We start from the raw sequence: 115343 nt of genomic DNA on the forward strand, positions 1-115343 counted from the left end.
AGATTTGTATAAGAGACGGGGGGGGAGGGTGGGGAGGGGACTTTGCGGCTCACTCCGCCGCCGGCCGGAACTGTGCATGCTCGGTGGACTCTCCCATCGCGGTCGTCGACGACAGCCCGCCGGTGATCGCCATCGACACGGCATCGAAATAACCGGTGCCGACTTCGCGCTGGTGTTTGGTCGCCGTATATCCGTTGATCTCGGAAGCGAATTCCGCCTCCTGCAGCTCTGAATAGGCGGCCATCTGCCGGTCCTTGTAACCGCGAGAAAGTTCGAACATGCCGAAATTCAGCTGGTGGAACCCGGCGAGCGTGATGAACTGGAACTTATAGCCCATCGCCCCCAGTTCCCGCTGGAATTTCGCGATCGTCGCGTCGTCGAGGTTCTTTTTCCAGTTGAACGACGGTGAGCAATTGTAAGCCAGCATCTTGCCCGGATGTTCCCGGTGCACGCCCTCGGCAAACTTGCGCGCCTGCTCCAGATCCGGTTTCGACGTCTCGCACCAGATCAGGTCGCAATGCGGAGCGTAAGCGACGGCACGGGCAATGCAGGGCTCAAGCCCGTTCTTCACTCGATAGAACCCTTCCGCCGTCCTCCCGGCATCGTAATCGACAAAGGGCCGGTCGCGCTCGTCGATATCCGAGGTCAGAAGCTTTGCAGCTTCCGCATCCGTGCGGGCAATCACCAGCGTCGGTACGCCCATGACGTCGGCGGCAAGCCGCGCCGCAGTCAGGTTGCGGATGTGCGCCGCAGTCGGGATCAGCACCTTGCCGCCCAGATGGCCGCATTTCTTTTCGGACGCCAGCTGGTCCTCGAAATGAACGCCCGCGGCGCCAGCCTCGATAAACGCCTTCATGATCTCGAAAGCGTTGAGCGGTCCGCCGAACCCGGCTTCTGCATCGGCAACGATCGGCGCAAACCACGTCTCGACCGAAAGCCCCTTGCCCTCGGACGTCTCGATCTGGTCGGCGCGTTGCAGGGTGCGGTTGATCCGCCGCGCCAGTTCCGGTGCCGCATTGGCCGGATAAAGCGACTGGTCCGGATACATCGAGGATGCGGTATTGCTGTCCGCCGCCACCTGCCAGCCGGAGAGATAGATGGCCTTTAAGCCCGCGCGCACCTGCTGCATCGCCTGATTGCCAGTCATGGCGCCGAGCGCATTGACGAAATCCTCAGCTTTCAAAAGCTCCCACAGCCGGTTCGCACCTTTTTCCGCCAGCGAATAACGGATCTCGATCGAGCCGCGCAGCCGCTGCACGTCCTCAGCCGAATAGGGGCGGGTGATCCCGTCGAACCGGCCGTCAGGCGCATTGGCAACGAGCTTGTAAAAATCTGTCATCTGTCTCTCTCCCACTGGTTTTGAACTTTGGATCAGGCCCGAAAGCTCATGTGAAATATTTACAGAATGACGAATGTTAATTCTATAAGTGCATGATATAAAAGAAGTTACGATGTCACGACTTACACAGAAGCGAGTTGAGTTTTGTAAATATTGTAAAATCGAAGCCGCGTAAAACTTTGACAGGAGGAGGTCTATAGTGGAGCGGAAGGTATTTGCGGGAGGCCGCGTCAGGCGGGTCCGGCTCGGGCTTGGTTTGACCCAGACCGCCATGGCAGGCGCGCTGGAAATCTCTCCCTCCTATCTCAACCTGATCGAGCGCAACCAGCGGCCGCTGACGGTGCAGCTTCTGTTGAAGCTCGCCTCCACCTACAAGGTGGATCTCGATGCGCTCCAGGGGGAGGGCGGCGGGCTTGCCCCCCAGCTGCGCGAAGTTTTTGCAGATCCGCTCCTGGCCGGTGAAATCCCCGGCGATCAGGAAATTGTCGAAGTCGCGGAAGCGGCGCCCAATGCGGCACTCGCCACGGTAAAACTCTATCGCGCCTATCGCGAACAGGCGGGCCGGCTTTCCGATCTCGCGGTCCTGCTGGCAAGCGAAGGCCGCGAGATGGCAACCAGCAGCAGCCGAATGCCGATGGATGAGGTGCGCCAGTCGCTGGAACGTCGCCCGAACTTTTTTCCCCGCCTGGAGGATGCGGCAGAGGCTCTGGCAAAGACCTTCTCCGCCGGAGACGACCTACCCTCCGCCCTACGCACATGGCTGAAGAACGAGCGTGGCATAACCGTCCGCACGCTTCCCTCTCACGTTATGCCGAGCTTGCGTCGCCGTTACGATCGCCACAGCATGCGGCTCTTCCTCTCGGAGCGCCTCTCGCCCTTCGATCGCAACCGGGAACTGGCGACTGAAGTCGCACTGCTGGCAATGGCGACGGAAATCGATGCGGAGCTGGACGGCCTGTCCCTGCAGACGGCAGAAGCCCGGCGTATCGCCCGCTTCGAGCTTGCCCGTTATGCGGCCCATGCGCTGCTCATGCCCTACGCGGCGTTTCTGGCGGCCGCACAGCGCGCCCGTTACGATATCGATATCCTGCGCGCCCGCTTCGATGTCTCCTTCGAACAGGCTGCAAACCGCCTGACCTCCCTCTGTCGGCCGGACGCTGCCGGTATTCCTTTCTTCCTCATGGAGATGGATCACGCTGGCAATGTCGTGCGTCGCGCGGGCGCCCAAGGCTTTCCGCAATCCCGCTTCGGTGGCCGTTGTCCCAAGCTCGGCATCCATTCCGCCTTTGCCGAGCCCGGCCGCATCCTCGTCGATCGCGTGGAGATGCCGGAAGAGGACGCCTTTCTCACCGTGTCGAGAACGCTGGAAGGTCCGCAGGCGGATTTCGGCGAGCGGATCCGACGTACGGCGATCCTCATCGGTTGCGATATCGGCTTTGCAGCCGATGTGGCCTATGCCGCGGCGCTGCCGGCCACCGGCTTTGCCGTCGAATCCGGCCCCGCCTGCCGCATCTGCGAGCGCAAGGCCTGTCTGTCGCGTGCCGAGCCGCCGATCACACGCCCGCTCGGGCTTGACGAAATGGTGACCGGCCTCAGCGCCTTCGACTTTCAGTAGCCCCTTGGGTAATTTGCACGACAAGCCTTGGGGGCAAGTCATTCCGCAGTGCACATTCCCACTTGTAGGTCGTAAAAATCCTTTCTACTCTCACGTTCAAATACAGAGGGAATTCCTGCGTGGGGGCACCCGCGGAGAAAAAAGAAACAGGAGAAATCATGAGAACCCACCTGCTTGGAATGGCGGCAGCACTTGCTGTTACCGCCCTTGGCTCCTCCGCTTTTGCGCAGGAAAAGGTCGTCCACGTCTATAACTGGTCGGACTATATCGATGAGTCCATTCTCGAGGATTTCACCAAGGAAACCGGCATCAAGGTCGTTTACGACGTTTTTGACAGCAATGATCTCGTGGAAACCAAGCTGCTTGCCGGCGGCTCGGGTTATGACGTCGTTGTCCCGACCGGTCCGTTCCTTGCCCGCCAGATCACGGCCGGAGTGTTCCAGAAGCTCGACAAGTCGAAGCTGCCGAACCTCACCAACATGTGGCCGCTCGTGTCCGAGCGTCTGGCAAAATATGATCCTGGCAACGAATATGCCGTCAACTACATGTGGGGCACCACCGGCATCGGCTATAATGTCGACAAGGTGAAGGCAGCGCTCGGCGATGTGCCGATCGACAGCTGGGACGTCCTGTTCAAGCCGGAAAACGCAGAAAAGCTGAAGTCCTGCGGCATCAACATTCTCGATGCCTCCGACGAAACGTTCGCCATCGCCATGAACTATGTCGGCAAGAACCCGGACAGCAAGGAAACTGCCGATCTGGAAGCCGGCGGCGAGGTCTTCAAGAAGATCCGTCCTTTCGTGAAGACGTTCAACGCCTCGGCCTATATAGATGAGCTCGCTAACGGCGACAGCTGCATCACCATCGGTTGGTCGGGCGACGTGCTGCAGGCGAAGTCGCGCGCCGAAGAAGCTGGCAACGGCGTCAAGGTCGAGTTCGTCATCCCCAAGGAAGGCACCTATATGTGGTTCGACAACCTCGCGATCCCGGCGGATGCGAAGAATGTCGAAGAGGCGCACGCCTTCATCAACTACCTGATGAAGCCGGAAGTCATCGCCAAGGCCTCCAACTATGTCCAGTATGCCAACGGCAACCTTGCCTCGCAGAAGTTCGTCGATAAGGAAGTGCTGGAAAATCCGTCGGTCTATCCGCCGGAAGATGTGGTGGCAAAGCTCTTCACCATCTCGCCTTACGGACCCAAGGAACAGCGCGTGCTGAATCGGGTCTGGACGCAGATCAAGACCGGCAGCTGATAGCTGACAATCCAAGGGCGGGCTTTTACCCGCCCTTTCAGTTTCCAAGGATCGCAAGCGGGGCAAGGCATGGCGAAAACTCTCGGACCGGTAAAACGCAAATTCTCTCCCTGGACCGATCCGAATGCGGTCCCCTTCATCCGCTTCGAGAATATCACCAAACGCTTCGGCGATTTTGTTGCCGTCGACAACCTCACGCTTGATATCTACGAGAAGGAATTCTTCTCGCTGCTTGGCCCTTCCGGCTGCGGAAAGACGACGCTGATGCGCATGCTCGCCGGCTTCGAGGAGCCGACGGAAGGCCGCATTCTTCTGCAGGGGCAGGACATTCGTGGCGTCCCGCCCTATCGCCGCCCGACGAATATGATGTTCCAGTCCTATGCGCTTTTTCCGCATATGACGGTGGAGAAGAACATCGCCTTCGGTCTCGAACAGGACAATATGCCGAAGGGCGAGATTACCGCCCGCGTTCAGGAAATGCTCAAGCTCGTCAAGCTCGAACAGTTCGCCAAACGCAAGCCGAACCAGCTTTCCGGCGGTCAGCGCCAGCGCGTTGCTCTCGCCCGTTCGCTCGCCAAGCGTCCCAAGGTGCTGCTGCTCGACGAGCCGCTCGGCGCGCTCGACAAGAAGCTGCGCGAGGAAACCCAGTTCGAGCTGATGGACCTGCAGCACACGCTCGGCATGACCTTCCTTATCGTCACCCACGACCAGGAAGAAGCGATGACCGTGTCCGACCGGATCGCAGTCATGGACAAGGGCATCATCATGCAGGTGGCGACCCCGGCTGAAATCTACGAGGCGCCGAACAGCCGCTACGTCGCGGATTTCATCGGCGACATCAACATCATCGAAGGCAAGATTGCCGACACCGCAAGCGCGCTCGGCGCACCGGGCACGGTAAGGATCGAAAGCGAAGGCCTGTCGATCGCCGTCGATCAGGAATGCCAGGCTGTTAAAGGCGATCATGTCGCCTTCGCTGTTCGTCCGGAAAAGGTGCGAATCTCGCTGGATGCTCCGGCCGATAGTTCCACCAATGCGTTTTATGGCGAGGTCTGGGATATCGGCTATCTCGGCGATTTCTCGCTCTTCATCGTCCGCTCCGAGGATGGCCGTTTCCTGCGTGCGGCCCAGGCCAATGTTTCGCGTCTCGTCGATCGGCCGATCACCTTTGGCGATATGGTCTGGCTCACCTGGTCGCGCGATGCCGGCCTCGTCCTGACGCGATAGGGAAGGGGAGCGAACATGGCCAATGTCGCGGAAACCAATCCTGTCAGCAATGCCGCGACCAGTACCGGAGGTCCGTCCTGGACGCGCTGGCTGGTCGTCGTCGTGCCCTATATCTGGCTCATCCTGTTCTTCGTCGCGCCGTTCCTTATCATCTTCAAGATCTCGCTGTCGGATACGGCCATCGCCATGCCGCCCTATCTGCCGACCTTCGATGGTTTCGGCAATCTTGGCGAATTCTTTTCCGAGCTGGATTTCGAGAACTATATCTTCCTGACCGAAGACCCGCTCTACATCTGGTCCTATCTGTCGTCGCTCAGGATCGCGGCGATCTCGACGCTGCTGCTGTTGCTGATCGGCTATCCGATGGCGCTCGCCATGGCCCGCGCCCCGACCTCGATCCGCCCGACGCTGGTCATGCTGGTGATCCTGCCCTTCTGGACCTCGTTTCTCATCCGCGTCTACGCTTGGATCGGCATCCTCAAGCCGGATGGCCTGCTGACGCTTCTCCTCCAGACGATCGGACTGATGGGACCGGACCAGCAGGTGCAGATCTTCCGCACCGATTATGCCGTCTTCATCGGCATCGTCTATTCCTATCTGCCCTTCATGGTCCTGCCGCTCTATTCGGCGTTGGAAAAGATGGATCATTCGTTGCTGGAAGCCGCAAGCGATCTCGGCTGCCCGCCCTGGAAAGCTTTCTGGAAGATCACTTTCCCGCTCTCCATACCGGGCGTCATTGCCGGCGCGATGATCTGCTTCATCCCGATCACCGGCGAATTCGTCATCCCGGATCTTTTGGGCGGTGCCGATACGCTGATGATCGGCAAGACGCTCTGGACCGAATTCTTTGGCAATCGTGACTGGCCGCTCGCCTCTGCCGTCGCCGTCGTCCTGCTGATCATGCTGGTCGTGCCGATCATGATCTTCCAGAACCAGCAGAAGAAGGTGGTGTGATGAGATCTCCCCGTTTCGACGCCACCGTTCTCACCCTCGGTTTCGCCTTTCTCTACATCCCGATCATCATCCTGATCGTCTACTCGTTCAACGCTTCAAGGCTGGTCACGGTCTGGGGTGGCTTCTCGCTGAACTGGTACTCCGCGATGTGGTCGAACCAGGGCTTGATGGATGCAGCCTGGGTCACGGCTCGCGTCGGCGTCCTGAGTGCCACGCTCGGCACAATCCTTGGCACTCTGGCGGCATTGGCGCTCACCCGCTTTGCCCGCTTCCCCGGCCGCATGGCCTTTTCCGGCATGATCTACGCCCCGCTGGTCATGCCCGAAGTCATCACTGGCCTGTCGCTGCTCCTGCTCTTCGTCGCAATGGGTGTCGATCGCGGCTTCTGGACGGTCACGATCGCGCATACGACCTTCACCATGTGTTATGTGGCGATCGTCGTGCAGTCGAGGCTCCTGACCTTCGACCGCAGTCTGGAGGAGGCAGCGCTCGATCTCGGCTGCCCGCCGGTCAAAACCTTCTTCAGGATCACCCTGCCGCTGATCCTGCCCGCAGTCATCGCTGGCTGGATGCTCGCCTTCACCTTGTCGCTCGATGACCTCGTCATCGCGAGCTTCAACACTGGTCCGGGCGCAACAACACTGCCGATCAAGATCTATTCGCAGGTCCGCCTCGGTGTGACGCCGGAAATCAACGCCATCTGCACCATCCTCATTGGTCTTGTAACGATCGGCGTCATCGCCGCATCCCTCACCACCAAGCGCGCCGAGTTGAGGCGCGTCCGCGACGAGCATCTGGCGATCCGCGGCGCGGAAAGCTGATAGGCGGAACCGGGTTTTATTCGCCGGGCTTGGCGGCCGGCACGTTCATCGGCCAGAGGATCGGCGTCGGCCACGCTCCGCCGATGAAGAAGTTTAGCGGCGGGTTTGCATCCTTCGGTGTGATCGTGGCCGAGAGCGCGAGGCTGCTGTTTGCAAGCGGCACGGCCCCGGTCAGCGCAATCGTTTCGTTGCGCCCGGCAATCTCGGTGTCCTGAAGGTCGGCAATTCCGTTGCGGATAGTGGCCGTCGCCTTCATGCTGTCGAATTCGATGGAGCCCGTTGCAGCGTCGCTAAGCGAGAAATAGGGTTTTCGGATTGCTAGCTGGCGAATAGCCGACAGGTCCATGCCGGTCAGATTGCCGGAGCCTGTCTGGAAGCTGACCGTCCCGGTCGCTGCGTTCCAGGCGTCGCGCGTGATCGGGCGTGGCACATCCAGCGAAATGTCGAGCGATCCCTGTGCTGCAGGCAGCGGGCCTTTGAGCTGCAGCTGTTGTGCGATCGTCGCGAAATCGACGCCCCGGACGGCCGCGCGGAAGGCGACGCTTTGTTCCTCGCCCCGGGCGCTGGAATTCGCATTAAGGGTGGTGATCCGCCCCGTCATGCGACCCGGTTTTAGATCGCTATCGAGAATATCGAGGCGGAACTGCTGAGTCACATTCATCAGCCCAAGCGCAACATCATAAAGCTGGAGACCGCCCAGCGAGGCGATTTGTGAAGAAAGCCTCATATCGAGGTCCATATTCGTCACAAGCGACGGCAGCGCTTGCACATCCTTGCTGATCGTCGGCTCCAGAGCGATAAGCAGGCGACGCAGGTCCATATGATCGAAGGCAAGCGTGCCCGAAAGCTTCGGCGGCGAGGAGGCGGGGATGTCGAGCTCCAACAAACCGGTCGCATTCTCCTCGTTCAGCCCGAGCGAAAGCTCCTCGAACCTCATTTCCTGGCGGTCTGCAATCAACCGGGCCGAAACCGATGCCGATTGCAGTCCATCCACCAGGCGTGGATCGATCTCGAACCAGCGTAGCGCAGCAGGCATGTCCGATGCCCGAAGCTCGGCATTGCCGGAGAAATAACCTCGCGGCGTCAGGCTTGCGACGCCGTCGAACTTTGCAAACCCGATGTCGGCACTGGCCGTTCCCTCGAAATCTCCGCTTCTACCATCGAGAAGCAGCAGCGGCTGTGTGCTGCGAATATCGAGGCCGATCCTTTTGCCGCGGACAACGGCATCCCCGCGGATGATGGCGGTATCGGAAAGACGAGGCCAATCCATCATGCCGTTGATGGCATCGAAGCGGACGACACTTCCATCTGTTTCGCGGATGATATCGAGAATGCCGTTGCGAAACTGTACCTCGCCAATCGGTGCATCCAGCGCCTGATCGAGCCTCTGCCGGTCGCCATTGGCCGAAACTTTCGCCATGGCATCGACCAGCTGTCCGCCATTGGCCCAATGAAGCCGCTCGTCCTTGTCGCGGCTCATGAAAAGGTGTGGTTCGTTAAGGCGGAAATCCTCAAAGACCGGCTGGCCAAGCAAGGCTTCCATCAAGTCGAACGAGGCGGACAGTTCCTTGATCGTTGCCAGTATCTGCCGTCCGCCATGTTCATCGTTATGAATGGTGATGTCGGTAAGCGTGACTTCCGGATGCGGCCAGAACCGAATTGTGGAGATGCCGCCGATTGTGGCGTTATTCCCGGTCCACCGTTCTACCGACTGTTCGATGCTTTCCCGCACCAGACTGGTGGAAATCAGGAAAGGCGTGACGATCCTGAAAATCGCGCCCACCGCAAGGATCATCGCAAGCGCAATCAGCACCGTTCGACCAACTGGCCGGCGTGCATGCCTGCGGAATGTCTGGGCGGCTTTCGTGAACATGCAAGGCGCATATAGGAAATGGCTGCAGGGCGCAATTCGGGCATCGAAACGACAACGTCATGTACTTCATTGTCGCATGCGACATGTTATACATTTCCTGTCGCCCCGGCATGGAGGTGCCCGCGGCAAGAGGAGGCCGGCAGATGCCGGAAAGGGAGGACTATGCTCGAACAGGAAAAGCCGCTCTGGATCATGCCCGAAGAGAAGCGGCATGAAACACCCCTTTATCGGTTCATCCGCTGGTGCGAGGCGCGCCATGCCACCAAATTTGCCGATTATGACGCCTTTCATTCATGGTCGATCGATGAAAGCGAACATTTCTGGTCGGCGATCTGGGATTTCTGCGGCGTCAGGGGAGAGCGTGGCGAAATCGTGCTGGCAAACGGGGAAGATATGCTGGCCGCACGTTTTTTTCCCGAAGCTTCGCTCAACTTTGCGGAAAACCTGCTTGCCCATGCCGGTGAGGGATCCGAGGAAGCACTGATTTTTCGCGGAGAAGACAAGGCCCGTTACAGCTGGTCGTGGGACAGGCTGCGCTCGGAAGTCTCGAAGCTCCAGCAGACCTTTCGCGCCATGGGTATCGGCAAAGGGGATCGCGTTGCGGCAATGATGCCGAACATGCCCGAAACCATCGCCTGCATGTTGGCCACTGCCTCGCTTGGCGCCATCTGGTCGTCCTGTTCCCCCGATTTCGGTGAGCAGGGCGTGCTCGACCGCTTCGGCCAGATCGAGCCCAGGCTTTTCATCACCTGTGACGGTTACTGGTATAACGGCAAACAGCAGGATGTTTCCGCCAAGCTGAAGGTGGTGACCGCCCGCCTTGGCGTGCCGGTCATCGTCGTGCCCTATCTTGGCAAGGCGGCAACGCTGGCCGCCGACTTGACGGACTCACGCACTTACCCCGATGTAATCGCCGCCTATCAGGAAAAGCCGCTCGAATTTGTCCAGCTGCCGTTTTCCCATCCGCTCTACATCCTGTTTTCCTCTGGCACGACCGGCATCCCGAAATGTATCGTCCATTCTGCCGGCGGCACCTTGCTGCAGCATCTGAAGGAGCATCGGCTCCACTGCGGCATAGAGCCGGGAGAAAGGCTCTTCTATTTCACCACCTGCGGCTGGATGATGTGGAACTGGCTGGCTTCGGGCCTCGCGGTTGGCGCGACGCTGTGCCTCTATGACGGCTCGCCCTTTGCTCCCGATGGCAACGTGCTCTTCGATTTTGCTCAGGATGAAAAGTTTGCCGTCTTCGGCACGGCGGCAAAATATATCGATTCATTGCGCAAGTCCGGCATCGTGCCGAAGGAAAGTCATGATCTGTCATCGCTGCGCCTGATGACCTCAACCGGTTCGCCGCTGTCTCCTGAAGGATTTTCCTTTGTTTATGAAGGCATCAAGCAGGATATGCATCTTGCATCGATCTCCGGCGGCACCGACATCGTCTCGTGTTTCGTGCTGGGCAATCCGTTAAAACCCGTCTGGAAGGGCGAGATTCAGGGGCCGGGACTGGGGCTTGCCGTCGATATATGGAACGACGACGGCGAGCCGGTACGCGGCGAGAAGGGCGAACTGGTTTGCACCAAAGCCTTCCCCTCAATGCCGGTCGGGTTCTGGAACGACCCGGACAAGTCGAGATACAGGGCCGCTTATTTCGAGCGTTTCGACAATGTCTGGTGCCACGGCGATTTCGCCGAATGGACAGCGCATGGCGGGCTGATCATTCATGGTCGCTCGGATGCGACGCTCAATCCTGGCGGCGTGCGCATCGGCACGGCCGAAATCTACAATCAGGTCGAGCAGATGGAGGAAGTGTCAGAAGCCATCTGTATCGGCCAGGATTGGCACAATGATGTGCGCGTCGTGTTGTTCGTCCGGCTCGCCAATGGGTTGTCGCTCGATGAGGATCTTGCCAAGGCAATACGTACCCGTATCCGCAATGGCACGACGCCCCGCCATGTCCCCGCCAAGGTCATACAGGTATCGGATATTCCGCGAACCAAATCCGGCAAGATCGTCGAACTTGCAGTGCGCGATGTCGTTCACGGCAGGCCCGTCAAAAACAAGGAAGCACTCGCCAATCCCGACGCGTTGAAACAGTATGAAAACCTTGCAGAACTTGGCACGTGATCTTGCTGCAATGCAGCAATACATCGCGATGATCCGGATCGGGACAGGTTTAAGCTCTTGTTGAGTGACGTTCCTCAATTCTGGGGCAAAATGTCCGGTTAAGGGCTATAAAGCTGACACACGATGAGATTTTGAGGCGGGACGTCTTTTACTTCTATCGTTGTTCAACAGCACAATGACTTGAGGGCAGCCGAGGCTGCCCCTTTTTTATAGCGGTATACACGCATTGCGTGAATAGGTGATTCTGTATCGCGTTTTTGGCGTGTCGTTAGCTCGCCAGAACCCGCTGCGACGGGAAGGTGATCTCCACCAGCGTTCCCTCGTTCGGCACCGAGGTAATGGCGAAATTCGCCCGGTTCGCATCCACCATCGCTTTTGTCAGTGGCAGCCCAAGGCCCGTGCCGTCACCCCGTTTGCGGGATGCTCCCGCCACCTGCCGGAATGGCTTCATCGCCAATTCCAGCTCGGCGCGGTTCATGCCGATACCGGTATCGCGAATTCTCAGCACGACGCTGCCATTCGTCTCATAGGCGGTGGAGACGACGATCTGACCGCCCGATGGCGTAAACCGGATGGCGTTGGACAGGATGTTGAGCACGATCTGCTTGATCGAGCGCAGATCGGCCACCACCTGCGGCACGGCTTGCGACAGTGCCGTGCGTATGATCACCCGCTGGCCGTTTGCCTGCGGCTGCACAAGCGAGACCGCTTCCGACACCGTTTCGTCCAGGCCGACAGCGACGAAATCGAGATCAAGCTCTCCCGCCTCGATCTTGGAAATATCGAGCAGGTCGTTGACGATATCGAGCACATGCCGGCCCGAGCGGCCGATATCGTTCGAATATTCGATATAGCGGGGGTGGCCGACAGGCCCGAGCCGTTCCGATGCCATCATGTCGGCAAAGCCGATAATGGCATTCAGTGGCGTGCGAATCTCGTGGCTCACATGTGCAAGGAACTCGCTCTTGTGCGCATTGGCCGTTTCCGCGGCGCGTTTTGCGGTGCGCAGCTCGTCTTCGGTCCGTTTCCACTGGGTGATGTCGCGGATGACGGCGCAATAGCCGTTGGATGACGTCAATCGGCCGATCGTCATGAAAAGGGGAAGGAACCCGCCGGATGCCTCGCGGCCGATCACTTCACGACCGTCGTTCAGCACGCTCGCCACGCCATGGCCGGAAATCCCGGAGAGATAGTCGAGGATTGCCCGCTGGCTTTCATGCGCAAAAAGCGTGACGAACGGCTTGCCGTTGATCTCTTCGCCATCGAAGTTGAACAGCGCGCTTGCCGCTCGGTTCATCGATCGGACTTCCCTGTCGGATCCGATGATGACGACGCCGTCGGTGGCGGTCTCCAGAATGGCCCGCAGCTCCTCCACCTCGACCTGCAGTTTCGCCAATTGGTCGGCGGTGCGGATCGGGCGCAGCGGCAACACTTCCGCCGTGGTGTTTTCTGGCGGCTCCGCTTCGGCGGCAACCGGCATCAGCGCCAGCATCAATGCCGATGTCTCATTGAAGCGGATCGACTGAAGCCTTGCCGTCACGGGAACGATCACGTCGTCGGCGCGCACCACCACCATGCCGCCGGCATGCGTGGTCTTGTCTTCCAGTTCCTGCCGCTGCAACAACGCATCAAGTCCGCCGACATCACCAAGCGCCTCTAGTGAAGGATAGCCGGTCAGTTTCAGGAATTCGCCGTTGGCGTGGATCAGTCGATCACCGGCATGCACTAGAAGTGCTACCGGCATCTGGTCGATGATATCCTCCGAAAGGCCGGTGCGATCGCGGCCGGGCAGCATGGCGGCGAGAGCTGCGGCATCCACCGCTTCCTCGTGCTCGATCTCATTCTCGGGGCGGTCCTCGGTTGCTTCCGTCGGCTCGTTGTCGAACAACGTGACGACGATGTTATCGGAAGTCTCCGACCCGTCGGTCACCTCAAGCGTCTCATCCTCGTGAAATGCCTGGGCATCTTCCGGCAGTTCTTCGTCAACCTGTTGCGTTTCGTCGTCGTCGGTCGGCAGGGACTGCTCAACCTCGCCATTCGCCTCGGAAACGAGGTCTTCGTTCGTGCTGGTGACGTCCTTGCTGAAAGCCGCAACATCCTCCGGCAGATCGGATGCGGTGGTGTCTGCAGTAATAACCTTATCACCGAGGGCTTCGTCGCTTTCGGTCTCCAGATCCTCGGCTGGTTTCACGAAATCATCCAGACGTCGGGCAATTTCCTGAAAGTTTGCCTGCTCGCCGGGACTCAGCCGTGAGCGTCGCTCCTCAAGCTGGATCACCTTGTCCCATTGCCGTCTGCCCGGCGTTTCGGTCAGCGTCAGGGCTGGGGGCTCGCCTTCCGGCCAGTCAACGGTCTTGGCCGGGTCTTCAGCTGTGTCCGCATCAACGGTATCCACATCCGGTTCGTTGTCCGTTTCACCCGGCATCGGCATGTCGTCATCGGCGAAAGAGCTCGCTTCGACATCTGCCTCTTCATTCGATGTGTCGCCAATCTCATCGAACGCTGCCGTTTCCGCGTTCTCGTCGCTTGCCGCAGGGACAGTATCGGCATTCTGGTTTTCGGCCGGTTGCTCGAGAACCTCTTCCAATTGCTCGGAAGCTTGCAATTCATTCTGTTCTGCTTCGAGCGGCTTGGTTGCTAGGTCTGCCTCTGCTCCCCCCAATGAAAGGCCAGCGGCGTGCGGGTCTTCGGCTGCGTCGCCCATCCGAACGATGCCGAAGCCGCGGAACCCGTCAAATTCGCGTGCTCTCGTGTAAGTCGGGAGCGCTGCCAGATCGACCGGCACCACGAGCGAGGTTCCCTCTACCGGCCACCAGATCGTCTTGCCTGACCATGTGTCCCGACGGCCAAGCAATTCGCCGATCTTGCCGTCCGGATCGAGATTGAAGAGTGCGGCGAGATCGGAAAATGCCATGCCCGAAATATCGGCTGCATGCGGCCCGACAGCCTGGGCGAATTCCTTCGACACTTCGCTGAACCGGCCGGCGGCATCGATTTTCCAGACGAAGCGCACCGTTCCGAGCGGACGTGATGCCGGCTCTGCCTGTTGCATATGCGGCAACGGTTCGACGTGGTCTTCGGCGATGTTTATGCCTTCATCCCCCGGCGCCTCTGCCTCAGACGTGGTGGCTGGCACGGTTTCGTCATCATGCTCTTCGTGCGATCCGAACGTCGCGACCTCGTCGTCATCGGTTTCAATGTCGACAGCCACGTCCGCGTCGCCCGACAGGTCTGCCGGAATGCGATTTTCTCCGCTCACGATCTCTTCGGCAGAAATGTCCTGCGCAACGGTTTCGGCATCCCGCTCAGCAGCTGTGGTGCCGTCGAACGTCTTCGCATCCGGTTCGCCGCTCTCGGTGAAAACCTCGTTTGCTTCATCAGCAGGGGCCAGATCTTCAGTCTTCACATCCCCGCTCTCGATGTCTTCAATGCGGGAAACCGGCGAAGGCGTGTCCGAAGCCTCTTCCACCGTGACCTTTTCTGCAGCGGTCTCGGCGAAGGCATCAGCTTCGGTTTCTGTCTCGTGTCCACCCGTCTCCACGTAGGCCGCATCGCTCTCATCGGCCGCGCCCGTCGTATCGTCGAGTGAGATTTCTTCCTCCGTTTCGGGATTGTCCTCGATCGCGGCGACGGCGCTCAGCGCATCTTCGTAGTCAGGCAAGGCGACGCTATCAGCGGCGATTTCTTCCGCGGCATGCGTGGCATTCACCGCCGCAGCCTGCATTTTTGCGGCTCCCACGACGAACAGAAGATTAAGTGCAGGCTCTTCCGACACCTGGCCGATCGCAGCAGGCAGATATCCGCTGGCGGTCGCGATCGGGCGCTTGATCAGTCGGTGACGGTCATTGCCGACCATCGAGACAAGCATGCGCGTCGTCTGGATGGAAAGGGTGAGCGCTGCAAACTGGCCGGATGCAGCCAGAATGTTACCATCGCCATCGAGCACGGCCATATGCGTGTCGGGATCGTCAAAGCCTTCGATCAGGCGGGCAGCACATTCCTTGAGCGGCAGGTTTTGGCTGTCCACCGGCACGGAAAGAAGGATGCACGGCTTGTCCTGAACCCGGATCATTTCGCAGCGCGCCTGCACAGCCACGCGCAGAAACCCGGAAGCGATGCGAACGGTAAACGTGCGCCTGTCGCCCACCGACTGCAGCGAGCGTGCGACAGGCTCCACCTGGCGAAACATCAGTTCGCCGCGGTCGAGCCCCTGGTCGAGAAAATCATAGATTGAGCCGAAGCCAAAAAGTGCGGCACCCCGGCCATTTGCCCATGAGACCGATCTGAGATCCGCCGAGAACAGAACGACGGCCATACCCGCGGCAAATGCCTCTCGCACACGCTCGTGTACGGCGACATCGATGAATGGGTATTGCACGTCCGACATGGGCAAGCCTGTGAAATTACGTGTCGGCCTATAAGGCCATGGAATTAACCTCTTGTTAATATCCCTCCCCTTCGACAGGGTCCACATGGGAGAACAGGAACGCGTAAACAGGGTTAACGTCGGTCGGTTGTGCTGCACTGCAAATATTGCAATGCACAATAGCATCGGCTATATTTACGGCAGAACAGGTTCGGCGATGCCTGTTTTTTCGCCGGACCGGATCTTTTTGGAGGAAAAGATTGTGGCTTATTCTGACGATATCTTCTCGTTCTCTGCATTCGATCCGGCAAAGCTGACGCAAAGCTGGCACGAGTTTGCAGAGCAAAGCACGACCCATTCCCATGACGCCTACGGTAAGATGAAAACGGCGGCGGCGGAAGCCTCCCGCACGGTTGAATCCACAATCCATTCTGCCCAGGCCGGCTCTATGGAATTCGGCTTGAAGGCAATCGACGCACTTCGCACCAATACCGAAATGTCGCTCTCCCATATGGAGCAGTTGATCGGGGCCAAGTCCTTTTCCGAAATGATGGAATTGCAGACTGCTTTCGTCCGCAAGCAGGCGGAGTTTACCGTCGAGCAGGTGAAGGTGATGCAGGACGCCGCGCAAAAGGTTGCAGGCGAAGTCTCAAGGCCCGGCCGGCAAGCCGCCGAAAAAGCCATGGACGCCTTCAAGCCGTCCTGATCGCCAGGTTCTTCGGCAACCTTGTCCACATCCTCGCGGCGGACTTGATCACAAGGATCGAATTTGTCAGATTGAAAGGACTTGCAATCTTCATTCGATGGCCGTATGTGACCGGTCAACATCGCTTCGGCGGTTTATGCGGTTGTAGCTCAGTTGGTTAGAGCGCAGGTTTGTGGCACCTGAGGTCGGTGGTTCGACCCCACTCAACCGTACCATTCCCCTCTCTCAGTAAGTCTATAAGTCACTAGGACTTACGGGGAGAGGGGAATTATCCTTCCCCGATATCCCGGTCCATTTGTGCACGCGCGTAATGCGTTGGCGGCATGCCGACAAATCGGGTGAACGCGATGCTGAAGGCGCTGGCGGAGCCGTAGCCGACACGATCGGCGATCTCCTTGATGCCTTCATCGCCACGTCTGAGCAGTTTTTTCGCGATCGCCATCCTCCAGGAGAGCAGGTATTCGATCGGCGCGACGCCCATCGCCTTGCGAAAGCGTTCGAAAAAGACCGATCGGGATAGAGCCGCTTCGCCGGCCAGTTTCTCAACCGTCCAGTCATGCTTCGGGTCTGCATGTATCTTGCGAAGCGCCGCCGCCAGCCGCTCGTCGGAAAGCCCGCGAAGCAGGCCGGGAGAGGCGCTGCCGCCGGACGCCGACCGAAGCGCCTCGATCAGCAGCACTTCGAGAAGCCGCGTCAGCACCATGTCGCGCGCCGGCTTTTCTTCCTTCGCTTCGTTCCGGATCAGTTGAACGATGGTGGCGAACTGCCTTTCCCCGCGCACATGCACCAGTCGCGGCAGCAGCGATACAAGAAGGCTGGCATCCGGGGATCCGAACGCAAGTCCGCCGACAAGCATGCGCATATTGGCCGGTCCGTCCGGATCGCCGTGCCGGGTCTCCTCATCGCGCCTGGTAACGGCGAAATGCGCGGCATTTTCCGGATCGACCGGCTCGATACTCGACATGGTAAAGTCGCAGGCGGCGGGGATCAGAATGAAGTCGCCGGCCCGCAGTTCTATCGGTTCCTCTCCGGGAGCCGACAGCCGTGCTGCACCTTCGAGAAGGACGCAGAAAAGCGGCCGGGCCGTCGCCGGAGCATCGACGCGCCATGGGCCGGAGCCGCTCGCCATCTTCGAAAACGGCAGGCTTGGCTGAAGCAGGGCCACCACATCTGCGAACGGATCGGTCAATTCAGGACTTTCAAAAATGAATTGAGGACGATCGATTGTAGTACGTCCTGGCTTCAATATCTACTTTCATGACCAGACAACATGAAAGGAACAACCATGAAGACTGTTCTCATCACCGGCTGCTCGTCTGGTTTCGGCCTCGATATCGCAAAACTGTTTCTCGATCGCGACTGGAAGGTGATCGCGACTATGCGCACGCCGCGTGAGGACCTGCTGCCGATATCCGAAAACCTGCGCATACTCCCCCTCGAAGTCAGAAGCGATGAAAGCGTCGCAAGGGCTATCGAAGCGGCCGGCCCGATCGACGTCCTTGTCAACAATGCCGGCATCGGCTGGCTGAACGCGCTCGAAGGCACGCCGGTCGATGTCATCCGCGATATCTTCGAGACCAACACGATCGGCACGATGCGCATGGCGCAGGCCGTGCTTCCGCAGTTCCGCGAAAGGAGGGCGGGGCTGATCGTCAATGTCACGTCGGCGGTCACCATGAAGCCGCTGCCGCTTCTGTCGGTCTATACGGCGAGCAAGGCCGCGGTGAATGCGTTTACGGAATCGCTTGCACTCGAACTCGAACCATTCGGCATTGATGTGAAGATCGTGCTTCCGGGCGCGGCACCAGCCACCAGTTTCGGCAAGACCGCGATCTCCCGTATGGAAGGGCATGGTGGTTTCCCCGAAGCCTATGCGGGATATGCAAATGAGGTGTTTGGCGAGATGAGGCAGAGAACCGAGGTCACGCTGCCGATGGATGTCGCACAAGCCGTCTGGCGTGCAGTGACCGATCCGTCATCCCCGAAGCGGCTGCCGGCTGGCACCGATGCGGTGGCGCTCGCCAATTCGCAGGCCTGACGCAACAAAAATCCGCCGGGTCGCTTTCGATCCGGCGGATATGTTCGAAGACGACGGTCACTCTTAGCCGAAGGCCGATGCCAGCCGCTGGCCCAGCGCACGTGCCGGCGATGGCTCCCTCCTGTCCCGCAGGTCAGCATTGTTGATGGCCCGAACTGATGCTTCCGCATCAAGCTTGAACTGGGCAAGCAGGGCGGTCAGCTCGGCAGCCTGCGAAGCAAGGCTGTAGGTCGCGGCGGTTGTCTCTTCCACCATCGATGCATTTTTCTGCGTACCCTGGTCCATCTGGTTGACCGCGGAGTTGATCTCCGAAAGCCCGGTAGACTGCTCGCGTGTGGACGATACGATGGCCGAGACGCTCCGGTTGATTTCCTGCACTTCCGATACGATCGTGTGCAGCGCCGTGCCGGTTTCTCCGACCAGCGCCACCCCGTCGCGCACCTGCGCGCTCGACTTGGTGATCAGGTTCTTGATCTCCTTGGCGGCATTCGCCGAACGTTGAGCCAGTTCGCGCACCTCCTGTGCGACGACGGCAAACCCCTTGCCTGCGTCGCCCGCCCGCGCGGCCTCTACGCCGGCGTTCAGCGCCAGCAGGTTGGTCTGGAAGGCGATATCGTCGATCACGCCGATAATGTTGCCGATTTCGGATGACGATTTCTCGATCTCCTGCATCGCCAAAACGGCCTTGCGAACGATCTCTCCGGAGCGTTCGGCACCATCATGGGCCTTTTTCACCAGTTCGCCGGCCGTGCTTGCCTGCGCGGCGGAATCCTTGACGGCGGTAGTCACCTGTTCCAGTGCTGCGGCGGTCTCTTCCACTGATGCAGCCTGCTGTTCCGTGCGCTTTGACAGGTCTTCCGTTGCCGCACGAATTTCGCTCGCGCCGGCATCGATCATCTTGGCGTTGTCGCCAACCGACCGCAGTGCTGCCTGAAGTCTGGTGATGGACTCGTTGAAGTTCAGCCGAACCTTGTCCAGTTCACCGGCAAACGGGGTAGCCAGACGGTAGGTCACATCGCCTTCGGCAAGATGGTTCAGGCCGCGGGCGATATCATCCACCGCGAACTTCACCTCCGCTGCTTGCCTTGCACTTTGCTCCTCGCGCGCCTGTCGTTCCTGTTCTGTAAGCCGGCCATTGGCTTCCGCTTCGCGTTCCAGCCGCTCGCGCTCGATGGCGTTGTCGCGGAATACCGAAACAGCGGCTGCCATGTCGCCGATCTCGTCCTTGCGATCCCGATGCGGGATCTGATGCTCTGTATTGCCGGCCGCGAGTGCGTTCATCGACAGGGTGATGCTGGCGATCGGCCGCGCGATCCAGCGGAAGCCGAGCAGGGCGGCAATCCCGCCGACCACGCCGACGATGACCACCAGGATAACCGTTGTCACCAGCGACGAACTCGCTGTTGCCTTTGCCTCACTGACTGCCGCTTCTCCGGTTGCCTTGTTCAGGCTGACCATTTCGGCAAATAGCTTGACGGCTTCTCCACCCATGACCGTCATCTGTTGCACATGTTTCTTGGCCGCAGCCATGTCGCCTTCACCCAGCAGGGTAACAAGACGCCCGCCTGCCGCTTCATAGGTGTCGATTGCGGCTTCCGTGGCCTGATATTTGGCACGCATAGTGTCTGTCGTCAGACTGGCGCCATAGGCTTCGAATGCTTTGTTGCGTGCGGCATATGCCGCCTTCAGCACGGCAAGCGCGCTGGCGCGTTCCTCCTGCGTCGAAGTGCTGAGCAGCAGTGCGACGTTGCGGCGGACATCGCCGAAAAGACGTTCCATTTCGCCCATCTGGGTTGCCCGCGAAACCCGTTCGCCGACGGTGTCGACCTGGGCCTGGAGAGAATTGACCGCGAGAATGGAAAAGGCGCCCTGGACAATTCCGAGCGTGACGACGAGGCCGAATAACAATGGTAAAAGTGTTTTAATCTGAATTTTTGCAAACATAACCGGGTCCTTGGATGTGCCGTGCATTCTTGTGTTGTGCGCGTGCCCGTTGAGATTTGTGACAGTTTTGCTAACAAAGGGCTTACAGCGGGCTGTGCACCGCTGCGGCTTGTTGCCTCAAATCTGACAAAGTATCATAAAAATTGATTTAACATTTTCTTGTCCATTCCTGCCGTCGATTGGCATGCGGCAGGCACAAAAAATGGGCCGCTTAGTCGGCGGCCCAGTCTGGTATTGCCATATCGGTGGGATATCATCCCACCGGTTCGCCTATGATCAGGCGGTAAGACCCGTCCATTTCCAGTCGCGGATTTCCGGCATGTCTTCACCGTATTCCTGCACATGGGCCGTATGCAGTGCGAGCTTGCCCTTGAGCATTTCGATCACATGCGGAACCTTTTCCTTCAGCTCCGGCACCCGTTCGATGGCTTCGAGCGCCAGGTGATAGCGGTCGAGCTGGTTCAGCACCGTCATGTCGAAAGGCGTCGTGGTCGTGCCTTCCTCGACAAAGCCGCGAACGTGCATGTTGCGGTGGTTGTTGCGCTTATAGGTCAGCCGGTGGATGAGATACGGGTAACCGTGATAGGCGAAGATGACAGGCCGTTCGGTGGTGAACAGCTTGTCGAACTCCTCGTCCGTCAGGCCATGCGAATGCTCTTCCTTCGCCTGCAGCGTCATCAGGTCGACGACGTTGACGACGCGGATCTTCAGTTCGGGGATCGCCTCGCGCAGGATCATCACGGCGGCGAGAGTTTCCATTGTCGGCACGTCGCCGGCGCAGGCCATCACCACATCCGGCGCAATCGCATCATCCTCGTTGCTGGCCCAATCCCAGACCCCGATGCCTGCCTCGCAATGCCTTGTCGCATCCTCGATCGAAAGCCATTGCGGCTCCGGCTGCTTGCCGGCCACAATGACGTTGATGCGGTCCCAGGTATTCAGGCAATGGTCAGCCACCCACAGAAGCGTATTGGCATCCGGCGGCAGGTAGATGCGCACCACGTCCGCCTTCTTGTTGGCAACGTGATCGAGGAAGCCCGGATCCTGATGCGAAAAGCCGTTATGGTCCTGCCGCCACACATGCGAGGTGAGCAGGTAGTTGAGCGAGCTGATCGGCTTTCTCCACTCGAGATGACGCGTCACCTTCAGCCACTTGGCATGCTGATTGAACATCGAGTCAATGATGTGGATGAAGGCTTCGTAGCAGGAGAAGAAGCCGTGACGGCCGGTGAGCAGATAACCTTCCAGCCAGCCCTGGCACAGGTGCTCGGAAAGCACTTCCATCACCCGTCCGTCTGGCGCGAGATGCACGTCATAGGGCTCGATCTTTTCCATCCACACCCGGTCGGTTGCTTCGAAGACCGGGCCAAGCCGATTGGAATCCGTCTCATCCGGCCCGAAGACCCGGAAATTCTTCTCCGTGTCGTTAAGCTTCATCACGTCGCGCAGATATTTGCCCAGCACTTCCGTCGTCTGGACGATCTTTTCGCCCGGTACCGTCACATCAACAGCGTAGTCGGAAATCGGCGGGCATTTCAGCTCCTTGCGCAGGATGCCGCCATTGGTATGCGGGTTTGCCCCCATACGGCGGTTGCCGGTTGGCGCAAGGGCTTTCAGTTCCGCTTTCAGGCTTCCGTCCGCATTGAACAGGTCTTCCGGATTGTAGCTCCGCATCCAGTCTTCCAGAACCTTGCGGTGGCTGTCGTTTTCGCGGCATGTGGCAACCGGAACCTGGTGCGCGCGCCAGAAATCCTCGACCTTCTTGCCGTCGACTTCCTTCGGTCCCGTCCATCCCTTGGGGCTGCGCAGGATGATCATCGGCCAACGCGGTGCCTGGGTGGAGAGTGTGCCCGAGCGCGCCTCTTCCTGGATCGCGCGGATCATGTCGGTCGCCAGATCCATCGCATCCGCCATCAGCCGGTGCATCGCCTCCGGCTCGTTACCTTCGACGAAGATCGGCGCATAGCCATGGCCTTCGAACAGCTTTCTCAGGTCGTCATGCGGAATGCGCGAAAGCACGGTCGGGTTGGCGATCTTGTAGCCGTTGAGATGCAGGATCGGCAGAACCGCGCCGTCGCGGGCTGGGTTGAGGAATTTGTTGGACTGCCAGCTTGCCGCCAGCGGCCCGGTTTCGGCCTCGCCGTCACCCACCACGCAGGCGACGATCAGGTCCGGGTTGTCGAAGGCTGCACCATAGGCATGCACCAGCGCATAACCCAGTTCGCCGCCTTCATGAATGGAGCCGGGCGTTTCAGGTGCGACATGGCTCGGCACGCCACCGGGGAAGGAGAACTGCCGGAACAGCTTGCGCATGCCTTCTTCGTTTTCAGCAATCTCCGGATAGACTTCGCTGTAGATGCCTTCCATCCAGGTATTGGCGACCATGCCCGGCCCGCCATGTCCCGGTCCGCATATATAGATGACGTCGAGATCGCGGCTTTTGATCACCCGGTTGAGATGCGTGTAGATGAAGTTGAGGCCGGGGGTCGTGCCCCAGTGGCCGAGGAGTCGCGGTTTGATATGCAGCGGCTGAAGCGGCTCACGCAGGAGCGGGTTTTCCAGAAGATAGATTTGACCGACCGAAAGATAATTGGCCGCTCGCCAGTACCGGTCCATCAATTCCACTTCCGCCTGCGACAGTTGCGTGCGCGGACGGGTGGGGTCGAAATATTCGGCCTGCGAAAATGCGGCGTCCTTTTGGACCAAATGTTGCTGCATTGAAAACTCCTCTCTTTTTCCTCACCTCTGATGCTAATCGATTTAGATGATCTGTTTCATGACATGGATCATGGACTGGCGGATTGTCCGCCTCTCAAGAGGCATCGCGCTTCCAGCAATGTGGATGCTTTTTGTGACAATCAATCAACTCTTGCGCGATGGACGTCAGGATAGGGCAGGGGCTGACGATTGCCAGCTTTCAGCGCGACATTTCTGGCTTCGGTCTCCCGTTGCCGCCAGTCGGGCCTGACCATTCGCCGCGCACAAACTCCGTGCGTTATGCCGTCGCAGGTTTTGATGCGACTCAACGCGCGCCTGTCATGTCCGGGTGATGTTGAAAGGCCAGACTTGTTTCCTGGCCGGATTGTCGTCATCGGAGGAGACGAAACATGCATGACACGAATAGCATCGCCGCCATCGATGCGGATGAACGCACGATCGAGCTTGGTGCGCTTTTCTCCGAGGTTCGGGCATTGCGTGACCGGGTCGCTGACGAAGGGCGATCATTGTTGGAAAGCCTTATCACCGGGGGTGTCGAAGCGGATCGCCTTGAAAACCTTTGCCATTATCTCTGCCTGCGCAGGCACGACATTCGGCCGCTGCAGCGCAGGCTGATGTGTTACGGCCTCTCCTCACTCGGCCGGCTGGAAAGCCGGGTTCTGCCGACGCTGGATGCCGTGCTCTCAGCCCTGTCTGCCATGCAGGGAATGACCTCTCCCTATGTCCTGCCGTCAGAAGCGCAGTTTTTTGCCGGCGAGGCGGAGCTCAGCGCGATGACGCAGTGGTTGCTGGGCAGCGGACGCCCGCATCGCCGCGGCCGCATCATGGTCACGCTGTCGGGAGAGGCGGCGACCGATCCCGACTTCATCCTCGATCTCGCCCGGCGCGGCATGGATGTCGCTCGCATCAACTGCGCTCATGATGGTCCCGACAGATGGGAGGCAATGGCGCGGCATGTGCGTGCCGCCGGCGAAAAGATCGAACGCCGGATCACCGTGCTGATGGATATCGCCGGGCCCAAGATCAGGACGGAAGCCGTTGTGGCCGACAAGGGCGCCAAACTCACGACAGGCGATCTTTTCCGCCTTGTCGCTTCACGCGAACCTTATCAGACGGAAGACGTGCGTTTCTGCTCGGCGGTTTCACTGCCGGAGATCGTCGAACGGGTCGAGCCGGGGCATAAGCTACGTTATAATGACGGCAAGCTGGAAGCCGTCGTCGAAAGCGTCTCCGAAGGCGAAACGCTTCTGAGGGTGACCCACGTGAAGGCCGGTGGCGTCAAGCTGAAACCGGAAAAAGGATTGAACCTGCCGGATACGGCACTCGGCCTGTCGCCCCTGACCGCCAAGGATGAAGGTGATCTTGCTGCCGTCATCGGCAATGCCGACATGCTCGGTTATTCCTTCGTCAGCCGGCCGGAGGATCTGGATCTGTTGGAGAAGGCGCTCGGCGCCCATCCGCCGCGTGTCGAAAAGCTTGGCCTCGTTGCCAAGATCGAGCAGCCGGAAGCGGTCCGCAACCTGCCGGCCTTGATTGCCCGTGCCCACACACTCGGTCGCCCCTTCGGCGTCATGATCGCCCGCGGCGATCTTGCAGCCGAGATCGGTTTCGAGCGGGTTGCCGAAATGCAGGAAGAAATCCTCTGGCTCTGCGAAGCGGCATCCGTACCCACCGTCTGGGCGACACAGGTTCTGGAGGATTTGGTCAAGGACGGCTTGCCATCGCGTGGAGAGATGACCGATGCCGCCATGGCTGCCCGTGCCGAATGCGTCATGCTGAACAAGGGACCGGCGGTTGCCGAAGCCGTCACGCTGCTTGACACGCTTCTTGCCCGCATGGACGAGCATATTTTCAAGAAGACGCCTACGCTTCGTGCACTGAAATCCTGGTAGCTCAAATAGGAAGACCCGGCCCATGAATGTTGGGCCGGGTCCTTCGTGGGACGACGCGGCCTCCGTCGCGTCGTCCCAGCCCACCGTTCAGGCGGAGATGGCGAATCCGGCACCGTCCGGCTCTTGATCGAACCGTCCTTTGGCTGCGCCCGGATATCGTTGATATCGTCGCGCAGGGTTCACGGATTTCAGACTTCACCTCAACCCTCGGCGGCAAACTGGATATATGCTTTCCGGGAGACCAAATTCCGGGAGTGGAAATCCTTGCAGTCCGAGTTGGCTTTGAGCCTATACAGGCTGCGGTTGATTTCATTGACCCAACGCAATGCCCCTGAAAATGCCCCGGAAATGCCTTCGAATGGATATCCGATTCAGGCGTCGTGGATGGGCTTGTGCTCGGCGATGTCGGCGGCGTGGCGGAACATGCGCACCAGCCTTGTCCGCTCTTCCCCATGCCGCATCAGTGCGTGGTCGAAGCGCCGGATCTGGCCCGGATTCGGCCGCCAGCGCCCGTCGCGGGCCTTGTCGTTGCTGCTTGCAGGCTTGAACGACATGCGCGGGCCGATATTCTCCTGAAACTGCGCCAGCGTCATGCCGGCCTTCACCAGTAGAGCCCGCACACCAGAGCGGCTTTCTGTGGCGATCACCACACGGAAGGCGTTGATGAGGCTGCCCTTGGATACCGGCAGCTCGCGTGTGTCGAACAGATCGCTGCCGGTTTCATGCTCCCGCAGATAAACCAGATAGATGTCGACCAGCCGGTGCGCCGTCTGCAGCAATTGCGCGTCGGTTCCACCATCGATCCCATAGACGTGATCGTCGCCATGCGCCGGTTTTGTGAAAGCTGAATAAGGCATGATCCTGTCCTCGTTTGCCTTATAAACGCGCAGGGCTTGCTTTGGTTCTGCCGGAATTTTGACCACCTAAGATACGGAGGCGCCACCGTTTTTTCACATTCGATGTTGTGCAGCGCACAATTGCCTATTGCACAAAGCGGATTATGGCCTATGTTTGTCCTGCGGCCGCGTGTCGCACCATGGGTCATTTGACCCCCTTCACCCGTCGCAAACGCCGGGTTTTTTCAAGAAGGATGAAACCATGACAGTCTCAATTAGCAACATCAAGGCATCTCAGAGCGGCGCTGTTCTTTCGGGTCAAGTGGCAAGAGCCGTTGCCGAAGCGCGTATTGCCGCCGGCTACAGTATTGATGACCTTTCTTTGACCACCGGCCTCGTGCACGAGGAAATTCTTGGCGTCGAGGAAGGCCTGAATGCCGATCCGGCCAAGCTGAAACGTATTGCCGTTGCGCTGAAATTACCCCCGTCAGCGCTTCTCGTCGCCTGATTTTAAGGTGTACCAAAAGCCCGGCTCCAGCCGGGCTTTTTCGTCTTTGCCGTCAACCGGCGACGAAGATATGGCTTTCCGCCGCCACCAGTTCGCGGATGTATTCGACAACGATCCGAAGCCGCGCAAGGTCGCGGGATGTTTCGTGATAGGTCGTCCAGTAGGATCGCTTGAGCGAGACTTGCGGCAAGAGCCTGATGAGCTCGGGATGTTGCCGCGCCACATAATCATGCAGGATGCCGATGCCGGCACCCGCTTTGACCGCCTCGGTCTGGCCCATCGCGCTCGAGATCTCGAAACCCGCATCCCAGTCGCGCATGATCTCGCCGGTGAAATTCAGCGAGGGTGAGAAGATCAGGTCTTCCACATAGCCCACCCGCGCATGCCGTCTCAGCTCTTCGGCGGTTTTTGGTTCTCCGGCGGTATCGAGATAGGCCCGTGATGCATAAAGCCCGAGCGTGTAATCGGTGAGTCTGGAGGAAACGAGCCGGCCCTGTTCCGGCTGCTCGATGGTGATCGCAATATCCGCCTCGCGTTGCGACAGCGAAAAATGCCGCGGCACCGGCACCAGCTGGATCTTCAGTTCCGGATGCCGGCGGGTAAGACGGCTCATCCGCGATGCGAGAAAGGAGACGCCGAAACCGTCCGGCGCGCCGATCCGCACCGTTCCGGCAATCACCGTGTCGGTGCTGGCCGTTCTTGCCTGCGCCGAAAGCATTTCGGTTTCCATCTTTTCGGCCGCAGCCAGCAGCACTTCGCCTTCCGCCGTCAGCGTGCAACCGTTGGTTCTCCGCACCAGAAGCCGCGTCTGCAGCGCATCCTCCAGCGCCGTCATCCGCCGCCCGAGCGTAGCATGGTTGATACCGAGCCGCCGTGAGGCGGAGAGCAACTGGCCGGTGCGAGCCACCGCCAGAAACATCCTGACATCATCCCAGTCCACGGGCGCTACCCTCTAATGTCGAAATTTGCACAACAGTTGCGTAAACTATCGCGTTGAATTGCGCAAATTCGAGTGACATTCTGGCTGTCACAGAAACCAGGAGGAAACCATGCAGGAAATCGGTCATTTCATCGGCGGCAAGCATGTCGCCGGAACCAGCGGTCGCACCGCCGACGTCTTTAATCCGGCAACCGGCGAAGTACAGGCCAAGGTCGCGCTCGCAAGCGTTTCCGAAATTCGCGCGGCAGTCGAAAACGCCAAGGCCGCTCAGCCGGCATGGGCTGCCACCAATCCCCAGCGCCGCGCCCGCGTCTTCATGAAGTTTGTCGATCTGCTCAACCAGAACATGGATGAGCTTGCCGTCATGCTGTCGAAGGAGCATGGCAAGACGGTCGAGGATTCGAAGGGCGATATCGTCCGCGGCCTGGAAGTCTGCGAATTCGTTATCGGCATTCCGCATCTTTCCAAGGGCGAGTTCACCGAGGGTGCAGGCCCGCAGATCGACATGTATTCGATCCGCCAGCCGGTCGGCATCGGTGCTGGCATTACCCCGTTCAATTTCCCCGGCATGATCCCCATGTGGATGTTCGCCCCGGCGATTGCCTGCGGCAACGCTTTTATCCTGAAGCCTTCCGAGCGTGATCCGTCCCTGCCGATCCGGCTTGCCGAACTGATGATCGAGGCAGGTCTCCCGGCTGGCATCCTCAACGTCATCAACGGCGACAAGGCCGCCGTTGATGCGATCCTGACGGATCCGGATATAGGCGCCGTCTCGTTTGTCGGCTCCACCCCGATCGCCCGTTATGTCTACGGAACGGCAGCTCAGAACGGCAAGCGCGCCCAGTGCTTCGGCGGCGCCAAGAACCACATGATCATCATGCCGGATGCCGATCTCGATCAGGCCGTGAACGCGCTTATGGGCGCGGGCTACGGTTCCGCTGGCGAGCGCTGTATGGCCGTCTCGGTCGCCGTGCCGGTCGGCGAGGAAACCGCCAACCGACTGGTCGATAAGTTGATCCCCAAGATCGAGAGCCTGCGCATCGGCCCCTATACCGATGACAAGGCCGACATGGGCCCGGTGGTCACCAAGGCGGCGCAGGAGCGCATCAACGGCCTGATCGACAAGGGTGTCGAAGAGGGTGCCAAGCTTCTCGTCGATGGCCGCGGCTTCAAGCTGCAGGGATATGAAGACGGTTATTTCGTCGGCGGTTCGCTGTTCGACAACGTCACGCCGGACATGGAAATCTATAAGCAGGAAATCTTCGGCCCGGTCCTCTCCGTCGTTCGCGCGACGAATTACGAAGACGCCCTGTCGCTGCCGATGAAACATGAATACGGCAACGGTGTAGCGATCTACACCCGTGACGGCGATGCCGCCCGCGATTTCGCATCCCGCATCAACATCGGAATGATCGGCATCAACGTGCCGATCCCGGTTCCGCTCGCATACCATTCCTTCGGCGGCTGGAAGGCGTCGTCCTTCGGCGACCTCAACCAGCATGGCACGGATTCGATCAAGTTCTGGACCAAGACCAAGACGATCACCGCCCGTTGGCCCTCCGGTATCAAGGACGGCGCGGAATTCGTCATGCCGGTCATGAAATAATCTGGACACTATCGATGGCGGGTATGATCGTATCCGCCATCCAGCTTTCGCTTAATCAACTATCCCTCACGAAAGGTTGACGTGGTCGCCAGTTGCCCTAATTTGACGCGGGTAGGAGTGGGAGTTGTATCATGGTCTACGAATGGGACGAAAAGCGTGCCCGTCGCGCGTATTTGGCGCGTGTTGGCCTGAGCATCCTGGCAATCACGATAACTCTGGGCGTTTCCGCAGCGATTGCTATCGCGATGTCTATCGGTTGAGCCATCTTCGCGGCATATTTCAATCATGTCAGACAAGGCCTGCTAATGACTTGGCGCTAAAGGCATGCGGTGAAACAGGCGCGCGAAGCGTGCGAGTGGTTCGCTGGCGCAGCGCGTTTTTCCTGGTAGATGGTCTCAGCAGGCCTGCAGTTTTCTCGCGAGAAACTTCCGGCGGTCGATCACGGCTGGTGCTGAACCTATTTGTCACAGCCTTGGTATGAATGTCATTTATCAAGGATCGTCCACTGGCGCGGGTGTAAGCAGATGGTAATCACCACCAGGAAAACCGCACCTAGTGGCTGCTTTATGTTGATTGTTTAATTCAGGATTTGCTTTTTTGTGTGTTCGGTGAATTAGTGCACTTGAAAACATGATCCCGATTTTCCTATTTTGGAATTGTTCAAAACTAGGGAAGCGTCTATATAGAGTTCTCTCGAGTCTTCGGAGACCATCATGCGCCTGACCAAACAGACCAATTATGCCGTAAGAATGCTGATGTATTGTGCAGCCAATCACGGCCATCTCAGCCGCATTCCGGAAATTGCCAGGGCATATGGCGTATCCGAACTGTTTCTGTTCAAGATCCTTCAGCCGCTCAACAAGGCTGGTCTGGTGGAGACCGTGCGTGGCCGCAACGGTGGTGTGAAGCTCGGCCGTGCTGCCGATAAGATCACCCTTTTTGATGTCGTGCGCGTCACGGAAGATAGTTTCGCAATGGCGGAATGTTTCGAGGACGATGGTGCGATCGAATGTCCTCTGGTCGATAGCTGCGGTCTCAACTCCGCGCTTCGCAAGGCGCTCAACGCCTTCTTCGACGTTCTGGCCGAATACACGATCGACGATCTGGTCAAGGCGCGTCCGCAGATCAACTTCCTCCTCGGCCTCGATGCGGTCGATATGAAGAAGGTTGTCGCTCCGGCGGCCTGATCTCACCAAAGCTTTTTCGACGAAAAACGCCGGTCGCTCCGGCGTTTTTTGTTTCTGCTGACCGCACTTGGTTGACCTTCCTGCCGCAGTGGCTAGAACGAATTATGTCTTGCCATGCCGGCAGCCTGCCGTGTCGGTAGCCTGTTGCGCCGACAGGTATCAGGTCCGGTCTGCATGAATTTTCCTGAACTGCGCCAATTTTTTGTAACGTTGCTGATCGGAACTGCCGGCGCACTTATAGCCATGGCCATAGGCTTTCCGGCGCCCTATCTCATCGGACCGGCGCTTGCAGTCACCTTTGCTGGTCTAGCCGGACTTCGTCTGGGTGTCCCGCTTCTCGTCCGCAACGCCTGCTTCGTCATCATCGGCATATCGATGGGCTCGACAGTTACGCCGGAGATTTTTGTTGCGGCACGTACCTGGCCGCTCAGCTTCGTCATGGTCTTCGTGGCGATTGTCATCCTGCTTTTTTCCGCAGCCTGGGTGCTTCAGCGGCTGTTTCGTTACGATCGCACGACAGCGCTTCTTGCCGCATCGCCCGGCCATCTGGGTTATGTTCTGAGCCTCGCTGCAGAAATGCGCTGTGATCTTCGCGCTGTCAGCATTTCCCAGAGCGTGCGCGTGCTTGCGCTGACGATCAGTGTCCCGCTGATCGTTGAATTCTTTGATTTGGCCGACACCGACGTGATCGTTCTGCCCGACGCGATGAGCATGCCGATCCTCGTTGTGATGCTGATCGTTTCAGCCGGTTTCGGCCTGCTTTTCCAGCGTTGGAAGTTTCCCGCGGCCCTTTTGCTTGGCGGCGTTTTTGTCTCCATCTCCACCCATATCACCGGTTCCGTCTCCGGCACCGTCCCCAACTGGCTGCTGATCCCGATCTATGTTCTGCTCGGCTCGCTGATCGGTTCGCGCTTTTCCGGCCTGTCCTTCGCCGATCTGCGCCTCGCCATCGTTTCGGGTTTGGTCGTCACGGTCGTCGTCATGGCGCTTGCGGGGGGCATTGCCGTTATCGTCTCCTATTTCGCCAATGTGCCGCTGGATGCGGCGCTGATCGCGTTTTCTCCCGGTGGACTGGAAACCATGGCCGCCATGGCCGTCATGCTTCATGCCGACCCCACCTATGTCGGCGCTCATCATGTGCTAAGGCTGATGTTCCTGTCCGTGCTGATGCCGCTCGTCATCGGCAGGGATGCAAGATTGAAATAGAATTCGTCGCGTCAGATGCGCAAACACAAGCAGTGAGGAGAAGGAATGTCGAAGGCGATCATCGTCATGGGGGTTAGCGGCGCCGGTAAGACGTCGATTGCCGATCTTCTGGCAAGCCGTCTCGGCTGCAAGTTCGTCGAAGGAGATCGGCTGCATCCGGAGGCGAACGTCAAGAAGATGGCGGAAGGGACGCCGTTGACGGACGAAGATCGCTGGCCGTGGCTGGATATCATCGGCAACGAACTGAAGGTGGCCCGCTCTGCGGGCGAAGATATTGTCGTGACATGCTCGTCTTTGAAGAAGATCTATCGCGAAAGACTTCGATCCGCTGGCGGTGATCCGCTCTACTTCGTGTTCCTCAAGGGCTCGCCCGAGCTTTTGGCCTCCCGCATGGGCGCTCGCAAGGGTCACTTCATGCCGACCTCCTTGCTGCAGAGTCAGCTTGCAACGCTTGAAAGCCCGGAAGGTGAGCTTAATGTGGTGACCGTCGATATCGACGCTTCGGTTCCGCAAATCGTAGAGGATGCAATCGGCAGGCTGGAAAAACTCTGGCGGGAAAATAGTTGAACGATATCTCGCCCGGATCGACAATTCTTAGTGAATTAAACTTTTATTTACATTTTTTGTCCGGCTTGGTGATCTGAAACTGGTCTTTCTACGTATAACACTCAATTAGCGTTATCGGTTTCGCCGGTAGCGTTCGGTCAATGAGTGTTGGGTGGAAAAGGGATCGCATGCAGGAGTCGAGCCATGGCGCGGGACGTGCCGCGCTTCGCCGGGTGCCGAAACAGGAAAGAAGTCGTGAACGTATCGGCGAGATCCTGAAAGTCGCGAAGGAACTGATCGGTCAGAAGGGTATTGATGCCGTCACCATGAAGGAGATCGCAGCGCTTTCCGGCGGTCCCATCGCTTCGGTCTACCAATATTTTCCTAACAAGTCGGCCATCATCGCCATGCTCTATGAGCTCTACGTCGAAGAGGTTCGCGAGCTGATTGCTGGCCACGTCTCCCACATCGAAACTGCGGATGACGCCCTGAAGGCAACCGACGATCTGTTCGACATGTATTACGAGCGCATGCGCCAGGAACCGTCTACTCAGGACCTTCTGAACGCGATCCAGGCAGACAAGACACTGGCCGATCTCGATATCGCCGAGACGCGGGCTCAGGCAGAGGGTTTCTATCAGCTCACCCGGCATTTCGTTGCCGAACCGCTGCGTGAAAGCTATGCGCAGACCCTGTTCGTCATGTTCCACATGGCCGGCGCCACCTTGCGCCTCGCACTGATGGTTCCGGCGGAAGCGGCGCAGATTTCGGCACAGTTCAAGTCGATCGTGCGAACCCACGCGACCTACTTCCTCAAGGGACATTTCCCGCAAGCAGCTGTGTGATGACTGGGCGTTCTCAGACGCCCAGTTTATCCCTTATCCCGTAATACCATGCACCGAGTGCCGTCAGCGGCACGCGGAACATCCGTCCGCCGGGGAAGGGCAGGTTGGGCAGCGATGCCCAGACATCGAAACGCTCCGCATGGCCGGCAGCGGCCTCACCGAGTATCTTTCCTAGAAGATGCGTCGTCGTTACCCCATGGCCGCTGTCGCCATGGGAGAAATAGACCTTGTCCGACAGTTTCCCCATATGCGGAATACGCGTCAGCGTCAGCGCGAAATTGCCGCTCCAGGCATAATCGATCTTCGTGTCCTTCAACTGCGGAAACGTCTTGAGCATATTCGGACGGATCACGCCGGTCAGGTTTTTCGGATCGTTTCCGCCGTAACCGATGCCGCCGCCATAAAGCAGCCTGTTGTCTGCGGTGCGGCGATAATAGTCGAGAATATAATTGGCATCCTCGACGCAGTAATTGGCCGGCAGCAGATCCTCGATCAGTGAGGACTCGAGCGGTTCCGTCACCATCACCTGGCTCGATACCGGCATCATCCGTCCATGCACCTGCGGAAACAGCGGTGCCAGATAGGCATTGCCGCAGATCAGCACATAAGATGCCGTCACCGAGCCGCCGCCCGTGCTGACGACCGGACGCTTCCTGTCAGTATCGACCGCGATCACCCGCGAGCCTTCAAAAATCTTCGCACCCAGATTTTCCGCCGCGCGCGCCTCGCCAAGCACGAGGTTGAGCGGATGGATATGCCCGCCGAGCTTGTCGATCATCCCGCCCGCATAGCGGTCGGTCCTTACATATTTGGCCACGTCGGCCTTGGACACCATTTCCAGCCCTGTATGGCCGTAACGTTCCCAGTCGGTCTTGTGATGCTCCATCTCGCGGATCTGCTTGTCGGTGAAGGCCGCAAAGAAACCGCCATGCTCAAGCTCGCAATCGATCGCATATTTGACCACCCGCTCGCGGATGATATTGCCGCCTTCGAGCGACATCTTGCCAAGCTCGATCGCCTTGTCTTTCCCATAGCGTCCGGCGATCGTCTCGAGATCGCGGCTGTAACCGTTGACGATCTGCCCGCCATTGCGCCCGGATGCGCCGAAACCGATACGCTCCGCTTCCAGCACCACGACCGAAAAGCCGCGCTCCGAAAGCTCCAGCGCCGCCGATATGCCGGTGAACCCGGCACCGATGATGCACACGTCAGTCTCGATATCGCCGGCAAGGGCAGGGTGCACGCGCTTGTCATTGGCGCTTGCCGCATACCACGAGCCGGTATGGCCGGGATTGGTGGCGCTGTCTCGAAACGTCATCTCATACCGTCCTTATATAGGCGTCATATTCCACGTCGGTGACGCGCAGCGAAAACTCGGCCAGTTCCTGCGCCTTGCAGGCACTATAGAGCGACCGGTATTTCGGGCCGAGTGTGGCATAGGCGAAAGTGGATCGGGCAAACTGCCGCAGCGCATAGTCCCAGTTGGTCGGCAGCGGATCATGGTTGATCGCGTGCTCGTCGCCGGTAATCGCCCCGCCCGGATTACGCTTCTCCTTGATGCCGGAAAGTGCGGCATTGAGGATCATCGCCAGCGCCAGATAGGGGTTCACATCTGCACCCGCCACCCGATGCTCGATCCGCGTCGCAGGCTTCGATGCGGTGATCACCCGCACCGCCGCCGACCGGTTGTCGAACCCCCAGGATGCATAGGTCGGCGCATGTTCCGATGGCCTCAAGCGCCGGTAGGAATTGGCATGTGGCGCAAACACCGCCATGCTCTCCCCCATATTCTCCAGCAACCCGCCGACCGAATGAAACAGCATTTCCGAAGGCCCGTCCTCGCCGGCATAGACATTGCGCCCGCTCTCGTCGATCAGCGAGAAATGCACATGCATGCCGCTGCCTGCCTGCATGCCATAGGGTTTCGCCATGAAGGTCGCATCGAGATCATTCGCCCGTGCCACGCCCTTGACGATCCGCTTCAGAAGCACCGCATAATCTGCGGCTCTCAGCGCATCCGGCACATGGTTGAGATTGATCTCGTACTGGCCCGGTCCGTTTTCACGCACCACCATGTCGGCCGGTATGCCTTGCGCCCTTGCGGCACTGGCAATGCCATGGAACACATCCTCGAAATCCTGCAGTTCGGAGATCGAAAGCACCTGCGTCTGGCCCGTATGCCAGCGCCCCTCGCGCGAGTTCGGCGGTCGCACAGGATCGAGCGCCGAACGCAGCGGGTCGATCAGGTAGAACTCGAGCTCCGTCGCCACTACCGGCGTCAGCCCGATCTTCGCAAACCCTTTGAGCACATTGGCCAGCACCTGCCGCGGATCGCCGTAGAAACCGGAACCGTCCGGATCGCGCATGCCGAGCAGCACCTGTGCCGTCGGCCGGTTCAGCCAGTTGATCCGCGACAGCGTACCGGGAATGGGAAAACATAACCCGTCCGGATCGCCGGTTCCCTGCGCTAGTCCGGCGGCATTCACGTCGCGGCCCCAGACATCCAGTGCATAGACCGAGCGCGGCATCGCCATGCCTTTGTCCAGCACGTCCAGCGCCCGTTCGCGCGGTATCCACTTTCCGCGCGGAACACCATTCGCATCGATCACGAAGGCCTCTAGAACCTCGATATCGGGATTGGCATCGAAAAAGCTTTTGGCATTGGCAACATCATTCATGAAACACCAGAAAATCCAATCGAACCCGAGGCGAAAAACGCCCGTTCACGCCGCTAATGAGGCGCGCTAACGGTCGAGAAATCTGGCGTCGTAGATGAGATAACGTGCCATTGTCATGTCGGCCCGGCGGATCAGGGGCGATCATCCGGGCATCGTTCCCTTTGATTGTTCCTTAAAGCCTAACCCGCCTTTTTGCCAAAAGCCAGCCCGGCCGCTGTGATCGCTATTGAGGCCCGCAACCATCAGGCCCGCAACCATCAGGTCCGGAGGCATCAGGCCCGGAGGCATCAAGCATTGAACCGCTCTGGCCGATAGGCCGAAATATCGATCAGCGTCTTTTCGCCCAAAATTGCCTCGGCAATCACCTGACCCGTCACCGGTCCGAGCGTCAGCCCGTGATGTGCATGGCCGAAAGCGAACCACAGGCCCTCATGCCGGGGCGCTCTTCCGATCACCGGCATCATGTCCGGTGTGCAGGGGCGGGCACCCATCCACGGCTCCTTGTCCAGCCTCTCGCCGAGCGGCAAGATGCTGCGCGCCACCGCTTCCGCGCGGGCCAACTGCACCGGCGTTTTCGGGGCATCCCGGCGAGCGAATTCCGCCCCGGTCGTCAGCCGTATCCCCTGGTTCATCGGCGCCAGAAGATAACCGCGCTCCGCATCCAGCAGCCAGCCGTTGAGCACCGCATTGCCCTTGGGCGCATAATGCATGTGATAGCCGCGCTTCACCCCGACGAGGAAATTGTAGCCGAGCGGCTTCGTCACCACGTCAGACCACGGCCCGAGCGCCACGACCACGTCCTTGGCTTCCACCGTGCCTTCCCCCGCCACGATCCGCCATCCGCTCGTGGTTTTCGAAAGGCTGCGTGCATCGCCCTTCAGCACCTTGCCGCCAAGCTTTTCGAATAGCCGCACATAGGCCTGGCTCAGCGCCAGAGGGTCCTTCACCGACCACGGATCTTCCCAGCGCAATGCACCGGCGAAATCCCGGGAGAGATGTGGCTCTTTCGCCGCCAGATCGTTGGGCGAAAGCGCCTCGAACGCCACGCCGTATTCCTGTGCCAGCCTTTCGGCCTCGCGAAGCTCGCCATCCCGTTTGGCAGGCGTGCGAAAAAGCTCCGTCCAGCCATCCTTGGCGATCAGCGCCTGCGCCCCCGCTTCCTCGATCAGCTCGTTATGGGTGGAGATCGAATGCTCGATCAACGGCGCATAGGCGCGTGCGATCAGCTGGTGACGGGAAAGGTTCGAGTGCCACCAGTATTTCGCCAGGAAGGACGAGACGGAAGGGAGCGCCCGCCAGTGAAAATGCGAGTCGATCCGGTTGTTCATGGCATTGCGCAATATCTGGCCGAACTGCTGCGGAAAGCCGTAAGGGACGACGCCTTCGCGCTGGATCAGCCCGGCATTGCCATAGGACGTCTCGCGCCCCGGCTCGCCGCGGTCGACAAGAACCACAGCCTTGCCGCGACGGGCAAGCTGCAAGGCCGTCGAAATGCCGACGATGCCGCCTCCAAGTACGATGACATCTGCAGCCGCCATGATCTTTCGTCTCCACACTCAACCATCACCGGAACATGCCGCCCCGGTGATCGCCGCGCAAACGAAAAATGTCGAAATGGCGGTGGTTTAACCCTTCAGCGCTTCGGCGGAAATCCAGAAGACGGCATCCTGAGATTCAGCCGTTTCCAGCCAGAGGAATTCCAGATGCGGATATTCCTCCTCGAGAATTTCCCGGCCCGAGCCGATCTCGCAGATCATCCCGCCTTCCGGGTTGAGATAGTCGCCGGCCTGCTCAAGTATCTGGCGCACCAGATCGAGCCCGTCCTCGCCGCCGTCATGCGCCATCGCCGGCTCCGCCTGATGTTCGGCCGGAAAGCCGGCCATCGAGGCATGGTCCACATAGGGCGGGTTGGTGATGATCAGGTCATAGGTCTTGCCCTTGAGCGGCGCAAACAGATCGCCCTGATGGAGCGACACCTGTTCACCGACTTCATGCTCGGCGACATTGATCTTCGCCACTTCCAGCGCATCGGCCGAAAGATCGACCGCATCGATCGCCGCATTGGGGAAGAATTTTGCCGCCAGCACCGCAAGGCAGCCCGAACCGGTGCAGATATCGACGGCAGTTTCCACGGCAAAGGGATCAGGCAGATAGGTCGAACCCTGTTCGCCCAGATATTCGGAAAACAGGATCTCGCCGATATGCGAACGCGGCACGATCACCCGCTCGTCGACATGGAAGCGCACGCCCTGGATATAGGAATGGCCGGTAATATAGGACGAAGGCTTGCGCGTCGTCACACGCGTCTCGATCCGCTCGGAAAGCAGCTTGCGTTCGGATGGGAGAAGCCGCGCATCGAGAAACGGATCGAGCGCATCGATCGGCAGGTTGAGTGAATCGAGCAGCAGAAACGCCGCATCGTCCCCGGCCGTCGTCGTGCCGTGGCCGTAACCCAGCTCGGCCGCATTGAAACGGGAAATCGCATAACGCCAGTAATCGCGCAGCGTCACGAGGTCTGTCGTAATGTTATCCTGGCTCACCGGCGTCTCTCTTCGTCACAACTGGGTTTTGGCAATTGGGTTTTGATCACATCCGGACCATATAGGACTGGACGAAGCCGGGCATAGAATGGCAAGGGCGGATGGGTCAACAGGGAAGGCTGGACAAGACCCGTCCTGACCGTCCCGCAAGGCAAATGGTTCAAGCTGGCCGCTCAACCGAGGCCAAAAGTAAGGCAGGCGGGTACCACTCGTAATCTCCCCACTTGTGGCGGGCTCGAAGAGCGGGCAGAGACAGGTGGCTCTGCCCCGGCAGCCGACAGGCCAGAGGGGGCGGAAACTCAGAGTCGAGCGAAGACGTGATCGCCTGCGCAGGAAACCGCATGAAATGAACGAAAAGCCCCGACGCTCCAAACCAACACAGAACCGCCGGCCGCCGGCGGCCCCCGTCCGCAAACCCGCCGCGCCATCCTCCGGCAAACGCGTCACGCTCCCGCGTGCCTTGTCGAAACTCGGCTTCTGCTCACGCACGCAAGCCGAGGATCTCATCCGCGCCGGCCAGGTCAGCGTCAACGGCCGCACCGTCACCGATACCGAAGCCTGGATCGACCTCGACACCGCAAAGCTCGCCGTCGATGGAAGAGAGGTCGCGGCCGAAGCCCCGGTCTATCTGATGCTCAACAAACCCCGCGGCCTAGTCACCACCCGCCATGACCCCGAAGGCCGCCCGACCGTCTTCGATTGCCTGAAAGGCCACGACCACACGCATCTCTCCCCTGTCGGTCGGCTCGACAAGGCGAGCGAGGGCCTTCTCCTCTTCACCAATGACACGCAATTCGCCAATGCGTTGCTCGATCCCGAAACCCATGTGCCGAAAACCTATCACGTCCAGATCGACACGCTCGTCGACGACGAGATGCTCAAGGTGATGACGAAAGGCATTGAAAAGGACGGCGAAACCTTAAAAGCCCGCCGCGCGATAAAACTACGCGAAGGCGAAAAGAATTCCTGGCTGGAGATCGAACTGGACGAAGGCAAGAACCGCCACATCCGCCGCATGCTCGAAGTGCTAGACATTGGCACGCTGCGCCTCATCCGAGTGGCGATCGGTGATCTTGTACTGGGCGATCTGGATAAGGGGGCAGTGCGTGCGCTGAGCGAGGCGGAGCTTGATGGGCTGAGGGTCCAGTCCGCCGCTGCGCCGAAGCGTTAAGCCAGCTTCTGTGCAGCGATTCGACATAGGCTATCAAGTCTGCGGATATGATTAGCAATCATGACACCCAATCAAAACGCCAACAAAAACATAATCTTCTAGAGAAAATTGGCTGGGGAACCTGGATTCGAACCAAGATTAACGGAGTCAGAGTCCGTCGTTCTACCGTTGAACTATTCCCCAGCAGGAAGCGGCGCTTGGCCGGTTCGTCGGTGTGCGGCGCTTATAGCCAAACCTTCGCGACTTGCAAATAGTTTTTTCCGAAAAATTTGCAGCATCTTGCATCAGCCACTTTTGGTCGCCGTTCGGAAAAAGACATTGGCGAATTGCGCTTGCGCTGTTATCCTTGCCGCAACGAAGCAATCAGACGCAGCAGCACGCCTTTTGGAGGCGGTGCGCCGCGAAATGGATAGAACGACCAATGGACCCCGATAGCGGCCGTATGCCGCCAGATGGCGGGGCGTCGGCCGGAGAGCGTGGGGCGCAAAAGCGGCCCCGTCGCAGGAAAGGGAAGCGCGGCGGCAAAAACCGCAATGCGAACACTTCCCAACACGCGTCATCGGCCGTTCAGGCTGACCCGGCCGCGCGCCCAGAAAAAAAGCAGGACTCGTCAAGACAGGACGTGGCTAAACGCGATGCCGGGAAATCGGATGTCGCGAAGCAGGATCAGCCTGCGCGCAAACGCAAGCGCAGGCGCTCCAGATCTCATTCCGGTGCATCGTCCGATCACATTCCACAGGCTGCAGCCGGTGCTTCAGGGCATTCCGGTGGCAAGCCGCATGTCGATGCCCGAGGCGGATCATCCCATTCGGCAGGCGCATCGAATGCCGGCGCAAGCGCGCAGCAGCCTCATCATGCGGGTGGCGAAGGCGCATCGCGGAATGAAGGCAAAAATCACGGCGGCCAGTCTCATGGTGGCCAGTCTCACAGCGGTCAGTCTCATGGCGGCAGAGGGCGGGACCGGCGCAAGAAGAACCGGGCCGGTCGCGGCCTTCAGGGGCGCCCCCTCACACAGGCAAAAGGCGCTCTGAACGGTGTTTCGCAGCCTGCGTTGACACGGGCGATGTCTTCTTCCGAGCAGGGCAGCAGCATCACCCCGGCCCTGCAGTCGGTCGACGCGCCGCTTCCCTTCCACGACGATCTTTATGCCGCGCTCGATCTCGGCACCAACAATTGCCGCCTGCTGATCGCCCAGCCGACGCGTCCGGGCCATTTTCGCGTCGTCGATGCGTTCTCGCGCATCGTGCGTCTGGGGGAGGGGCTTGCAGCCACCGGCCGGCTGTCGAACGACGCGATGGACCGTGCCGTCGAGGCTTTGCGCATCTGTGCCTTGAAGCTCGCCGCCAAGCCGATCCGCAAGATGCGGTTGATCGCAACCGAAGCCTGCCGCGCCGCCGCAAACGGCGAGGAATTTCTGGCGCGGGTGACTGCCGAAACCGGTCTTGAGCTGGAAATCATCGATCGCGAGACAGAGGCGCGTCTTGCCGTTTCCGGCTGCTCCTCGCTTGTGGGGCGTGAGGCGCGTTCTATCGTGCTGTTCGATATCGGCGGTGGCTCGTCGGAAATTGCCGTCATCCGCATCGCCGACAATCGCTCATCGCGGCTTGCCAACCATATCACGCACTGGACGTCGCTGCCCGTCGGCGTCGTCACTCTGTCGGAGCGTTATGGTGGTCGCGATGTGACGCCGGATGTCTTCGAGGCGATGATCTGTGAGGTTCAGGGCATGCTGGCAAAATTCGATTGCCCGCCGCCTGAAGCCGGTGGCAACGGCAGCGACTACGATTTCCATCTGATCGGCACATCGGGCACGGTCACGACGCTTGCCGGCGTCCATCTCGATTTGCCGCGTTATGACCGTCGCAGGGTCGATGGCCTGTGGCTGTCGGATGCGGAAGTTTCCGCCATGCAGGCAAAGCTGCTTTCCTGGGATTTCGCCGGGCGTGCCGCCAATCCGTGCATTGGCCCTGATCGTGCTGATCTGGTGCTTGCTGGCTGCGCCATTCTGGAGGCGATCCGCCGCCGTTGGCCAAGTCCCAGAATGCGGGTTGCCGATCGCGGGCTGCGCGAAGGGCTTTTGACCGATATGATGGCCGATGATGGCGTCTGGCGGCGCATTCGCTCGAGAAGATCGGGCTCGACAGGTTCCGGAGAGGTTTTGAGACGGCGATGACGAAGACACCGGTCGGAATAAACAGAACAGGGCGAAAGCTCGGCCAGAAGGTCAAGAAGGGCAAGCTGAAGGCGTCTTCGCGCCGCTGGCTGGAGCGCCATATCAACGATCCTTACGTGCAGCGGGCAAAGCTCGAGGGTTATCGCGCCCGCGCCGCCTTCAAGCTGCTTGAGATCGATGAAAAACACCAGATCTTGAAGGGCGCCCGCCGCATCATCGATTTGGGCGCAGCACCTGGCAGCTGGTCGCAGATCGCCGCCAAGGTGACGAACTCGACGGACGAGGATCCGCGCGTGGCCGCCATCGACTTTCTGGAGGTCGATCCCTTGCCGGGCGTAAAAATCCTGCAGCTCGATTTTCTCGATGACAGCGCGCCTGCACTTTTGAAGGAAGCGATCGGCGGCGTGCCGAACCTCGTGCTTTCCGATATGGCGGCGCCGACGACCGGCCATCACCGGACAGACCATCTGCGCACCATGCATTTGTGCGAGGTCGCGGCGCATTTCGCCATCGAGGTTCTGGCCGAAGGCGGTCACTTCCTGGCAAAGACCTTCCAGGGCGGCACGGAAAAGGATCTGCTTGATCTCCTAAAGAAGAACTTCAAGCAGGTCATCCATGTGAAGCCCGCGTCGTCGCGTCAGGAATCGGTCGAGATGTTCCTGCTCGCCAAGCACTTCAAGGGTCGCAGGGCAGAGGATGCTGACGCCGAAGTCGTTTCCGAGACGTCTGACGACTGATCCTTATTCTCCCGCTTCCGGCTGCACGTCAGCCGGTCGCCGGCCCCGGTGGCCGGAAACATCGGCCCCTGTCAGCGGATCGAGCTTGATGAGCGGAATGATCGAAAACAGCGAGACGGCGGCCACGATGAAGAAGGCAAGGTGAAAATCTGAAAGCTGCAGATGGCTGCCTGAAAACATCGACGACATTTCCAGGATGAAGGCGGCAAAGGCGACGCCAAGCGCAAGGCTGACCTGCTGCAGCGCGGATGCCATGGAGGTCGCCTGGCTCGCCAGTTCGTCGGAAATCTCCGAATAACCGAGTGCGTTGACGCCGGTAAAGAACAGCGAGCGGAACAGGCCTGCCGCCAGAAGCGCACCGATGATCCAGATATGCGGCGTCTCGGGCGTGAAGAACCCGTTCACCGCCGTCATGGCTGCGCCGAGAACGCCGGCGACCATAAGCGCCGTGCGGAAGCCGGTGACGGCAAATACCCGCCGCGCCATGAACTTCACGGTCAGCGCACCGATCGCACCTGAAAAAGTGATAAGACCGGATTGGAACGGATTGAGCCCGAAACCGAGCTGCAACATCAGCGGCATCAGAAAGGGGATGGCACCGGTGGCAATCCGAAACAGCGTGCCACCCGTTGTCGATGCCCTGAATGCCCGGTCGTTGAAGATCTGCAGGTTCAGGATCGGGTGAGGGTGCAGCCTTGCGTGACGCACATAAAGAAAGCACGCGGCAAAGCCTGCAAGCGTTGCGCTGATTCCGACTGCGGGCGGCAGGGCCGGCAGGCCGATTACCGAAAGCCCGAAGACGACGCCGGAGGCCGCGACGGATGTCAGCAGGAAGCCAGTCCAGTCCATCCTGGCAGTTCCCATCGGCGGCACTTCGGGCAGGTATCTGCCGGTGAGGTAAAGGCCGATCACCCCGATCGGCACATTGATGATGAAGATCCAGTGCCAGGAAAAATAGGTCGTAATGAAGCCACCGATCGGCGGCCCCGTCAGCGGTCCGACAAGCGCCGGTATGGTCAAAAGCGCCATGGCGGAAACGAGATCGCTGCGCTTGGTGGTGCGCAGCAGAACCAGGCGCCCGACCGGCGTCATCATTGCCCCGCCCATGCCCTGCAGAAAACGTGACATGACGAACTGGACGACAGAATCGGAGATCGCGCAGAGGATCGATCCGATGATGAAAACGCAGATCGCCAGCCGGAACACCTTCTTCGCGCCGAACCGGTCCGACATCCATCCGCTGATCGGGATGAACATCGCAAGCGCCACCATATAAGAGGTTAGCGCCAGCTTGAGTGTGATCGGGCTGACGCCGAGATCATTGGCGATTGTCGGAAGCGCGGTGGCGATCACAGTCGAATCCATGTTCTCCATGAACAGGGCGACAGCGAGGATGAGTGGAATGATACGATTCATGGAGACGGATGCCGTTATCTGACAGGCCCGAGGGACAAGAGGCCTGTAAACCTCCAAAGCCGTTCTGCCAATGGACGTTCCGCGCCTTTTGTTCATCTCATTGGTCGGGCGAGGTGTCACGTCTGCGTGAAAACGCGATTTTGACCCCTGATCATCGTCAACTTTTCGCTCGGGCGCGCTAACTTCGCGTCGACATCATTCGTCATGAGGGAACGGGATATGGCTGGAAACGGTATCGGAAGAAGAACTTTGCTGGGCACTGCGGGCTTCACGGTCCTCGCTGCACCGGCAATCATCGGCAACCGGGCGGCCTTCGCCCAGGACAGCAGCAAAGCGAGCAGCAATTTGGCAATCGATCGTGTTACCCCGCCCGATCTTCATAAGTTCAAGGTAGGCAGTTTCGAGGTTCTCGTCGTCAAGGATGGCGCTCGTCCGTCTGGCGTGCCGAACGAAACCTTCGGCACCAACCAGTCCGCTGAAACCGTCGGCGCGCTTCTGTCTGACAATTTTTTGCCGACAGACCAGTTCGTCAACGGCTTCTCGCCGACCCTGATCGACACCGGTTCTGACGTTATCCTGTTCGATACCGGTTTCGGCCAGTCCGGTCATGCACAGGGCGCAGGCCGCCTGATAGAAGGTATGGCCGCTGCCGGTTACATGCCGGCCGACGTCACCATCGTCGTCCTGACCCATCTACACGGCGACCATATCGGCGGCCTGATGGAAAATGGAAAACCTGCCTTCGAGAATGCCCGTTATGTCGTCGGCCAGAAGGAATACGATTTCTGGAGCGATACTGCGCGTGTCGGCACACCTGCCGAAGGTGGCCACAAGGGCGTGCTTGCCAACGTCAAGCCGCTTGCCGAAAAGATCACCTTCATCGGTGATGGCGCCGATGTCGTCTCCGGCATCACCAGCATGGCAGCTTTCGGCCACTCGCCGGGCCACATGATCTTCAACGTCGAATCCGCCGGCAAGCGCCTGATCCTGACGGCCGACACGGCAAACCACTTCGTGCTGTCGCTGCAGCGCCCGGATTGGGAAGTGAAGTTCGACATGGACAAGGCCGCCGCCGCCGCAACCCGGAAGAAGGTGTTCGACATGGTCGCCACCGACAAGGTCGCCTTCCTCGGCTATCACATGCCGTTCCCGGCGGTCGGTTATGCCGAAAAGCAGGAGACGGGTTACCGCTTCGTGCCGAAGAGCTATCAGTTCGATATCTGATCGTTTTCTGCGTACAGCATATGAGCTATGCAAACCCGGGTGGGCTGCCTCCCGGGTTTTTTCTATTCCCTTGTTGTCATGAACGTGTTACCAGCCCTCGCCAACTTCCATGTATTTCATGCAGAAGCAACCGGATGAAGGATTTCCTTTTCCCGGAGGATTCTGCCTATCCAACTGAAGGAACTGGCAATGGCACGCATCGTAATCTCGGCAACCGGCGCGGAAGCGCTAACATTCGACGACGTGCTTCTCCAGCCGGGGCACTCGGAAATCATGCCGGGTCAGACCAATATTTCCACCCGCATCGCCAAGGATATCGACCTTTCGTTGCCGATCCTGTCCTCGGCCATGGACACGGTCACCGAAAGCCGTCTGGCGATCGCCATGGCGCAGTCGGGCGGCATGGGCGTCATCCACCGCAACCTGACCCCGATCGAACAAGCTGAAGAAGTCCGCCAGGTCAAGAAGTTCGAAAGCGGCATGGTCGTCAACCCGGTCACGATCGGCCCGGATGCAACGCTGGCCGAAGCCCTGTCGTTGATGAAGGCTCACGGCATTTCCGGCATTCCGGTCGTCGAAAACGGCGGTCGCCCGGGCCGTCTGGTCGGTATCCTCACCAACCGCGACGTCCGTTTCGCTTCTGATCCGAACCAGAAGATCTTCGAACTGATGACCCGCGACAACCTGATCACGGTCAAGGACGGTGTCGAGCAGGCCGAGGCCAAGCGCCTTCTCCATTCCCACCGCATCGAAAAGCTGCTGGTCGTCGACAATGAAGGCCGCTGCATCGGTCTCATCACCGTCAAGGACATCGAGAAGTCGCAGCTCAACCCGAACGCCGCTAAGGACGCCCAGGGCCGTCTGCGTGCCGCCGCCGCCATCTCCACCGGTGACGATGGCGTCGAGCGCGCCGAGCGCCTGATCGATGCCGGCGTCGATGTCATCGTCGTCGATACCGCCCACGGTCATTCCCAGAAGGTTCTGGATGCCGTTGCCCACGTCAAGAAGATGTCGAACGCCATTCGCATCATCGCCGGCAATGTCGCTACCGCCGAAGGCACCAAGGCACTGATCGATGCCGGCGCAGACTGCATCAAGGTCGGTATCGGCCCGGGCTCGATCTGCACCACCCGCGTTGTCGCAGGCGTCGGCGTTCCGCAGCTCGCAGCCGTCATGGCGGCAGTCGAGGAAGGCAACAAGCACGGTATCCCGGTCATCGCCGATGGTGGCCTGAAGTTCTCGGGCGACGTCGCCAAGGCGATCGCCGCCGGCGCCTCCGCCGTCATGGTCGGCTCGCTTCTGGCCGGTACCGATGAAAGCCCGGGCGAAGTTTACCTCTACCAGGGCCGTTCCTTCAAAGCCTATCGCGGCATGGGCTCCGTCGGCGCCATGGCGCGCGGCTCGGCAGACCGTTACTTCCAGGCGGAAGTGCGCGACACGCTGAAGCTCGTTCCGGAAGGCATCGAAGGTCAGGTTCCGTACAAGGGCCCGGTCTCGGCCGTGCTGCACCAGCTCGCCGGTGGCCTCAAGGCTGCCATGGGTTATGTCGGCGGCAAGGACATCAAGGACTTCCAGGAAAAGGCGACCTTCGTGCGCATTTCGGGCGCTGGTCTTCGCGAAAGCCATCCGCATGGCGTGACCATCACCCGCGAAAGCCCGAACTATCCGGGCGTCAGCTCGTAAAGAGTTGAAGCATCTCCACCGATTTCAGGCGGGCCGGGCATTTTGCCCGGCCCGTTTTCGTGCCAGAAGGTCGGGAAGATTGTAGGAGTATTGCCGATGATGACCGACACGACCGCCATGTTCTGGCCAATGATTGCCCACGCTTTTCTGGTCTTCATCCTCTATTATCTGCTGTCGATGCGCCGCGGCGCAGCCATCCGCGACGGCGGTTACGATGCGCGGCAGTTCAAGGAGAACTTGTCAGAGCCGACTGAGAGCCTGCTGGTCCATAACAACCTGAAGAACCAGTTCGAGCTGCCGATGCTTTTTCACGCCGGCGTGCTGGCGATCTTCATCTGCAATGCCGACAACATCATCACCATTGTACTCGCCTGGATCTTCGTCATCTCGCGTTACGCGCATTCCTATGTCCACATCACCAGCAACCGGCTGCTTCTGCGCCGCCCGCTGTTCATGCTCGGCTTCATGGTGACAGTGTTGATGTGGGGCTGGCTGGCGATTTGGCTCGCCACGTCCTGAGGCGGGTCCGCTCTCACGCACCAATCTTTTTAACGCACCAATTTCTTCACGCATAAGTGTAGCGCGGCCCTTCCGCGCTTCATCGCCTTGTCGGAGGGCCGCCCTAACTTTGCACGAAGCGTAGCGAGAGGAGCAGGCATCATGGACAAGGAGCCAAAAGTCACCCAGGCGATGATCAACGCCTATGACGAATATACCCATCTCCATCTCGACCGACGCAAGTTCATGGAACGGCTGACCGCACTCGCAGGGTCCGGCGCCGCAGCGGCCGCCATCGCCCCCATGCTCGCCGCCAATGGCGCCCGCGCCGCCATGGTCGAGGCAAGCGACGACCGGCTGACGACCGAAAACGTCACTTTTCCCGGTTCGACCGGCGACATGAAAGCCTATTGGGCCCGTCCCAAATCCGCGACCGGCCCGCTCGGCTCCATCATCGTCATCCACGAAAACCGCGGCCTCAACGACCATATCCGCGATGTCGCCCGCCGCGCGGCGCTGGAGGGCTTCAACGCGCTTGCGGTGGATTTCCTCTCTCCTCTCGGCGGAACGCCCACGGATGAGGACAAGGCGCGCGAGATGTTTTCCACCCTTGCGCCGGCACAGACTGCCGCTGATGGCGAAGCGGCGCGTGCCTGGCTTTCGAAACATGAAGGCGCCAACGGAAAAGTCGGTGCTGTTGGCTTCTGCTGGGGTGGTGGCCTCGTCAACCGCATGGCGGTCAACTCGCCGGAGCTTAATGCCGGCGTCGCCTACTATGGACAACAGGCACCGGCGGCGGATGTGCCAAAAATCAAGGCGCCGCTGATGTTGCATTACGGCGGCCTCGACGAGCGCATCAATGCCGGCATCCCCGCCTATCGCGAGGCGCTGGAAAAGAACGGCAAGACCTTCGAGCTCTTCGTCTACGAGGGCGTCAACCACGCCTTCAACAACGACACCTCGGCCGCCCGTTATGACAAGGCAGCCGCAGATCTCGCCTGGAGCCGAACGACCGACTTTTTCAGGAAGTATCTTAGCTGACACCAATCTTGCCACACACAAGTGTAGCAGCCTTGCGACAGAAGCGGCGGCGGCAAACCCGCCGACGTTGACATGTGTCAGTTCGGCTTCTTTTCTCTCCACGGTTGCGGCGAGCAAGCGCTCAGCCGAATGTCATCGCTTGTGAGGAGGATGAAATGGCATCAACAATGAAGGCCGCCGTCGTACGGGCATTCGGAAAGCCGCTCGTCATCGAGGAAGTGGCGATCCCCGATCCAGGCCCGGGTCAGGTCCTGATAAAATACGAAGCAACAGGTGTCTGCCACACCGATCTTCATGCCGCCAATGGCGATTGGCCGGTCAAGCCCAATCCCCCCTTCATTCCCGGCCATGAGGGTGTCGGCTATGTCGCAAAGCTCGGCGCCGGCGTCTCCCGTATCAAGGAAGGCGATCGCGTCGGCGTGCCGTGGCTGCACACCGCCTGCGGCGCGTGCTCGCCTTGCCGCACCGGCTGGGAAACGCTCTGCGGCAGCCAGCAGAATACCGGTTATTCCGTCAACGGCACGTTTGCGCAATATGGTCTGGCCGATCCGGATTTCTGCGGCCGCCTGCCGGATAATCTCGAATTCGGCGCAGCCGCTCCCGTGCTCTGCGCCGGCGTCACCGTCTACAAGGGCCTGAAGGAAACTGAGGTCCGGCCCGGCGAATGGGTGGTCATCTCCGGCGTTGGCGGCCTCGGCCATATGGCTGTTCAGTATGCCAAGGCCATGGGCATGCATGTTGTGGCCGCCGATATTTTTGATGAAAAGCTGGATCTGGCGAAAAAGCTTGGCGCAGACATCACAGTCAATGGCCGCGATGCCGATGCCATCGAGCAGGTGCAGAAGGCGACCGGCGGCGTGCATGGCGCGCTGGTTACCGCCGTTTCGCCCAAGGCGATGGAGCAGGCATACGGCTTCCTGCGCTCCAGGGGCACGATGGCGTTGGTCGGCCTGCCACCCGGTTATATCTCGCTGCCGGTCTTCGATACGGTTCTGAAGCGTATCACCGTGCGTGGCTCCATTGTCGGCACCCGTCAGGATCTTGAGGAGTCGCTGGTCTTTGCTGGGGAAGGCAAGGTTGCCGCGACTTTCTCTTGGGACAAGCTGGAAAACATAAACGCCATTTTCCACCGCATGGAAGAGGGCAAGATCGACGGCCGTGTCGTCCTGGACCTCGCGGCCTGATCCAAGATCGGGTGAGGGGCGCTCAGCGCCCCTCATTTCTGCTTCGGGGCTGTCTCGATAATCGCTGCCGCCAAGGCAGACATGTCCTCTGAACGCCCGCTGGATTTTCGCCATATCAATCCGATCTCGCGAGATGGTGCGGGATCGGCAAACGGCACGATTATCAGGTTGTTTCGGGCGGTTTCCGAGGCAAGCGCCATTTCGGGGATCAACGTCATTCCCATGTCATGGGATACCATCTGCAGCAGCGTCGCCATTGAGGTTGCGCCAAAATTGACGAGGCTTCTTTTCCCGGCCGCGCTGCAGACGGCAAGCGCCTGATCGCGCAGGCAGTGCCCTTCTTCGAGCAGCAGCAGCCGGTCGGCATCCACCTGGTTTTCCGTCATCGGCGAGGTCAGCACCTCACGGTCATTCTTCGCCATCGCCATGAAGAACCGGTCGGCGAACAAGGGCCTGACCTCAAGCGTCTCTGCTTCTACCGGCAGCGCCGCGATCACCGCATCCAGCCGCCCGTCGAGAAGTTCGGCAACCAGCCGGTCGGTCACTGTTTCCTTCAGCTCAATCTCGATTTCCGGATAGGCTTGACGCAGATACGGGATCAGTTTCGGCACAAGATAGGGCGCGACCGTCGGAATGATGCCGATGCGGATCGGCCCGGCCAGGACACCGCTCTTGCGCCTCGCCGTCTGTTCCAGTTCGTCAACCGCGCCAAGAATGACGCGGATGCGCGACAATACCGCCTCGCCCTTGGCGGTCAGAAGCACGCCGGCGCGATTGCGCTCCACCAGCTGCGCGCCCAGATGATCTTCCATTTCCATGATCTGGGTCGAAAGCGCCGGCTGGCTGACATGCACCATCGCCGCCGCCTTGCCGAAATGCCGCGTGGCAGCCAGCGCCTCGAAATACCGCATCTGGCGAAGTGTAAGCATGATAGGAAATTCCGATCGAACGGCGACGATGCCGCACCTCAAGATTATGAGATGAGGGTATCTTCTTCAACTGTTTGCAGCCGCGTTGGAAAATGAAACGCTGACGGAGATCTCACCACCCCGTCATCACCTGGCCCGACCTCGCTCGCGCCTGCCGGGCGAAGCTCTTCACCTCGCCGTCGAGATCGTCGGGTATCGCGGCCGGTGAAATGTTGTCGAGGCAGGCGGTGATGTGATCGGTGATCGCGTTCATCAGCGACGGCGAAAGCCCCGGCCGTTTCATCAGGCCGATCTGCACTGGCGGCAGCGGCGGAAAGCCGTCTGCGGCTGTCAGAACCTTCATGCCCGGCCGAAGTGCCGATTCCGGCAGAACCGAAACGGCCATGCCGGCAAGGATCGCAGCCGCAATGACGGTCGAAGACCAGCTGGTGAACAGAACCTGATATTCGCGCCCATCCGCGTCCAGTGCCGAACAGGCAAGCTGCCGCCACAGACAGTCACGGCGTCCGACCGCAAGCGGCACAGGCGCATCATCCTTCAGCGGATGGTTGGCGGATGCAACCCAGCACAGCGGTTCCGTCCGCACCACATCCGAGATCCGCTGCCGCGGGTTATGGGTCACGAGTGCGATATCGAGTTCGCCCCGCGCCATCTTTTCGCCGAGGCTGACCGATGGTTCGCAGACGATATAGAGTTCCACATTCGGATGGGTCTTGGCGAACCGGCCGATGATTTCCGGCATGTAGCGGTCGGCATAATCGTCGGGAGTGCCGATCCGGATCGTGCCCTCCAGCCGGTTGTCATCGAAGGCCGCAATCGCCTCGTTGTTCAGCCGGATGATGCGCCGGGCATAGTTCATCAGCTTCTCGCCCTCGGCCGTCAGGCGGTTGCCCCGCCCGTCCTTGGCAAACAGCTGCTTGCCGATCCGTTCTTCAAGCCTGCGCATCTGCATCGAAACGGCAGATTGCGTCTTGAACACTCGGTCCGCAGCCTTGGTGAAGCTGCCCGTGTCGATGATGGCGATGAAAGTATGCAACTGGTCGATATCGAGAGGAGCGGACATGGGCGTCATCCATCAGTGAAGTTGATAATCATCATTAGAAACATTCGTTGGACTGATCAATACGATTAACCGATAACACCTGCAATTCTCGAACAGAGGCGCTGTTGCAAACGGCGCAAATGTCTCACCGGCAATCCGTCCGCATCAGCCGTCGGAAAGCCTTTGACCGTGCCCGATGAAAGGATACCCCGATGAGCACGACCGAATGCGGAACTGATTTGAAGCTCGTAAAGGCTGCGGCCCCGGTTCGCGCCGGTTTGGTCCAGACGGCCGTGTTCGTGCGCATCAAATCCGCATGGCGCGCCATCCGTAATCGCATTGCGGCGCATCCGCTTTCTGAATTGGATGATCATATGCTCGACGATATCGGACTTAGCCGCCGTGATGTCGTGATCGCACTTGATCGTTCCGGCGCGCTGGATGATCCGTCTCTGCTTCTGGCAAAGGCTGCTCGTACGCGCGCCCGCACGCGGTTTGCCCGGCCGCCAGCTCGCTGACCGCGTGCATCAATTCGAAAATGTAACGATTTTCCCCGCAGGGTAAGCCAATGACCCTGCCTCTTGCCCGGCCGGACACCCGCGCCGGGCCTTTTTTGTTTTGTGTGGAGCGAAGAAAAGCCCGCCGAAGCGGGCTTTCAGATCAATACTGGTATTCGTCGAACACCGGCTCGACCGAGCCATTCCAGCGGCCGTTGAAAAGTGCAAGCAGATCGTCGGCGAGCGTTGCCTTCTTCGCCAGCACTTCTTCGAGCGGTTGCAGGAAGACGCTTTCGTCCTGGCCGTCGCCATTGAGCTTCGCCCGCGCCTTGAGGCCGGCCGTCGAAATCCGCGCTGCATCGCGCGCCACGTCCAGAACCGGACGGCCCTTGATCGTCGCTGCAAGCCCCTGTGCCGGGACGGCATCGCGCATCGCGACAACATCCTCGAACGTCCAGTCTGCCGTCAGCGCCTCGGCTTCGGCAAGCGCCGCATCGTCGTAAAGCAAACCGACCCAGAAGGCCGGAAGCGCGCAGATCCGGCGCCACGGGCCGCCGTCTGCGCCGCGCATTTCAAGAAAACGCTTCAGTCGAACGTCGGGGAAGAGCGTCGAGAGATGGTTCGTCCAGTCACCCATGTTCGGCTGCCAGTCGGCCACTTCGCCCTTCAGCGCGCCGGCCATGAACTGGCGGAAGGTCACATGAGTGCAGTCGTGATATTTGCCGTCGCGAACGATAAAATACATCGGCACGTCGAGCGCCCATTCGACATAGTGGTCGAACCGGAAATCCGCATCGAAGACGAAGGGCAGGGTGCCGGAACGCCGGTTGTCGGTATCGCGCCAGATATCGCCGCGCCAGGAGAGGAGACCGTTAGGCTTGCCTTCGGTAAACGGCGAGGAAGCAAACAGCGCGGTCGCGATCGACTGCAGCTTCATCGACACCCGCATCTTGGCGGCCATGTCGGCTTCCGAGGAGAAATCGAGGTTAACCTGGATCGTGCAGGTGCGGTACATCATGTCGAGACCCTTGGCGCCGACCTTCGGCATGTAACGGGTCATGATGTCGTAGCGGGATTTTGGCATGCGCGGCGTTTCAGCCAGAGACCATGTCGGGCTGCCGCCCAGCCCAAGGAAGCGAATGCCCATCGGCTCTGCGATCTCTTTCACCAGCGCCAGATGCTTGTTGGATTCCTTGCAGGTCTCGTGGATCGTCTCCAGCGGCGCTCCGGACAATTCGAACTGGCCGCCAGGCTCGATCGAGATCGCGCCCATGCCGGACTGTTCTCCAAGCCCGATGATGTTCTCGCCGTCCATGATCGGCTCCCAGCCGAGCCTTTCCTGCATGCCCTTCAAAAGCGCGGAAATGCTGGCATCGCCGAAATAGGGAACGGGAGCGTTGTCCTTGGCGAAAAACACGAATTTCTCGTGTTCGGTGCCGATGCGGAATTTTTCCTTGGGGCGCGAGCCCTGCGCCAGATAGGCGGAAAGCTCAGATACCGAGGAAAGTGGTGTCTGGTCGGTCGTGTCACGCGCCATGAAAATACCTTGGTCGGAAGGCCTGGAATGATAAGCCAGACTGATAATCGTCCGGCTGATTGAACCGAATTCATCTGCGGTGCAAGCGAATTTGTTTCAAGATCAGTTCAGAAAAACAGTGCGATCTGTTGCGCTTTGGCAAGTCTGCAATGGTCCTCCATTACTTCCAATCACCGATCGCCGCCTGAATGACCGCCAGTGCCGCAACCGCCGCCGTATCGGCCCGCAGGATCCGCGGCCCGAGCGGTATCGCCGTCACGTAGGGCAGCGAGCGCAAGAGGCTGCGTTCCTCCTCCGAAAACCCGCCCTCCGGACCGACAAGCAGGGCAACCTTTTTCTCGGTGATCTTTGCCAGGATCGGCAACGGGTTCTGGCCCTCGTCGCCTTCGTCACAGAAGATGATCCGCCGGTCTTCAGACCAGCGCTCCAGTATCTCGGCAAGCTTGCGCGGTTCGCAAACCTCCGGGATCGACAGCACGCCGCATTGTTCGGCAGCTTCCGTCACATTCGCTTTCAGCCGGTCGAGATTGGTGATCTTACCCTGTACATGCTGGGTCATCACCGGCTGCATCGTGCCGGCCCCCATCTCCACGGCCTTCTGCACCAGATAATCCAGCCGGCCGACTTTTAGCGGCGCAAACAGATAATGCAGGTCGGAGGTTTCCGGTTGCGGCCTTGTCTGCTCGATCGGCTGAAGCACGATCTTCTTGCGGCTGGGAAAGGTGATCTCGGCCAGCCATTCGCCGTCGCGTCCGTTGAATACCAGAACCTTCGCACCGGCTTCCAGCCTCAGCACGTTGGCGAGATAATTGAACTGCTCGCTCGATACCTCATGCCGGGTGTCGGTAGACAGGGGAGAAACGACGAAAAGCCGCTGAAGGCGAAAATTGGCGCGCATGATCTTCTCTTACAAAAACAGCGCAAACATAACCGTAGCAATGATCGCCGCAAGGCCTGCCGCGGCCGGAAGCGTGATAATCCAGGCGGCGAGAATGCTCAGGATATGCGAACGGCGCACCAGGTAGCGCCGTTTCATCTCGTCGTCATTGTGCTCGCGTTCCTCGGCCTCGGGGTGGATGTCCCTGCCGGAACGGACCCGCATATATTCGTAGCGCCGCTTCGAATTGCGTGTGTACCATTCGCGGAAAAGCCCGACGCCGAACACCGCGCCGACGGCAATATGGGTGGAGGAGACCGGCATGCCGATCCACGACGCGACGAGCACGGTCAGTCCCGTTGACAGCGATACGCAATAGGCCCGCATCGGGTTGAGCTTTGTGATCTCGGCACCCACAAGCCGCACCAGTTTTGGTCCGTAAAGCAAAAGCCCGAGCGAAATGCCCAGGCCGCCGATCACCAGTTCCCACAGCGGTACGCCGGGCATGCGGTGCACGCTGCCGGTGGCCACGTCCTGAACCGCTCCGACGATCGCCGCCAATGGCCCGATCGCGTTCGACACGTCATTCGCTCCATGCGCAAATGACATCAGCGCCGCCGACAGGATCAGCGGAATGCGAAAAAGCTTTCTCAGCGACTGGTTACGGTTTTCCAGCCCCTCCGCCTGCCGGGCAATCACCGGGATCAGTACCCGCCAGGCGATAAGGCCGGTCACGACGGCCACCAGGCTTGCCAGATAAGGCGAGGGCGCACGTAGCTGATTGCCGCCGACAAGCGTCAGATAGCCCGCAAATACACCGGTCATGATACCGATCAGCACCGGCACCCATGTCTTGGCTGACGTGATCTTGTCTTCGCGGTAGATGATCGTTTCCTTGACCAGCAAAAGGAACGCCGCCGCGATCACCGCTCCGAGCACCGGTGAGACGACCCAGCTTGCGGTAATGCCCGCGACCAGCCCCCAGTTGATCGCGCCGAAGCCGGCGGCGGCAATGCCGGCACCCATCACCGCACCGACGATGGAGTGGGTGGTCGAGATCGGCGCGCTCGCCCAGGTCGCGATGTTGATCAGTACGGCAGCGGCAAGAAGCGCCGCCATCATCGCCCAGATCAGCACGTTAGGGCTGGAAATCAACGCCCCGTTGGTGATGCCACTGGCAATCGTGGTGGCGACATTGCCGCCGGCCAGCACGGCCCCCGCCACCTCGAAGACGGCAGCCAGGGCAAGTCCGAAGCCCATCGTCATGGCGCGCGCACCGACCGCGGCACCGATATTGTTGGTCACGTCGTTTGCGCCGATATTCATCGCCATATAGCCGGCCAGCGCCGCAGCGGCGATGACGATGACGGAGCCGGATGTGCCGGTCACATAGGTCGAGGCGAAAATCGCGGCCAGAATGATGAAGAGCAGCGCCACGCCCGGACCGGCAAGCCCGCGCGCCGTATGCCGCGCGGCGTCTTCCACCGAGGAGAGTTTTTCCAGATCCTTGTCGAGCGTCGGCTTTGCCAGACGCGGCTTCTGTTGGGCCATGCTTCGTTTTATCGGTAAGGAGCAGCGCTTGGATATCTTGCTCCGGTTTATCCCGAAGCTTTTTTAGCGCTCGCTTTTGAAGAGATTATGATGTTGGGCCGCAGGGCCTGCTCAGCCCGTGGCTTTCATGGCGAGAGTGCCAACCGCGGCGACATCCTGAACCGGTTTGCGCATCCTTTCGGCAAACTGCAGCATCAGGATTTTCAGTTCCGGCTCGTTCACCCGGTTGGAGGCTTCTTCGGGAGAAACCCACTCGATCTGCCGCACGCCCTTTTCCTTGAAGTCCTTGCAGCTGCCTTCGACCTTGAGCAGATGAACCTGCACGCGCACCGGCACCTTGATGCCGTTACCGAGACCCTTGCGGTAATGGTAAAAGCCGAAAGGCTTTTTCTCGGCCTTGCCTTTGACGCCGACCTCTTCCCTGGCTTCCTGCTCGGCGACCTGATGCGCTTGTCTGTTTTCCATCGGCCAACCCTTGGGGATCACCCACCGGCCGGTATCGCGACTGGTGGCAACCAGAACCTCGAATTCGCCGCGCTTTGTGGCGCGATAGCAGATCGCAGCATATTGCTGGCGCGGGGGGCGCTGCACCATGAGACGAAGATTGCTGGCGATACGGTTCATCAGGCCCAATTTAGAAAACACCTCCGAGAGTTTCATTTTACTAATATAATGATTGCGCCAGGATTAACGAGGTGTCGGGATCGAATTTGATCGTGAATCACCCGTTAAAAACCCTTACTCAGCTAAATATAAGGGGGTCGATAAACTGAGACGTCAACAGCTTATTGCACACCTGTTCAACTTTCCTCGAAATGTTGCCGAAATGCGCATGGCGAACGCATCGAGGCGACATTCGTCAAGAATAAGTTGAAGCATCCCGGCGTCATGAAATAGGTTGCGATTGAGACATGCGAGGGAGGAATGCATGCCGCAGCCAATCCAGTTTTTGCCGCCGAGGCAGGATGTCCTGTCTCGCAGGGCAACCATCATCGATGATCTGCGCGGCCTTCTGCCGGCCGATTGCGTCATCCATGAGGCGCGCGAACTGGTTCCCTTCGAAACAGACGCCTTCATCAGCTATCGCCGCATGCCGCTCGCCGTCGTTCTGCCGCGTACCACCTCGCAGGTGGCGGCGGTGATGAAATACTGTCATCGCTACGGTATCCCCGTCGTGCCGCGCGGCGCCGGCACCTCACTTTCGGGCGGTGCCATCCCGCAGGAGGATGCGATCGTGCTCGGCCTGTCGCGCATGTCCCGCATCATCGAGATCGACTATGCCAACCGCACCGCGACGGTGCAGGCCGGCGTCACCAACCTGAATATTTCCGAAGCCGTGGCGGTGGACGGTTTCTTTTACGCACCCGATCCCAGCTCCCAGCTTGCCTGCACCATCGGCGGCAATATCGGCATGAATTCCGGCGGCGCGCACTGTCTGAAATACGGTGTCACCACCAACAATCTTCTCGGCGTGAAACTGGTCCTGGTCGATGGCCAGGTGATCGAGTTGGGCGGCAAGCATCTGGATGCGGCAGGCTATGATCTCTTGGGCCTCGTCTGCGGCTCGGAAGGCCAGCTCGGCATCGTCACCGAGGCGACGGTTCGCCTGATCGCCAAGCCGGAAGGCGCCCGCCCGGTCCTGTTCGGGTTCTCGACATCCGAGGAAGCCGGCGCCTGCGTGGCCGATATTATCGCCGCCGGCATCATACCGGTCGCCATCGAATTCATGGACAAGCCGGCGATCGAGATCTGCGAGGCTTTTGCCAAGGCTGGTTACCCGCTCGATGTCGGCGCACTCCTGATCGTCGAGGTCGAAGGCTCGGAAGCGGAAATGGATGCCACGCTGGAAAACATCGTCGAGATCGCCCGTCGCCATCAGGTCATGACCGTGCGCGAATGCCAGTCGGCAACCGAGGCCGCGCTGATCTGGAAAGGCCGCAAATCCGCCTTCGGCGCCACCGGCCGCATCGCCGACTACATCTGCATGGATGGCACGGTGCCGCTCGGCAAGCTCTCTTATGTGCTGAAAAAGACGTCGGAAATCGTCGATCGCTTCGGCCTTCGCGTCGCCAATGTGTTCCACGCCGGCGACGGCAACATGCACCCGCTGATCTTGTTCAACGCCAATGACCCGGAAGAGGCGATGAAGGCGGAAGAGGCGGGCAACGAGATCCTCAAACTCTGCGTCGATGCCGGCGGCTGCCTCACCGGCGAACACGGCGTCGGCATCGAAAAACGCGACCTGATGCGGCATCAATATACGCCGGCCGAGCTTGCGCAGCAGATGGCGGTGCGCGCCGCGTTTGACGAGGACTGGATCCTCAATCCGTCAAAGGTGTTTCCGCTGGAAGGGAGGGGATGAAGCCTATGCTTTCCAGTTCCGTCTCGTTCCCCCATCACCCCCCTCTGCCCTGCCGGGCATCTCCCCCACAAGGGGGGAGATCACGAGAGGCATGCTCCTCGTTCCTCTCTCTACCCGTCTTATCGTCTCGATACATATCCAACATTGATTGGGGCAAAGGGGTGCGCCTGGCTGATCTCCCTCCTTGTGGGGGGCTCGGAGAGCGGGGCGAGACACGTGGCTCGACCCAGGAAAGCCGGCAGGGCAGAGGGGGGCATTCACACTCTCGACACCAGCGGGGAGCATCCCCCGCATGCTGATCCCCAACACCGAAGCCGATGCCGCCTACATCATTCGCAATGCGGCAGCCGAGAGAAAGCCACTGGAGATCTGCGGCAACAACACCCGTGGTTTTGCCAGGGCGAACCAGCCAGCCGAACAGATCAGCTCCCGAGGTCTCACCGGCATCGTCGATTACGACCCCGCCGAAATGGTGATGACGGTCAGGTCCGGCACGCCGGTTTCCGAGGTCGAGGCAGCCCTTGCTGCCAACCGCCAGATGATGGCTTTCGAGCCTATGGATCATCGCGGCATTCTCGGCACCCATGGAGCTCATTCTCGCGAGCCGACCATCGGCGGCGTTTTTGCAGCCAACGTTTCCGGCCCCCGCCGTCTCACCGCAGGGGCTGCGCGCGACAGCCTTCTCGGTCTCCGCTTCGTCAACGGCCGCGGTGAGATCATCCGCGCCGGCGGCAGGGTGATGAAGAATGTCACCGGGCTCGACCTCACGAAGTTGCTGGCCGGCTCGCAGGGCACGCTCGGTTTCCTCACCGAAGTCACTTTTCGCGTGCTGCCGGTTCCGCCAGCGGTGGAAACCGTCGTCATCTCCGGCCTTGACGACGAGATGGCGGCAAAAGCGATGGCTGCGGCCATGGCCTTGCCGGTGGAAATCTCCGGTGCCGCACACCTGCCGGCAAGCGTCCGTTCTCGCTTCATCGGCAATCACCTGCCGGAAGGTGAGGCGACCGTGCTGCGGCTCGAAGGGCTTGGGCCTTCTGTAGAGGTCCGGGCGCAAAAACTTGCCGCCGTCATGGAAGCCTTCGGACCGGTTGCGACGCTCGGTATGGAACGGAGCCTCACGCTCTGGCGCGAGATCCGCAACGTTGTCCCTTATGCCGATGGCACGGAAAAACCGCTCTGGCGGGTCTCGGTCGCCCCGAGCGCCGGTTATCATCTGGTCTCGGCGCTGCGTCTGGAGGCCGGCATCGATGCCTTTTACGACTGGCAGGGAGGACTGGTCTGGATGCGAATGGAGGCCGATCCCGAAGCTGAGCTTCTCCGCCGCTATATCCGCGCGTTGGGCGGCGGCCACGCAACCCTGATCCGGGCCACGGAAGCAGCACGCGCCGATATCCCGACCTTCGAACCGCTGCCGGATGCTGTTGCGGCGTTGTCTGCGCGGGTGAAGGAAAAGCTCGATCCGGCGGGGATTTTTAGCGTGGGGAAGATGGGGTGATGAGAATGAACTTTAGCAGATGGCATTTTGCTCGTGGCGTGCCCCTCACCCTAACCCTCTCCCCGCCTGCGGGGAGAGGGGACGTGCCCCGCTCGACCTCAGTGGCTGAGCGAGCGGTCGCGGCATATCCCTTCTCCCCGTTTCAACGGAGAGAAGGTGGCGGCAGCCGGATGAGGGGCGATTGCGCGTTCAGAATTGGCGGAGTTGGCATCCTAAAAAACATGCGCGAAGGTCGCGCCGCTTGTGATCTCCCCCCGTGTGGGGGAGATGCCCGGCAGGGCAGAGGGGGGCTGGCGACCTCGACGATCCGAGGAACCTTCTGATGCAAACCTCCTTCACCCCCGAACAGCTCGAAGACCCGCACGTCGCCGAATCCGAAAAAATTCTTCGTCGCTGCGTCCATTGCGGTTTCTGCACCGCCACCTGTCCGACCTATGTGACTTTGGGCAACGAACTCGACAGCCCGCGCGGCCGCATCTACCTGATCAAGGACATGCTGGAAAACGGTCGCGATGCAGATGAGGAAGTCGTCACCCATATCGACCGGTGCCTCTCCTGTCTCTCCTGCGTTTCCACCTGTCCTTCCGGCGTCGACTACATGCATCTGGTCGATCATGCCCGCGTCCATATCGAAAACACCTACAGGCGCCCGCTGATCGACCGGTTGATCCGCAGCCTGCTTGCCGCCGTTCTGCCATATCCGTCACGCTTCCGCACGGCGCTGACGCTGGCAAGATTCGGCCGCCCTTTCGCGCCGTTGTTGAAGCAGGTCAAGGCGCTGAAGCCGCTCGCCGCCATGCTCGATCTCGCGCCGCAATCTGCACCGGTGCGGCAGGAAACGGTCATGCACGGCGCCCAGCCCATTCGCGGCATAAGGCGGGGGCGGGTGGCTATCCTCTCGGGCTGCGCGCAATCCGTGCTCGATCCGGGCATCAATTCAGCAACAATCCGGCTTCTCGCCCGCTTTGGTATCGAGGTCATTTTGCCTGAAGGCGAGGGGTGTTGCGGCGCGCTTGTTCATCACATGGGGCGTGAGGAAGAGGCGCTCGATTTTGCCCGCCACAACGTCGATGTCTGGACACGCGAGATCGACAACAAGGGCCTCGATGCGATCATCATCACCGCATCCGGTTGCGGCACGACCATCAAGGATTACGGCCACATGCTGCGGCTCGATCCGGCCTATGCCGAAAAGGCGGCAAGGGTATCGGCGCTGGCCAGCGACATAACCGAATATCTCTCAACGCTCGATCTGCCTCGACAGGAACAGAGACGTATCAACGTCACCTATCATTCCGCCTGTTCCATGCAGCACGGCCAGAAAATCACTATGGCACCGAAACTGCTGCTGAAAAATGCCGGCTTCACCGTGCGCGATCCGGCGGAAGGGCATCTCTGTTGCGGCTCCGCCGGCACTTACAACATCCTGCAGCCGGATATTTCTGCCGAGTTGAAAGCCCGCAAGGTTCGCAATATCGAGGCGACGAAACCGGATGTCATCGCCACCGGCAATATCGGCTGCATGACCCAGATCGGCTCAGGCACGGCCATTCCGATCGTCCACACAGTGGAATTGCTGGATTGGGCTTATGGTGGCGAGAAGCCGGGGAAACTGTCGGCTTTAAAGGAAAAGGCCACCGTTTAGGTGGCCTTCCCAGGTCAATTCCGGAGAATTCTGTTATCCGCCGAAAATCGTGCGGAAAATGTCGATGCCACGATCCTTGAAGGCAACGTCGCCGGGCTTTGATCCGGGTCCGATCACGACGACCTTGGAGCCGACCGGAGCGCGGGCATAAAGATGCTCGACATCCTTGTTCATCATGCGGATGCAGCCGGAAGACAGGTTGAGGCCGATGGACCAGGGCTGGTTGGTGCCGTGGATGCGGAAGATCGTGTCTCGGCCCCCTTTGTAGAGATACATGGCGCGGGCGCCCAGCGGATTGTCCGGACCGCCGGGCTGAACCGCCGGCAGCTTGATGCCGCGGCGGGCTTCGCGGGCGCGCATTTCCGCCGGCGGGGTCCAGGTCGGCCATTCGGCCTTGCGTCCGATCGAGACTTCGCCAGACCAGCCGAAACCTTCGCGGCCGACACCGATGCCGTAACGCGTCGCGCGGTTTTTGCCTTCGACGTAATAGAGGAACTTGTTGTTGGTATCGACGATGATCGTACCCGGTGCTTCATTGGTGGTGAAGCGAACGCTGCGGCGCTGGAATTTCGCCGGCACTTCCTTGTTGCGAACCTTTGGCGCGACATCGCTGGCGGTCGTTTGAGATTGAGCGCTGGCGGTCTCGACCGGTGCCATGGTGGCGATGGCCGCAAATATCATGCCGGCTACGGCCAGCAGCAATTTAGGCGATTTCATCCTTACCCCTCATACAGATCTGATCTTCAAGCCGAGGCAAAATGTCCCGGCTTGGCCTGTAGGGCAAGTCAAAGAGGCGAGAATATGGGCAGCCTGTGGATAATAAAACGGCCGGATCGTGTCGATCCGGCCACATGAATACATGTCGAAGGGGCGGAAAACCTAGATCACGATCACCCTGGTTCCGATCTCTACCAGTCCGTAAAGATCGGTTACATCCTCGTTGCGCATGCGGATGCAACCGGACGAGACGGCGCTGCCGATCGTCCAGGGCGCGTTGGTGCCATGGATGCGGTAGAGCGTCGAGCCGAGATACATGGCGCGCGCACCGAGCGGGTTTTCCGGTCCGCCATCCATGCGCGCAGGCAGGTAGTGGCCCTTGGCGGCCTCGCGGGCGATCATCTCCTGCGGCGGCACCCAGCTCGGCCATTCCGCCTTGCGGGTCACCTTGTGTTCACCAGCCCATTCGAAGCCCGGTTTGCCGACACCAACGCCGTAACGTTTGGCCTGACCGTTTTCCATCACGAGATAGAGGAAACGGTTATTGGTATCGATGACGATCGTGCCCGGCCTTTCCTTCGTGTCATAGGCCACCATCTGCGGCAGGAACTGCGGCTCGATCTGGCTGCGGACAGCCCGGTTGGGACGCACGGCTGCCTGCTGCACCTGGCTGTTGTCGCCGAAGATGCCGCGGCGCACGACCGGCGTGCGGGCCGGTTGCTGCACGTCCGCCTGCCGCGCGACACCGGGCCGGTTCGGCGCCGCCGGGTAATAATTGCGCTGGCCGGTCACCACGGCCTGCGGCTTCATCGATCGCTGCGGCTGAACCTGTCTCTGGCGGGCCTGCGGCTGCGCACCGAGTTGCATCAGCCATGGAGCAGCAAGATCGGGACTGACCACGATCGGCGGGCGTTCGCGATAACGATCATCCGCCATTGCGGAACTGGAAAACAGGGCAGCAAGGCCCAGCGCGAGAAGAAGTTTCGCCTTCATGTCGGATCCACTCGTTACAATCACCGAAAGGCGGCCGCGCATCGACCTGAAAATCGAAATCGATTTTCGGAAAGTACGATGCGCCACTTAAATTGCCCGCCATTTGAGGCAGATGGTGAACGCAAGCTCAAAGCGAATGGTAAACGGGTGGCGCGTTTCATGCGTCAAATCCGATATAGCTTCCGGCAAGGTTACCCGCCGGTTTCGAGACATGGTTGCCTGAAACTGAAACCGGCGATACTGCCGTTAACGATTGGAATTGCGTAGAAAGAATTAGAGCGGATAGTATGGTCTGGGAGAAGGAAATGGCGGGCATCATAACCGGCGAGGATGGCAGGGGACGCTGCTTCTGGCATGGCGGGCTGGAGGATTACCGCCGTTACCACGACGAGGAATGGGGCCGCCCGGTCACCGACGATATCCGTCTGTTCGAAAAGATCTGCCTCGAAGGGTTTCAGTCCGGCCTTTCCTGGCTGACGATCCTGCGCAAGCGCGAGAATTTTCGCGCGGGCTTTGCCGGCTTCGACTTTCACAAGGTGGCGGAATTCGGTGAGGCCGACATCGAGCGGCTGGTGGCGGATGCCGGTATCATCCGCCATCGCGGCAAGATCGTCTCTACCATCAACAATGCTCGCCGCGCCATCGAACTGCAGCAGGAATTCGGCTCGCTCGCCAAATTCTTCTGGAGTTTTGAACCCGGTGCCGACCAGCGCCCGGCTACGCGCGATCTCGAAACGCTGCGCGCCAATCCGACCACGCCGGTTTCCGTGGCGCTTTCGAAGAACCTCAAGAAACGCGGCTGGAGCTTTGTCGGCCCGACGACGATCTATGCCTTCATGCAGGCCATGGGCATGGTCAACGACCATATCGACGGCTGCTTCTGCCAGAGCGAGGTGGACGAGATGCGGCTGAGGTTCAAACGACCCTAATCCGAGGCCGAGGTGATGCCGTTCAGCACGCCGTGCAGCTCGCCCAGATGGTCGATCTGGCGAAAGCGCGGAGCATCGGTCGGCGCGTCGACGTGTTCAAGAACCCAGGTCAGTGCGTGGGGAACGAAGACGCCGTAAGCGCCGGCGGCAATTGCCGGCACGATGTCGGATTTCAATGAATTGCCGACCATCATCGCCCGTTCTGGCCCTTCTGCAACCTTGTGAAAGATGCGGCGATAGGTGGTGGCGTTCTTGTCCGAGACAATCTCAACGGCATCGAAGTAGTCGCCAAGGCCTGATTGCGCCAGCTTGCGCTCCTGGTCGAACAGGTCGCCCTTGGTGATCAGCACCAGCAGATAATGGCCGTTCAGCGCTTCAAGCGTCTCTTCCACATGCGGCATGCATTCCACCGGATGGCGCAAAAGGTCACGACCAATCTCGAGGATCTTGGTGATCGTTTTTGTCGGAACCTTGCCCTCGGTGATCTCGACGGCGGTCTCGATCATCGAAAGGGTGAAACCCTTGATACCGAAACCGTAATATTCGAGGTTTCGCTTTTCGGCTTCGAGCAGCTTGGCCGAAATATCCGGCCCCTCGGCAAAATCGCCGAGCAGCGTCTGAAAATGCTCTTCCGTCAGCCGGTAATATTGTTCGTTCTGCCAGAGCGTATCGTCGGCATCAAAGCCGATAGCGGTAATCGGGCGCATGTCCACTGCCTCCGGCCCTATCATATGGAGGAAGATCGACGCCGGGCAAGCGGCAAGCTTGCCCGGCGCCATCTCATTCAGCTCTTATTTTCCGTGCTGTTTCAGCCAGGCCTGCATGTCGGCGATCTCGGCCTCCTGCGCCTTGATCACTGCTTCCGCCAGCTTGCGCTGGGTCGGGTCCTTTCCGTATTCGAGTTCGATCTTGGCCATGTCGATCGCGCCCTGATGATGGGCGATCATTCCGCGGGCGAAATCGACATCCGCATCGCCGGAAAACTCGATCGCCATGCCCTGATGCATTTTTGCATTGGCGGCCTTGAAGGCTTTTGTCGAGGCGCTGTCTTCGGCCGACGCAGCATTCATCGTCATGCCAGCATGGCCTTTCATGTCGTGGCCCTTCATTTCCTGCGCAAATGCGCCGGAGAAGGACGTGTTGGCAAAGGCGAGCGTTATCGCAGCCGCGGCAATGATCGTGGTCTTGGACATGAGGTATCCTTCCGTGTCCTGAAATTCGTTATCGATGATATGACGAAAACGATCAGGCTCGGGGAGGAGGCGTCAGCGGCGCAGGGCCTGAAACGATCAGCGAAAGGCCGGTTTCCGGTGCGGGGTAACGGTGGATGAAACGGCCGCTATCGGCGAAGGTGATGTGCGGCGGCATCACCAGGCAGGCGGAGCAGAAAGGTGCGACGCAAATCTTCTTGCCGTCTTCGCTCTTGTGCGGGCAAGGCTGCTGTATCTCGCCATGCATGGGATCGGATTGCGCGATATCGCCATGCCCCGAATGGACCGGCATGGCGTGCTGCGACGTTGCTGGACCGGCGTTTATTGCTGCGCCAGCCATTGCCGCACCCGCCATAGGCATGACAGCCATAGCCGGCATCGCTCCGTAAAGGAGCCAGGCGGCAAACATCATGATGGTGGCGAGCTGTCTCATTGCAATGATTCTAAGCTTTGGGCGTTGGAAATCAAGCGAGGCCGGCATCACGTCACGCTGATCGGATGCGGTGACGGTTCAGACCGCGATCACCCGATGGATGGCCTGCCGGTCGCGGCCAATCTCGCCGAACGGCGCCACCGGCCAGTTCCACCGCCGTTTCGCCTCAGGCGCCGCAACGCCGCAGAGAAGGTCGTCCTCTTCAAGGATAGCCCCGTCGCGGTCGGTCACCTCATAGCTGATGTCCGTCAGCAGCGCCGTCTTGCAGGGCAGTTGCCCAAGTCCGTCGAGATGGGCGCGGATGAGTTGCGAGATGACTGCATCCGGATTTTCATGGCCGGATCGCTCCAGCAGCCGGCGACAGCCGACGCCGATCTGCGAGACGATATTGGCCGAGACGACGAGATCGAGATAGGGTACCTGCCGCAGAAACGCCAGCGGCTCCGGTGTCTTTCCAGACAGCGCATCCTCAAGCCCGGAAAGATCGCGCGAGATCAACCGGACATTGGTCAGCCGCTTTGCCCTGATCCATGTGCGGACGCTGGCGAGATGCACGAGATCGACCAGCACGACGGTATCGAAGCGTTTCGACAGTTCGACTATCGGCACATCGCGCAGCAGGCCGGAGCCGAGCACGACGGCGGTGCGCCGCTGTTTCATCGGCGCGATCGTCTCGCGGATAAAGGCATGGCAATTCTCTTCATGCGCCGCCCAGTCCTTCGTGCAACGCGCCGCCCGGCCCCAGAGGCCGAGAGAAGAGCGGATGAAGGGACGGAATTTTCGCGGCGTGACCAGAGCGGTCGCGGTATATTGGATGGCTTCGAGGATCATATGAATACAGGCAAAGACTAACGGTAGGCTTGGCGGCGGTGATCAACTTCCATCACCAGAACCACCAGTCGTTGATCCTGTATGTCGCAGATGATGCGATAGTCACCGACCTTGTAGCGCCAGAGATGTTTGAAACGAGGCCCCTGAAGGGCCTTGCCGAGTTGGCGGGGATTGTCGAGCGGCTTCACCCGGGTGTGCAGAAAATCTCGTATGCGAGCCGACTCTATATGGCCCATTTTCTTGAGCTGTTTGATCGCAGTCGCCTGAAAGTCAATCTTCCACGCCAACCTCGCGCTCCATCTCTTCCCAGGTGTAGGTGCGCTCGCCGTTTTTTAAGCGCTCCATCGCCGCCTCGGCGAGTGCGATGTCGTGCAAATCCTCCAGATGCTGCTCGATCACCTCGCGCATATAGGCATCCGGCGCGGAACCGGCTTCGGCCGCATATTCCTCTACGAGCTTCATCATCTCATCCGGCATTTCGATGGTGACACGCTTGTTCATGGTGATTAATCCTTCAGGTCGCCTGTATATACCATTGCGCTGCACTCTTCGCCAGCCGCCGCCCTTGCCGGGTGAGGCCTCATCCTCTAAGAAACCGCTCGTATTTTCGGCCTTTTCCGAAGGCCACAAAGCAATGGATATCGATCATGAGCGACAAGCAAAAGAAGCCCCAGAAACTCAAGGCCCGCCTGCCGCGCGGTTTTGTCGACCGCTCGGCTGCCGATATCCATGCGACCAACGAGATGACGGCGAAAATCCGCGAGGTCTATGAGCGCTACGGTTTCGATCCGGTCGAGACGCCGCTGTTCGAATATACCGATGCGCTGGGCAAGTTCCTGCCTGACTCTGACCGCCCCAACGAAGGCGTGTTTTCGCTGCAGGACGATGACGAGCAGTGGATGAGCCTGCGTTACGACCTGACGGCGCCGCTGGCCCGTCACGTGGCGGAGAATTTCAACGAGATCCAGCTGCCGTTCCGCACCTATCGCGCCGGTTATGTGTTCCGCAACGAAAAGCCCGGTCCGGGCCGTTTCCGCCAGTTCATGCAGTTCGATGCCGATACGGTCGGCGCGCCGGGCGTTCAGGCCGATGCCGAAATGTGCATGATGATGGCCGACACGATGGAAGCGCTCGGCATCAAGCGCGGCGACTATGTGATCCGCGTCAACAACCGCAAGGTTCTCGATGGCGTCATGGAAGCCATCGGTCTCGGCGGTGACGACAAGGCCGGCCAGCGCCTGAACGTGCTGCGCGCCATCGACAAGCTCGACAAGTTCGGCCCGGAAGGTGTGAAGCTGCTTCTCGGCGAAGGCCGCAAGGACGAGAGCGGTGACTTCACCAAGGGTGCGGGCCTGAATGCCGACCAGATCGACAAGGTTCTCTTCTTCGTCGGCATCAAGGACTATGCGCAAAGCGCTGCCCAGCTTGCCGAGCTCGTTGCCGGTACTGCCAATGGCGGCGAAGGCGTCGATGAACTGAACACGATCGGCGCTCTGGCGACCGGTGCCGGTTACGGCCCGGACCGCATCAAGATCGATCCTTCCGTCGTCCGCGGCCTCGAATATTACACCGGTCCGGTCTTCGAAGCCGAACTGACCTTCGACGTCACCAACGAGAAGGGTGAAAAGGTCGTCTTCGGCTCGGTCGGCGGTGGCGGGCGTTATGATGGTCTCGTCTCGCGCTTCATGGGGCAGCCGGTTCCGGCAACGGGCTTCTCCATCGGCGTATCGCGGCTGATGACGGCGCTGAAGAACCTCGGCAAGCTGGGGCAGGACGAGGTCCTGGCTCCCGTCCTCGTCACCGTCATGGATGGCGATGTGGAAAGCATGGGCCGTTACCAGCGTTTCACGCAGGCTCTTCGCTCCGAAGGCATCCGCGCCGAAATGTATCAGGGCAACTGGAAGAAGTTTGGCAACCAGCTGAAATATGCCGACCGCAGAGGTTGCCCGATCGCCATCATTCAGGGCGGTGATGAGCGCGCGGAAGGCGTCGTACAGTTGAAGGACCTGATCGAGGGCAAGCGCCTGTCTGGTGAGATCGAGGACAACGCTTCGTGGCGCGAGGCGCGTGTGGCTCAGGAAACTGTGTCGGAAGCCGATCTTGTTGCCAAGGTGAAGGATATTCTCGCGGCTCAGGCCGAAGATCGCAGGCGGGCGAAGGATGTTTGATCGCGTTTCCTGTGTTTCGGGAGCTCTCCCATGCCTCTGATCAACATGCCCGAATTTTCAGGCACCCTGCTCGATGAATTCGCTGCCCGCGGTACCGCGCGGATCGACACACCGGTCATCCAGCCGGCAGCGCCGTTCCTCGACATGGCGGGCGAAGACCTGCGCCGGCGTATTTTCCTCACCGAAAGCGAGACGGGCGAGAGCCTCTGCCTTCGGCCGGAATTCACCATTCCCGTCTGCCTGCGCCATATCGCCAATGCCACCGGCACGCCGCGGCGGTACTGTTATCTCGGCGAAGTGTTCCGCCAGCGCCGCGAGGGTGACAACGAGTTCTATCAGGCCGGTATCGAGGATCTGGGCGAGACCGCGACGGCCAATGCCGATGCGCGCGCCGTCAACGATGCGATGCAGATCCTGCACAACCTCATTCCCGGCCGCCGCCTGACGGTAACGCTCGGTGACCAGGCGGTCTTCGAGGCGGTCGTTCGTGCGCTTGGCCTGCCCGGCGGCTGGCAGAAACGGCTGATCCAGTCCTTCGGCAACAATGCCCATCTGCGGCACCTGCTGATGACGCTGGCGAGCCCGCAGGCTGAAACGGGTCTGTCACCAGAGCTTGCCGCGCTTCTGAGCCAGGACGAGGCGGCGCTGATCGCCCATATCGACCGGACCATGGAAGAGACGGGGTACTCCACCAATGCCAGCCGTTCGCCGCGCGAAATCGCGGCCCGGCTGAAGGAAAAGCAATCGCTGGCCGAAACCAGGCTCGATGGCTCGGCGCTTCTTCTCCTGAGCGAATTCCTGTCGCTGGAAATGTCGCTTTCCGAGGCTCCCGCAGCACTGGCCGGTTTCGCCGATGCGGCGGGGCTTGCCATGGGGGCGGCACTCGTGACGTTTCAGGCACGCGCGGAGGCCATGGCCGATCTCGGTGTCGACCTGACCAAGGTGACCTACCGCGCCGCATTCGGCCGTCCGCTCGATTATTACACCGGGCTCGTCTTCGAAGTCAGCCGCGACAACGCGGTTCTGGCCGGTGGCGGGCGTTTTGACCGGCTGATGACGCTTCTCGGTGCGAACGAAGATATTCCGGCCGTGGGCTTCTCGCTCTGGCTCGACCGGATCGAACAGGCGAGGGCGCGCTGATGTCTATGATTACCATCGCTCTCCCCTCCAAGGGCCGCATGAAGGAAGATGCGTCCGCAATCTTCGAGCGCGCCGGCATGCCGATCGTTGCCGTTGGTAACGAGCGCTCCTATCGCGGCAAGGTCGACGGTCACGACGATATCGAGATCGCCTTCCTGTCTGCCTCCGAGATTGCCCGCGAAATCGGTGCCGGAACGGTCGATTTCGGCGTGACCGGTGAAGACCTGATCCGCGAAGGTTTGGCAGATGCCGACCGTAAGGTCGAAATTTCGGCCCGCCTCGGCTTCGGTCATGCGGATGTCGTCGTCGCCGTGCCGGAGATCTGGCTCGATGTCGACACGATGGCGGATCTCGGTGACGTTGCCGCCGACTTCCGCTCGCGCCATGGCCGCCGTCTGCAGATCGCCACCAAATACTGGCGGCTGACGCAGCAGCATTTTTCGGGAAGCCACGGCATCCAGCTCTATCGCATCGTCGAAAGCCTTGGCGCCACCGAAGGAGCGCCTGCCGCGGGACAGGCGGATATCATCGTCGACATCACCTCGACCGGCTCGACGCTGAAGGCCAATCACCTGAAGATCCTGTCCGATGGCGTGATCCTGAAGTCGGAAGCCTGCCTTGTTCGCGCCCGCAAGGCCGAGCACGAAGGCGACGACCGTATCGCGGCGATCGTCGAGGCAGTCCGCAAGGCCGTGTGATCAGGATGTCAGGCGCGGACGCCAACATTATCGGGCTTTATGAACGCCACGCGCTCGCCTTCGACAAGGTGCGCGGTCGCAACCTGTTCGAACGGCCGTGGCTCGATCATTTTACCGGGCTTATCCCGCAGCGCGGGCATGTGCTGGATCTCGGTTGCGGGGCGGCCGAGCCGATGGCTGCACATCTGATCAGCAGAGGTTTTCACGTCACCGGTGTCGATACGTCGAAGACGCTGATCGGGCTGGCGCGCGAGCGGTTTCCGGGCATGGCCTGGCATGAAGACGACATGCGGAAGTTCTACATACCGACCAAGTTTTCCGGCATCCTTGCGTGGCACAGCTTCTTTCACCTGAATGCCGATGACCAGCGGGCGATGTTTCCGCGCTTCGGCGCGCTTGCCGGTCCGGGTGCTGCGCTGATGTTTACCAGCGGTCATTTCGAAGGCGAGGCGATGGGCGAGTTCGGCGGCGAGCCGCTTTACCATGCCAGCCTGTCAAAGGCCGAATATGAGGCGCTGCTGCAGAAGAACGGCTTTAGGGTGGTCGCCCAGATCTCGCAGGATCCTGCCTGCGGCGGCGCGACCGTCTGGCTCGCCAAAAATATCCGCCGCTAGAACAGTCCTTTATTCAGACAATAAAAAACCCGCCGGATGTTGGTCCGGCGGGAATGTCTTGGCAGGGATTTGATAATTGTTAGGCGGCAATTGCGACGGAACCGCGGCGGGCGTCGATGGAATATGCGCCCGGGCCGAAGGTTGCGAGCAGGATGTATGCGCCGGCCAGTGTGAAATTCTTCATCAGCATGATGCCGTTAAGGGCGTTGATCCAGCCGAGAGCCGCATCAGGCCAGCCGGGAACGGCAACGGTACCCGAATGGAAGACGGCACCGGTGAAGATGCAGAAGAGTGCAAGCGCCCAGCCGACGATTTTGGTCTGGAAGCCGACGAGAACGGCAAGACCGGTGACGAATTCGAACAGGCCGGCGAGATAAGCCAGAGCCGTGGCAGCAGGCAGGCCGGCGCCGGTGATCATGCCGGCGGTGCCTGCCGGATCGGTCAGTTTGCCGAAGCCGGAATAGATGAAGATGAAGGACAAGAGGATACGGGCGATCAGGACGATGGTGTTTTGCGAGCTAGACATGGAAGTCTCCAGATATTCGCCAGCTCCGGTCTTTCGGGCCAGCGGTTGAATTCTCTGGAGCTGTATGTGCCACGTTTATCGGTGCCCCGAAAGGTGAACGAAGGTGGACAAATTGTTCGCTAAAAATGAACGACAACGACAAGGCTCGGCGCGGGATGTGAAACAGGGGAGAGGCCGCGCAAATGCGGAATCGGGATATAGGTTTGTATGGCGTTGCAATTGCGCGGCCTGGCATATTGGTTGATGTCCTGCCGGTTTCCCTCGATTTCTTCCTTTCATGAGGATGGGTCGGCTTGCGGACATGCCTTGCATGCCGCAGGCGTGACTGCGACAGGCTTATGCCAGCTTCCGCCTGCCCACGAACGTCTCGCGAAACACTCCGGTGGCGAAAGCGACATGATTATGTGACCGCCATTCGCTGCGGGGATGAAGGGGCGCGAAATTCACGCCATCATCCTGATTTTACTGGGATCAATGAGACAAAGCTTCCCCGTCCGATTGCCGCGCCATTGCATTTGCGGGACGAAAGACTACGTGGCGAGCACACAGCTTGATAGATTCGCTTTCCTGCTCCATCCTTGCGCCCTGTCTTCGCATTGCGATCATGGGAGGGAGTGAGGGATGACCTTCGAATATCTGGTGACGGCGTTCATAATATGCCTCTCGCCTGGCATCGGTGTCGTTTACACGCTGTCATCGACACTTGGCGGCGGATTGAAGGCGGGTTTCTGGGCTGCGATCGGCTGCACGATTGCGACGGTCATTCATCTGGTCGTCGCCATGGCCGGTCTTGCCGCTATTCTCCACACGAGCGCGGTTCTGTTCCAGGCGATCAAATTCGCTGGCGTCGCTTATCTGCTCTGGATGGCCTGGGCGGTTTTGAAAGGGCGAGGCGGGCTGTCGGTGCGCCCAACGGAACCGAAATCCCCGCTGCAGCTCATCCGTAGCGGCATTCTGCTGAATATACTGAACCCGAAACTGCCATTGTTCTTCGTCGCCTTCATCCCGCAATTCGTACCCGCTGGAAGCCCGGTTGGGCTGTTGATCGAACTTGGTCTCGGCTTCACCGCGATGACCTTCATCGTGTTTATCGGTTATGCCGTGATTGCCGCGACCGGGCGGCAATATCTGCTGCAGAGTGAAACCGCGATGAGCTGGATGCGCCGCGCCTTCGCCGCATCCTTTGCCGCACTTGGATTGAAGCTTGCGACCGAAGGAACGCGATAGCTTCAGAACTCCTGCCAATTATCCCCTGCAGCGCTGGGCGCGAGCCCCAGTCCTGCTGCCAGTTTTCCGGCCAGCGACCGTGCGGGCGAGGGGTGAACCTGACGGGCGGGCGCTGTCGGTGAGACGGCGCGCACAGCCGGGGCCGTTGCGATCGGAGCATCCGCACCGAGATCGAAGCGGGACACCAGCACACGCAGCCGCTCCGCTTCACCGGCAAGTGCCACGCTGGCGCTGTTTGCCTCTTCCACCATGGCGGCATTCTGCTGCGTGACCTGGTCCATCTGGTTGACCGCGACATTCACCTGCGACATGCCGACCGACTGTTCCTTCGATGATGTGGCAATCGCATCCAGCTGGCTATTGATCGCCGAGACATGATTGCGGATGCCGGCAAGCGCAATACCGGTGGCGCTGACCAGCGAAACGCCGCTTCTGACCTCATCGGCCGAGTTGCGGATCAGCTCCTTGATCTCCTTTGCCGCCTGGGCCGAGCGCTGGGCGAGTTCGCGCACTTCCTGGGCGACCACGGCAAATCCCTTGCCCGCTTCACCTGCGCGCGCGGCCTCCACACCCGCATTCAGCGCCAGAAGATTGGTCTGGAAGGCGATCTCGTCAATCACCCCGATAATGCTGGAAATCTGTTCCGACGACTGTTCGATCTTCTGCATCGCATTGACCGCCTTCGCGACCACCTCACCCGATTGCAGCGCCGATTGATTGGCTTCCACGGCCATTCCGCGCGCCTCTTCCGTGCGGTTAGAGGAATTGGCAACATTCGAGGTGATCTCGTCGAGTGCTGCTGCGGTTTCCTCCAGCGAGGCGGCTTGCTGTTCTGTTCTGCGGGAAAGATCGGCGGCGCTCTGTGAAAGTTCGCGCGAACCGCTGTCGATCGCGCCGGTGGCGTCTGAAACAGCCTGCATTGTGTCACGCAACTGCGCCACGGCGGAATTGAAATCCGATCGAAGGCCTTCGAAATCCGGGCTGAACGGCCGGTTAAGCGTGACTGCCAGATTACCGCTGGAAAGCTGCTTCAGCCCCTCTGCCAGCCCTTCCGTCGCCTGCGCCATGTTTGCTGCCCGCACCCGGTCGGCTTCAGCGTTGCGCTGGCGCTCCGCATCCTGGGCGCTGCGGTTGTCTTGCGCCTGCTGTTCCATTTCGCGGGCGCGCAGGCCGTTATCCTTGAATACCTGCACCGCACCAGCCATCTGGCCCACCTCGTCGCGGCGATCGACGCCGTCGATCGTCACCGAAAGATTGCCGTTGGCCAAGTTGACCATCGTTGCCTGCAACTGCTTGATCGGCCGCACCAGCCAGCTGCGAATGGCAAAGAACCCGACCGACAGCACGACGACAAGACCGAGAAGGACGCCGCCAAGCGTAGTCAATGCTGTGGTATTGGCAGCACTGCCGAGAGTTTCGGCCTTGCCCGATACGCCATTGATGATCGTATCGGTGATTTTCGTCGACGTTTCGGCAAATGCGGCGAACTGCGGCTGGCAGCCGGTCAGGAAAGCCTCCTGCGATGCCTGTATCTCGCCCTCTGTCTTTGCGACCTCGCCGAGCCTGATTGCCGGTGCGCAGGATTGCTGAAGGATCGAAAGGCCGGCAGCCTTCAGCGCATGCAGATCCCGGTTATCAGAAAGAATGCCGATCGCCGCGTCCATCCGCTCGGCAAATCCCGCCTGCGCATGCTGCAGTTCCGCGGTCGCGGCCGCATTGCCTTCCGGCGTGCGCGACATCAAAAGATCACCTATCGCCGCCCGAGCCATCTGGATCGACCGGTTGGCACGCGCCACCGAAAGTGATGCCGTACTCTCCTTGTGCAGAAGATCGCCATAGGACCCGTTGATCTCATAGATGCGTGAACTGCTGTAACCCGCAATGGCTATGGCGAAGATACCAAACAGCGCCATGATGGCCATGAACTTGCCGACGATCGAGATGTGCTTCATCGAAATGCCCCGTGTGCAGAGAGTGCGTCGAGGCCAGGGTAGCGGCAGGTCTTTATGATTAAGTATCGGCTAATGTAATATTTTATACCTGTCTAAAATTATACTCGCACAGGTGGTGCCGTCGAATTTCATTTGGACCTTGGTTGCAGCATGCTTCTGCCTCCGAGAAGCGAATGTATTCATAGGGGGCAGGCGGTCTCAGTAGTTCGCGACCATCGTCGGTTCGAAATCCGGGACGACATTGAGCATCGGCGCTGCGCGCGCAACGATCTGCTTTACCATCGGCGCTGCCGTATTGGTGGCAAAAGTACTCGTCGTGCCTTCGCCCGAAAGCGGCTCGTCGCAGAAGGACAAAACGACATATTGCGGGTGATCGATCGGGAAGGCCGCCAGATAGGCGTTGAAGCTCAGCGTGTGGGAATATTTGCCGTTGATGACCTTGTTTGCTGTTCCCGTCTTGCCGCCGACATGGAAGCCGGGAACGTCGGCGCTTTTGCCCGAGCCCTCTTCGCCGTTGAGCTTGAACAGGGTGCGGATCGTATCGCTCGTGCTCGGCTTGACGATCCTCACCGCGGTCTGTTCGGCAGCCTCTGCCGTGCGCGGCAGGAAGGTCGGCTCGATCAGCTCGCCGCCATTGACGAGGGCCGCGCCCGCAACTGCCGTCTGCAGTGGCGTGGTCGCCACGCCATGGCCGAAGGAGATGGTGATGGCGTTGATCTTCTTCCACACTTTCGGCTGGCTCGGCGTCTTCACTTCCGGCAGTTCGGTTTCCATCCGTGTCAAAAGCCCGAACCGGGTGAGATAGGCTTTCTGGTTATCCATGCCGACCCGGTCCATCATCTTCGCCGTGCCGATATTGGAGGAGTAGCGGAAGACCTCCGGTACTGTCAGCCAGCGGCGCGGCACGTCGCGGTCGTCATGAATGGTGAAGCGGCCGAAATGAAGCGGCGTCGTGGCGTCGAACGTATCGGAGAGTTTTGTCACGCCGGAATCGAGCGCCATCGCCATCGAAAAGGTCTTGAAGGTCGAGCCCATTTCGAACGTGCCGTTGGTCATCCGGTTCAGCCAGCCGTCTCCGCCATCGGCCTGCGGATCGTTCGGATCGAAATCGGGTGCGGAGGCAAGCGCCAGCACTTCGCCGGTGTGAATGTCGATGACGGCCGCACCGGCAGCCTTGCTCTTGTATTCGCTCATCGCGTGGCGAACCGCGTCATAGACGATATTCTGCACCCGGATATCGAGCGAAAGGCGGATCGGCTTCAACGCTTCTTCGGTGGTCAGCCCGACGCTCTTCAGGTCGGAAAGCCCCTGCATGTCGAGATACTTTTCCATGCCGGCGACGCCGCGATTGTCAATATCGACATAACCGAGCACATGCGCCGCGATGCGCCCATCCGGATAGAACCGCTTCACCTCCGGACGAAAGCCGATGGCGGGGATGCCGAGTTTCAACACTTCGCTCTGCTGCTTCGGCGTCAGCTGGCGGCGAACCCAGATGAATTTCTGGCGCTTGTCGGAAAGCTTGGCATAAAGCGACTTGCGATCGAGATCCGGAAAAAGGGCCGAGATTTTCTCCACCGTCTCATCGAGATCGACGATGCGGAAAGGTTCGGCAAACATCGAAACGGTGTGGATGTCTGTCGCCAGAAGCTCGCCATTGCGATCGGTAATGTCCGGACGCGCCGCGATATTGTTATTGGCGGGAATGGATGCGGTCGCCTCTGCCGGGCTGAAGCCGTATTCGGTCATCCGGGCAAACATCGCGCAATAGGCAAGGATGAAACAGGTCGACAGGATGACGAGGCGGGATCTCGCCTGCTTCGCACTGCCCGGCGCCTTCCGCTTTGCTTTGGCTGAGCGTTTTGCAGAGATCAGCGTTTTCACGCGACCGCTCTTGCGAAGGGAAAAGGCGATAACTGACATGAAGGTCTTCTGCTCTCAGGCGGAAGATCATCGACCACCGTGCCGACGATTGTCTAGGTTCGGATGGTTAACGACACGCTAATATCGCGCGCCGAACCGATCACGAAAACGCACATTCGGTGCCCGGGAGGGGCCACCGAATGCCTGGCCATCACAGGCTCAAGTCCAGACCGAGCTGACTGCTGAGGAAAAATGCGAAGACTGCCAAGGCCAACACCGCCAGCGCAAAAACTGCCGCTACCTTGCCGCCCGTGCGTACCAACGCCAGCGTCTCACCCTTTTCACCCTGATCATAATGCCACTTGATGGCGAAGAACATGGCCAAGCCCAAAGCGACAGCTTTGAAGATGACGAAGACGACAGGGACCCAATCCATGACAAAGGCTCTCATTTGCATAAGCTATGTGCCTTATGCTCCCATTTTGGGCAGATGCATATATCTCATTCTGCAACGCTGATATGTGACAGCAGGTGGTTGGGGAGCAGGGCTGTGTGCGTTGGGTTCGGGAATGGCTGCGTCGCACAATGGTGGTGAGTGTCACGCCACTGGATTGCTGGTTCGAAGCTGCTGGCGAGGTGTACGTCACACTGAAAGTGGAGCGTCAAAACATTCTAGGAATAGGATTCTTCGTAATCTTCAAATTCCCAAAACATAAACCGGGACAATATATTTGCTATGTCATTCCATGTTTCGCCTGACACCTCGGAGACAAGTTTTCCGACAGCTGCCTTAATCGCGCAACCATCGTGCTCGTTCATAAATAAAATGTGCCTTGAAAAGGCAGGGTGTTGGGCACGGTTCTTCTGGAACCATTTCGGAGAACAAACTTCAAAGCTGAAGATATCTCCGCCCTCTTTGCCCTGAATGGCAACTGTTACATCCATGCCAATACAAAAGTCTGATGGGTCATCGGGCCAGTAACTATCGAACTCTCCCCCTGCCATCGAGTAGGACTTAATCACAGCTTTCATGGCACCATATGGGTTGTATACCTATCATCTGAATGGGGCCGGTATACAGGCCATCTGCTGCTCCGGCGACCAGTTTTCAGGCCTGTCCTGAGCATAGACCCATTTCAAGCCGCTTTTTATCCATGTCTCGCGAAATGCCTGAGCACTCCGGATCGTCTCATCTTCATAACCGAATTCAACACCACAGCAGGGACATATTTCGTAGGTGGGGCAATTTCCGTCTTCTCCGTACTGGGGGTACGGTTGCCGCAATCCACAGACGCGGCAATGGCAAGTGGGATCATTATGCATTGAAATTGGAGCGCCCTGCCTTCCGAAATATTGGGTAGTTTCTCGACTATCAACCAATAGCCTTCGTGGGCGTGTGACAGCAACGGGCAGAAAGTCGCCGTCGTCTTTTATCCCATTCACAACGCAAAAAAGGGCGGCCTTGCGACCGCCCTTCTATTCCTGAACCGGATGGCTCAGATATGAAACCTTAACGGTCTCACATCATGTCCATGCCGCCCATGCCGCCCATGCCGCCAGGCATGCCGCCGCCAGCTGCTTCCTTCTTCGGAAGTTCGGCGATCATGGCTTCGGTGGTGATCAGCAGCGAAGCAACCGAAGCTGCGTTCTGCAGAGCCGTACGAACGACCTTGACCGGGTCGACGATGCCCATGGCGATCATGTCGCCATATTCAGACGTCTGGGCGTTGTAGCCGTAGTTGTCTTCGTTCTTTTCGAGGATCTTGCCGACCACGATCGAAGCTTCGTCACCAGCGTTTTCAGAGATCTGGCGAACCAGAGACTGCAGAGCGCGGCGAACGATGTTGACACCAGCTTCCTGGTCGTCGTTCGCACCCTTGACGGTGATCTTGGAAGCCGAACGGAGCAGTGCAACGCCGCCGCCCGGTACGATGCCTTCCTGAACGGCCGCGCGGGTTGCGTTCAGAGCGTCGTCGATGCGGTCCTTGCGTTCCTTGACTTCGATTTCGGTCGAGCCGCCAACGCGGATGACGGCAACGCCGCCAGCGAGCTTGGCAAGACGTTCCTGCAGCTTTTCGCGGTCGTAGTCCGAAGTGGTTTCTTCGATCTGCGCCTTGATCTGGGCTACGCGGCCTTCGATGTCAGCCTTCTGGCCGGCGCCGTCGACGATCGTCGTGTTTTCCTTGGAGATCGAAACCTTCTTGGAACGGCCGAGCATGTCGAGGGTGACGTTTTCGAGCTTGATGCCGAGGTCTTCGGAGATGACGGTGCCGCCCGTGAGGATGGCGATGTCTTCCAGCATGGCCTTGCGGCGATCGCCGAAGCCCGGAGCCTTGACGGCAGCGATCTTCAGGCCGCCACGCAGCTTGTTGACGACGAGCGTTGCAAGAGCTTCGCCTTCAACGTCTTCAGCGATGATGACGAGCGGCTTGCCGGTCTGAACGACGGCTTCGAGAACCGGCAGCATGGCCTGGAGGTTCGAGAGCTTCTTTTCGTGCAGCAGGATGTACGCGTCTTCGAGGTCCGCGATCATCTTTTCCGGGTTGGTCACGAAGTAAGGCGACAGGTAGCCGCGGTCGAACTGCATGCCTTCGACGACTTCGAGTTCGGTTTCAGCGGTCTTGGCTTCTTCGACGGTGATGACGCCTTCGTTGCCAACCTTCTGCATGGCTTCAGCAATGTCGTTACCGACCTGCGTGTCGCCGTTTGCGGAGATCGTGCCGACCTGGGCAACTTCAGCCGAGGTGGAGATCTTCTTTGCCTTGGCCTGCAGGTCCTTGACGACTTCGAGAACGGCCAGATCGATACCGCGCTTCAGGTCCATCGGGTTCATGCCGGCAGCAACTGCCTTGGCGCCTTCGCGAACGATCGCGCGGGCAAGAACGGTTGCGGTCGTGGTGCCGTCACCGGCGATGTCGTTGGTCTTCGAAGCAACTTCGCGGACCATCTGGGCGCCCATGTTTTCGAACTTGTCTTCAAGTTCGATTTCCTTGGCGACCGATACACCGTCCTTGGTGATGCGCGGAGCGCCGAAGGACTTGTCGATAACAACGTTACGACCCTTCGGGCCGAGGGTTACCTGCACTGCGTCAGCGAGGATGTCGACGCCGCGCAGCATCTTTTCGCGCGCAGAGCGGCCGAATTTTACTTCTTTAGCTGCCATTTTGAGAGCTCCTGAATAGAGGTTTCAGCGAATTACGAAAAAAGCGTTGCCGGCAATCAGCCGATAACGCCCATGATGTCGGATTCCTTCATGATCAGAAGGTCTTCGCCGTTAAGCTTGACTTCGGTGCCGGACCACTTGCCGAACAGAACGCGGTCGCCGACCTTGACGTCGAGAGCAACGAGTGCGCCCTTGTCGTCACGTGCGCCGGAGCCGACTGCGATGATTTCGCCTTCAGCCGGCTTTTCCTTGGCGGTGTCCGGAATGATGATGCCGCCCTTGGTCTTTTCTTCAGACTCGACGCGCTTTACGACAACGCGATCGTGCAGGGGGCGGAAAGTTGTGCTTGCCATTGTCTAATCCCTCGATCAAATGACATGGACAGGTCTCAGGAATAAGACCCGCGGATCTCGTTTAGCACTCCTCGGATGAGAGTGCTAACGGAGCCCGAGATAAGGGTGGCGATCGGGCGAGTCAAGAACGGGCTCGAAATTTTCGTTGCCGCTCTGCAACATCAAGCAAAACAGGATTAACAGCCAACGGCCATCACTCTCCTGCTCTGGCGAGACGGCTTCTGTCAGAAGAGTTTGACCTCAGCATGGCAGCTGCCGATGAAGCCAGCCAATGAAAATTGTCATATAGCTTTAACATGACATTTTTACTGAGGCGCATTCCTTTTGAGGATATTGGTTTTGGGGAGGGCATATGGCGGCGATTGACGATGTGGCAAAATCGGATAGCGCTCAGCCCACACTTGCCGAACTAACTTCCGTCTTCGCCCGCATCGGCTGTTTGAGCTTCGGTGGCCCGGCAGCGCAGATAGCCATGATGCACCGTGCAGTCGTGGAGGAAAAACGCTGGCTCTCGGAGGAGCGGTTCCTGCATGCCCTGAACTACTGCATGCTGCTGCCGGGACCGGAGGCGCAACAGCTCGCCACCTATATCGGCTGGCTGACCCATGGCACCCGCGGCGGCGTCATCTCAGGGCTGCTTTTCATTCTGCCCGGCCTCGTCGTCATCACCATCCTGTCGGCCGCCTACGCGCTCTGGCAGGAAACCACATGGCTGGCCGGTCTGTTCTTTGGGCTCAAGGCCGCAGTTCTTGCCATCGTCGTCGAGGCGGTCATTCGGCTCTCGAAGAAGACGCTGAAGAGCGGGTTTCTCTGTCTTGTGGCAGCCACGGCCTTCGTGGCGCTGTTTATTTTTTCTGTACCCTTTCCGGTCGTGGTTCTCGCTGCTGCCTCTGCCGGTTTCCTCAATGCCCGGCGAACCGGTGTCACCACGGCACCAACAGACCTCACCGATCTTCACGCACCACCATCACCGGGCAGGGCGATCATGAGCCTGATCGGCTGGATCATCGTCTGGCAATTGCCGCTTCTGATCCTTTGGGCCTTTTCCGCACCGGATGGCCTGACAAGTCTTTTCTCCTTCTTCTCAAAAATGGCGCTGGTCACCTTCGGCGGTGCTTATGCGGTTTTGGCCTATGTGGCGCAGGTCGGTGTCGAGCAATATGGCTGGCTGAAGCCGGGCGAAATGCTGGATGGGTTGGCGCTGGCCGAAACCACGCCGGGGCCGCTCGTTCTCGTTCTTTCCTTCGTTGGTTTCCTCACCGGTTTTCGCGAGGCTTCCGGGGTCGTCGGAGGCGTTCTCGGCGCTTTGCTGGTAGCCTGGGCGACCTTCGTTCCGAGCTTCATCTTCATTTTTGCCGGTGCGCCTTATATCGAGCGCCTGCGCGGTAATCGCATCCTGTCCGGCGCGCTGTCGGCGATCACTGCGGCGATTGTCGGCGTCATCCTCAACCTCGCCATCTGGTTCGGCCTGCATGTTCTGTTTCGCGAAGTAGGAAAGGTCGAACTCGTGCCGTCGCTCGGGCTTGAACTGGCGCTGCCGGTCTGGGCAAGCCTCGATCCGGTGGCAGCAGTTCTGTTCGTGCTCTCGGCCGTTTTGCTGTTCCGGATGAAGCTCGGCATGATGCCGGTTCTCGGTATCTGCGCCGCGGCCGGGCTGGCGGTTCGCTTGGCGGCACTCATGTAACGGCCGCATGAAATATACCGCACTGCACGCAAATCTCCTTGCCATCCAGGCCACGCTTTGCGACATCAGCGCCAGATATGTGAGGCCAGACGTGGCAGAAGGTGATCAACAGGCATGGCAAAGCGCATCCAGAACTTGAGTGAAGTCATTGGCGGCTACGATGTGGTTCTGTCCGATGTCTGGGGCGTGGTGCATAACGGTGTTGCAGCCTTTCCGCATTCTTGTCAGGCATTGGCCGAAGCCCGCAAAGCCGGTGCAACCGTCGTGCTGATCACCAATTCCCCACGGCCCGCGCCGGGCGTCATCGAGCAGCTGAAACTGCTCGGCGTCGAAGACGGCACCTATGACCGCATCGTCACGTCTGGCGACGTGACCCGCCATCTGATCGCCGAAGGCCCGAAAAAGGTTTTTCTGCTCGGCCCCGAACGCGACATGCCGCTTTTCGATGGTCTCGACGTCGAGGTTGTTTCCGCCGACCAGGCGGAAGCGATCGTCTGCACCGGCTTCTTCGATGACGAGAAGGAAGTGCCGGAAGACTATACCGACATGCTGAAGGCCTTGGTTGCCCGCGACGTGCCTTTCATCTGCGCCAACCCGGATCTCGTCGTCGAGCGTGGCCACAAGATCATTCCATGCGCCGGTGCTGTTGCCGCCTATTACGAACAGCTCGGCGGCAAGACCCGCATCGCCGGCAAGCCGCATTTCCCGATCTACGAGGCCTCGCTTGCGGCCGCCCGCGAAGTGCGCGGCGACTTCGACAAGTCGAAGGTGCTCGCTGTTGGCGACGGCATGCCGACCGATGTGCGCGGCGCGCTTTCGCAAGGCCTCGACCTGCTTTATATCAGCGCTGGTATCCATGTGGCGGAATACACTGTCAACGGCGAGACGGACGAGGCCATCCTGCAGGCATGGTTGAAGAGCGAAAACGCCGCGCCGAAATTCTGGATGCCCAGACTTGCTTGATTGATCTGGCCTGGCCAGTCACGCAATATCGAATAGCCTGATCCGGACCTGTCCCATGACCGTATTTCACCGCAACGAAAAGAAGGATCCGCTGCCCGAGGCTCTGAAGGGCGGAGTGGTCGCGATCGGCAACTTCGACGGCGTGCATCGCGGTCATCGCAGCGTGCTCAAACGTGCGCTGAAGCTGGCGGAAGAACGCGGTGTACCGGCTCTGGTCCTGACCTTCGAGCCGCATCCGCGTACCGTCTTCAAGCCGGACCAGCCGGTTTTCCGCATCACGCCGGCGCCGGTGAAGGCGCGGCTCCTGGAGGCGATGGGGTTCCATTCGGTGATCGAATATCCATTCGATCGCGATTTTGCCGGCCGCTCCGCCGAAGAGTTCATCCGGTCTATTTTGGTCGACTGGCTGGGCGCGAGTGCAGTCGTCACCGGCTTCGATTTCCATTTCGGCAAGGGCCGCGAGGGTGGGCCGGCCTTCCTGATGGCCGCCGGTGAGCGCCACGGTTTTTCCGTCTCGCTGGTCGATGCCTTCCGCGATGAAAACGCCGAGGTGATTTCATCAAGCCGTATCCGCGAATTGCTGGGCGAGGGGGATGTCGCTCAGGCAGCCGGCCTGCTCGGTTATCGCTATACGGTGGAAGCCGAAGTGATCGACGGGGAAAAGCTCGGCCGCCAGCTCGGTTTTCCTACCGCCAATATGCGGCTGGCGCCCGAGGCGGAATTGAAGCCCGGCATCTATGCCGTCCGTTTCCGCCGCGCAGACGGCACGCTTTATGACGGCGTCGCAAGCTACGGCCGCCGCCCGACGGTGACCGATAATGGCGCTCCGTTGCTCGAAACCTATCTCTTCGATTTTTCCGGTTCGCTCTATTGCGAAATCTGCGCCGTCTCTTTCTTCGGCCATCTGCGCGACGAGCTGAAATTCGACGGGCTGGACCCGCTGGTGGCGCAGATCAAGCGCGACGAGGAAGAGGCGAGGGCGCTGCTTTCCGGCGTTCAGCCGATTAGTGAACTGGATGCGAAGATCGCATTCGCCTTCAACGCAGAAAACGAAGGATAAGATCATGGCAAGCACCCCGCGCCGGCCCACCAATCCTATGGATGCCGCCGAAGCCCTGTTCAAGCCGGCAAAGAAAGCCGCCGCAGCACCTGTCGAAAAGCGCGCCCTGCCGGAAGTTAAGGAACTTGTGTCGATCAAGCTCGACAGCGCGGTTATCGAATATTTTCAGGAAGACGGCCCCGGCTGGCAGGACCGCATCAACGATGCACTGCGCGGTGTGATGGCGGCAAATCCGAGAGATTGAAGAGCAGTCGTTTTTTAAAGGCGCTTTTCCGAGCCCGCATCTTTCAGGATAGCGTTGTCGGTGTGTCGACTCAAAAGATTATGCGGAAGCAATATGATCTTTCCGGTGTCTCGCGAGCGCCATTTTTCATGCGAACCCTTCGCGTTGGTCAGATATTCATAACCGAGTTCCGAAATGATCGTGCGGACGGTTTTGTAAAAACCATCGACCATCAGGCCGCAGCCGGAATGCTGGCAGGTCTCTCCCAGAGAATTGCTGGGATGAGATCTCTGATCGGTGTGTCAGCAAGGTCTGCTGCTGACATATGGTTGGCGACGATCAGATCGATGGCTGCGTCAAAGAGCACGTCCTCGAAAGCATTTACGGTCGGAGCTTCGATATGGAGGCCGTCGATATCGCTCTCGGAATAAAAGACCTTGGCCTCTTCATCCCAAACGGCTTTTACGAAAAACGTTCTTTTCATAACAACGGCCCAAACCTGTTCTGGTACAGTCGCGGCAAGAATATACGACCTCGCGGCAGTCAGGCAATCATGTCGTCTCGCCAATCCGATTTCCCCCTTCCTTTCCGCCCCAAAACGCCTTAATAACCGCGTCCATGACAGTTTTCCGGTCGGCCCAGATCATCGCTAGGATGATCATACGAATTATCGGCCCGGCTTTCCGCGCTGCTTGATCAAGCTGCGGGAAGGTCCGGGATTTTGGCGTTTGAACAGCGCCTCCGCCACCGAATTCTCATCCGCATCGCGCCGAAACGTGGCGCCAAGAGACGATTGCCTGATATGACCGATACTGCTGAAAAGCTCGATTACTCGAAGACCCTTTATCTGCCCGAGACGGAATTCCCGATGCGCGCCGGCCTGCCGCAGAAGGAGCCGGAAACCGTTGCCCGCTGGCAGCAGATGGACCTCTACAGACAACTGCGCACCTCCGCCGTCGGCCGCGAAAAGTTCGTGCTGCACGATGGGCCTCCCTACGCCAACGGCAACATCCATATCGGCCATGCGCTGAACAAGATCCTGAAGGACGTCATCACCCGCTCGTTCCAGATGCGCGGTTATGACTCGAATTACGTTCCGGGCTGGGATTGCCACGGCCTGCCGATCGAGTGGAAGATCGAGGAAGAAAACTACCGCGCCAAGGGCAAGGCCAAGCCGGACCTGAAGCAGCCGGACGCGATGATCGAATTCCGCAAGGAATGCCGCGCCTATGCCGAAAAATGGATCAAGATCCAGGGCGACGAGTTCAAGCGCCTCGGCATCGTCGGCGATTTCGACAACCCGTATCTAACGATGAACTTTCACGCCGAAAGCCGCATCGCCGGCGAACTGCTGAAAATCGCCATGAGCGGCCAGCTTTATCGCGGCTCCAAGCCGATCATGTGGTCGGTCGTCGAGCGCACGGCGCTGGCGGAAGCCGAGGTCGAATACCACGATTACGAGAGTGACACGATCTGGGTGAAGTTCCCGGTCGTCGGCGCTGCCGAACTCTCCGACGCTCACGTCGTCATCTGGACCACCACCCCGTGGACCATCCCCGGCAACCGCGCCGTCGCCTATTCGCCGAAGGTCGCTTACGGCCTTTACGAGGTCACCGAAGCTGTCAACGACTTCGGTCCGCAGCCGGGTGAAAAGCTGATCTTTGCCGATGCGCTGGCCGAAGAATCGGCTGCCAAGGCAAAGCTCACCTTCAAGAAGCTGCGTGGCGTCTCGGCAGACGAAATGGCAGCCCTGACGCTTGCGCACCCGCTCGCGGGCCTCGGCGGCGGTTACGAATTCGCCGTTCCGCTTCTCGCCGGCGATCACGTCACCGATGATGCTGGTACCGGTTTCGTCCACACCGCTCCTTCCCATGGCCGTGAAGACTTCGAGGCATGGATGTCGTCGGTCAAGGAACTGGAAGCCAGGGGTATCGATACCCGCATCCCGTTCCCGGTCGATGATAGCGGCACCTACACCGCAGACGCCCCCGGTTTCGAGGGCGCTCGCGTCATGGATGACAACGGCAAGAAGGGTGATGCCAACGACCGCGTCATCAAGGCGCTGATCGAACGCAACGCGCTGTTTGCCCGTGGCCGCCTGAAGCATTCCTATCCGCATAGCTGGCGCTCCAAGAAGCCGATCATCTTCCGCAACACGCCGCAATGGTTCGTCTATATGGACAAAGACCTGAAGGACGGCACAACGCTGCGCACCCGCGCGCTGTCAGCGATCGACGACACCCGTTTTGTCCCCGCCGGCGGCCAGAACCGCCTGCGCGCGATGATCGAGCAGCGCCCGGACTGGGTGCTTTCGCGTCAGCGCGCCTGGGGCGTCCCGATCTGCGTCTTTGCCGATGAGGAAGGCAATGTCCTGCAAGACGAAGAGGTCAACAAGCGCATTCTCGAAGCGTTTGATGCCGAAGGTGCCGATGCCTGGTTCGCCGAAGGAGCCAAGGAGCGTTTTCTCGGCAATGGCCACGACCACGGAAAGTGGACGCAGGTCATGGACATCCTCGATGTCTGGTTTGACTCAGGCTCCACCCACACCTTCACGCTGGAAGACCGCCCGGATCTGAAATGGCCGGCCGACGTCTATCTCGAAGGCTCCGACCAGCATCGCGGCTGGTTCCATTCCTCGCTTCTGGAATCGGCTGCCACCCGCGGCCGCGCGCCTTATGACACGGTCGTCACCCATGGTTTCACCATGGATGAAAAGGGCCAGAAAATGTCGAAGTCGCTCGGCAACGTCGTGTCCCCGCAGGACGTGATGAAGGATGCCGGTGCCGATATCCTTCGCCTCTGGGTCATGACCACCGACTATTGGGAAGACCAGCGCCTCGGCAAGACGATCATCCAGACCAATGTCGATGCCTATCGCAAGCTGCGTAACACCATCCGCTGGATGCTCGGCACGCTGGCGCATGACGAGGGCGAAGAGATCGCCTACGCCGATCTGCCGGAACTCGAAAAGCTGATGCTGCATCGCCTGTATGAGCTCGATAAGCTCGTGCGCGAGGGTTATGACGCGTTCGAATTCAAGAAGATCACCCGTGCGTTGATCGATTTTGCCAATATCGAGCTCTCGGCTTTCTATTTCGATATCCGCAAGGACGCGCTGTATTGCGATGCCCCGTCTTCGCCGCGCCGCCGCGCTTCGCTTGCTGTCATCCGCAAAATCTTTGAGGCCACCGTCACCTGGCTTGCCCCGATGCTGCCTTTCACCACCGAAGAGGCCTGGTTGTCGCTGAAACCGGATGCGGTCTCGGTGCATCTCGAGCAGTTCCCGCAGGTGCCGGCCGAGTGGAAGAACGACGCGGTTGCCGAAAAGTGGGCGAAGATCCGCAAGGTTCGCTCCGTGGTCACCGGCGCGCTCGAGATCGAGCGCAAGGACAAGCGCATCGGCTCGTCGCTGGAAGCGGCACCCGTCGTCTATGTTGCCGATGCCGAATTGTTGAAGGCGCTGGAAGGCCTCGAATTCGAGGAAACCTGCATCACCTCGGCCATCACGATCACGGCAGGTGAAGGCCCGGAAACGGCTTTCCGTCTGCCGGAAGTCGCGGGCGTGTCGGTCGATCCGAAGCTGGCCGAGGGCACCAAATGCGCCCGTTCGTGGCGTGTGACAACCGATGTCGGCTCCGATCCGGCATGGCCGGATGTCTCGGCTCGCGATGCTGCGGCGCTGACCGAACTTGCCAAGCTTGGCAAGTTGTAATGTCATGAACCGTGCCGGATGATTGCGCTTAAGCGCGTCATCCGGTATTCCTGCCTGAAATTGGCCGGATTTATCCGTCAGGTCGATGGCAATAGTCTATGAGGCGTCGAGGCGGGCGTCCGTGGTAGGGGTTTGATGGAAACGACGAAAACCTTGCGTATGGCCCTTGGTGCGGCCGGTATTCTGGTTGCGACCGTGACGCTTTCCGGCTGCATGGGAAGCCCGACCTACGGCACAGACAAGACTGCCATGGAACAATTGGGCGATGACGTGACTTCGGCCATCGATATCGGTGGCGATCGCGCCAAGGAAAAGGCGAAGATCCGCTACAACCCACGTCCTGCGCTGGTCGTCGCCAGCCATCAGGAAGGCGGGGCGTTGCCGCCGCCGCAGCAATCGCTTGCCAACCGCGAAAACAACCCGAACTGGGTCGAATCGCCGGAAGAGGCACGTGAGCGCCTTCGTCAGGAAGCGACCGACAACCAGAGCAACCCGAACTACCGTTCACCGCTTCTGGCCGGCAAGGGCCAGGCCGGGCAGTTGACGGAATCGCAGAAGTGGGAAGCCTTCCGCCAGGCGAAAGCCAACGCAAACGATCCGGGCATCAGCGGAGGCCGCCGTTCGCTCTCCGATCCGCCGACGGAATTCCGAACTGCCGATGCGCAGACCCTGCAGGATCTGGGTGAGCCGGAGACCAAGAAGGAAGCTCGCCGCAAGAAGGAAGCCGAGGCCGCCTCCACAAAGGGCTCCGCCTGGTGGAAGCCCTTCCAGTAAGATTGAGCGAACGAGGCTCGGCCAAGCCGGGCCTTTTTTGTAAGTCTTATTTGTCCCGTCGGGACCGGAAAAAGTCGATGAGCAGGTCTGCCGCCGGCACTTCGGCAATGCCGGAATAGACTTCGGGCGCATGGTGGCAGGTGGGTTGCGAGAAAAACCGCACGCCGTTTTCCACAGCGCCACCCTTCGGATCGTTGGCGCCGTAATAGAGGCGGCGGATACGGGCGAAGGATATGGCGCCGGCGCACATGGTACATGGCTCCAGTGTCACATAGAGATCCGCTCCGCCAAGCCGCTCGCTTCCGACCTTGGCGGCAGCCGCGCGGATCACGGCAATTTCGGCATGGGCGGTAATGTCGTTTTCGGCGCGGGTGCGGTTGCCTGAGCGGGCGACAATCTCGCCGTCGATGACGATGACGGCACCCACTGGAACCTCGCCGCGTTCGGCGGCATTTCTGGCTTCTGTCAGTGCGGCATCCATGAAGCTGTCGCTCTTAGGCATTTCAGCGATTTCCTCTTAACCCGGATCGCATGAACTGGTAGGAAGCATGCAACGCGAAGCGCGCCCTTGAAAGGTGTGCATCCATCTGGTCAACACGAACAAGTATGTCCGGGATACTCCGTCGACATCCTGCTTCAGGCAAACAACATATGAATTCAAAAGACAAGCCGAAGCGCGGCGAAGCGAAAACCTTCGTTCGCGAAATCAAGCCGAAAGCCGAAGGCAGCACTGCTTCCAAGTCGGGGGGCAAGCCGGGCTTCAAGTCCTCAGGCAAGCCGGGAGCCAAATTCAGCGACAAGCCTGCTGGCGCGGCAAAGCCGCGCGCCAAGGCAGAAGGGGCAGTCAGAAAGCCGGTCCGTTCGGCCAAGCGCGAGGAATTCGTCGGCGAGGGTGCATCCGCGCCGACCGACGGCAAGCCCGAGCGTATTTCGAAAATTCTCGCCCGTGTCGGTGTCGCATCCCGTCGCGATGTGGAGCGGATGATCCTCGAGGGCCGCGTCACATTGAACGGCAAGCCGCTCGATACCCCTGTCGTCAACGTGACGCTGGAAGACAAGATCGAAGTGGACGGCGTGCCGATCCGCGGCATCGAGCGCACCCGTCTTTGGCTCTACCACAAGCCCGGTGGCCTGGTGACGACCAATTCCGATCCGGAAGGCCGCCCGACCGTGTTCGACAACCTGCCGGAAGGCCTGCCGCGGGTTCTCTCCATCGGCCGCCTCGACATCAACACCGAAGGCCTGCTGCTTCTGACCAATGACGGCGGTCTGTCGCGCACGCTCGAACTGCCGACCACCGGCTGGCTGCGCCGCTACCGCGTGCGCGCCCATGGCGAGGTCGATCAGGCCGCGCTCGACAAGCTGAAGGACGGCATTGCCGTTGACGGCGTGCTCTACGGTTCGATCGAAGCGACGCTCGACCGTGCCCAGGGTCACAATGTCTGGATCACTATGGGTCTTCGCGAAGGCAAGAACCGCGAAATCAAGAACGTGCTCGGCGCGCTCGGTCTCGAGGTCAACCGCCTGATCCGCATTTCCTACGGTCCGTTCCAGCTCGGCGACCTGCCGGAAGGCGAAGTGCTGGAAGTGCGCGGCCGCACACTGCGCGACCAGCTCGGCCCGCGCCTGATCGATGAATCGAAAGCCAATTTCGAAGCCCCGCTTTATAACGAGCGCGTTTCCGAAGACGAGCAGCCGCAGCGCGCCGAAAAGGCCGAGCGTCCGGCCAAGTCCGAACGCGGCTGGGCGAGTGACCGCTCGGACGATCGGGGTGGTGATCGCGGCGACCGTCGCGAGCGTGCCCTTGGCCGCCTCGATACCAAGCGTCCCGACAGCCGTCGCGACGATCGCAAGTTCTCCGACAGGCCTTCCGGCAAGTTCGGGGCGAAGCCATCGGATCGCGATTTCGGTGATGAGAAGCCGAAGAAGCGCCCGCCGATGGGCACCAGCCGCACGGCGAATGTCTGGATGGCGCCCGGCGCCCGCCCGACGACCGACGACAGCGGCCGGAAGGTAACAGCCCGTGCCCAGGCCGAGCAGCTGTTCAAGAAGCCAGCGCCGGAAAACGATCTCCGCGTCAAGATCAACCGCGTTAAGGATGACAGCGACTGGATCCGCGGCGAAGACCAGCCGGAACGAGGCGCAAGGCGTGGTGATCGCGAAGACCGTGGCGACCGTGGTTTCGGCGACAAGCCACGCGGTGAACGTTCGTTCGGCGACAAGCCGAGAGGCGAGCGCTCGTTTGGTGATCGCCCCAGAGGTGACAGGCCTTACGGCGACCGCAAGCCCCGCGAAGACGGAGACCGTCCGGCCCGCGGCAAATCCTTCTCCAGCGAGGGGCGCTCCGAGCGTCCGCGCGGCGAACGCAGCTTTGGTGACAAGCCCCGTGGCGATCGTCCCTACGGCGACAAGCCGAGGGGAGAACGTTCGTTCGGTGATCGCCCCTCTGGTGATCGCCCCGCACGTTCCTTCTCGGATCGTCCGCCGCGTGGTGACCGCCCGTCGCGTGACGATAGAGGCGAGCGCTCCTTCGGTGATCGCCCCGCAAGAGGTGACAAGCCCTTCGGTGGCAAGCCTTCTGGCGCAAAGCCTGGCTTCGGCGGCAAGCCCTCGGGTGGCAAGCCCGGTTTCGGTGGCAAGCCGGGTGGTGGAAAGTCCTTTGGCGGCAAGCCTTCCGGCGGCAGACCCAATAGCGGTAAGCCAGGTGGTGGTTCGCGTGGTGGCCCAGGCGGTGGACGCCCGGGCGGCAAGCCGCGGACACCGAGGGGCTAAGCTGTGCGGATCGTAGGGGGTGAGTTCCGCGGCCGCGCTCTGGCCACGCCGAAGACGAATGATATCCGGCCGACCATCGACCGGACGCGCGAAAGCCTGTTCAATATCCTCGGGCACGTCTATCCGGACGCGCTCGATGGCACACGGGTGATCGACCTTTTTGCCGGAACCGGCGCGGTGGGGCTGGAAGCCCTGTCGCGCGGTTGCAAGCAGGCCTTGTTCGTTGAAAACAGCGTCGAAGGCAGGGGCCTTCTCTGGGAGAATATTGACAGTTTCGGTCTGCATGGCCGGGCGCGTATTCTCCGTCGAGACGCAACCAGCCTCGGTTCGATCGGCAATATCGAGCCGTTCAACCTGATTTTCGCCGATCCGCCTTACGGCAAGGGCCTGGGTGAAAAGGCACTCCATGCGGCGCATGCCGGCGGCTGGTTGGCCGCGGATGCTCTTGTTCTGCTGGAAGAGCGGATTGATGCCGAGATTGTCGTCGATCCAGTTTTCAAACCGCTGGAAAGCCGGATGTTCGGCGATAGCCGCATCGAATTCTATCGATATCAGCCAGGCTGAACCTCGCCATGAACACGCGCCTCTCCCTGCCGGATCTGGATACTGAAAACAGCGGGGAGGGCCTGCGTTATGCCGTAGCCTTCGGCGGCGGCGGAGCAAGAGGCATCTCGCATATCTGTATCATCGAGGCGCTCGATGAACTCGGCATCAAACCGGTGGCGATTTCGGGATCTTCGATCGGCGCGATCATGGGGGCCGGCATGGCGTCCGGCATGCGAGGCGCCGACATCCGCGACTATACGGTGCGCACCATGGGCAACCGCAATTCGCTATTCAATCGCCTCTGGACGCTCGGACCGGCTTCAATGCGCGACAAGCTGGGCGGCTTTCGCTTCGGCCATTTCAACCTCGATCCCATCCTCGATGCCTTCCTTCCTCCCGATATCCCGGAGGATTTTTCCGACCTGAAAATCCCGCTTAAAATCTCCGCCACCGATTATTACGGGCAGGCCGAGGTGATCCTCGAAGAGGGGGATCTCAGAACTGCGATTGCTGCATCAGCCGCCATTCCCGGCCTGTTCATGCCGGTCTGGGTCAACGGAAGGGTGATGATCGACGGCGGCGTATTCAATCCGGTTCCCTATGAACAGCTGCTCGACCTTGCCGACGTTGTCATCGGCGTCGATGTCGTTGGCGCACCGGAAGGCGACGGCACCCACCCGCCGACCCGCATCGACGCGCTGTTCGGTGCCAGTCAGCTAACCATGCAGGCTTCGATCGCGCTGAAACTGAAACTAAATCCGCCGCACATCTTCCTGCGCCCGCAGGTCAACCGTTTCCGCGTGCTGGATTTCCTCAAAGCGCAGGAAATTCTGGACGAAGCAAACCACGTCAAGGATGAATTGAAGCGTGCAGTGGATGCACTGCAGGCATCCGTCGCCAAGGGCTGAAGCCGTCCGGCTCACCATTTCCCCAGAGACAGACCCGCTTCCACCTCGTCGGCCACGTCTTCCTGAACACTGATACGTTTCGGCTTGATCAACGGTTCCGGCTTGACGGGGCTGTTGAACAGCTTGTCACGTCCTGCCGAAATGCCCTCGACTGCTTGGATCTGCAGGCGCTCCTCGTCGCGGCGGCGGATATCCTGAAGAATTTCCTCGGCGCGCGCTTCGGACATGCCGAGCGCTTCCAGCGTCTTGGCACCAAACAGCAGGCCGGATTCCAGCGTTTCGCGCAATTCGTATTCGACGCCCTTTTCCCTCAGCCACAGGGAATGGATGCGGTCATAGGAACGGGCGAAAAGCCGGACATTGGGAAACTCTGACTGGATAAGCTCGACGATCCTGCTGGTCGTTTCCTTCTTCTGCGTCGCAACGACGACGATCTTGGCTTTTTCGATGCCGGATGACACGAGCACGTCGCGACGGGTGCCGTCGCCGAAATAGATGCGGAAGCCGAAATTGGCGGCCTGGCGGATACGATCGGCGGAATCATCGATCACGGTCACGGCGCTGCCGCCGGCAAGCAGCATCTGCGAGGCGATCTGGCCGAAACGGGAAAAGCCGATCATCAGCACGTCTGCGCCGGCGCCGGCGAAATCCTCGTCCAGTTCCTCCCGCGCCTCACCATGCATCAGGCGTTTGGCAAGTGCCGCACCAAGCGGCGTCAGCGCCATCGAAAGCGTCACGATGGCGATCAGCAGCGAGGCGGTCGAGGATGACAGAAGCCCGGCGGCGGTGGCGGTGGTAAACAGAACGAAGGCGAATTCGCCGCCTTGCGGCAACAGGAAGGCAATCTGGATCGCATCGTTATGGGATGAGCCCCAGAGCCGGCAGAGCCCGTAGACGATAAACGCCTTCACTGCCATGAACACGATGACGGCCGGGATGATGAACAGGATATGGTCGACGATCACTTCGAGTTCCAGCGACAGGCCGACCGCAACGAAGAACAGTGCCAGAAGCAGGCCGCGGAACGGCTCGATATCAGCCTCCAGCTCGTGCCGATAGGAGGATTCCGCCAGCATCACGCCGGCGAGAAACGCTCCCATCGCCATCGACAGGCCAACCATCTGCATTGCCGCCGCCGATCCGAGCACGACGAGCAGGGCGGCCGCGATCATCACCTCGCGCGCGCCGGTGCGGGCAATGATCTGGAACATCGGATTGAGCAGATATTTTCCGGCGATGATCATCGCGCCGATGGCCGCGATCGCAACGGCGAAATCGACAAACGGCGTGGCGGCCTGTTCCTCCGTTCCCGGCGCAAGCACGGTGATCAGCGCCAGAAGCGGCACGATCGCCAGATCCTGGAACAGCAGAACTGAAAACGAGCGTTGCCCGTAGCGGCTGTTGATATCGCCGGCGTCGTTGAGCAACTGCAATGCAAAGGCGGTGGAGGAAAGCGCAAGGCCGAAGCCGACGATCAGGCTTCCCTGCCACGTCGCCATGCCGGTCTCGAAGGCGAGCGCCGCAAGCGCAAGCCCGGTCAAAAGAACCTGAACCGGACCAAGACCGAACACGTCGCCGCGCATCTGCCATAAGCGCGAGGGTTTGAGCTCCAGCCCTATGACGAAGAGCAGGAAGACGACGCCGTATTCCGCTACATGCAGTACCTCTTCCGTATCGGTGATACGCTGGAAGACCGGGCCGATGATGACGCCGACCGCCAGATAGCCGAGAACCGTTCCAAGCCCCAGCCTCTTGAAGATTGGTGCGGCGATGACCGCTCCGGCCAGAAGAAGCAACATTTCGGTGAATAGCGAGCCCGGTGCGGTCATGCAGAAACTTTCGAATAGGCGGAATGAATCAGTCGGGCTGTTCGCAGACGCGACAACCCGGTCAAGAAAAGGTGTGGCACACTTGATGCTTCGAAGCGCTCACAATAAATGGGACAGGAACGAAAGGCTTGCAAATATGAGCTCTGAAATTGATTCCGCCCAGCTTTTATCCCGTGCTTCTGAACTAATCGACCTGGCGAAGGCGGCAGGCGCCGATGCGGCCGATGCAGTCGTGGTCCGCTCGCGCTCGCGCTCCGTCTCGGTGCGCCTCGGCAAGGTCGAGGGAACTGAATCATCGGAAAGCGACGATTTTTCGCTGCGCGTGTTTGTCGGCCAGAAGGTTGCCAGCGTGTCGGCCAATCCGGGCTTCGACATGAAGACGCTTGCGGAACGCGCCGTCGCCATGGCGAAGGTCTCTCCCGAAGACCCCTTCGTCTGCATGGCGGATGCGGACCGGCTGGCGAAATCCTATCCGGATCTCGACCTTTTTGACCCGACCGATGTGCCGACCGATGCATTGCGTGAGGCAGCCCTTGCTGCCGAAGCTGCTGCATTGGCCGTTAATGGCGTCACCAATTCTTCCGGCGCCGGCGCCTCTGCGGGCATGGGCGGCATGGTTCTCGTCACCTCGCATGGCTTTTCCGGCAGCTACATGGCCACGCGTTTCGGCCGATCCGTCAGCGCAATTGCAGGCGAAGGCACGAAGATGGAGCGCGACTACGATTTCGACAGTCGCCTTTATAACGCCGATCTCGATGCGCCGGATCTGATCGGTCGGCGCGCCGGCGAGCGTGCGGTTGCTCGTATCAATCCGCGCCAGGTGCCGACAGCAAGCAATGTCACCGTCGTTTTTGATCCGCGCATGGCGCGTGGTTTCGTAGGCACGATCGCCGGCGCCATCAATGGTTCATCCGTGGCGCGCAAGACGAGCTTCCTGCGTGACAGGATGGGCCAGCAGGTTTTGAAGGCTGGTCTCAACATCACCGACGATCCGCTGATCGTCCGCGGTTCATCCTCGCGTCCGTTCGATGGCGAAGGTGTTTCCGGCGAGCGGATGACGATGATCGAGGACGGCGTGCTGAAGCACTGGTTCCTGTCGACCTCCACCGGCCGCGAACTCGGCCTGCCGACCAATGGTCGTGGCGTGCGCGGCGGTAACTCCGTCACCCCGGCCTCTACCAACCTGGCGCTTGAACCGGGCGATATCTCGCCGGAGGAACTGATCGCGTCGGTGGGTACCGGCCTTTATGTGACCGAACTGATCGGCCAAGGCGTAAACATGCTCACCGGCGAATATTCGCGCGGCGCCAGCGGTTTCTGGATCGAAAACGGCAAGCTTGCCTTCCCCGTCTCCGAGGTGACGATCGCGTCCAACCTCAAGGACATGTTCATGCGTCTCACGCTGGCAAACGATATCGACCGCAAATACGGTGTCGCTTCGCCGACCATCGCGATCGAGGGCATGACGCTGGCGGGAAGCTGACGCCATGGTTTCCTCCGACAAAAACTGGAGCGCAGATCTCGACCTCATCCTCGATGCCGCCCGGCAGGCAGGTGAGATCGCCAACGGCTATTTCCGGCAATCGCCGGAAGTCTGGTGGAAGAACGAGGGCCGCTCGCCGGTCAGCACCGCCGACTTTGCCGCCAATGATCGTCTCCAGTCGCTTCTTCTGAAGGCGCGCCCGAACTATGGCTGGCTTTCGGAAGAGACCGACGACGACAGCGCCCGGCTGGCCTGTGAGACGCTGTTCGTTGTCGATCCGATCGACGGCACCCGCGCCTTCATCGCCGGAGAACCGATCTGGTGTGTATCCGTCGCGGTTGTCCACAAGGGCCGCCCGGTGGCGGGCGTCCTCGTCGCGCCGGCGCTGCAGCAGGAATACCAGGCCGCGGCAGAAGGTCCGGCCTTGAGGAACGGCGCACCTATCGCTGTCCGATCCGAGGTGGAGGTTGACGAACTGGTGCTGGCCGCGGACGAGAAGATCGTCAAAAAGCTGCAGCCCGAGCTTGCAATCCATCGCGTCAGCCACGTTCCCTCGCTCGCTTATCGGCTGGCGATGGTGGCCGATGCACGCATCGATGGGACGATCGTGAAGAAGGACAGCCATGACTGGGATCTGGCCGCTGCCGACTTGATACTGGAGCGTGCAGGCGGTGCGCTGACCGGGCTTGATGACCAACCCCTGATCTACAATCGCGAAACCGTCCGTCACGGCGTTCTGGTGGCCGGAACCCGCCATGCGCGCCATGTGCTTCTGCCCCATCTTGTGACCGGTGCAGCGGGTTGACCTTTGTGACGGAATGCCGCAGAGGAAGGGCTTCTAGTCAAGAAATGGACGGATTTGGAAATGACGCAATCGAGCGAAAAGAAGCAGCTCCTGCACCTGGTTTTTGGCGGTGAACTTGCGAGCCTGGACGGCGTGCAGTTCAAGGATTTGTCTGCCCTCGACATTGTTGGCATCTATCCCGACTACGCAACAGCGCTGACCGCCTGGCGCTCAAAGGCGCAGTCGACTGTCGACAATGCCGAGATGCGCTATTTCATCGTCCACATGCACCGCCTTCTGGATCCTGAAATCAAGTAGGCCTGACACAAGGCGCCAGAAATATGATAGTCCTTCAGGTTAGGGCGCACTTGACCTGAAGCTCGCTTTTTTGACGCATTTATGAAGCAGGTAAGACGAGCTAAATTATCGCTCCAGGGGTGAGGTATTGATGGCGCTAGGCAGGGATATGGAGCGAGGGCTATGAGCGGTGCTGTGGCTCGCATGGCTCTTGCCGGCTATCGCCTTGCAGGCGTAGCGCTTTATCCTTTGGCCGGCCCCTATCTCGCCTGCCGGGCGATGAAAGGCAAGGAAGACCGCTCAAGACGACTTGAGAGACTGGGTTATGCGAGCCAGCCGCGTCCTCGTGGGCCGCTGGTCTGGGTTCATTCGGCAAGCGTCGGGGAAACCCTTTCCATCCTGCCGTTGATCCGTGAACTGCGCCGCCGCGAAATCCATGTCGTGCTGACTACCGGCACTGTCACCTCAGCTGCCCTTGTCGCCGCTCGGCTGGGTGATGAGGTCATCCATCAATATGTGCCGATCGATCTTAAATTCCCGATCAAGCGTTTCATCGCCTATTGGCGGCCGGATGCCTGCATTACGGCGGAATCTGAAATCTGGCCGACAACCGTCGCTGAACTCGCGCGCCGCCGCATCCCGCAGATCCGGGTCAATGCCCGCATTTCGGATCGCTCCTTCGCGCGCTGGAGCAACCACGCCAAGGTGGCTGAGGCGCTGTTCGACAAGATGGCGCTCGTCGTCGCCCAGTCCGATCTCGATGCAGAACGCTTCCGTGACCTCGGTGCATGGCCGGTCATCGTCTCCGGCAACCTGAAGAGTGACACGGATCCGCCGCCCTGCGACGAGTTGCTGCTGGCGAAATACAAGGCAGAGATCGGCGACCGCAAGACCTGGGCGGCGATCTCGACCTTCGATGGCGAGGAAATGGCTGCTGCCACTGTTCACCGGGCGCTGAAGCCGAAGAATGGCCAGTTGACCATCATCGTGCCGCGCCATCCCGACCGGGCTGATGCGATCGAAACCATGCTTAAGGAAGAGGGCCTAGTTGTTGCACGTCGTTCGCGCAATGACGAACTTACGCCTGAGACTGATATTTTCCTCGGCGATTCCATAGGCGAAATGGGGCTTTACCTGCGCCTGACCGAAATCGCCTTTGTGGGCCGATCTCTGACCAATGAAGGCGGTCAGAACCCCCTGGAGCCGGCAATGATCGGTTGCGCCGTGCTGACCGGCCCGAACATCCAGAATTTCCGTGATGCCTATCAACATCTCGTCCGCAAAGGTGGGGCGCGAGTAGTCAAGGATGTCGAGATGCTGGCCAAGGCCGTGCATTACCTGCTGATTACCGATCACGCCCGGGCCAGGATGGTGGAAGCCGGAGCCGATGCGATGGAAGACCTGCGCGGTGCACTCGCCAAGACCGTCAAGGCGCTCGAACCCTATCTCAATCCCTTGACCGTGACGGCACGCCTGCAGCCGAAGGTCGCGGCTGCCGGAACCGGTCGGTGAGCCCGCCCCCCGCGATCGCGGGCATCCTGTTCGACAAGGACGGTACGCTTATCCGTTACGACGAAAGCTGGGGACCGGTAAACCGGGAGGCTGCACGCATCGCTGCAGCCGGAAACGCAGCGCTCGAACCCGTTCTGCTGGCCGCCGGCGGCATGGACCCGGAGACGGGCAAGACGAAAGCCGACAGCCTGCTCGCCGCCGGTAATTCCGCCGAGATTGCCCAAGGTTTCGTCACGGCCGGCTCGCCGCTCGATGTCGATGAGCTGACCCGCGAACTGGATGCGCTGTTCCTCCGTGCGGCGGAATTTTCCGTGCCGGTCGCCGATCTCCTTTCCGTGTTTTCGGATTTGAAGGCACGTGGTTTGAAGCTTGGCATCGCCTCCAGCGACAACGAGAAGGCAATCCGCCGCATGGCCGAAAGCTTCGGCATTGCCGGACATGTGGATTTCATCGCCGGTTACGACAGCGGTTTCGGCACCAAGCCGCAGCCGGGCATGATGCTCGCCTTCTGCAAGGCCGTCGGCCTTCAGCCGGCGGAAGTCGCGATGGTGGGTGACAACAATCACGACATGCATATGGGCCGTGCCGCAGGTGCCGGGCTCAACCTTGCCGTCCTGACCGGCACGGGGACGCGTCAGACGCTTTCCGCCCTTGCCGACCATTGTCTCGACGATATTACCGCACTTCCCGACGTCATCTTTGCCCCCGCATCGCCCGGCGCGGTTTCCGTAGGGGATTAGCCGCGATGGTTTCCGAAGCGCCGCCCTTCTGGTGGGAAAAGGCCGATTGGCGCGCTTATGCGCTGTCACCTTTTTCGGCCATCTATGGCGCGGTTGCGGGTAAAAGGATGCGCACGGCTAGGCGCGCTTCTGCCCCGATACCTGTGATCTGTGTAGGCAATTTTACAGTTGGGGGCGCCGGCAAGACCCCGACCTCGATCGCGCTCGCAAGGGCTGCCAAGGCAATGGGCCACACACCCGGTTTCCTCAGCCGCGGTTATGGCGGCTCGCTGGATGTGACCACGCTGGTCGATCGCGATCGCCATCGTGCCGATACGGTGGGCGACGAGGCGCTGCTTCTGGCGGCAGAAGCCATGACGGTAATCTCGCGCAAGCGGGTCGATGGCGCAAGAAAACTGGCCGCGGAAGGCGCTGACCTGATCATCATGGACGACGGTTTCCAGAGTGCCCGCCTGCATCTGGATTTCGCTCTTGTGGTGATCGATAGCGTAAGAGGCATCGGCAATGGCCATCTTGTGCCGGGTGGCCCGGTTCGCGCTCCGATAAAGGAACAGATGCACCAGCTCTCTGCCATCCTCAAGGTTGGTAATGGCGAAGCTGCGGATGCGCTTGTCCGCAAGGCAGCTCGTGCCGGCAAAGCGATCCATGTCGCCACGATCGAGCCGCGCCCGGATGCCAGCCTGTCGGGCAAGAATGTGCTGGCCTATGCCGGAATAGCAGATCCGGAAAAATTCTACCGCACCGTCCGCGCCATCGGCGGGCTGATCTCGACGACCCGCTCCTTTCCGGATCATCATTATTTCACCGGGGACGAGATCCAGTCGCTGCTCGACGATGCCGAGCGCGAGGACCTGGTACTGGCGACTACGGCCAAGGATGCCGCCCGCCTTGCCGGCCATTCCGGCCCGGCCCGCACGCTGCTGGAGAGATCGAAGATCGTCGAGATCGACATGGTCTTCGACGATCCCAATGGTCCTTCGACCATGATCGAGGCGGCATTCAGGAATTTCCGCGAAAGACGGCTGCGCGAGGGCGCGGCCAAGGGCTGATCGTTCAGCCCACCTGCTGGTTCGGCAGCGTTCCGGCGCGTTTTTCGGCTTCGAGCGAGGTTGCGCAGTCGATATAGGCTTCCTGCCTTGCAACGCTCCAATAACGCAGTTCGTCGACCGGGATATGCGCGCCGGTCAAGGCGCAGGTGACGTAGGAGCCGGCGCTCAGGATTTGGTAGTCGCCGTCGAGATAGCGGATCTTGGCCTCGCGAAAGCCGCTTCCCTCAAACCGGTTCATCACTCGTCTCCTGCGAAAAAACATCGGTCCCCTCTACCCCGAACCAATTACGATTACCAGAGCGCTTCTCAACTCCGCCCGAACAGCCGTTCTATATCAGAAAGCTTGAGTTCTATATAGGTCGGCCGCCCATGGTTGCAGGTTCCCGAACCGGGTGTCGCCTCCATCTGGCGCAAAAGCGCATTCATCTCGTCTGGTTTCAGCCGCCGACCGGACCTGACTGATCCGTGGCAGGCCATCGTTGCGGCAATATATTCGAGCTTGTTCCTGAGGCCGCTCGCTGTATTCCATTCCGCGATCTCGTCGGCGAGATCGCGGACAAGCGCGCTCGCATCCACTTCGCCGAGCATGGCTGGCGTTTCGCGCACGGCAACCGCGCCCGGACCGAAACGCTCGATCGCAAGCCCCAGCCTGTCGAGTTCCGTTGCATGCACCATCAGCCGGTCGCAATCCTCTTCCGGAAGGTCAATGATCTCCGGGATCAGCAGCACCTGCGAGGCAAGGCGGTCATTTTCCAGCGCCTTGCGCAGGCTCTCGTAGACCAGGCGTTCATGTGCCGCATGCTGGTCGACGATCACGAGACCTTTCTCGGTCTGGGCGACGATATAGTTCTCATGGACCTGCGCGCGGGCAGCACCCAGCCGGTAACCGGCGGCGGTTGTCTCAGGCGTATAGGTTGTTTCCGCACTCGTGTCGGCGCGAGCCGTCGGCGCGGCAAAGGCGTCGAAACCGGACTGGACCGGGCGGGCTGCATAGGCGGTTGCGATATCGAGATCGAGCGGTCTTGAAGGCGAAGAAGACGCGGACCAGCTTGCCTGCGCAGAAGCCGAATGCGAATAGGAACGCTGCGGGAAAGCTGAACCCGAGCCCTCGGAAAAGCCCGGTTGAGCGGAAGGCTGCTGGAAAGAGCCGGGCTGGAAGGCGCGCAGCATGGCAGCGGCCCCGGTGGTCGAGGCACGGTCACCCTCGCGATGCAGCGCCTGACGGATGGCCCCGACGATCAGCCCGCGCACCAGCTGCGGGTCGCGGAAGCGCACGTCGGCCTTCGCCGGATGCACGTTGACGTCGACAAAGGCGGGATCGAGATCGATCGAAAGGACCGCGACCGGATAGCGCCCTGCCGGCATCTGTTCGGCATAGGCACCACGGATCGCAGACAGGATCAGCTTGTCCTGCACCGGCCGCCCGTTGACGAAGGCGAACTGATGCGCCGAGTTGCCGCGGTGAAAGGTCGGCACGCCGACGAAACCGGACAGCGACACATCCTCGCGCCCGGCATCGATCTCGATCGCATTCTCCTTGAATTCCGGGCCGAGGATCTGCGCCATGCGGGCAAGATGGTCGTCACCGGTGGCGGCAAATTCCAGCGTCGAGCGGTCGGAACCGGACAGCACGAAACGGATATGCGGGAAGGCGATGGCCATGCGCTTGACCACTTCGGTGATCGCTGCCGCCTCCGCCCGCTCGGTCTTCATGAATTTCAGCCGGGCAGGGGTGGCAAAGAACAGGTCGCGCACCTCGACCACCGTACCGGGATTGGCCGGCGCCGGCTTGACCGGGATCGCGGCACCGCCATTGACCGAAACCTGCGAGCCGGACGGATCGCCGTGGCGGCGGCTGGTGATCGTCAGCCGCGCGACCGAACCGATCGATGGCAGCGCTTCGCCGCGGAAACCGAGCGTGTGGATATCGTTGAGCGTCGTCGAGATCTTCGAGGTGCAATGGCGGCGCACGGCCAGTTCCAGATCTGCCGCATCCATGCCCGATCCGTTGTCGGTGACGCGGACAAGGCTCTTGCCCCCGCCGGCCGTGGCGATTTCGATACGCGTCGCACCGGCGTCGATCGCATTCTCGATCAATTCCTTTGTCGCGCTGGCGGGCCGTTCAATGACTTCGCCGGCGGCGATCTGGTTGATCAGGGTTTCAGGCAGGAGCTTTACAGACATGTCGCCATTTTCGGGGATTCTGCGGCCGGAGGAAAGTGCTGCAATAGGATTATCCTCGGCAATCGTCTCAATGGGAAACGCCATTAATCCGGCCTTAAGGTAAACGGGCTAGGGTTCATGTGAGAAATTGGATGAATCCGGGAGAGCATCTCTGCTCTTCGCGAATGACCGGAGTGGCGGCCAGCTGGGCACCGCCACAACAATCTGGTCATTCGTTGATGACTTGCAGCCAGCATGTTCCCATTGACGAGCGTGAAGGAAGTTTTGCCGATCGTACGTTGAATCGGCTGACCGGGAGTGGCCGAAAGCCGTCCCGAAAGCATACGGAGTTTCATCCATGAATGATTTGGACGCGGCGGATCCGAACATTCAGACTGCCATTCTGGAAGCACTGGCCGAGGGCTTGTCCGCGGCTGTGTTGCTTTACGACAGGAACGATCTTGTCGTATTTGCCAGCCAGCAGATCGCGAGCATCACACGGGTACAGCCCCGTCTGCTGGTGCCGGGAACCCGTATTCGCGATCTTCTCGCTGCCATGTATGATGCCGGTATCCGCCTTGTCGCCGACACCCACAATTATCGCCGTGCGCTCAATCGCGAGGATTGGGTTGCCGAACAGATTGCCGGTCTGTGGAAGGAGCGTTCTGAAAGCCTGGAGCGTCCCGGTCCCGATCGCTGGCTGAGTGTCGTCAAGCGCCGTCTTCCTTCCGGCTACGGCGTCTGCGTCATCAAGGATGTCTCCGAACAGAAGAAGCGCGAGGAGCAGTGGCGACTCGACACCGAACGCGTCCAGGTGACTGAAGAAGTTCTCGACAACCTGCCTTTCCCGATCAGCGTCAAGGACCGCAACGCCACCTTCGTCGCGGTCAACAAGGCCAATTGCGATTTCCTCGATCTGCCCGCCGATGCGATCCTTGGTCACAAGGGTTCCGACATCAATTCCAGGGCCTTCGAAGACCGTCTTGCGCCGATCAACCAGCATGTCTATGAGACTGGCGACCCGATCCAGCTCCCCGAGCACATCACCCGCCCTGATGGTTCGACCGCACTGACGATCGTCCACAAATATCGGATCGGCAAGCCCGGCCGTTATTATCTTGTAACCGTCAAGCAGGATGTGTCGTCGGTTGTTGCCGGCGTCCGTACCGATCTGTCGCAGCAATCGAGCGAATGGGTCTCCGGCTTTGTTCCGATCGACATGACCCGGAGCGCCGTTTCGAGCTCGGCCGTCGACCCGCTCTCCGCCGTCGCTGGCGCAAAGATACTCGTTGTAAGCCGTTTCGCCGACACGGTGGCGGAGGCAATCGATGTCCTTTCCCGCCAGGCCGCCGATGTTTCAGCCGCAGCCGACGCCGAGGAACTCACCCTGTTTCTTCAACTCGCGGCCGAAGCCGATGTCCGCATCGACATCGTCGTCATCGATGCCCGTATGCCGGCCGAGTTGAAGCAGATCGCCGAAGCCTATGGCGTAACGGCACTGCGTGTCGAAGAAGGGACTTTCGGGCCCGGCCTGCCGGTTCGGATCGCCACCGAACTGCGCAAACCCGTTGATGAAATCATATTGCCGCCAATCGACGAGCCGTCGTTCGCGCCGGTCTCGAAGGACGATAGTATCGATGTCCTTGTTGCCGAGGACAATGAAGTCAATCAGATCGTCTTTTCACAGATCATCGAAGGACTTGGCTATAGCTACGTTCTGGCGACCGATGGCGAAGAGGCAGTCCGCCTTTGGCGCGAGCATTCGCCGCGCCTTGTTCTCATGGATGTAACGCTACCGAAACTGACCGGTTTCGAAGCGTCTGCGGCGATCCGTGCACTTGAGGACGGAGTTCAGGCGGTGCCGATCATCGCTGTCCTGCCGCAAGCGTTCGATCGTGATCGCGAGGCCTGCATCGAGGCCGGCATGAACGATGTGATCCTGAAGCCGATCAGCCCGGAAGCACTGGATGCGGTATTCCAGAGGTATTTGCTTTCGGACGAAGACGAGATAGCAGCTGAAGCCTGGCCCGTTTCGTGACCATATTGGCATAAGCTGATACATCAGCAGAGTTTCTTAATCTTTGTCCCTCATCCTTCGCTCGTTTCGATGAGCAGGATTTTTTATGAAGCTAGCGGGCAACCCATTGCCGCACGTCAGCCAGAACGAGTTGCAGGCCATGGCCTACAGCGATCCGTTGACGGGCCTGGGCAACCGCTACCGGTTGCGCGACAAGGTGCGCCTGCTTGCAGCCGAACGCGCCGACGACCCGGCCCCCTTTGCCATCTGCATCGCCAATCTCGACGGCTTCAAGCCCATCAACGATCTTTTCGGCTCGGAGGCGGGTGACGAAATTCTCTGCCAGGTTGCCCATCGTCTGAAGGCCTGCATGCCCGATGGCGCGACGGTAACACGCCACGATGGCGACGAATTCGCCTTTGTCCTTCCTCTTGTCTTCGAGCGGGTAGGGGCGGAGCGCATCGGTCAGATGATGAAGGATGTGCTCTCCGCTCCGTATGATTTGGGCGACCGCAATGTTCGCCTTTCGGCATCCTTCGGTTTTGCCATCTATCCTTTCGCAGGTGAGGAATTCGAAAACCTGCTGAAGAGCGCCGAAACGGCCCTCTACCGATCCAAGCGCCGAGGCCGCGCCCAGATCACTGTTTATTCCACTGAAATTGCCCAGGAAATGAAGCGTGCCACGCAGATCGAGCAGGCACTGCGCAACGCAATCATCACAGATGCGGTCGATGTGCATTTCCAGCCGATCGTGCGCATCCGCGACGGCGTGGTGGTGGGTTTCGAAGCTTTGGCGCGTTGGCGCGATGCCGATCTCGGTTTCGTCTCGCCTGCCGTCTTTGTGCCGCTGGCCGAAGAGCGCGGCTTTATCGATGCATTGTCGGATACGCTGCTGCGCAAAGCGGCAGAGGCTGCACTTTCATGGCCGCGCGAGCTTTTCCTGTCGTTCAACCTGTCCTCCGCCCAGCTCATGGATCCGGGCACATCGCGCAACATCCTCTCGACGCTGTCGCGCGTCGGGCTTGATCCGCGGCGCGTGGAACTGGAAATCACCGAAACAGCCGTGATGACATCGGCCGATACCGCCCAGCGGATCATTTCGGAATTGCGAGCAAGCGGCGTGCGCATTTCGCTCGACGATTTCGGCACCGGCCAGTCCAGCCTTGGCCGGCTGCGCGACTTCACATTCGACAAGGTCAAGATCGACCGCGCCTTCATCTCACGCATCACCTCAGACCGCGCGTCGGAACATATCGTGCGCGCCATCATCGCCATGTGCCAGGGGCTGGATCTCGCAGTCGTTGCCGAAGGCATCGAGGAACAGGCCGATGTCGACATGCTGCGCGCACTCGGCTGCGGCATGGGGCAAGGCTACCACTACGGCCGCCCGGTGGATGGCGCCGCGACCCTGCGCTACCTGCAGGACCACTACCACGACTTCATGGCGATCGAGCGGATCTGAGGCGCGCGTAGCTCGCTTGAGAGCTGGACTTTGCCGCAAAGGCAGGGTTCGATCCGGTGTGGTTATATAGACGCATCCCATCGCATCCGAATTTCTCGCTCCAAAGTATCCACCGCATCACAGTCGAGGTTTTCATTTCCCGCATATGCGAGGTGAGATATCACCGTTAAAGCCGCGTATTGTCCTTGGATTGCCGCTGCTTCGCGCATCAAGCTTAGCGCCTGTTTTGTGGACACTTCTCTACCATCAATCACGTGACTGGCCATGTTTGAGATGGGAACAGCAAGGGGAAAACTCGCAAGCTCACTCCAGGTGGCCAGCAATTCCCGCTGTCTTTGTTTTGGCACCTTTTCCGAATGTGGCGGGGCGAGGATTTCGTACAGCACACAAAATGCGGCATTTGGGGAAATGGACAATGCTTCCGCGACGAGTGCCGTAGCCTTGGAAGTATCTAGGTATGGAAATTTGCAGTCGATCTTATCAGAAAATGCTCGCTCTTGATCGATAGAGTTCATAATTGGGCTCGCACAAATAATCACGAATTTTCTAACAACCGTAGCTCATGACGGCAATTGCCGTTTTACAGACATCCCGCGGCGCTTCTGATTGTCGCGGGAAGCCCGCTCCTCGGCGATGATCCCCTCTCGATCGAACGAGAGTGCGCCATTTCGATGTCCAACGATCCGCTGCTACAGCCGTTTCAGCTCAGGCATCTGACGCTGAAAAACCGCATTATGTCGACAGCCCATGAACCGGCCTATTCGGAAGACGGGATGCCTAAGGATCGCTATCGGCTCTATCATCTGGAAAAGGCCAAGGGCGGTATCGCCATGACGATGACGGCGGGGTCGGCCAGCGTTTCGGTCGACAGCCCGCCCGCCTTCGGCAATCTGCTCGCCTACAAGGACGAGATCGTTCCGTGGCTGAAGCGGTTGACCGACGACTGTCATGAGCTTGGCACGGCGGTGATGATCCAGCTTACCCATCTCGGCCGGCGCACCAACTGGAACAAGGGCAACTGGCTTCCGGTCCTCGCACCCTCTCCGATCCGCGAACCTGCCCACCGCGCTTTCCCGAAGGAAATGGAGGACTGGGATATCGAGCGGATCGTCGCCGACTATGCCGATGCCGCTGCTCGCATGAAGGAAGGCGGTCTCGATGGGATCGAGATCGAGGCCTACGGCCATCTGATCGACCAGTTCTGGTCGCCCGCCACAAACAAGCGGGAGGATGAGTTTGGCGGTTCGCTGGAAAACCGCATGCGCTTTTCCGACATGGTGCTGAAGGCTGTCCGAAAATCGGTGGGACCGGATTTCATCGTCGGCATTAGGCTGGTGACGGACGAGGACTGGGAGAAGGGCCTTTCACGCGAAGAGGGGATCGAGATCGCAAGGCGGCTGGTCGCCTCCGGTAATGTCGATTTCCTCAATGTCATCAGAGGCCATATCGATCACGATGCCGATCTCAACAATGTCATCCCGATCCAGGGCATGCGCGCGTCGCCGCATCTGGATTTTGCCGGCGAGGTGAGGGCGGCGACGAAATTCCCGGTCTTTCATGCGGCCCGCATCGCCGACGTTGCAACCGCCCGCCACGCGATCGCGGACGGCAAGCTCGATATGGTCGGCATGACTCGCGCCCATATCGCCGATCCGCATATCGTCCAGAAGATCATGCGCGGAGAGGAGGCGCGTATCCGCCCCTGTGTCGGTGCGACCTACTGTTTGGACAGGATTTACGAAGGCGGCGAGGCGCTCTGTATCCACAATGCGGCGACCGGCCGCGAGGCGCTGATATCTCATGATATCGCTCCTGCACATGAGGTAAGGCGCGCCGTTGTCGTCGGCGCCGGTCCGGCAGGGCTGGAGGCGGCGCGGGTTCTGGCAGAACGGGGGCATTCGGTGACAGTGCTCGAAGCCACGGGAGAGGCCGGCGGCCAGATCAATCTTCTCATCCGCAATCCCCGCCGGCGCGAAATGATCGGCATTATCGATTGGCGCCTGTCGGAACTCGAACGTCTCGGTGTGGAAATCCGTTACGACATCTACGCCGAGGCGGATGACGTCATGTCGCTCGATCCCGACCTTGTTGTTGTCGCGACAGGAGGTTTCGCGCAATTGCCCGAGCTGGAGGAGGGTGAGGATCTGGTTACCTCGAGCTGGGATATCCTCGCGGGTACCGCAAAGCCTCAAGCTTCGGTTCTTCTTTTCGACGACAATGGCGGCCATCCGGGCATGAGCGCGGCCGAAGTTATCGCATCAAGCGGCGCGGAGCTGGAACTGGTCTCCCCCGAGCGTTTTTTCGCCCCGGAAATGGGCGGCATGAACCATGTGCCCTATGCAAAGAACTTCGCGGACAAGAACGTAAAGGTCACGATCAACACACGGCTTAAATCCGTGCGGCGCAATGGCAATGGCCTGACGGCCGTTCTCGGTTCGGATTACTCGCCCGCGACTGTTGAGCGTCAGGTCGGTCAGGTGGTGGTGGAACACGGCACCGCGGCCAATGCCGACTTGTTTCTTGCATTGAAGCCATTGTCGAAAAATCTTGGAGCGGTGGATTACCGCGCCCTGATCGACCGCCGCGTCCCGCTGCCTCTCAAGCTTGAAGATGCCACTTTCGACCTCGTCAGGATCGGCGATGCCGTGTCGAGCCGCAACATCCATGCGGCCATCTATGACGCATTACGGCTCTGTTCCCTTCTCTAGATCGACGAAAGGGCGGCGCCGCGGCACCGCCCTCTGTCATTCTCATCGCATCACACGTGGCGGATGGCTCGTTCCGGGCTTCAAACTTTAAGGCTTCGTCGCCGTCGACGAGTTTGTATCGCCACCCGTTGCGGGGGCTGCCGGCGTGGCAGGGGTGGCCGGCGTCGTAGTCGTGGACGATGTCGTGGTTGCGTCCGTCGCAGCCTGCTTGTCGTCCAGAGTCTTGAATTCCGGGGCGGACTGAAGCGCTTCGGCCGTTTCAGTCGTCGTCAGGCGTACGTCGTTTTTCTCGGCGTCGCGGGTCATGCTGATCTTGCTCATCGGCAGTGCGACATCCTTGGTACCGATGCCGAGGAAGCCGCCGACACCGACAATCGCCGCGACGATGCCGCCGTTTTCTTCGAGGATCAGGTCGTTGACCTTGCCGATGCTCTCGTCGCCGGCGTTATAGATCTGCTTGCCGATATAATCATTGGCGCTGACCTGGGTTTCCGACTGCTGGGTCAGATAGGCTGCATCAGCCGCAGCGGATGTCGTCGAGCCGGCTGCCGGTGCCATCGTATTGGTCTCGGCCGGCGCCATCGGTGCTGCAGGGGTAGCCGGCGTAGCATTGTTTGTCTGGGCGAATGCCGGCGCAAGGGCGGTGGACGTCATGAGGGCGGCCGCAATAAGTGCTCCAAAGGTCTTCTTCATGGTGTTCCTGCCTTTTCCATTTGTTATTGTTACATAAAACCACTGCCTTGACCGGGAAGTCGTCACGGCTGCGGCTCGATAGGGAAACAAGCAGGGACAGCATTGGTTCCCCGAATGCTGTTTTTTTACGCTGAGAACGTCTTGATTTGAGACGCGCCTCGGTCGTCAGAGGCGATAGGAGGGATCGTATTTGGCCTCTGCGCCGGTATCGACCGCGAATGTCGCACCGGCCATCGCATCAGCCGCGCGGCCGGCAGCGTCCAACCCTTCCCAGGCGGAAGTGATAGCGATGCGGCCGTTACCGATAAAGGCGGGGCAGGTCGTTCTACTGGCCGGCAACTGATATCGCTGAATAAAGGTTCCGGCGGCATCGTAATGGTCGAGCGCCGCTTCGCCCCAGCGTGCATTCCACAGATGGCCGTTGGCATCGCAGATAGACCCGTCGATACCGCCTGCGTCCGCGCTGCCGTCGATGAAGACGGATGGCTGGCCCGCTGGAAGGCCGGTTGAGGGATCGATCGCAACTTTCATCAACCGGTTGCCGCGGGTATCGACGAAGTAGGCCGTTGCGGCATCGGGGGAAAAGCAGATGGAGTTCGGTATGCTGATTGCATCGTAAAGCCTCGTCACCACGCCTCGGGAGACATGGTAGATCGCGCCGGCACCATCGGCAGCGGTGCGTCCCATCGTACCGATCCAGAGGCTGCCGGAGGGGTGTACGCGCCCGTCATTCGAACGATTGCCGTCATTGCCCGGTTCGAGTTCACAATACGGTGCGAGTTCGCCGGTTGCCCGGTTGCGGACGAACAGCCCCTTGTCGCTGCCGATCAGTTGTGTGTCGGCATCGATCCGCGCAACGACGCTCGCCATCACTGGAAGCGGATGGATGCTCTCGATGCCGGTTGCCATATCGAGGGCATGCAGCGCCTTGCCGAGAATGTTGCACCACCACAGCGTATTGGTCTCGGCTTCGAAGCTGATCCCTTCACCCAGTTCGCACAAGCTGGAAGACAATACCGTGCCTTTGAACGAATGAACGGATGCCATCTTTTCCTCCCGGATACCGTGATGTTCTCGCGGCTGCCTATTCGCCATATTGCGGCGTCCCTGTCCACACCGACCGCGCAATATGCGTCATCCCCAGCTAATAACCTGCACCCTCGTGTCGCCTGCGCGAGAACTCTGTTAAGACGAGTACCTGTCAGTATTGATAAAACGGTTGATGGCGGAAAAAATTAACATCTCTTTTAAGTCTGCAGTGGAAGCTCCTATATTGTAAGACACGCGATGCGGGAAGAAATGCAAGGAAATTGCAACTTTTGCCTTTTCTCCCAATGAGCGATCTCCGAAAATCACCTGAATGATTCGTGTGCTTGCGCCGCCAATCCTGCGCATTCGGAACAGAGAAGTTAGAAAATGTCCAAAACGGAAACGGCCGCCAACCTGATTACATTCGACGTCGATGTCGAAGAGATTGCAGGTTTGAAGACCCAGTTCGATGTCTTCCGTTTCACCAAGAAGCTTGCGGAGTTTTACGGCTTTCGCAATTTCATGGTTCTCAACCTTCCGCCTGCAACCGCGTTGGGCCTGTCCGGCAGTGCTATCATCAATAACTGGCCGTCCGAACTCGTTTCGCTTTTCGATCGCGAAGGCATGATCCGCTCAAGCTTTGTCGTGCGTCAGCTGCGTCGTTCCGCGGTGCCATTCGCTTTCGACCTTGAGCGCGATGCGGAAACGCCGGAAATGGCTGCCGTGTTTGGCAGATTTGGTATCGTGCGCGGCGCTTGCATTCCGGTCCACGATCCGGCTGGAGCCAGGGGGGCGGTTGTGATCGGCGGTTTGGGCAGCGAGCCGAATCGCCAGCAGTTGATGGAAATGACTTTTGCGGCGATCCATATCTTCGACCGGCTTGCCGAAATCCGAAACATGGACGTTCGTGCGACCGATCTTTTGACGGATCGCGAGATCGATTGCCTGACCTGGACTGCAGCGGGCAAGACAAGCGCCGAGATCGCCGATATCCTCGGCCTGTCGGAACATACCGTTAATCATTACTTGAATCGCGCCGCCAAAAAGCTGGATACCGTCAATCGTACTCAAGCTGTGGCCAAGGCTTTGCGCATAGGGCTGATTAAATAGGCTTTCGCTAATCTGCACAAATGATGTGCGAACCCTGTTTGCTGCAGTGCGGAATGCCGTCTTATACGTCGTTTGTTCTGAAAATTACTGCAAAAAAGTGCTAAAATACCCTCTTTCAGACTGGCACGTTTCATGCTTGCTTAGAAATAGGTCCAGAGGGGACTTCAAAAGCGTACCAAGAGACGCGACCAAGAAAAAAGCCGCTGTCCGGATCGAGCGCCCATTGGCTGCCATCCAGACAGCGGCTTTATTCATCTTGCCGGTATGCGGCAGCAACTCCTATATAGCAGCAAGGAATGTGCGCCGTGGCGAAAAGCCGGGATGCGCTTGAGGACAAGCAGGAGCTAGACATGCCGGATGTAACGAAAACCCAGGTGCTCGAAGCACTCGGCAAGGTTCGCGTTCCGGATCTGGAAAGCGACCTTGTGAGCCGCGGCATGGTGTCGGACGTCTTCATCTCGGATAACAAAGTCTATTTTTCGATCACCGTGCCTGCAGATAAGGCTCAGGAACTGGAGCCCTTGCGGCTGGCCGCCGAAAAGGCGGTCACGTCCGTGCCGGGCGTCAAGGGTGCGCTGGTCACATTGACGGCAGACCGAAAGGCGTCTGCCGCACCGCAGCAGGCTGCGGCGCCGTCGGCTCACGGTCATTCGCACGCTCATGCTCCCGCCGGCGGTCCATCCCGTGGTCCGGGCAACGTGAAGGCCGGCGTTCCCGGTGTTGGGGCGATCGTCGCGGTCGCATCCGGCAAGGGCGGCGTCGGCAAATCCACCACTGCCGTCAATTTTGCGCTTGGGCTGCAGGCGAACGGCCTGCGTGTCGGCATTCTCGATGCGGATATCTACGGACCGTCCGTACCACGGCTCCTGAAGATTTCCGGCAGGCCCGAACAGATCGACGGCCGGCTGATCAAGCCAATGGAAAACTACGGCCTCAAGGCCATGTCGATGGGTTTCCTCGTCGATGAGGAAACGGCGATGATCTGGCGCGGCCCCATGGTCCAGTCGGCGCTTCTGCAGATGCTGCGTGAAGTCGCCTGGGGCGATCTCGATGTTCTCGTCGTCGATATGCCGCCCGGCACCGGCGACGCGCAACTGACCATGGCCCAGCAGGTGCCGCTCGCTGGTGCGGTGATCGTGTCCACGCCGCAGGACCTGGCATTGATCGATGCCCGCAAGGCCGTGACGATGTTCCGCAAGGTGGAAATCCCGCTTCTCGGCATCGTCGAGAACATGAGCTATTTCCTCGCCCCCGATACCGGCAAGCGCTATGACATCTTTGGTCATGGCGGTGCCCGCGCGGAAGCCGACCGCATCGGCGTTCCCTTCCTCGGCGAAGTACCGTTGACGATGGATATTCGCGAACGCTCCGATCTCGGGACGCCGATCGTGCATGCCGAACCGGACAGCGAGATTTCAGGCATCTACAAGGATATCGCCGCCAAGGTCTGGGCGCAGCTTTCGCAAGGCAAGCGCCGCCAGGCGCCGTCAATCGTTTTCGAATAGGACGGCCGCAGCTCTGGCGCTTTCTTTTGCGGTGTTACCGCCTAATGCAGGGAGGGCTTGTGGCCGATCGCCGCAAGGCCCTTGCGCAGAAGGCTTCCAAGCGCCATTTTCCGTCTACTGTCCGGGGCACCCCGCCTCCTATATTTTGGCAATTGCCGCTTTCATCGTCGCCTCGCTTGCTGGCCGGCGACGGTTCGCTGGCCGGTTCCGGGCAAAAAATCGAGAGTGATCAAGGCCCGACCTACCAAATAATAGTCTGCCTATCTTAACCTTAGTCCGGAAGTTCGTCCGCTCTGTTTCGCCCATTCTGTTGCGCATGCCGTTATCCGTTTCATTGTCCGTCGTCTTCTGGAAAGGCTGACTGAAGTCAGGCACTCTATGGGTCACCCCGCTGAACATCACGCTGCCGAAAAGACGCGTACTCACAGCCTGTTTGCACTCACCCTCGGCTCCGTCGGCGTCGTTTACGGTGATATCGGCACCAGCCCGCTTTATGCATTCCGCGAGGCGCTGAAACCCGTTGCCAGCGACGGCCTCACTCATATGGAAATCATCGGCCTGATCTCGCTGATGATCTGGACCCTGACGATCATCGTTACGCTGAAATACGTGATCTTTCTGCTCAGAGCCGATAACGACGGTGAAGGCGGCACGCTCTCGCTTCTGGCGCTTCTGACCAAGTCGGCCAATGGACAGCGCGCCATGCTGATGCTGCTCGGCCTGATTGGCGCAGCCCTGTTCCTTGGCGATGCGATGATAACGCCGGCGCTTTCCGTCATGTCCGCGGTCGAGGGCTTGAAACTGGTCACGCCGAAGCTGGATAGCGCGGTTCTGCCCATCTCCGTGGTCATTCTGATTGCGCTTTTCGCCATACAGTCGAAGGGCACCGCCCTGGTGTCACGTTTCTTCGGGCCGATTACCGCGCTCTGGTTCATCGTCATGGGTGCGATAGGGCTCGTCCATATCGCCGATGATCTGAGTATTCTGAAGGCCTTCAACCCCTGGTACGCGATGGAATTCATGCTGCGCGAAGGCTTTGCTGGCATTGTCGTTCTTGGCGCTGTCTTTCTGACGGTGACCGGGGCTGAAGCGCTTTATGCCGATCTCGGTCATTTCGGTCGCAAGCCGATCCAGTTGGCCTGGTTCCTTCTGGTTTACCCTGCGCTGACGTTGAATTATCTAGGCCAGGGCGCCATGGTGCTGCAGCATCCGGAAGCGATGAGCGACCCCTTCTATCTAATGTTTCCCGAATGGGCGCTGATCCCGGTCATCCTTCTGGCGACAGCCGCGACGATCATTGCCAGCCAAGCGGTGATTACCGGTGCTTTCTCGCTCGTGCGCCAGGCGATCCATCTCGGTTACCTGCCGCGCATGCAGATCCTCTTTACCTCGGAGACCAATACGGGGCAGATCTTCCTGCCCGGCGTCAACACGCTGCTGCTTGTCGGTGTGATTGCGCTCGTTCTCGGCTTCGAAAGCTCCGAAGCACTCGCTACCGCCTATGGCATCTCGGTGACCGGCGCGATGGTGGTCACGACGCTCATGGCTTTCGAATTCGTCCGCCTTCGCTGGAACTGGCCGCAGACGGTGGCGATTATGGTTTTGGCGCCATTGCTCGCCTTCGAGCTGGTTTTCCTTGGAGCCAATCTCCTGAAGATCCATGATGGCGGCTGGGTGCCGGCGATGATGGCCGCGTTTTTCACCATCATCATGTGGACCTGGAAACGCGGCACCGCAATCCTTTTCGAAAAGACCCGTCGCATCGACGTGCCGCTTAATACCTTCGTGCCGATGGTGGAGAAGAAGTCGGATCATGCCCCGGTTTCGGTGCCCGGCATTGCCATCTTCCTGACCAGCGATCCGGAAACCGCACCTGCCGCATTGCTGCACAACATCAAGCACAACCATGTCCTGCACGAAAAGAACGTCATCCTGACCATCCGTACAGTCAATAAGCCGCGCGTTTCGATCGAGGAGCGATATCGCTTGGAAAAAATCTCCGAGCGCTTCACCGTGATCGAACTGCGCTTCGGCTTCATGCAGTCGCACAATGTCTCGCAGGCGCTCGCCTATCTGCGCAAGACCGGCTTCAAGTTCGACATCATGTCGACCTCGTTTTATCTTGGCCGGAGGAAGCTGGTGCCGGATGCCGAATCGGGCATGCCCATGTGGCAGGACCGGCTCTACATCGCCATGGCCAATGCTGCGACCGACCCATCAGACTATTTCCATCTGCCGGCTAACCGTGTGGTCGAACTCGGTGCGCACGTCGTCATCTGAGCGGAATGGACCACCTCTACCGCGTGTCCTTGGGGCTATATTCACGTCTTTGTTAAATGCGCGTGTGCTGAAGGAGGCTGTGGCGCAAGGCTTTCCGTTCGCGCGTTAACCGCTCATCAAGGTTAATGATTCACTCTTCAAGCATAGTCGCTGTCCCGCACGTTCTCTTGCGGGCTTCTATGGTTACCTTGTGGAGTTGCCGTTTTGCGTTCGAAAAGAGTTCTGCGTAAGAGGTCCCTGCCGCGTTGGGACAAATTGGCCTCTCCGGTTCTGTTCGGTTTTGCCGCCTGGCTGGCCTTTCCTTCCATACCCTCTCAGGGTGACCTCACTGACCTGCTTTCCGGTGTTAACGGGCCGTCGGAAAGCTGGCGGATGGTGATCACCCAGTCACCGGCGGG

Annotated in this window: 99 protein-coding genes and 2 tRNA genes (1 of these 101 running past the window's edge); 57 read left to right on the forward strand and 44 right to left on the reverse strand. The window is 59.8% G+C overall.

Going from position 1 to position 115343, the window contains the following annotated elements; translation table 11 throughout:
- Positions 1 to 49: 49 nt before the first annotated feature.
- Positions 50 to 1339, reverse strand: coding sequence for an isocitrate lyase (gene aceA / locus ACI3K0_RS05535; RefSeq protein ID WP_206824057.1), 1290 nt, complete (start codon positions 1337 to 1339; stop codon positions 50 to 52).
- Between the two features lie 196 nt (positions 1340 to 1535).
- Between aceA and ACI3K0_RS05540 the strand changes: the two genes are divergently transcribed.
- The 5 genes from ACI3K0_RS05540 to ACI3K0_RS05560 all read left to right on the forward strand — a co-directional run bounded on the left by ACI3K0_RS05540 (position 1536) and on the right by ACI3K0_RS05560 (position 7209).
- Positions 1536 to 2954 (forward strand): helix-turn-helix transcriptional regulator, encoded by a 1419-nt coding sequence (locus ACI3K0_RS05540; protein ID WP_183824096.1) that lies wholly within the window; start codon positions 1536 to 1538, stop codon positions 2952 to 2954.
- A gap of 158 nt (positions 2955 to 3112) precedes the next feature.
- On the forward strand, positions 3113 to 4207 hold the full coding sequence (locus tag ACI3K0_RS05545) for a polyamine ABC transporter substrate-binding protein (protein ID WP_148148114.1): 1095 nt from the start codon (positions 3113 to 3115) through the stop codon (positions 4205 to 4207).
- A 69-nt stretch (positions 4208 to 4276) separates the two neighbouring features.
- Positions 4277 to 5434, forward strand: a complete 1158-nt coding sequence (locus tag ACI3K0_RS05550; protein WP_183823245.1) for an ABC transporter ATP-binding protein — start codon at positions 4277 to 4279, stop codon at positions 5432 to 5434.
- A 15-nt stretch (positions 5435 to 5449) separates the two neighbouring features.
- Positions 5450 to 6388 carry an ABC transporter permease subunit gene (locus tag ACI3K0_RS05555; RefSeq protein ID WP_183823243.1) on the forward strand — a complete coding sequence of 313 codons (939 nt, stop codon included), beginning with the start codon at positions 5450 to 5452 and terminating at the stop codon, positions 6386 to 6388.
- Positions 6388 to 7209 (forward strand): ABC transporter permease, encoded by an 822-nt coding sequence (locus ACI3K0_RS05560; RefSeq protein ID WP_183823241.1) that lies wholly within the window; start codon positions 6388 to 6390, stop codon positions 7207 to 7209. Before ACI3K0_RS05555 ends, ACI3K0_RS05560 begins: the two co-directional genes overlap by 1 nt.
- Positions 7210 to 7225: 16 nt before the next feature.
- Here ACI3K0_RS05560 and ACI3K0_RS05565 read toward each other — a convergent pair whose 3' ends face one another.
- Positions 7226 to 9082, reverse strand: a complete 1857-nt coding sequence (locus ACI3K0_RS05565; RefSeq protein WP_183823239.1) for an AsmA-like C-terminal region-containing protein — start codon at positions 9080 to 9082, stop codon at positions 7226 to 7228.
- Between the two features lie 162 nt (positions 9083 to 9244).
- Here ACI3K0_RS05565 and ACI3K0_RS05570 point away from each other — a divergent pair, with 162 nt between their 5' ends.
- On the forward strand, positions 9245 to 11206 hold the full coding sequence (locus tag ACI3K0_RS05570; RefSeq protein WP_183823237.1) for an acetoacetate--CoA ligase: 1962 nt from the start codon (positions 9245 to 9247) through the stop codon (positions 11204 to 11206).
- Between the two features lie 268 nt (positions 11207 to 11474).
- Here ACI3K0_RS05570 and ACI3K0_RS05575 read toward each other — a convergent pair whose 3' ends face one another.
- Entirely contained in the window at positions 11475 to 15593 is a 4119-nt protein-coding gene (locus ACI3K0_RS05575; RefSeq protein ID WP_183823235.1) for an ATP-binding protein, read from the reverse strand.
- Positions 15594 to 15789: 196 nt separating this feature from the next.
- Between ACI3K0_RS05575 and ACI3K0_RS05580 the strand changes: the two genes are divergently transcribed.
- Both ACI3K0_RS05580 and ACI3K0_RS05585 read left to right on the forward strand, forming a co-directional pair.
- The gene (locus ACI3K0_RS05580; protein ID WP_183823233.1) at positions 15790 to 16278 is read left to right on the forward strand and encodes a phasin family protein; all 489 of its coding nucleotides are present in this window, start codon (positions 15790 to 15792) and stop codon (positions 16276 to 16278) included.
- Positions 16279 to 16416: 138 nt separating this feature from the next.
- Positions 16417 to 16493 (forward strand) — tRNA-His (locus ACI3K0_RS05585).
- A gap of 53 nt (positions 16494 to 16546) precedes the next feature.
- On the opposite strand, the gene ACI3K0_RS05590 is transcribed toward ACI3K0_RS05585, so the two are convergent.
- Positions 16547 to 17467, reverse strand: coding sequence for an AraC family transcriptional regulator (locus ACI3K0_RS05590; protein WP_183823231.1), 921 nt, complete (start codon positions 17465 to 17467; stop codon positions 16547 to 16549).
- A 96-nt stretch (positions 17468 to 17563) separates the two neighbouring features.
- Here ACI3K0_RS05590 and ACI3K0_RS05595 point away from each other — a divergent pair, with 96 nt between their 5' ends.
- Complete coding sequence (locus tag ACI3K0_RS05595; protein ID WP_183823230.1) at positions 17564 to 18316, forward strand: SDR family oxidoreductase; 753 nt, start codon at positions 17564 to 17566, stop codon at positions 18314 to 18316.
- Positions 18317 to 18379: 63 nt separating this feature from the next.
- Here ACI3K0_RS05595 and ACI3K0_RS05600 read toward each other — a convergent pair whose 3' ends face one another.
- Both ACI3K0_RS05600 and ACI3K0_RS05605 read right to left on the reverse strand, forming a co-directional pair.
- On the reverse strand, positions 18380 to 20260 hold the full coding sequence (locus ACI3K0_RS05600) for a HAMP domain-containing methyl-accepting chemotaxis protein (RefSeq protein ID WP_148148105.1): 1881 nt from the start codon (positions 20258 to 20260) through the stop codon (positions 18380 to 18382).
- A 276-nt stretch (positions 20261 to 20536) separates the two neighbouring features.
- Complete coding sequence (locus tag ACI3K0_RS05605) at positions 20537 to 22978, reverse strand: phosphoketolase (protein ID WP_183823228.1); 2442 nt, start codon at positions 22976 to 22978, stop codon at positions 20537 to 20539.
- Between the two features lie 389 nt (positions 22979 to 23367).
- Here ACI3K0_RS05605 and ACI3K0_RS05610 point away from each other — a divergent pair, with 389 nt between their 5' ends.
- On the forward strand, positions 23368 to 24870 hold the full coding sequence (locus ACI3K0_RS05610; protein WP_404945125.1) for a pyruvate kinase: 1503 nt from the start codon (positions 23368 to 23370) through the stop codon (positions 24868 to 24870).
- A 371-nt stretch (positions 24871 to 25241) separates the two neighbouring features.
- On the opposite strand, the gene ACI3K0_RS05615 is transcribed toward ACI3K0_RS05610, so the two are convergent.
- Positions 25242 to 25727 (reverse strand): hypothetical protein, encoded by a 486-nt coding sequence (locus ACI3K0_RS05615; RefSeq protein ID WP_404945126.1) that lies wholly within the window; start codon positions 25725 to 25727, stop codon positions 25242 to 25244.
- A gap of 241 nt (positions 25728 to 25968) precedes the next feature.
- Here ACI3K0_RS05615 and ACI3K0_RS05620 point away from each other — a divergent pair, with 241 nt between their 5' ends.
- Positions 25969 to 26214 carry a helix-turn-helix transcriptional regulator gene (locus ACI3K0_RS05620; RefSeq protein WP_183823223.1) on the forward strand — a complete coding sequence of 82 codons (246 nt, stop codon included), beginning with the start codon at positions 25969 to 25971 and terminating at the stop codon, positions 26212 to 26214.
- Between the two features lie 52 nt (positions 26215 to 26266).
- On the opposite strand, the gene ACI3K0_RS05625 is transcribed toward ACI3K0_RS05620, so the two are convergent.
- Positions 26267 to 27154 (reverse strand): LysR family transcriptional regulator, encoded by an 888-nt coding sequence (locus ACI3K0_RS05625; RefSeq protein WP_183823221.1) that lies wholly within the window; start codon positions 27152 to 27154, stop codon positions 26267 to 26269.
- A 109-nt stretch (positions 27155 to 27263) separates the two neighbouring features.
- On the opposite strand from ACI3K0_RS05625, the gene ACI3K0_RS05630 reads away from it, so the two are divergent.
- From ACI3K0_RS05630 to ACI3K0_RS05655, 6 genes are all read left to right on the forward strand, one after another.
- A complete protein-coding gene (locus tag ACI3K0_RS05630) occupies positions 27264 to 28760 on the forward strand; it encodes a CoA-acylating methylmalonate-semialdehyde dehydrogenase (protein ID WP_183823219.1) in 1497 nt (498 codons plus the stop codon).
- A 131-nt stretch (positions 28761 to 28891) separates the two neighbouring features.
- A complete protein-coding gene (locus ACI3K0_RS05635; RefSeq protein WP_281388752.1) occupies positions 28892 to 29020 on the forward strand; it encodes a hypothetical protein in 129 nt (42 codons plus the stop codon).
- Between the two features lie 453 nt (positions 29021 to 29473).
- Positions 29474 to 29947 carry an iron-responsive transcriptional regulator RirA gene (gene rirA, locus ACI3K0_RS05640; protein ID WP_183823217.1) on the forward strand — a complete coding sequence of 158 codons (474 nt, stop codon included), beginning with the start codon at positions 29474 to 29476 and terminating at the stop codon, positions 29945 to 29947.
- A gap of 174 nt (positions 29948 to 30121) precedes the next feature.
- Positions 30122 to 31153: an AbrB family transcriptional regulator gene (locus tag ACI3K0_RS05645; RefSeq protein ID WP_246435957.1), complete on the forward strand. Its 1032-nt coding sequence runs from the start codon at positions 30122 to 30124 to the stop codon at positions 31151 to 31153.
- Positions 31154 to 31198: 45 nt separating this feature from the next.
- Positions 31199 to 31720 (forward strand): gluconokinase, encoded by a 522-nt coding sequence (locus ACI3K0_RS05650; RefSeq protein WP_404945127.1) that lies wholly within the window; start codon positions 31199 to 31201, stop codon positions 31718 to 31720.
- A gap of 167 nt (positions 31721 to 31887) precedes the next feature.
- The gene (locus tag ACI3K0_RS05655) at positions 31888 to 32544 is read left to right on the forward strand and encodes a TetR/AcrR family transcriptional regulator (RefSeq protein ID WP_148148095.1); all 657 of its coding nucleotides are present in this window, start codon (positions 31888 to 31890) and stop codon (positions 32542 to 32544) included.
- A 13-nt stretch (positions 32545 to 32557) separates the two neighbouring features.
- Here ACI3K0_RS05655 and ACI3K0_RS05660 read toward each other — a convergent pair whose 3' ends face one another.
- The 4 genes from ACI3K0_RS05660 to prmB form a co-directional block, all read right to left on the reverse strand.
- The gene (locus tag ACI3K0_RS05660) at positions 32558 to 33862 is read right to left on the reverse strand and encodes an FAD-binding oxidoreductase (RefSeq protein ID WP_183823210.1); all 1305 of its coding nucleotides are present in this window, start codon (positions 33860 to 33862) and stop codon (positions 32558 to 32560) included.
- A 1-nt stretch (position 33863) separates the two neighbouring features.
- The gene (locus tag ACI3K0_RS05665; protein ID WP_183823208.1) at positions 33864 to 35222 is read right to left on the reverse strand and encodes a glutamine synthetase family protein; all 1359 of its coding nucleotides are present in this window, start codon (positions 35220 to 35222) and stop codon (positions 33864 to 33866) included.
- 287 nt (positions 35223 to 35509) lie between these two features.
- On the reverse strand, positions 35510 to 36760 hold the full coding sequence (locus ACI3K0_RS05670) for an FAD-binding oxidoreductase (protein ID WP_183823206.1): 1251 nt from the start codon (positions 36758 to 36760) through the stop codon (positions 35510 to 35512).
- Between the two features lie 87 nt (positions 36761 to 36847).
- Positions 36848 to 37762, reverse strand: coding sequence for a 50S ribosomal protein L3 N(5)-glutamine methyltransferase (gene prmB / locus ACI3K0_RS05675; protein ID WP_183823204.1), 915 nt, complete (start codon positions 37760 to 37762; stop codon positions 36848 to 36850).
- Positions 37763 to 38108: 346 nt separating this feature from the next.
- Here prmB and ACI3K0_RS05680 point away from each other — a divergent pair, with 346 nt between their 5' ends.
- Positions 38109 to 38933 (forward strand): pseudouridine synthase, encoded by an 825-nt coding sequence (locus ACI3K0_RS05680; RefSeq protein WP_183823202.1) that lies wholly within the window; start codon positions 38109 to 38111, stop codon positions 38931 to 38933.
- A gap of 109 nt (positions 38934 to 39042) precedes the next feature.
- Here the strand turns inward: ACI3K0_RS05680 and ACI3K0_RS05685 are convergent.
- Positions 39043 to 39116 (reverse strand) — tRNA-Gln (locus ACI3K0_RS05685).
- 238 nt (positions 39117 to 39354) lie between these two features.
- On the opposite strand from ACI3K0_RS05685, the gene ACI3K0_RS05690 reads away from it, so the two are divergent.
- On the forward strand, positions 39355 to 41106 hold the full coding sequence (locus ACI3K0_RS05690) for a Ppx/GppA phosphatase family protein (RefSeq protein WP_183823181.1): 1752 nt from the start codon (positions 39355 to 39357) through the stop codon (positions 41104 to 41106).
- Positions 41103 to 41843, forward strand: a complete 741-nt coding sequence (locus tag ACI3K0_RS05695; RefSeq protein WP_148147392.1) for an RlmE family RNA methyltransferase — start codon at positions 41103 to 41105, stop codon at positions 41841 to 41843. The genes ACI3K0_RS05690 and ACI3K0_RS05695 overlap by 4 nt, the downstream gene beginning before the upstream one ends.
- A 3-nt stretch (positions 41844 to 41846) precedes the next feature.
- Here the strand turns inward: ACI3K0_RS05695 and ACI3K0_RS05700 are convergent, their stop codons facing one another.
- A complete protein-coding gene (locus tag ACI3K0_RS05700; RefSeq protein WP_148147391.1) occupies positions 41847 to 43259 on the reverse strand; it encodes an MFS transporter in 1413 nt (470 codons plus the stop codon).
- Positions 43260 to 43478: 219 nt separating this feature from the next.
- Between ACI3K0_RS05700 and ACI3K0_RS05705 the strand changes: the two genes are divergently transcribed.
- From ACI3K0_RS05705 to adhP, 5 genes are all read left to right on the forward strand, one after another.
- Positions 43479 to 44483: an MBL fold metallo-hydrolase gene (locus ACI3K0_RS05705; protein ID WP_183684969.1), complete on the forward strand. Its 1005-nt coding sequence runs from the start codon at positions 43479 to 43481 to the stop codon at positions 44481 to 44483.
- 189 nt (positions 44484 to 44672) lie between these two features.
- Positions 44673 to 46166, forward strand: coding sequence for an IMP dehydrogenase (gene guaB / locus ACI3K0_RS05710; protein WP_148147389.1), 1494 nt, complete (start codon positions 44673 to 44675; stop codon positions 46164 to 46166).
- A 99-nt stretch (positions 46167 to 46265) separates the two neighbouring features.
- Positions 46266 to 46685, forward strand: a complete 420-nt coding sequence (locus tag ACI3K0_RS05715) for an MAPEG family protein (RefSeq protein ID WP_148147403.1) — start codon at positions 46266 to 46268, stop codon at positions 46683 to 46685.
- A gap of 141 nt (positions 46686 to 46826) precedes the next feature.
- Positions 46827 to 47705, forward strand: a complete 879-nt coding sequence (locus tag ACI3K0_RS05720) for a dienelactone hydrolase family protein (protein WP_183823179.1) — start codon at positions 46827 to 46829, stop codon at positions 47703 to 47705.
- Positions 47706 to 47860: 155 nt separating this feature from the next.
- The gene (gene adhP, locus ACI3K0_RS05725; protein WP_148147387.1) at positions 47861 to 48889 is read left to right on the forward strand and encodes an alcohol dehydrogenase AdhP; all 1029 of its coding nucleotides are present in this window, start codon (positions 47861 to 47863) and stop codon (positions 48887 to 48889) included.
- A gap of 32 nt (positions 48890 to 48921) precedes the next feature.
- On the opposite strand, the gene ACI3K0_RS05730 is transcribed toward adhP, so the two are convergent.
- Both ACI3K0_RS05730 and ACI3K0_RS05735 read right to left on the reverse strand, forming a co-directional pair.
- A complete protein-coding gene (locus tag ACI3K0_RS05730; protein ID WP_148147386.1) occupies positions 48922 to 49818 on the reverse strand; it encodes a hydrogen peroxide-inducible genes activator in 897 nt (298 codons plus the stop codon).
- 112 nt (positions 49819 to 49930) lie between these two features.
- A complete protein-coding gene (locus ACI3K0_RS05735) occupies positions 49931 to 50881 on the reverse strand; it encodes a LysR substrate-binding domain-containing protein (RefSeq protein ID WP_148147385.1) in 951 nt (316 codons plus the stop codon).
- A gap of 191 nt (positions 50882 to 51072) precedes the next feature.
- On the opposite strand from ACI3K0_RS05735, the gene ACI3K0_RS05740 reads away from it, so the two are divergent.
- A complete protein-coding gene (locus tag ACI3K0_RS05740) occupies positions 51073 to 51378 on the forward strand; it encodes a DUF1127 domain-containing protein (protein WP_148147384.1) in 306 nt (101 codons plus the stop codon).
- 142 nt (positions 51379 to 51520) lie between these two features.
- On the opposite strand, the gene ACI3K0_RS05745 is transcribed toward ACI3K0_RS05740, so the two are convergent.
- The 4 genes from ACI3K0_RS05745 to ACI3K0_RS05760 all read right to left on the reverse strand — a co-directional run bounded on the left by ACI3K0_RS05745 (position 51521) and on the right by ACI3K0_RS05760 (position 55916).
- Positions 51521 to 52894: a glutamate--cysteine ligase gene (locus ACI3K0_RS05745; RefSeq protein ID WP_183823177.1), complete on the reverse strand. Its 1374-nt coding sequence runs from the start codon at positions 52892 to 52894 to the stop codon at positions 51521 to 51523.
- A gap of 160 nt (positions 52895 to 53054) precedes the next feature.
- Positions 53055 to 53792: a 16S rRNA (uracil(1498)-N(3))-methyltransferase gene (locus ACI3K0_RS05750; RefSeq protein WP_183823175.1), complete on the reverse strand. Its 738-nt coding sequence runs from the start codon at positions 53790 to 53792 to the stop codon at positions 53055 to 53057.
- A 9-nt stretch (positions 53793 to 53801) separates the two neighbouring features.
- A complete protein-coding gene (locus tag ACI3K0_RS05755; RefSeq protein ID WP_183823173.1) occupies positions 53802 to 55322 on the reverse strand; it encodes an inorganic phosphate transporter in 1521 nt (506 codons plus the stop codon).
- A 111-nt stretch (positions 55323 to 55433) separates the two neighbouring features.
- A complete protein-coding gene (locus ACI3K0_RS05760) occupies positions 55434 to 55916 on the reverse strand; it encodes an NUDIX hydrolase (protein ID WP_404945287.1) in 483 nt (160 codons plus the stop codon).
- Between the two features lie 334 nt (positions 55917 to 56250).
- On the opposite strand from ACI3K0_RS05760, the gene ACI3K0_RS05765 reads away from it, so the two are divergent.
- From ACI3K0_RS05765 to glcF, 3 genes are all read left to right on the forward strand, one after another.
- The gene (locus ACI3K0_RS05765) at positions 56251 to 57684 is read left to right on the forward strand and encodes an FAD-linked oxidase C-terminal domain-containing protein (RefSeq protein ID WP_183823171.1); all 1434 of its coding nucleotides are present in this window, start codon (positions 56251 to 56253) and stop codon (positions 57682 to 57684) included.
- Positions 57685 to 57976: 292 nt separating this feature from the next.
- Positions 57977 to 59179 carry an FAD-binding protein gene (locus tag ACI3K0_RS05770; RefSeq protein ID WP_183823169.1) on the forward strand — a complete coding sequence of 401 codons (1203 nt, stop codon included), beginning with the start codon at positions 57977 to 57979 and terminating at the stop codon, positions 59177 to 59179.
- 322 nt (positions 59180 to 59501) lie between these two features.
- The gene (glcF, locus tag ACI3K0_RS05775) at positions 59502 to 60824 is read left to right on the forward strand and encodes a glycolate oxidase subunit GlcF (RefSeq protein ID WP_183823167.1); all 1323 of its coding nucleotides are present in this window, start codon (positions 59502 to 59504) and stop codon (positions 60822 to 60824) included.
- 33 nt (positions 60825 to 60857) lie between these two features.
- Here the strand turns inward: glcF and ACI3K0_RS05780 are convergent, their stop codons facing one another.
- Complete coding sequence (locus ACI3K0_RS05780; RefSeq protein WP_183684971.1) at positions 60858 to 61541, reverse strand: L,D-transpeptidase; 684 nt, start codon at positions 61539 to 61541, stop codon at positions 60858 to 60860.
- A 162-nt stretch (positions 61542 to 61703) separates the two neighbouring features.
- Positions 61704 to 62534, reverse strand: a complete 831-nt coding sequence (locus tag ACI3K0_RS05785) for a L,D-transpeptidase (protein ID WP_183823164.1) — start codon at positions 62532 to 62534, stop codon at positions 61704 to 61706.
- A 305-nt stretch (positions 62535 to 62839) separates the two neighbouring features.
- Between ACI3K0_RS05785 and ACI3K0_RS05790 the strand changes: the two genes are divergently transcribed.
- Positions 62840 to 63463, forward strand: coding sequence for a DNA-3-methyladenine glycosylase I (locus ACI3K0_RS05790; RefSeq protein ID WP_183823162.1), 624 nt, complete (start codon positions 62840 to 62842; stop codon positions 63461 to 63463).
- Here ACI3K0_RS05790 and ACI3K0_RS05795 read toward each other — a convergent pair.
- The 6 genes from ACI3K0_RS05795 to ACI3K0_RS05820 form a co-directional block, all read right to left on the reverse strand.
- A complete protein-coding gene (locus ACI3K0_RS05795) occupies positions 63460 to 64176 on the reverse strand; it encodes an HAD family hydrolase (RefSeq protein WP_183824092.1) in 717 nt (238 codons plus the stop codon). The genes ACI3K0_RS05790 and ACI3K0_RS05795 overlap by 4 nt on opposite strands.
- Before the next feature lie 78 nt (positions 64177 to 64254).
- On the reverse strand, positions 64255 to 64656 hold the full coding sequence (locus ACI3K0_RS05800) for a DUF305 domain-containing protein (RefSeq protein WP_183823160.1): 402 nt from the start codon (positions 64654 to 64656) through the stop codon (positions 64255 to 64257).
- 52 nt (positions 64657 to 64708) lie between these two features.
- Positions 64709 to 65107, reverse strand: a complete 399-nt coding sequence (locus ACI3K0_RS05805; RefSeq protein ID WP_183823158.1) for a hypothetical protein — start codon at positions 65105 to 65107, stop codon at positions 64709 to 64711.
- Between the two features lie 78 nt (positions 65108 to 65185).
- Entirely contained in the window at positions 65186 to 65938 is a 753-nt protein-coding gene (locus ACI3K0_RS05810) for a hypothetical protein (protein ID WP_183823156.1), read from the reverse strand.
- A gap of 17 nt (positions 65939 to 65955) precedes the next feature.
- Complete coding sequence (locus ACI3K0_RS05815) at positions 65956 to 66225, reverse strand: type II toxin-antitoxin system RelE/ParE family toxin (protein WP_183823154.1); 270 nt, start codon at positions 66223 to 66225, stop codon at positions 65956 to 65958.
- Complete coding sequence (locus ACI3K0_RS05820; protein WP_183823152.1) at positions 66209 to 66439, reverse strand: DUF6290 family protein; 231 nt, start codon at positions 66437 to 66439, stop codon at positions 66209 to 66211. Before ACI3K0_RS05820 ends, ACI3K0_RS05815 begins: the two co-directional genes overlap by 17 nt.
- A 146-nt stretch (positions 66440 to 66585) precedes the next feature.
- Here ACI3K0_RS05820 and hisS point away from each other — a divergent pair, with 146 nt between their 5' ends.
- From hisS to ACI3K0_RS05840, 4 genes are read left to right on the forward strand one after another with little or no spacing between them, the layout of a single operon-like run.
- Positions 66586 to 68106: a histidine--tRNA ligase gene (hisS, locus tag ACI3K0_RS05825; protein ID WP_183823150.1), complete on the forward strand. Its 1521-nt coding sequence runs from the start codon at positions 66586 to 66588 to the stop codon at positions 68104 to 68106.
- Positions 68107 to 68136: 30 nt separating this feature from the next.
- Positions 68137 to 69246 (forward strand): ATP phosphoribosyltransferase regulatory subunit, encoded by a 1110-nt coding sequence (locus ACI3K0_RS05830; protein ID WP_183823148.1) that lies wholly within the window; start codon positions 68137 to 68139, stop codon positions 69244 to 69246.
- Positions 69247 to 69251: 5 nt separating this feature from the next.
- Positions 69252 to 69944 (forward strand): ATP phosphoribosyltransferase, encoded by a 693-nt coding sequence (gene hisG / locus ACI3K0_RS05835; RefSeq protein ID WP_183824090.1) that lies wholly within the window; start codon positions 69252 to 69254, stop codon positions 69942 to 69944.
- 5 nt (positions 69945 to 69949) lie between these two features.
- Entirely contained in the window at positions 69950 to 70558 is a 609-nt protein-coding gene (locus tag ACI3K0_RS05840) for a class I SAM-dependent methyltransferase (RefSeq protein WP_183823146.1), read from the forward strand.
- A gap of 79 nt (positions 70559 to 70637) precedes the next feature.
- On the opposite strand, the gene ACI3K0_RS05845 is transcribed toward ACI3K0_RS05840, so the two are convergent.
- On the reverse strand, positions 70638 to 71084 hold the full coding sequence (locus ACI3K0_RS05845; RefSeq protein ID WP_148147367.1) for a DoxX family protein: 447 nt from the start codon (positions 71082 to 71084) through the stop codon (positions 70638 to 70640).
- A 621-nt stretch (positions 71085 to 71705) separates the two neighbouring features.
- Here ACI3K0_RS05845 and ACI3K0_RS05850 point away from each other — a divergent pair.
- Positions 71706 to 72311 carry a LysE family translocator gene (locus tag ACI3K0_RS05850; RefSeq protein WP_148147366.1) on the forward strand — a complete coding sequence of 202 codons (606 nt, stop codon included), beginning with the start codon at positions 71706 to 71708 and terminating at the stop codon, positions 72309 to 72311.
- Positions 72312 to 72313: 2 nt separating this feature from the next.
- Here the strand turns inward: ACI3K0_RS05850 and ACI3K0_RS05855 are convergent, their stop codons facing one another.
- The 6 genes from ACI3K0_RS05855 to groES form a co-directional block, all read right to left on the reverse strand.
- Positions 72314 to 74263 (reverse strand): methyl-accepting chemotaxis protein, encoded by a 1950-nt coding sequence (locus ACI3K0_RS05855; RefSeq protein WP_404945128.1) that lies wholly within the window; start codon positions 74261 to 74263, stop codon positions 72314 to 72316.
- A gap of 198 nt (positions 74264 to 74461) precedes the next feature.
- Complete coding sequence (locus ACI3K0_RS05860) at positions 74462 to 76186, reverse strand: penicillin-binding protein 2 (protein ID WP_148147364.1); 1725 nt, start codon at positions 76184 to 76186, stop codon at positions 74462 to 74464.
- Positions 76187 to 76337: 151 nt separating this feature from the next.
- Entirely contained in the window at positions 76338 to 76562 is a 225-nt protein-coding gene (locus ACI3K0_RS05865) for a hypothetical protein (RefSeq protein ID WP_183823142.1), read from the reverse strand.
- A gap of 236 nt (positions 76563 to 76798) precedes the next feature.
- Entirely contained in the window at positions 76799 to 77158 is a 360-nt protein-coding gene (locus ACI3K0_RS05870) for an immunity 8 family protein (RefSeq protein ID WP_183823140.1), read from the reverse strand.
- Positions 77159 to 77645: 487 nt separating this feature from the next.
- Complete coding sequence (gene groL / locus ACI3K0_RS05875) at positions 77646 to 79289, reverse strand: chaperonin GroEL (RefSeq protein ID WP_148142920.1); 1644 nt, start codon at positions 79287 to 79289, stop codon at positions 77646 to 77648.
- Between the two features lie 56 nt (positions 79290 to 79345).
- Positions 79346 to 79642 carry a co-chaperone GroES gene (gene groES / locus ACI3K0_RS05880; RefSeq protein WP_092997992.1) on the reverse strand — a complete coding sequence of 99 codons (297 nt, stop codon included), beginning with the start codon at positions 79640 to 79642 and terminating at the stop codon, positions 79346 to 79348.
- 352 nt (positions 79643 to 79994) lie between these two features.
- On the opposite strand from groES, the gene chrA reads away from it, so the two are divergent.
- The 4 genes from chrA (at position 79995) to ACI3K0_RS05900 (ending at position 83593) form a co-directional block, all read left to right on the forward strand.
- Positions 79995 to 81326 (forward strand): chromate efflux transporter, encoded by a 1332-nt coding sequence (gene chrA / locus ACI3K0_RS05885; RefSeq protein ID WP_183823138.1) that lies wholly within the window; start codon positions 79995 to 79997, stop codon positions 81324 to 81326.
- 114 nt (positions 81327 to 81440) lie between these two features.
- Positions 81441 to 82289 (forward strand): TIGR01459 family HAD-type hydrolase, encoded by an 849-nt coding sequence (locus ACI3K0_RS05890; protein WP_183823136.1) that lies wholly within the window; start codon positions 81441 to 81443, stop codon positions 82287 to 82289.
- A 55-nt stretch (positions 82290 to 82344) separates the two neighbouring features.
- Positions 82345 to 83349, forward strand: a complete 1005-nt coding sequence (locus ACI3K0_RS05895; protein ID WP_183823134.1) for a bifunctional riboflavin kinase/FAD synthetase — start codon at positions 82345 to 82347, stop codon at positions 83347 to 83349.
- Between the two features lie 4 nt (positions 83350 to 83353).
- On the forward strand, positions 83354 to 83593 hold the full coding sequence (locus ACI3K0_RS05900) for a BrnA antitoxin family protein (RefSeq protein ID WP_183823132.1): 240 nt from the start codon (positions 83354 to 83356) through the stop codon (positions 83591 to 83593).
- Between the two features lie 14 nt (positions 83594 to 83607).
- Here the strand turns inward: ACI3K0_RS05900 and ACI3K0_RS05905 are convergent, their stop codons facing one another.
- Complete coding sequence (locus tag ACI3K0_RS05905) at positions 83608 to 83805, reverse strand: type II toxin-antitoxin system HicA family toxin (RefSeq protein ID WP_394353641.1); 198 nt, start codon at positions 83803 to 83805, stop codon at positions 83608 to 83610.
- Positions 83805 to 84056: a DUF1902 domain-containing protein gene (locus ACI3K0_RS05910; RefSeq protein ID WP_148142915.1), complete on the reverse strand. Its 252-nt coding sequence runs from the start codon at positions 84054 to 84056 to the stop codon at positions 83805 to 83807. The genes ACI3K0_RS05905 and ACI3K0_RS05910 overlap by 1 nt, the downstream gene beginning before the upstream one ends.
- Positions 84057 to 84374: 318 nt before the next feature.
- On the opposite strand from ACI3K0_RS05910, the gene ileS reads away from it, so the two are divergent.
- On the forward strand, positions 84375 to 87284 hold the full coding sequence (gene ileS, locus ACI3K0_RS05915) for an isoleucine--tRNA ligase (RefSeq protein WP_404945129.1): 2910 nt from the start codon (positions 84375 to 84377) through the stop codon (positions 87282 to 87284).
- 135 nt (positions 87285 to 87419) lie between these two features.
- Positions 87420 to 88058, forward strand: coding sequence for a hypothetical protein (locus tag ACI3K0_RS05920; protein ID WP_148142913.1), 639 nt, complete (start codon positions 87420 to 87422; stop codon positions 88056 to 88058).
- Positions 88059 to 88104: 46 nt separating this feature from the next.
- Here the strand turns inward: ACI3K0_RS05920 and ACI3K0_RS05925 are convergent, their stop codons facing one another.
- Positions 88105 to 88560, reverse strand: coding sequence for a nucleoside deaminase (locus tag ACI3K0_RS05925; RefSeq protein WP_404945130.1), 456 nt, complete (start codon positions 88558 to 88560; stop codon positions 88105 to 88107).
- A gap of 149 nt (positions 88561 to 88709) precedes the next feature.
- Between ACI3K0_RS05925 and ACI3K0_RS05930 the strand changes: the two genes are divergently transcribed.
- Genes ACI3K0_RS05930 through ACI3K0_RS05940 form a run of 3 tightly spaced genes read left to right on the forward strand, consistent with a single transcriptional unit; the run spans position 88710 to position 92284 of the window.
- Positions 88710 to 90830, forward strand: a complete 2121-nt coding sequence (locus ACI3K0_RS05930; RefSeq protein WP_404945131.1) for a pseudouridine synthase — start codon at positions 88710 to 88712, stop codon at positions 90828 to 90830.
- Between the two features lie 3 nt (positions 90831 to 90833).
- The gene (gene rsmD, locus ACI3K0_RS05935; protein WP_206824129.1) at positions 90834 to 91394 is read left to right on the forward strand and encodes a 16S rRNA (guanine(966)-N(2))-methyltransferase RsmD; all 561 of its coding nucleotides are present in this window, start codon (positions 90834 to 90836) and stop codon (positions 91392 to 91394) included.
- A gap of 8 nt (positions 91395 to 91402) precedes the next feature.
- Entirely contained in the window at positions 91403 to 92284 is an 882-nt protein-coding gene (locus ACI3K0_RS05940; protein ID WP_206824131.1) for a patatin-like phospholipase family protein, read from the forward strand.
- A gap of 11 nt (positions 92285 to 92295) precedes the next feature.
- Here ACI3K0_RS05940 and ACI3K0_RS05945 read toward each other — a convergent pair whose 3' ends face one another.
- A complete protein-coding gene (locus tag ACI3K0_RS05945; protein WP_404945132.1) occupies positions 92296 to 94113 on the reverse strand; it encodes a monovalent cation:proton antiporter-2 (CPA2) family protein in 1818 nt (605 codons plus the stop codon).
- A gap of 136 nt (positions 94114 to 94249) precedes the next feature.
- Between ACI3K0_RS05945 and ACI3K0_RS05950 the strand changes: the two genes are divergently transcribed.
- The 6 genes from ACI3K0_RS05950 to lpxK all read left to right on the forward strand — a co-directional run bounded on the left by ACI3K0_RS05950 (position 94250) and on the right by lpxK (position 99978).
- Positions 94250 to 95596: a TldD/PmbA family protein gene (locus tag ACI3K0_RS05950; protein ID WP_183823120.1), complete on the forward strand. Its 1347-nt coding sequence runs from the start codon at positions 94250 to 94252 to the stop codon at positions 95594 to 95596.
- A gap of 4 nt (positions 95597 to 95600) precedes the next feature.
- Positions 95601 to 96401, forward strand: coding sequence for a 3'(2'),5'-bisphosphate nucleotidase CysQ (locus tag ACI3K0_RS05955; protein ID WP_404945133.1), 801 nt, complete (start codon positions 95601 to 95603; stop codon positions 96399 to 96401).
- Between the two features lie 60 nt (positions 96402 to 96461).
- Complete coding sequence (locus tag ACI3K0_RS05960; RefSeq protein WP_148142905.1) at positions 96462 to 96698, forward strand: DUF4170 domain-containing protein; 237 nt, start codon at positions 96462 to 96464, stop codon at positions 96696 to 96698.
- Between the two features lie 162 nt (positions 96699 to 96860).
- On the forward strand, positions 96861 to 98189 hold the full coding sequence (gene waaA, locus ACI3K0_RS05965; protein WP_183823116.1) for a lipid IV(A) 3-deoxy-D-manno-octulosonic acid transferase: 1329 nt from the start codon (positions 96861 to 96863) through the stop codon (positions 98187 to 98189).
- Complete coding sequence (locus tag ACI3K0_RS05970) at positions 98186 to 98929, forward strand: HAD family hydrolase (RefSeq protein WP_183823114.1); 744 nt, start codon at positions 98186 to 98188, stop codon at positions 98927 to 98929. Before waaA ends, ACI3K0_RS05970 begins: the two co-directional genes overlap by 4 nt.
- A 5-nt stretch (positions 98930 to 98934) precedes the next feature.
- A complete protein-coding gene (lpxK, locus tag ACI3K0_RS05975; protein WP_183823112.1) occupies positions 98935 to 99978 on the forward strand; it encodes a tetraacyldisaccharide 4'-kinase in 1044 nt (347 codons plus the stop codon).
- 4 nt (positions 99979 to 99982) lie between these two features.
- Here lpxK and ACI3K0_RS05980 read toward each other — a convergent pair whose 3' ends face one another.
- Positions 99983 to 100216 (reverse strand): DUF2093 domain-containing protein, encoded by a 234-nt coding sequence (locus ACI3K0_RS05980; RefSeq protein WP_183684976.1) that lies wholly within the window; start codon positions 100214 to 100216, stop codon positions 99983 to 99985.
- A 68-nt stretch (positions 100217 to 100284) separates the two neighbouring features.
- Complete coding sequence (gene mutL / locus ACI3K0_RS05985) at positions 100285 to 102162, reverse strand: DNA mismatch repair endonuclease MutL (protein ID WP_183824088.1); 1878 nt, start codon at positions 102160 to 102162, stop codon at positions 100285 to 100287.
- Between the two features lie 337 nt (positions 102163 to 102499).
- Between mutL and ACI3K0_RS05990 the strand changes: the two genes are divergently transcribed.
- Positions 102500 to 104179, forward strand: coding sequence for a response regulator (locus tag ACI3K0_RS05990; RefSeq protein ID WP_148142900.1), 1680 nt, complete (start codon positions 102500 to 102502; stop codon positions 104177 to 104179).
- 85 nt (positions 104180 to 104264) lie between these two features.
- Positions 104265 to 105620, forward strand: coding sequence for a bifunctional diguanylate cyclase/phosphodiesterase (locus tag ACI3K0_RS05995; RefSeq protein ID WP_148142899.1), 1356 nt, complete (start codon positions 104265 to 104267; stop codon positions 105618 to 105620).
- Between the two features lie 62 nt (positions 105621 to 105682).
- Here the strand turns inward: ACI3K0_RS05995 and ACI3K0_RS06000 are convergent, their stop codons facing one another.
- On the reverse strand, positions 105683 to 106135 hold the full coding sequence (locus tag ACI3K0_RS06000; protein WP_183823110.1) for a hypothetical protein: 453 nt from the start codon (positions 106133 to 106135) through the stop codon (positions 105683 to 105685).
- A 156-nt stretch (positions 106136 to 106291) separates the two neighbouring features.
- On the opposite strand from ACI3K0_RS06000, the gene ACI3K0_RS06005 reads away from it, so the two are divergent.
- Positions 106292 to 108328, forward strand: a complete 2037-nt coding sequence (locus tag ACI3K0_RS06005) for an NADH:flavin oxidoreductase (protein ID WP_183823109.1) — start codon at positions 106292 to 106294, stop codon at positions 108326 to 108328.
- An 87-nt stretch (positions 108329 to 108415) separates the two neighbouring features.
- Here the strand turns inward: ACI3K0_RS06005 and ACI3K0_RS06010 are convergent, their stop codons facing one another.
- On the reverse strand, positions 108416 to 109021 hold the full coding sequence (locus tag ACI3K0_RS06010) for a PRC-barrel domain-containing protein (RefSeq protein WP_183823106.1): 606 nt from the start codon (positions 109019 to 109021) through the stop codon (positions 108416 to 108418).
- Between the two features lie 165 nt (positions 109022 to 109186).
- Complete coding sequence (locus tag ACI3K0_RS06015) at positions 109187 to 110068, reverse strand: SMP-30/gluconolactonase/LRE family protein (RefSeq protein WP_183823104.1); 882 nt, start codon at positions 110066 to 110068, stop codon at positions 109187 to 109189.
- 369 nt (positions 110069 to 110437) lie between these two features.
- Between ACI3K0_RS06015 and ACI3K0_RS06020 the strand changes: the two genes are divergently transcribed.
- The 4 genes from ACI3K0_RS06020 to ACI3K0_RS06035 all read left to right on the forward strand — a co-directional run.
- Entirely contained in the window at positions 110438 to 111160 is a 723-nt protein-coding gene (locus ACI3K0_RS06020) for a LuxR family transcriptional regulator (protein ID WP_148142894.1), read from the forward strand.
- Positions 111161 to 111510: 350 nt separating this feature from the next.
- On the forward strand, positions 111511 to 112665 hold the full coding sequence (locus ACI3K0_RS06025) for an Mrp/NBP35 family ATP-binding protein (RefSeq protein ID WP_404945288.1): 1155 nt from the start codon (positions 111511 to 111513) through the stop codon (positions 112663 to 112665).
- 378 nt (positions 112666 to 113043) lie between these two features.
- Positions 113044 to 114945, forward strand: coding sequence for a potassium transporter Kup (locus ACI3K0_RS06030; RefSeq protein ID WP_183823102.1), 1902 nt, complete (start codon positions 113044 to 113046; stop codon positions 114943 to 114945).
- A gap of 204 nt (positions 114946 to 115149) precedes the next feature.
- A protein-coding gene (locus ACI3K0_RS06035) for a cell wall hydrolase (RefSeq protein WP_183823093.1) crosses the window boundary here: on the forward strand, positions 115150 to 115343 show its beginning. Its footprint extends 985 nt past the window's final position; 194 of the gene's 1179 nt are visible here — the first part of the coding sequence; the start codon lies at positions 115150 to 115152; its stop codon lies off the right edge, out of view.

This window comes from Rhizobium sp. ZW T2_16, from assembly GCF_044987325.1.
Classification (GTDB): domain Bacteria; phylum Pseudomonadota; class Alphaproteobacteria; order Rhizobiales; family Rhizobiaceae; genus Neorhizobium; species Neorhizobium cellulosilyticum.

Bases quoted from the DNA above. Each gene is read 5' to 3' on its own strand.
- aceA (WP_206824057.1), bottom strand. From the start codon at position 1,339: ATGACAGATTTTTACAAGCTCGTTGCCAATGCGCCTGACGGCCGGTTC.
- ACI3K0_RS05545 (WP_148148114.1), top strand. From the start codon at position 3,113: ATGAGAACCCACCTGCTTGGAATGGCGGCAGCACTTGCTGTTACCGCC.
- ACI3K0_RS05550 (WP_183823245.1), top strand. From the start codon at position 4,277: ATGGCGAAAACTCTCGGACCGGTAAAACGCAAATTCTCTCCCTGGACC.
- ACI3K0_RS05555 (WP_183823243.1), top strand. From the start codon at position 5,450: ATGGCCAATGTCGCGGAAACCAATCCTGTCAGCAATGCCGCGACCAGT.
- ACI3K0_RS05560 (WP_183823241.1), top strand. From the start codon at position 6,388: ATGAGATCTCCCCGTTTCGACGCCACCGTTCTCACCCTCGGTTTCGCC.
- ACI3K0_RS05565 (WP_183823239.1), bottom strand. From the start codon at position 9,082: ATGTTCACGAAAGCCGCCCAGACATTCCGCAGGCATGCACGCCGGCCA.
- ACI3K0_RS05570 (WP_183823237.1), top strand. From the start codon at position 9,245: ATGCTCGAACAGGAAAAGCCGCTCTGGATCATGCCCGAAGAGAAGCGG.
- ACI3K0_RS05575 (WP_183823235.1), bottom strand. From the start codon at position 15,593: ATGTCGGACGTGCAATACCCATTCATCGATGTCGCCGTACACGAGCGT.
- ACI3K0_RS05580 (WP_183823233.1), top strand. From the start codon at position 15,790: ATGCCTGTTTTTTCGCCGGACCGGATCTTTTTGGAGGAAAAGATTGTG.
- ACI3K0_RS05595 (WP_183823230.1), top strand. From the start codon at position 17,564: ATGAAGACTGTTCTCATCACCGGCTGCTCGTCTGGTTTCGGCCTCGAT.
- ACI3K0_RS05600 (WP_148148105.1), bottom strand. From the start codon at position 20,260: ATGTTTGCAAAAATTCAGATTAAAACACTTTTACCATTGTTATTCGGC.
- ACI3K0_RS05605 (WP_183823228.1), bottom strand. From the start codon at position 22,978: ATGCAGCAACATTTGGTCCAAAAGGACGCCGCATTTTCGCAGGCCGAA.
- ACI3K0_RS05610 (WP_404945125.1), top strand. From the start codon at position 23,368: ATGCATGACACGAATAGCATCGCCGCCATCGATGCGGATGAACGCACG.
- ACI3K0_RS05615 (WP_404945126.1), bottom strand. From the start codon at position 25,727: ATGCCTTATTCAGCTTTCACAAAACCGGCGCATGGCGACGATCACGTC.
- ACI3K0_RS05620 (WP_183823223.1), top strand. From the start codon at position 25,969: ATGACAGTCTCAATTAGCAACATCAAGGCATCTCAGAGCGGCGCTGTT.
- ACI3K0_RS05630 (WP_183823219.1), top strand. From the start codon at position 27,264: ATGCAGGAAATCGGTCATTTCATCGGCGGCAAGCATGTCGCCGGAACC.
- ACI3K0_RS05635 (WP_281388752.1), top strand. From the start codon at position 28,892: ATGGTCTACGAATGGGACGAAAAGCGTGCCCGTCGCGCGTATTTGGCG.
- rirA (WP_183823217.1), top strand. From the start codon at position 29,474: ATGCGCCTGACCAAACAGACCAATTATGCCGTAAGAATGCTGATGTAT.
- ACI3K0_RS05645 (WP_246435957.1), top strand. From the start codon at position 30,122: ATGAATTTTCCTGAACTGCGCCAATTTTTTGTAACGTTGCTGATCGGA.
- ACI3K0_RS05650 (WP_404945127.1), top strand. From the start codon at position 31,199: ATGTCGAAGGCGATCATCGTCATGGGGGTTAGCGGCGCCGGTAAGACG.
- ACI3K0_RS05655 (WP_148148095.1), top strand. From the start codon at position 31,888: ATGCAGGAGTCGAGCCATGGCGCGGGACGTGCCGCGCTTCGCCGGGTG.
- ACI3K0_RS05660 (WP_183823210.1), bottom strand. From the start codon at position 33,862: ATGACGTTTCGAGACAGCGCCACCAATCCCGGCCATACCGGCTCGTGG.
- ACI3K0_RS05665 (WP_183823208.1), bottom strand. From the start codon at position 35,222: ATGAATGATGTTGCCAATGCCAAAAGCTTTTTCGATGCCAATCCCGAT.
- ACI3K0_RS05670 (WP_183823206.1), bottom strand. From the start codon at position 36,760: ATGGCGGCTGCAGATGTCATCGTACTTGGAGGCGGCATCGTCGGCATT.
- ACI3K0_RS05680 (WP_183823202.1), top strand. From the start codon at position 38,109: ATGAACGAAAAGCCCCGACGCTCCAAACCAACACAGAACCGCCGGCCG.
- ACI3K0_RS05690 (WP_183823181.1), top strand. From the start codon at position 39,355: ATGGACCCCGATAGCGGCCGTATGCCGCCAGATGGCGGGGCGTCGGCC.
- ACI3K0_RS05695 (WP_148147392.1), top strand. From the start codon at position 41,103: ATGACGAAGACACCGGTCGGAATAAACAGAACAGGGCGAAAGCTCGGC.
- ACI3K0_RS05700 (WP_148147391.1), bottom strand. From the start codon at position 43,259: ATGAATCGTATCATTCCACTCATCCTCGCTGTCGCCCTGTTCATGGAG.
- ACI3K0_RS05705 (WP_183684969.1), top strand. From the start codon at position 43,479: ATGGCTGGAAACGGTATCGGAAGAAGAACTTTGCTGGGCACTGCGGGC.
- guaB (WP_148147389.1), top strand. From the start codon at position 44,673: ATGGCACGCATCGTAATCTCGGCAACCGGCGCGGAAGCGCTAACATTC.
- ACI3K0_RS05715 (WP_148147403.1), top strand. From the start codon at position 46,266: ATGACCGACACGACCGCCATGTTCTGGCCAATGATTGCCCACGCTTTT.
- ACI3K0_RS05720 (WP_183823179.1), top strand. From the start codon at position 46,827: ATGGACAAGGAGCCAAAAGTCACCCAGGCGATGATCAACGCCTATGAC.
- adhP (WP_148147387.1), top strand. From the start codon at position 47,861: ATGGCATCAACAATGAAGGCCGCCGTCGTACGGGCATTCGGAAAGCCG.
- ACI3K0_RS05730 (WP_148147386.1), bottom strand. From the start codon at position 49,818: ATGCTTACACTTCGCCAGATGCGGTATTTCGAGGCGCTGGCTGCCACG.
- ACI3K0_RS05735 (WP_148147385.1), bottom strand. From the start codon at position 50,881: ATGTCCGCTCCTCTCGATATCGACCAGTTGCATACTTTCATCGCCATC.
- ACI3K0_RS05740 (WP_148147384.1), top strand. From the start codon at position 51,073: ATGAGCACGACCGAATGCGGAACTGATTTGAAGCTCGTAAAGGCTGCG.
- ACI3K0_RS05745 (WP_183823177.1), bottom strand. From the start codon at position 52,894: ATGGCGCGTGACACGACCGACCAGACACCACTTTCCTCGGTATCTGAG.
- ACI3K0_RS05750 (WP_183823175.1), bottom strand. From the start codon at position 53,792: ATGCGCGCCAATTTTCGCCTTCAGCGGCTTTTCGTCGTTTCTCCCCTG.
- ACI3K0_RS05755 (WP_183823173.1), bottom strand. From the start codon at position 55,322: ATGGCCCAACAGAAGCCGCGTCTGGCAAAGCCGACGCTCGACAAGGAT.
- ACI3K0_RS05760 (WP_404945287.1), bottom strand. From the start codon at position 55,916: ATGGTGCAGCGCCCCCCGCGCCAGCAATATGCTGCGATCTGCTATCGC.
- ACI3K0_RS05765 (WP_183823171.1), top strand. From the start codon at position 56,251: ATGCCGCAGCCAATCCAGTTTTTGCCGCCGAGGCAGGATGTCCTGTCT.
- ACI3K0_RS05770 (WP_183823169.1), top strand. From the start codon at position 57,977: ATGCTGATCCCCAACACCGAAGCCGATGCCGCCTACATCATTCGCAAT.
- glcF (WP_183823167.1), top strand. From the start codon at position 59,502: ATGCAAACCTCCTTCACCCCCGAACAGCTCGAAGACCCGCACGTCGCC.
- ACI3K0_RS05780 (WP_183684971.1), bottom strand. From the start codon at position 61,541: ATGAAATCGCCTAAATTGCTGCTGGCCGTAGCCGGCATGATATTTGCG.
- ACI3K0_RS05785 (WP_183823164.1), bottom strand. From the start codon at position 62,534: ATGAAGGCGAAACTTCTTCTCGCGCTGGGCCTTGCTGCCCTGTTTTCC.
- ACI3K0_RS05790 (WP_183823162.1), top strand. From the start codon at position 62,840: ATGGCGGGCATCATAACCGGCGAGGATGGCAGGGGACGCTGCTTCTGG.
- ACI3K0_RS05800 (WP_183823160.1), bottom strand. From the start codon at position 64,656: ATGTCCAAGACCACGATCATTGCCGCGGCTGCGATAACGCTCGCCTTT.
- ACI3K0_RS05805 (WP_183823158.1), bottom strand. From the start codon at position 65,107: ATGAGACAGCTCGCCACCATCATGATGTTTGCCGCCTGGCTCCTTTAC.
- ACI3K0_RS05810 (WP_183823156.1), bottom strand. From the start codon at position 65,938: ATGATCCTCGAAGCCATCCAATATACCGCGACCGCTCTGGTCACGCCG.
- ACI3K0_RS05820 (WP_183823152.1), bottom strand. From the start codon at position 66,439: ATGAACAAGCGTGTCACCATCGAAATGCCGGATGAGATGATGAAGCTC.
- hisS (WP_183823150.1), top strand. From the start codon at position 66,586: ATGAGCGACAAGCAAAAGAAGCCCCAGAAACTCAAGGCCCGCCTGCCG.
- ACI3K0_RS05830 (WP_183823148.1), top strand. From the start codon at position 68,137: ATGCCTCTGATCAACATGCCCGAATTTTCAGGCACCCTGCTCGATGAA.
- hisG (WP_183824090.1), top strand. From the start codon at position 69,252: ATGATTACCATCGCTCTCCCCTCCAAGGGCCGCATGAAGGAAGATGCG.
- ACI3K0_RS05840 (WP_183823146.1), top strand. From the start codon at position 69,950: ATGTCAGGCGCGGACGCCAACATTATCGGGCTTTATGAACGCCACGCG.
- ACI3K0_RS05845 (WP_148147367.1), bottom strand. From the start codon at position 71,084: ATGTCTAGCTCGCAAAACACCATCGTCCTGATCGCCCGTATCCTCTTG.
- ACI3K0_RS05850 (WP_148147366.1), top strand. From the start codon at position 71,706: ATGACCTTCGAATATCTGGTGACGGCGTTCATAATATGCCTCTCGCCT.
- ACI3K0_RS05855 (WP_404945128.1), bottom strand. From the start codon at position 74,263: ATGAAGCACATCTCGATCGTCGGCAAGTTCATGGCCATCATGGCGCTG.
- ACI3K0_RS05860 (WP_148147364.1), bottom strand. From the start codon at position 76,186: ATGTCAGTTATCGCCTTTTCCCTTCGCAAGAGCGGTCGCGTGAAAACG.
- ACI3K0_RS05865 (WP_183823142.1), bottom strand. From the start codon at position 76,562: ATGGATTGGGTCCCTGTCGTCTTCGTCATCTTCAAAGCTGTCGCTTTG.
- ACI3K0_RS05870 (WP_183823140.1), bottom strand. From the start codon at position 77,158: ATGAAAGCTGTGATTAAGTCCTACTCGATGGCAGGGGGAGAGTTCGAT.
- groL (WP_148142920.1), bottom strand. From the start codon at position 79,289: ATGGCAGCTAAAGAAGTAAAATTCGGCCGCTCTGCGCGCGAAAAGATG.
- groES (WP_092997992.1), bottom strand. From the start codon at position 79,642: ATGGCAAGCACAACTTTCCGCCCCCTGCACGATCGCGTTGTCGTAAAG.
- chrA (WP_183823138.1), top strand. From the start codon at position 79,995: ATGGCGGCGATTGACGATGTGGCAAAATCGGATAGCGCTCAGCCCACA.
- ACI3K0_RS05890 (WP_183823136.1), top strand. From the start codon at position 81,441: ATGGCAAAGCGCATCCAGAACTTGAGTGAAGTCATTGGCGGCTACGAT.
- ACI3K0_RS05895 (WP_183823134.1), top strand. From the start codon at position 82,345: ATGACCGTATTTCACCGCAACGAAAAGAAGGATCCGCTGCCCGAGGCT.
- ACI3K0_RS05900 (WP_183823132.1), top strand. From the start codon at position 83,354: ATGGCAAGCACCCCGCGCCGGCCCACCAATCCTATGGATGCCGCCGAA.
- ACI3K0_RS05905 (WP_394353641.1), bottom strand. From the start codon at position 83,805: ATGGTCGATGGTTTTTACAAAACCGTCCGCACGATCATTTCGGAACTC.
- ACI3K0_RS05910 (WP_148142915.1), bottom strand. From the start codon at position 84,056: ATGAAAAGAACGTTTTTCGTAAAAGCCGTTTGGGATGAAGAGGCCAAG.
- ileS (WP_404945129.1), top strand. From the start codon at position 84,375: ATGACCGATACTGCTGAAAAGCTCGATTACTCGAAGACCCTTTATCTG.
- ACI3K0_RS05920 (WP_148142913.1), top strand. From the start codon at position 87,420: ATGGAAACGACGAAAACCTTGCGTATGGCCCTTGGTGCGGCCGGTATT.
- ACI3K0_RS05925 (WP_404945130.1), bottom strand. From the start codon at position 88,560: ATGCCTAAGAGCGACAGCTTCATGGATGCCGCACTGACAGAAGCCAGA.
- ACI3K0_RS05930 (WP_404945131.1), top strand. From the start codon at position 88,710: ATGAATTCAAAAGACAAGCCGAAGCGCGGCGAAGCGAAAACCTTCGTT.
- ACI3K0_RS05940 (WP_206824131.1), top strand. From the start codon at position 91,403: ATGAACACGCGCCTCTCCCTGCCGGATCTGGATACTGAAAACAGCGGG.
- ACI3K0_RS05945 (WP_404945132.1), bottom strand. From the start codon at position 94,113: ATGACCGCACCGGGCTCGCTATTCACCGAAATGTTGCTTCTTCTGGCC.
- ACI3K0_RS05950 (WP_183823120.1), top strand. From the start codon at position 94,250: ATGAGCTCTGAAATTGATTCCGCCCAGCTTTTATCCCGTGCTTCTGAA.
- ACI3K0_RS05955 (WP_404945133.1), top strand. From the start codon at position 95,601: ATGGTTTCCTCCGACAAAAACTGGAGCGCAGATCTCGACCTCATCCTC.
- ACI3K0_RS05960 (WP_148142905.1), top strand. From the start codon at position 96,462: ATGACGCAATCGAGCGAAAAGAAGCAGCTCCTGCACCTGGTTTTTGGC.
- waaA (WP_183823116.1), top strand. From the start codon at position 96,861: ATGAGCGGTGCTGTGGCTCGCATGGCTCTTGCCGGCTATCGCCTTGCA.
- lpxK (WP_183823112.1), top strand. From the start codon at position 98,935: ATGGTTTCCGAAGCGCCGCCCTTCTGGTGGGAAAAGGCCGATTGGCGC.
- ACI3K0_RS05980 (WP_183684976.1), bottom strand. From the start codon at position 100,216: ATGAACCGGTTTGAGGGAAGCGGCTTTCGCGAGGCCAAGATCCGCTAT.
- mutL (WP_183824088.1), bottom strand. From the start codon at position 102,162: ATGTCTGTAAAGCTCCTGCCTGAAACCCTGATCAACCAGATCGCCGCC.
- ACI3K0_RS05990 (WP_148142900.1), top strand. From the start codon at position 102,500: ATGAATGATTTGGACGCGGCGGATCCGAACATTCAGACTGCCATTCTG.
- ACI3K0_RS05995 (WP_148142899.1), top strand. From the start codon at position 104,265: ATGAAGCTAGCGGGCAACCCATTGCCGCACGTCAGCCAGAACGAGTTG.
- ACI3K0_RS06000 (WP_183823110.1), bottom strand. From the start codon at position 106,135: ATGAACTCTATCGATCAAGAGCGAGCATTTTCTGATAAGATCGACTGC.
- ACI3K0_RS06005 (WP_183823109.1), top strand. From the start codon at position 106,292: ATGTCCAACGATCCGCTGCTACAGCCGTTTCAGCTCAGGCATCTGACG.
- ACI3K0_RS06010 (WP_183823106.1), bottom strand. From the start codon at position 109,021: ATGAAGAAGACCTTTGGAGCACTTATTGCGGCCGCCCTCATGACGTCC.
- ACI3K0_RS06015 (WP_183823104.1), bottom strand. From the start codon at position 110,068: ATGGCATCCGTTCATTCGTTCAAAGGCACGGTATTGTCTTCCAGCTTG.
- ACI3K0_RS06020 (WP_148142894.1), top strand. From the start codon at position 110,438: ATGTCCAAAACGGAAACGGCCGCCAACCTGATTACATTCGACGTCGAT.
- ACI3K0_RS06025 (WP_404945288.1), top strand. From the start codon at position 111,511: ATGCCGGATGTAACGAAAACCCAGGTGCTCGAAGCACTCGGCAAGGTT.
- ACI3K0_RS06030 (WP_183823102.1), top strand. From the start codon at position 113,044: ATGGGTCACCCCGCTGAACATCACGCTGCCGAAAAGACGCGTACTCAC.